Origin of the sequence: Halomonas sp. IOP_6 (assembly GCF_021151565.1) — a bacterium.
In the GTDB taxonomy this organism is placed as follows: Bacteria; Pseudomonadota; Gammaproteobacteria; order Pseudomonadales; family Halomonadaceae; genus Vreelandella; species Vreelandella alkaliphila.
The window spans coordinates 1-115,343 of sequence record NZ_JAIRBO010000002.1 but is presented as its reverse complement, the minus strand read 5'-3'; the positions used below and the strand labels follow the sequence as shown (position 1 = coordinate 115,343).

The 115,343-nt window shown below is 54.1% G+C and carries 106 protein-coding genes, 1 tRNA gene and 1 pseudogene (1 of these 108 running past the window's edge); 58 read left to right on the top strand and 50 right to left on the bottom strand.

Annotated features, from left to right (window positions below):
* On the bottom strand, positions 1-51 hold the 5' portion of the coding sequence (locus K7H08_RS04140; protein ID WP_231657280.1) for a DUF1850 domain-containing protein. 462 nt of this gene lie to the left of the window's left edge; 51 of the gene's 513 nt are visible here — the first part of the coding sequence; it begins with the start codon at positions 49-51; its stop codon lies beyond the left edge, outside the window.
* A 44-nt stretch (positions 52-95) separates the two neighbouring features.
* Complete coding sequence (locus K7H08_RS04135; protein WP_038481605.1) at positions 96-1,055, bottom strand: TAXI family TRAP transporter solute-binding subunit; 960 nt, start codon at positions 1,053-1,055, stop codon at positions 96-98.
* A 262-nt stretch (positions 1,056-1,317) separates the two neighbouring features.
* Here K7H08_RS04135 and csiR point away from each other — a divergent pair, with 262 nt between their 5' ends.
* The 5 genes from csiR (at position 1,318) to gabT (ending at position 7,053) form a co-directional block, all read left to right on the top strand.
* The gene (csiR, locus tag K7H08_RS04130; RefSeq protein ID WP_038481603.1) at positions 1,318-2,007 is read left to right on the top strand and encodes a DNA-binding transcriptional regulator CsiR; all 690 of its coding nucleotides are present in this window, start codon (positions 1,318-1,320) and stop codon (positions 2,005-2,007) included.
* An 83-nt stretch (positions 2,008-2,090) separates the two neighbouring features.
* Complete coding sequence (locus tag K7H08_RS04125; RefSeq protein WP_038481600.1) at positions 2,091-3,269, top strand: acyl-CoA dehydrogenase; 1,179 nt, start codon at positions 2,091-2,093, stop codon at positions 3,267-3,269.
* Positions 3,270-3,291: 22 nt separating this feature from the next.
* The gene (locus K7H08_RS04120; RefSeq protein WP_038481597.1) at positions 3,292-4,506 is read left to right on the top strand and encodes a CaiB/BaiF CoA transferase family protein; all 1,215 of its coding nucleotides are present in this window, start codon (positions 3,292-3,294) and stop codon (positions 4,504-4,506) included.
* A gap of 241 nt (positions 4,507-4,747) precedes the next feature.
* The gene (locus K7H08_RS04115; RefSeq protein WP_198348598.1) at positions 4,748-5,551 is read left to right on the top strand and encodes an EAL domain-containing protein; all 804 of its coding nucleotides are present in this window, start codon (positions 4,748-4,750) and stop codon (positions 5,549-5,551) included.
* Between the two features lie 227 nt (positions 5,552-5,778).
* Positions 5,779-7,053, top strand: coding sequence for a 4-aminobutyrate--2-oxoglutarate transaminase (gene gabT / locus K7H08_RS04110; protein ID WP_120385708.1), 1,275 nt, complete (start codon positions 5,779-5,781; stop codon positions 7,051-7,053).
* Positions 7,054-7,235: 182 nt separating this feature from the next.
* Here gabT and K7H08_RS04105 read toward each other — a convergent pair whose 3' ends face one another.
* The 5 genes from K7H08_RS04105 to K7H08_RS04085 form a co-directional block, all read right to left on the bottom strand.
* A complete protein-coding gene (locus K7H08_RS04105) occupies positions 7,236-7,484 on the bottom strand; it encodes a YkoF family thiamine/hydroxymethylpyrimidine-binding protein (RefSeq protein WP_038481590.1) in 249 nt (82 codons plus the stop codon).
* 18 nt (positions 7,485-7,502) lie between these two features.
* Positions 7,503-8,324: an alpha/beta fold hydrolase gene (locus tag K7H08_RS04100; RefSeq protein ID WP_038481588.1), complete on the bottom strand. Its 822-nt coding sequence runs from the start codon at positions 8,322-8,324 to the stop codon at positions 7,503-7,505.
* Between the two features lie 139 nt (positions 8,325-8,463).
* On the bottom strand, positions 8,464-9,510 hold the full coding sequence (gene dinB / locus K7H08_RS04095; protein WP_198348600.1) for a DNA polymerase IV: 1,047 nt from the start codon (positions 9,508-9,510) through the stop codon (positions 8,464-8,466).
* Positions 9,511-9,613: 103 nt separating this feature from the next.
* Positions 9,614-11,089 (bottom strand): protein adenylyltransferase SelO, encoded by a 1,476-nt coding sequence (locus K7H08_RS04090; RefSeq protein ID WP_231657279.1) that lies wholly within the window; start codon positions 11,087-11,089, stop codon positions 9,614-9,616.
* Positions 11,090-11,136: 47 nt separating this feature from the next.
* On the bottom strand, positions 11,137-11,985 hold the full coding sequence (locus K7H08_RS04085; RefSeq protein ID WP_231657278.1) for an NAD-dependent protein deacetylase: 849 nt from the start codon (positions 11,983-11,985) through the stop codon (positions 11,137-11,139).
* A gap of 115 nt (positions 11,986-12,100) precedes the next feature.
* Here K7H08_RS04085 and K7H08_RS04080 point away from each other — a divergent pair, with 115 nt between their 5' ends.
* The 4 genes from K7H08_RS04080 to K7H08_RS04065 all read left to right on the top strand — a co-directional run bounded on the left by K7H08_RS04080 (position 12,101) and on the right by K7H08_RS04065 (position 15,244).
* A complete protein-coding gene (locus K7H08_RS04080) occupies positions 12,101-13,273 on the top strand; it encodes a UbiH/UbiF/VisC/COQ6 family ubiquinone biosynthesis hydroxylase (protein WP_231657277.1) in 1,173 nt (390 codons plus the stop codon).
* Positions 13,274-13,350: 77 nt separating this feature from the next.
* Positions 13,351-14,547 carry an E22 family MetX-like putative esterase gene (locus K7H08_RS04075; RefSeq protein WP_231657276.1) on the top strand — a complete coding sequence of 399 codons (1,197 nt, stop codon included), beginning with the start codon at positions 13,351-13,353 and terminating at the stop codon, positions 14,545-14,547.
* 194 nt (positions 14,548-14,741) lie between these two features.
* The gene (locus tag K7H08_RS04070; RefSeq protein WP_198348603.1) at positions 14,742-14,993 is read left to right on the top strand and encodes a type II toxin-antitoxin system Phd/YefM family antitoxin; all 252 of its coding nucleotides are present in this window, start codon (positions 14,742-14,744) and stop codon (positions 14,991-14,993) included.
* Positions 14,990-15,244: a Txe/YoeB family addiction module toxin gene (locus K7H08_RS04065; RefSeq protein WP_231657275.1), complete on the top strand. Its 255-nt coding sequence runs from the start codon at positions 14,990-14,992 to the stop codon at positions 15,242-15,244. Before K7H08_RS04070 ends, K7H08_RS04065 begins: the two co-directional genes overlap by 4 nt.
* A gap of 16 nt (positions 15,245-15,260) precedes the next feature.
* Here K7H08_RS04065 and K7H08_RS04060 read toward each other — a convergent pair whose 3' ends face one another.
* The 10 genes and pseudogenes from K7H08_RS04060 to K7H08_RS04015 all read right to left on the bottom strand — a co-directional run bounded on the left by K7H08_RS04060 (position 15,261) and on the right by K7H08_RS04015 (position 25,210).
* Positions 15,261-16,223, bottom strand: coding sequence for a ribonuclease Z (locus K7H08_RS04060; protein WP_231657274.1), 963 nt, complete (start codon positions 16,221-16,223; stop codon positions 15,261-15,263).
* A gap of 46 nt (positions 16,224-16,269) precedes the next feature.
* Positions 16,270-16,453: pseudogene (locus K7H08_RS04055) on the bottom strand (type II toxin-antitoxin system YoeB family toxin).
* 152 nt (positions 16,454-16,605) lie between these two features.
* A complete protein-coding gene (locus tag K7H08_RS04050; RefSeq protein WP_095602676.1) occupies positions 16,606-16,887 on the bottom strand; it encodes a type II toxin-antitoxin system RelE/ParE family toxin in 282 nt (93 codons plus the stop codon).
* Positions 16,884-17,156, bottom strand: coding sequence for a CopG family ribbon-helix-helix protein (locus K7H08_RS04045; protein WP_009722154.1), 273 nt, complete (start codon positions 17,154-17,156; stop codon positions 16,884-16,886). Before K7H08_RS04045 ends, K7H08_RS04050 begins: the two co-directional genes overlap by 4 nt.
* A gap of 78 nt (positions 17,157-17,234) precedes the next feature.
* On the bottom strand, positions 17,235-17,696 hold the full coding sequence (locus tag K7H08_RS04040; RefSeq protein ID WP_198348607.1) for a hypothetical protein: 462 nt from the start codon (positions 17,694-17,696) through the stop codon (positions 17,235-17,237).
* Between the two features lie 289 nt (positions 17,697-17,985).
* On the bottom strand, positions 17,986-18,852 hold the full coding sequence (locus tag K7H08_RS04035; RefSeq protein ID WP_231657273.1) for a DUF7281 domain-containing protein: 867 nt from the start codon (positions 18,850-18,852) through the stop codon (positions 17,986-17,988).
* Positions 18,849-20,078 carry a hypothetical protein gene (locus tag K7H08_RS04030; RefSeq protein WP_231657272.1) on the bottom strand — a complete coding sequence of 410 codons (1,230 nt, stop codon included), beginning with the start codon at positions 20,076-20,078 and terminating at the stop codon, positions 18,849-18,851. Before K7H08_RS04030 ends, K7H08_RS04035 begins: the two co-directional genes overlap by 4 nt.
* Entirely contained in the window at positions 20,075-20,704 is a 630-nt protein-coding gene (locus K7H08_RS04025; RefSeq protein WP_231657271.1) for a condensin complex protein MksE, read from the bottom strand. Before K7H08_RS04025 ends, K7H08_RS04030 begins: the two co-directional genes overlap by 4 nt.
* The gene (locus K7H08_RS04020) at positions 20,701-24,366 is read right to left on the bottom strand and encodes an ATP-binding protein (protein WP_231657270.1); all 3,666 of its coding nucleotides are present in this window, start codon (positions 24,364-24,366) and stop codon (positions 20,701-20,703) included. The genes K7H08_RS04025 and K7H08_RS04020 overlap by 4 nt, the downstream gene beginning before the upstream one ends.
* 169 nt (positions 24,367-24,535) lie before the next feature.
* The gene (locus K7H08_RS04015) at positions 24,536-25,210 is read right to left on the bottom strand and encodes a GntR family transcriptional regulator (protein ID WP_231657269.1); all 675 of its coding nucleotides are present in this window, start codon (positions 25,208-25,210) and stop codon (positions 24,536-24,538) included.
* Positions 25,211-25,458: 248 nt separating this feature from the next.
* Between K7H08_RS04015 and K7H08_RS04010 the strand changes: the two genes are divergently transcribed.
* From K7H08_RS04010 to K7H08_RS03985, 6 genes are all read left to right on the top strand, one after another.
* The gene (locus tag K7H08_RS04010) at positions 25,459-27,015 is read left to right on the top strand and encodes an ABC transporter substrate-binding protein (protein WP_231657268.1); all 1,557 of its coding nucleotides are present in this window, start codon (positions 25,459-25,461) and stop codon (positions 27,013-27,015) included.
* Between the two features lie 76 nt (positions 27,016-27,091).
* Entirely contained in the window at positions 27,092-28,069 is a 978-nt protein-coding gene (locus K7H08_RS04005) for an ABC transporter permease (RefSeq protein ID WP_089039115.1), read from the top strand.
* Complete coding sequence (locus K7H08_RS04000) at positions 28,066-28,899, top strand: ABC transporter permease (RefSeq protein WP_193085579.1); 834 nt, start codon at positions 28,066-28,068, stop codon at positions 28,897-28,899. Before K7H08_RS04005 ends, K7H08_RS04000 begins: the two co-directional genes overlap by 4 nt.
* Positions 28,900-28,908: 9 nt before the next feature.
* A complete protein-coding gene (locus tag K7H08_RS03995; RefSeq protein ID WP_231657267.1) occupies positions 28,909-30,564 on the top strand; it encodes an ABC transporter ATP-binding protein in 1,656 nt (551 codons plus the stop codon).
* Between the two features lie 36 nt (positions 30,565-30,600).
* Positions 30,601-31,983, top strand: coding sequence for an FAD-binding oxidoreductase (locus K7H08_RS03990; protein ID WP_231657266.1), 1,383 nt, complete (start codon positions 30,601-30,603; stop codon positions 31,981-31,983).
* A 25-nt stretch (positions 31,984-32,008) separates the two neighbouring features.
* Entirely contained in the window at positions 32,009-33,118 is a 1,110-nt protein-coding gene (locus K7H08_RS03985) for a pyridoxal phosphate-dependent aminotransferase (RefSeq protein ID WP_120385738.1), read from the top strand.
* A gap of 47 nt (positions 33,119-33,165) precedes the next feature.
* On the opposite strand, the gene K7H08_RS03980 is transcribed toward K7H08_RS03985, so the two are convergent.
* The 11 genes from K7H08_RS03980 to K7H08_RS03930 form a co-directional block, all read right to left on the bottom strand.
* A complete protein-coding gene (locus tag K7H08_RS03980) occupies positions 33,166-34,122 on the bottom strand; it encodes a branched-chain amino acid transaminase (protein WP_120385739.1) in 957 nt (318 codons plus the stop codon).
* Entirely contained in the window at positions 34,119-35,225 is a 1,107-nt protein-coding gene (locus K7H08_RS03975; RefSeq protein WP_231657265.1) for a class II histone deacetylase, read from the bottom strand. The genes K7H08_RS03980 and K7H08_RS03975 overlap by 4 nt, the downstream gene beginning before the upstream one ends.
* 10 nt (positions 35,226-35,235) lie before the next feature.
* Positions 35,236-36,285: a histone deacetylase family protein gene (locus tag K7H08_RS03970; protein ID WP_095602692.1), complete on the bottom strand. Its 1,050-nt coding sequence runs from the start codon at positions 36,283-36,285 to the stop codon at positions 35,236-35,238.
* 18 nt (positions 36,286-36,303) lie between these two features.
* Positions 36,304-37,578: a TRAP transporter large permease gene (locus tag K7H08_RS03965; protein ID WP_038481516.1), complete on the bottom strand. Its 1,275-nt coding sequence runs from the start codon at positions 37,576-37,578 to the stop codon at positions 36,304-36,306.
* Complete coding sequence (locus tag K7H08_RS03960; protein WP_038481514.1) at positions 37,575-38,120, bottom strand: TRAP transporter small permease; 546 nt, start codon at positions 38,118-38,120, stop codon at positions 37,575-37,577. Before K7H08_RS03960 ends, K7H08_RS03965 begins: the two co-directional genes overlap by 4 nt.
* 57 nt (positions 38,121-38,177) lie before the next feature.
* Entirely contained in the window at positions 38,178-39,251 is a 1,074-nt protein-coding gene (gene dctP, locus K7H08_RS03955; RefSeq protein ID WP_231657264.1) for a TRAP transporter substrate-binding protein DctP, read from the bottom strand.
* Positions 39,252-39,425: 174 nt separating this feature from the next.
* Positions 39,426-40,361 carry an ornithine cyclodeaminase family protein gene (locus K7H08_RS03950; RefSeq protein WP_231657263.1) on the bottom strand — a complete coding sequence of 312 codons (936 nt, stop codon included), beginning with the start codon at positions 40,359-40,361 and terminating at the stop codon, positions 39,426-39,428.
* A gap of 1 nt (position 40,362) precedes the next feature.
* Positions 40,363-40,719 carry a RidA family protein gene (locus tag K7H08_RS03945; protein ID WP_095602695.1) on the bottom strand — a complete coding sequence of 119 codons (357 nt, stop codon included), beginning with the start codon at positions 40,717-40,719 and terminating at the stop codon, positions 40,363-40,365.
* A 130-nt stretch (positions 40,720-40,849) separates the two neighbouring features.
* Complete coding sequence (locus K7H08_RS03940; protein ID WP_231657262.1) at positions 40,850-41,617, bottom strand: helix-turn-helix transcriptional regulator; 768 nt, start codon at positions 41,615-41,617, stop codon at positions 40,850-40,852.
* A 196-nt stretch (positions 41,618-41,813) separates the two neighbouring features.
* On the bottom strand, positions 41,814-48,269 hold the full coding sequence (locus K7H08_RS03935; protein ID WP_231657261.1) for a calcium-binding protein: 6,456 nt from the start codon (positions 48,267-48,269) through the stop codon (positions 41,814-41,816).
* Between the two features lie 402 nt (positions 48,270-48,671).
* Entirely contained in the window at positions 48,672-49,595 is a 924-nt protein-coding gene (locus tag K7H08_RS03930) for a LysR family transcriptional regulator (protein WP_231657260.1), read from the bottom strand.
* 109 nt (positions 49,596-49,704) lie between these two features.
* Between K7H08_RS03930 and K7H08_RS03925 the strand changes: the two genes are divergently transcribed.
* A complete protein-coding gene (locus tag K7H08_RS03925) occupies positions 49,705-50,688 on the top strand; it encodes an MBL fold metallo-hydrolase (protein ID WP_120385745.1) in 984 nt (327 codons plus the stop codon).
* A gap of 148 nt (positions 50,689-50,836) precedes the next feature.
* Here the strand turns inward: K7H08_RS03925 and K7H08_RS03920 are convergent.
* Positions 50,837-50,923, bottom strand: a tRNA-Leu gene (locus tag K7H08_RS03920).
* Positions 50,924-51,036: 113 nt separating this feature from the next.
* Here K7H08_RS03920 and queA point away from each other — a divergent pair.
* The 5 genes from queA (at position 51,037) to secF (ending at position 56,643) form a co-directional block, all read left to right on the top strand.
* Positions 51,037-52,068: a tRNA preQ1(34) S-adenosylmethionine ribosyltransferase-isomerase QueA gene (gene queA / locus K7H08_RS03915; protein ID WP_120385746.1), complete on the top strand. Its 1,032-nt coding sequence runs from the start codon at positions 51,037-51,039 to the stop codon at positions 52,066-52,068.
* A 64-nt stretch (positions 52,069-52,132) separates the two neighbouring features.
* Positions 52,133-53,251: a tRNA guanosine(34) transglycosylase Tgt gene (gene tgt / locus K7H08_RS03910; RefSeq protein ID WP_089039134.1), complete on the top strand. Its 1,119-nt coding sequence runs from the start codon at positions 52,133-52,135 to the stop codon at positions 53,249-53,251.
* Positions 53,252-53,322: 71 nt separating this feature from the next.
* Complete coding sequence (gene yajC / locus K7H08_RS03905; protein WP_038481485.1) at positions 53,323-53,649, top strand: preprotein translocase subunit YajC; 327 nt, start codon at positions 53,323-53,325, stop codon at positions 53,647-53,649.
* Positions 53,650-53,784: 135 nt separating this feature from the next.
* Complete coding sequence (gene secD / locus K7H08_RS03900) at positions 53,785-55,638, top strand: protein translocase subunit SecD (protein ID WP_038481482.1); 1,854 nt, start codon at positions 53,785-53,787, stop codon at positions 55,636-55,638.
* 78 nt (positions 55,639-55,716) lie between these two features.
* Entirely contained in the window at positions 55,717-56,643 is a 927-nt protein-coding gene (gene secF, locus K7H08_RS03895; RefSeq protein ID WP_038481479.1) for a protein translocase subunit SecF, read from the top strand.
* A 115-nt stretch (positions 56,644-56,758) separates the two neighbouring features.
* On the opposite strand, the gene K7H08_RS03890 is transcribed toward secF, so the two are convergent.
* Entirely contained in the window at positions 56,759-57,553 is a 795-nt protein-coding gene (locus tag K7H08_RS03890) for an inositol monophosphatase family protein (RefSeq protein WP_038481476.1), read from the bottom strand.
* A gap of 142 nt (positions 57,554-57,695) precedes the next feature.
* Between K7H08_RS03890 and trmJ the strand changes: the two genes are divergently transcribed.
* The 15 genes from trmJ (at position 57,696) to K7H08_RS03815 (ending at position 72,083) form a co-directional block, all read left to right on the top strand.
* Positions 57,696-58,439 carry a tRNA (cytosine(32)/uridine(32)-2'-O)-methyltransferase TrmJ gene (gene trmJ, locus K7H08_RS03885; protein ID WP_120385748.1) on the top strand — a complete coding sequence of 248 codons (744 nt, stop codon included), beginning with the start codon at positions 57,696-57,698 and terminating at the stop codon, positions 58,437-58,439.
* A gap of 173 nt (positions 58,440-58,612) precedes the next feature.
* Positions 58,613-59,566, top strand: coding sequence for a serine O-acetyltransferase (cysE, locus tag K7H08_RS03880; RefSeq protein ID WP_198348623.1), 954 nt, complete (start codon positions 58,613-58,615; stop codon positions 59,564-59,566).
* A gap of 76 nt (positions 59,567-59,642) precedes the next feature.
* Positions 59,643-60,110: a Fe-S cluster assembly transcriptional regulator IscR gene (gene iscR, locus K7H08_RS03875; protein WP_038481467.1), complete on the top strand. Its 468-nt coding sequence runs from the start codon at positions 59,643-59,645 to the stop codon at positions 60,108-60,110.
* A 31-nt stretch (positions 60,111-60,141) separates the two neighbouring features.
* Positions 60,142-61,308, top strand: a complete 1,167-nt coding sequence (locus tag K7H08_RS03870) for an aminotransferase class V-fold PLP-dependent enzyme (protein WP_231657259.1) — start codon at positions 60,142-60,144, stop codon at positions 61,306-61,308.
* Positions 61,309-61,364: 56 nt separating this feature from the next.
* Positions 61,365-61,691, top strand: a complete 327-nt coding sequence (locus tag K7H08_RS03865; RefSeq protein WP_038481461.1) for a HesB/IscA family protein — start codon at positions 61,365-61,367, stop codon at positions 61,689-61,691.
* Positions 61,692-61,856: 165 nt separating this feature from the next.
* Positions 61,857-62,282, top strand: coding sequence for a nucleoside-diphosphate kinase (gene ndk / locus K7H08_RS03860; protein WP_038481458.1), 426 nt, complete (start codon positions 61,857-61,859; stop codon positions 62,280-62,282).
* An 85-nt stretch (positions 62,283-62,367) separates the two neighbouring features.
* The gene (rlmN, locus tag K7H08_RS03855) at positions 62,368-63,552 is read left to right on the top strand and encodes a 23S rRNA (adenine(2503)-C(2))-methyltransferase RlmN (protein ID WP_231657258.1); all 1,185 of its coding nucleotides are present in this window, start codon (positions 62,368-62,370) and stop codon (positions 63,550-63,552) included.
* A 130-nt stretch (positions 63,553-63,682) separates the two neighbouring features.
* Positions 63,683-64,417, top strand: a complete 735-nt coding sequence (pilW, locus tag K7H08_RS03850; RefSeq protein WP_038481452.1) for a type IV pilus biogenesis/stability protein PilW — start codon at positions 63,683-63,685, stop codon at positions 64,415-64,417.
* A 39-nt stretch (positions 64,418-64,456) separates the two neighbouring features.
* Positions 64,457-65,455 carry a RodZ domain-containing protein gene (locus K7H08_RS03845; RefSeq protein WP_231657257.1) on the top strand — a complete coding sequence of 333 codons (999 nt, stop codon included), beginning with the start codon at positions 64,457-64,459 and terminating at the stop codon, positions 65,453-65,455.
* Positions 65,456-65,463: 8 nt separating this feature from the next.
* Positions 65,464-66,579, top strand: coding sequence for a flavodoxin-dependent (E)-4-hydroxy-3-methylbut-2-enyl-diphosphate synthase (gene ispG, locus K7H08_RS03840; protein WP_231657256.1), 1,116 nt, complete (start codon positions 65,464-65,466; stop codon positions 66,577-66,579).
* An 87-nt stretch (positions 66,580-66,666) separates the two neighbouring features.
* On the top strand, positions 66,667-67,962 hold the full coding sequence (gene hisS, locus K7H08_RS03835) for a histidine--tRNA ligase (RefSeq protein ID WP_231657255.1): 1,296 nt from the start codon (positions 66,667-66,669) through the stop codon (positions 67,960-67,962).
* Positions 67,963-68,039: 77 nt separating this feature from the next.
* Entirely contained in the window at positions 68,040-68,699 is a 660-nt protein-coding gene (locus K7H08_RS03830) for a YfgM family protein (protein WP_231657254.1), read from the top strand.
* The gene (bamB, locus tag K7H08_RS03825; RefSeq protein WP_442908336.1) at positions 68,696-69,880 is read left to right on the top strand and encodes an outer membrane protein assembly factor BamB; all 1,185 of its coding nucleotides are present in this window, start codon (positions 68,696-68,698) and stop codon (positions 69,878-69,880) included. Before K7H08_RS03830 ends, bamB begins: the two co-directional genes overlap by 4 nt.
* Positions 69,877-71,280 (top strand): ribosome biogenesis GTPase Der, encoded by a 1,404-nt coding sequence (der, locus tag K7H08_RS03820; RefSeq protein WP_038481432.1) that lies wholly within the window; start codon positions 69,877-69,879, stop codon positions 71,278-71,280. Before bamB ends, der begins: the two co-directional genes overlap by 4 nt.
* A gap of 188 nt (positions 71,281-71,468) precedes the next feature.
* Entirely contained in the window at positions 71,469-72,083 is a 615-nt protein-coding gene (locus K7H08_RS03815; RefSeq protein ID WP_120385752.1) for a hypothetical protein, read from the top strand.
* On the opposite strand, the gene K7H08_RS03810 is transcribed toward K7H08_RS03815, so the two are convergent.
* Positions 72,080-72,958: an ATP-binding protein gene (locus K7H08_RS03810; RefSeq protein ID WP_038481426.1), complete on the bottom strand. Its 879-nt coding sequence runs from the start codon at positions 72,956-72,958 to the stop codon at positions 72,080-72,082. The genes K7H08_RS03815 and K7H08_RS03810 overlap by 4 nt on opposite strands.
* Positions 72,959-73,055: 97 nt before the next feature.
* On the opposite strand from K7H08_RS03810, the gene K7H08_RS03805 reads away from it, so the two are divergent.
* Positions 73,056-73,859 carry a M48 family metallopeptidase gene (locus K7H08_RS03805; RefSeq protein ID WP_038481423.1) on the top strand — a complete coding sequence of 268 codons (804 nt, stop codon included), beginning with the start codon at positions 73,056-73,058 and terminating at the stop codon, positions 73,857-73,859.
* Positions 73,860-73,881: 22 nt separating this feature from the next.
* Positions 73,882-74,139 (top strand): hypothetical protein, encoded by a 258-nt coding sequence (locus K7H08_RS03800; protein WP_038481419.1) that lies wholly within the window; start codon positions 73,882-73,884, stop codon positions 74,137-74,139.
* Between the two features lie 81 nt (positions 74,140-74,220).
* On the opposite strand, the gene aroE is transcribed toward K7H08_RS03800, so the two are convergent.
* From aroE to K7H08_RS03775, 5 genes are all read right to left on the bottom strand, one after another.
* Positions 74,221-75,048 carry a shikimate dehydrogenase gene (gene aroE / locus K7H08_RS03795; protein WP_231657253.1) on the bottom strand — a complete coding sequence of 276 codons (828 nt, stop codon included), beginning with the start codon at positions 75,046-75,048 and terminating at the stop codon, positions 74,221-74,223.
* 9 nt (positions 75,049-75,057) lie between these two features.
* Positions 75,058-75,990 carry an oxygen-dependent coproporphyrinogen oxidase gene (gene hemF / locus K7H08_RS03790; RefSeq protein ID WP_038481413.1) on the bottom strand — a complete coding sequence of 311 codons (933 nt, stop codon included), beginning with the start codon at positions 75,988-75,990 and terminating at the stop codon, positions 75,058-75,060.
* A gap of 73 nt (positions 75,991-76,063) precedes the next feature.
* The gene (locus K7H08_RS03785) at positions 76,064-76,621 is read right to left on the bottom strand and encodes an L-threonylcarbamoyladenylate synthase (protein WP_231657252.1); all 558 of its coding nucleotides are present in this window, start codon (positions 76,619-76,621) and stop codon (positions 76,064-76,066) included.
* Positions 76,622-76,702: 81 nt separating this feature from the next.
* Positions 76,703-77,824, bottom strand: a complete 1,122-nt coding sequence (gene dprA, locus K7H08_RS03780) for a DNA-processing protein DprA (protein ID WP_038481408.1) — start codon at positions 77,822-77,824, stop codon at positions 76,703-76,705.
* Positions 77,825-77,851: 27 nt separating this feature from the next.
* On the bottom strand, positions 77,852-78,715 hold the full coding sequence (locus tag K7H08_RS03775) for a peptidoglycan-binding protein (protein WP_442908335.1): 864 nt from the start codon (positions 78,713-78,715) through the stop codon (positions 77,852-77,854).
* Between the two features lie 177 nt (positions 78,716-78,892).
* Here K7H08_RS03775 and def point away from each other — a divergent pair, with 177 nt between their 5' ends.
* From def to K7H08_RS03735, 8 genes are all read left to right on the top strand, one after another.
* On the top strand, positions 78,893-79,405 hold the full coding sequence (def, locus tag K7H08_RS03770) for a peptide deformylase (RefSeq protein ID WP_038481402.1): 513 nt from the start codon (positions 78,893-78,895) through the stop codon (positions 79,403-79,405).
* Between the two features lie 154 nt (positions 79,406-79,559).
* Positions 79,560-80,546 carry a methionyl-tRNA formyltransferase gene (fmt, locus tag K7H08_RS03765; protein ID WP_038481399.1) on the top strand — a complete coding sequence of 329 codons (987 nt, stop codon included), beginning with the start codon at positions 79,560-79,562 and terminating at the stop codon, positions 80,544-80,546.
* On the top strand, positions 80,543-81,877 hold the full coding sequence (gene rsmB / locus K7H08_RS03760) for a 16S rRNA (cytosine(967)-C(5))-methyltransferase RsmB (protein WP_120385758.1): 1,335 nt from the start codon (positions 80,543-80,545) through the stop codon (positions 81,875-81,877). The genes fmt and rsmB overlap by 4 nt, the downstream gene beginning before the upstream one ends.
* 49 nt (positions 81,878-81,926) lie before the next feature.
* Positions 81,927-82,133 (top strand): dodecin, encoded by a 207-nt coding sequence (locus K7H08_RS03755; protein WP_038481393.1) that lies wholly within the window; start codon positions 81,927-81,929, stop codon positions 82,131-82,133.
* A 113-nt stretch (positions 82,134-82,246) separates the two neighbouring features.
* A complete protein-coding gene (gene trkA / locus K7H08_RS03750; RefSeq protein ID WP_120385759.1) occupies positions 82,247-83,620 on the top strand; it encodes a Trk system potassium transporter TrkA in 1,374 nt (457 codons plus the stop codon).
* 63 nt (positions 83,621-83,683) lie between these two features.
* Positions 83,684-85,132 (top strand): TrkH family potassium uptake protein, encoded by a 1,449-nt coding sequence (locus K7H08_RS03745; protein ID WP_120385760.1) that lies wholly within the window; start codon positions 83,684-83,686, stop codon positions 85,130-85,132.
* Positions 85,133-85,171: 39 nt separating this feature from the next.
* Positions 85,172-86,425, top strand: a complete 1,254-nt coding sequence (locus tag K7H08_RS03740) for a TraB/GumN family protein (protein ID WP_089039159.1) — start codon at positions 85,172-85,174, stop codon at positions 86,423-86,425.
* The gene (locus K7H08_RS03735; protein ID WP_120385761.1) at positions 86,422-87,327 is read left to right on the top strand and encodes a DMT family transporter; all 906 of its coding nucleotides are present in this window, start codon (positions 86,422-86,424) and stop codon (positions 87,325-87,327) included. Before K7H08_RS03740 ends, K7H08_RS03735 begins: the two co-directional genes overlap by 4 nt.
* Here K7H08_RS03735 and K7H08_RS03730 read toward each other — a convergent pair.
* Entirely contained in the window at positions 87,324-88,085 is a 762-nt protein-coding gene (locus K7H08_RS03730) for a tRNA-uridine aminocarboxypropyltransferase (RefSeq protein ID WP_231657250.1), read from the bottom strand. The two genes, K7H08_RS03735 and K7H08_RS03730, sit on opposite strands and share 4 nt — an antisense overlap.
* Before the next feature lie 196 nt (positions 88,086-88,281).
* On the opposite strand from K7H08_RS03730, the gene bioB reads away from it, so the two are divergent.
* From bioB to bioA, 6 genes are read left to right on the top strand one after another with little or no spacing between them, the layout of a single operon-like run.
* A complete protein-coding gene (gene bioB, locus K7H08_RS03725; protein ID WP_231657249.1) occupies positions 88,282-89,355 on the top strand; it encodes a biotin synthase BioB in 1,074 nt (357 codons plus the stop codon).
* Positions 89,342-90,496, top strand: coding sequence for an 8-amino-7-oxononanoate synthase (gene bioF / locus K7H08_RS03720; RefSeq protein WP_231657248.1), 1,155 nt, complete (start codon positions 89,342-89,344; stop codon positions 90,494-90,496). The genes bioB and bioF overlap by 14 nt, the downstream gene beginning before the upstream one ends.
* Positions 90,484-91,221, top strand: coding sequence for an alpha/beta fold hydrolase (locus K7H08_RS03715; RefSeq protein WP_231657247.1), 738 nt, complete (start codon positions 90,484-90,486; stop codon positions 91,219-91,221). The genes bioF and K7H08_RS03715 overlap by 13 nt, the downstream gene beginning before the upstream one ends.
* Positions 91,212-91,985, top strand: coding sequence for a malonyl-ACP O-methyltransferase BioC (bioC, locus tag K7H08_RS03710; RefSeq protein WP_231657246.1), 774 nt, complete (start codon positions 91,212-91,214; stop codon positions 91,983-91,985). Before K7H08_RS03715 ends, bioC begins: the two co-directional genes overlap by 10 nt.
* Positions 91,982-92,707 carry a dethiobiotin synthase gene (gene bioD, locus K7H08_RS03705; protein WP_231657245.1) on the top strand — a complete coding sequence of 242 codons (726 nt, stop codon included), beginning with the start codon at positions 91,982-91,984 and terminating at the stop codon, positions 92,705-92,707. Before bioC ends, bioD begins: the two co-directional genes overlap by 4 nt.
* Positions 92,704-93,975, top strand: a complete 1,272-nt coding sequence (gene bioA, locus K7H08_RS03700; RefSeq protein ID WP_231657244.1) for an adenosylmethionine--8-amino-7-oxononanoate transaminase — start codon at positions 92,704-92,706, stop codon at positions 93,973-93,975. The genes bioD and bioA overlap by 4 nt, the downstream gene beginning before the upstream one ends.
* Before the next feature lie 5 nt (positions 93,976-93,980).
* Here bioA and K7H08_RS03695 read toward each other — a convergent pair whose 3' ends face one another.
* From K7H08_RS03695 to K7H08_RS03675, 5 genes are all read right to left on the bottom strand, one after another.
* Positions 93,981-94,694, bottom strand: a complete 714-nt coding sequence (locus tag K7H08_RS03695) for an SIR2 family NAD-dependent protein deacylase (RefSeq protein ID WP_231657243.1) — start codon at positions 94,692-94,694, stop codon at positions 93,981-93,983.
* A gap of 33 nt (positions 94,695-94,727) precedes the next feature.
* The gene (gene aceK, locus K7H08_RS03690; RefSeq protein ID WP_038481356.1) at positions 94,728-96,494 is read right to left on the bottom strand and encodes a bifunctional isocitrate dehydrogenase kinase/phosphatase; all 1,767 of its coding nucleotides are present in this window, start codon (positions 96,492-96,494) and stop codon (positions 94,728-94,730) included.
* A gap of 186 nt (positions 96,495-96,680) precedes the next feature.
* Entirely contained in the window at positions 96,681-98,114 is a 1,434-nt protein-coding gene (gene eat, locus K7H08_RS03685) for an ethanolamine permease (RefSeq protein ID WP_089039170.1), read from the bottom strand.
* A 215-nt stretch (positions 98,115-98,329) separates the two neighbouring features.
* Entirely contained in the window at positions 98,330-99,172 is an 843-nt protein-coding gene (eutC, locus tag K7H08_RS03680) for an ethanolamine ammonia-lyase subunit EutC (RefSeq protein WP_038481350.1), read from the bottom strand.
* Positions 99,165-100,580, bottom strand: coding sequence for an ethanolamine ammonia-lyase subunit EutB (locus tag K7H08_RS03675; protein WP_089039172.1), 1,416 nt, complete (start codon positions 100,578-100,580; stop codon positions 99,165-99,167). Before K7H08_RS03675 ends, eutC begins: the two co-directional genes overlap by 8 nt.
* Before the next feature lie 254 nt (positions 100,581-100,834).
* On the opposite strand from K7H08_RS03675, the gene K7H08_RS03670 reads away from it, so the two are divergent.
* The 3 genes from K7H08_RS03670 to K7H08_RS03660 all read left to right on the top strand — a co-directional run bounded on the left by K7H08_RS03670 (position 100,835) and on the right by K7H08_RS03660 (position 102,863).
* Positions 100,835-101,779 carry a helix-turn-helix domain-containing protein gene (locus K7H08_RS03670; RefSeq protein WP_089039173.1) on the top strand — a complete coding sequence of 315 codons (945 nt, stop codon included), beginning with the start codon at positions 100,835-100,837 and terminating at the stop codon, positions 101,777-101,779.
* A gap of 72 nt (positions 101,780-101,851) precedes the next feature.
* Positions 101,852-102,466 (top strand): class I SAM-dependent methyltransferase, encoded by a 615-nt coding sequence (locus tag K7H08_RS03665; RefSeq protein WP_089039174.1) that lies wholly within the window; start codon positions 101,852-101,854, stop codon positions 102,464-102,466.
* Positions 102,467-102,587: 121 nt separating this feature from the next.
* Entirely contained in the window at positions 102,588-102,863 is a 276-nt protein-coding gene (locus K7H08_RS03660) for a TIGR03643 family protein (protein WP_231657242.1), read from the top strand.
* 50 nt (positions 102,864-102,913) lie between these two features.
* Here the strand turns inward: K7H08_RS03660 and darG are convergent, their stop codons facing one another.
* Together darG and darT are read right to left on the bottom strand one after the other, a co-directional pair.
* Positions 102,914-103,993 carry a type II toxin-antitoxin system antitoxin DNA ADP-ribosyl glycohydrolase DarG gene (darG, locus tag K7H08_RS03655; RefSeq protein WP_231657241.1) on the bottom strand — a complete coding sequence of 360 codons (1,080 nt, stop codon included), beginning with the start codon at positions 103,991-103,993 and terminating at the stop codon, positions 102,914-102,916.
* 10 nt (positions 103,994-104,003) lie between these two features.
* Entirely contained in the window at positions 104,004-104,648 is a 645-nt protein-coding gene (gene darT, locus K7H08_RS03650) for a type II toxin-antitoxin system toxin DNA ADP-ribosyl transferase DarT (protein ID WP_231657240.1), read from the bottom strand.
* Positions 104,649-104,883: 235 nt separating this feature from the next.
* Between darT and zigA the strand changes: the two genes are divergently transcribed.
* The gene (zigA, locus tag K7H08_RS03645; protein ID WP_231657239.1) at positions 104,884-106,110 is read left to right on the top strand and encodes a zinc metallochaperone GTPase ZigA; all 1,227 of its coding nucleotides are present in this window, start codon (positions 104,884-104,886) and stop codon (positions 106,108-106,110) included.
* Between the two features lie 4 nt (positions 106,111-106,114).
* On the opposite strand, the gene K7H08_RS03640 is transcribed toward zigA, so the two are convergent.
* From K7H08_RS03640 to K7H08_RS03615, 6 genes are all read right to left on the bottom strand, one after another.
* Positions 106,115-108,124: a RecQ family ATP-dependent DNA helicase gene (locus K7H08_RS03640; RefSeq protein ID WP_231657238.1), complete on the bottom strand. Its 2,010-nt coding sequence runs from the start codon at positions 108,122-108,124 to the stop codon at positions 106,115-106,117.
* Between the two features lie 66 nt (positions 108,125-108,190).
* Positions 108,191-109,945: a SulP family inorganic anion transporter gene (locus K7H08_RS03635; RefSeq protein WP_231657237.1), complete on the bottom strand. Its 1,755-nt coding sequence runs from the start codon at positions 109,943-109,945 to the stop codon at positions 108,191-108,193.
* A 53-nt stretch (positions 109,946-109,998) separates the two neighbouring features.
* Positions 109,999-110,427: a TIGR01244 family sulfur transferase gene (locus K7H08_RS03630; protein WP_038481326.1), complete on the bottom strand. Its 429-nt coding sequence runs from the start codon at positions 110,425-110,427 to the stop codon at positions 109,999-110,001.
* Between the two features lie 379 nt (positions 110,428-110,806).
* Complete coding sequence (locus K7H08_RS03625; RefSeq protein ID WP_120385776.1) at positions 110,807-111,028, bottom strand: DUF1653 domain-containing protein; 222 nt, start codon at positions 111,026-111,028, stop codon at positions 110,807-110,809.
* The gene (tcdA, locus tag K7H08_RS03620) at positions 111,025-111,849 is read right to left on the bottom strand and encodes a tRNA cyclic N6-threonylcarbamoyladenosine(37) synthase TcdA (protein ID WP_038481320.1); all 825 of its coding nucleotides are present in this window, start codon (positions 111,847-111,849) and stop codon (positions 111,025-111,027) included. The genes K7H08_RS03625 and tcdA overlap by 4 nt, the downstream gene beginning before the upstream one ends.
* Positions 111,850-111,905: 56 nt before the next feature.
* Positions 111,906-112,676 carry a pseudouridine synthase gene (locus tag K7H08_RS03615; protein WP_231657236.1) on the bottom strand — a complete coding sequence of 257 codons (771 nt, stop codon included), beginning with the start codon at positions 112,674-112,676 and terminating at the stop codon, positions 111,906-111,908.
* A 220-nt stretch (positions 112,677-112,896) separates the two neighbouring features.
* Between K7H08_RS03615 and sodC the strand changes: the two genes are divergently transcribed.
* Both sodC and K7H08_RS03605 read left to right on the top strand, forming a co-directional pair.
* Entirely contained in the window at positions 112,897-113,430 is a 534-nt protein-coding gene (gene sodC / locus K7H08_RS03610) for a superoxide dismutase family protein (RefSeq protein ID WP_231657235.1), read from the top strand.
* A 245-nt stretch (positions 113,431-113,675) separates the two neighbouring features.
* Entirely contained in the window at positions 113,676-115,157 is a 1,482-nt protein-coding gene (locus tag K7H08_RS03605) for a carbon starvation CstA family protein (protein WP_231657234.1), read from the top strand.
* Positions 115,158-115,343 lie beyond the last annotated feature (186 nt).

Sequence of the window (115,343 nt, the reverse complement as noted above, 5' to 3'; positions counted from 1 at the left end):
GAGCGGTAGACATGCAAAAAGTAGCGCCATCAGTCGTTGTTGCCACTGCATGGCAATATCCTTATGGCAATGTCTATGGCAAGACCCTTTAACCGTTAAGGGCGCAGACGATCAGGAATATCCGCTCCTACTTCTTCAAAGTAGCGAATCGCTCCCGGATGCAACGGCACAGGCGTAGAGTTCATGGTGAACTCAATGGTAGTGTCGTTGGCGGCCGGGTGAACAGCAATCAGCTCATCAGTGTTTTCAAACAGTAGTTGAGTCAGCTGGTAAGCGAGCTCTTCATCCATATCAGAATTCACCACTAAGACGTTAGGAACACCGATAGTCTGAACGGACTCGTCCATACCGTCATACATACCCGCTGCCAGCTCGTAAGGCGCGAACACTGCCTCCGCTTCCTGTGCGTTGGCAACTTCTTCATCGGAGAGGCCAATTAAGCGGATATCACGGGTAGCGGCAAGGTTAAGAATAGAACTGGTGGGAGGGCCAACGCTCCAGAAACCGGCGTCGATATCACCATCACGAATGGCATCTGCGGTTTCGTTAAAATTGAGTCGCTGAGGGGTAAAATCTTCATAACTAATACCGTTGGCTTCCAAAACGGCACGCGCATTTAGCTCGGTGCCACTGCCTGGTGCACCCACGGAAACACGCTTCCCAGCCAGGTCAGCGATGGTCTCGATATCCGACTCAGCCAGCGTTACCAACTGCACCGCATTCGGGTAAACAGAGGCCAGAGCACGGGTATTTTCAATCTGACGACCGTCAAAGTCGCCGCTGCCGTTATAAGCCTGATAAACCGTGTCGGCCAGCGCTAACGCCAAATCGGCGTCGCCACGCATAATCAGCCCCATATTTTCGACTGAGGCACCAGTAACCTCAGCAGTCGCCTGAGCGCCTTCAATATGGTTATTAATCATTTCAGCGAAGCCACCGCCGATCGGATAATAAACCCCGCCGGTACCGCCGGTCGCGATTGAAAGCTGTTGCGCACTGGCTGGAAGTGCAACAGCCAACATGGATGCTGCCACTGTATATTTTAGAGTTCGCATAAGCGGTTCCTCCGTCCTGTTTGGACTTATAAGTATGGTTGACGATAAGGAGGTGTGAAGTCCCAGCCTCTGGTTACCGTAAACGGCAAGCAAACGCGGTGCAATGACGTTAGCACGGCTTTAGCGTGAGATGCTAATGCAACGCTATTCGCCGATAACCCCCGTATAAATGTCGTTACCTGTGCTAAATGTCTAGAATTTATTGATAATAGCGATTAGTTAATGCAGATCGCCACGTCCAACGTTGGCCTAAGGAGATATCATGGAGCACGATGCGCCGCGCCCGAACCTAGCCATCAGTGCCTATCGCGCCCTGAAGCACGACATCATTCGCGGCCGTTATGCGCCTGAAGAGAAGCTTTTAATGAGCCGCCTCAAGGAGTATTACGGCGCCAGTACCGGCCCTCTACGCGAAGCGCTTTCCCAATTAGTTGCCGACCGCTTGGTGATTGCGATTAGCCAACGTGGCTATCGCGTTGCCCCCATGTCGCTGGCCGAGCTGAACGATATTTACGACGCACGCGCTCAGTTAGAAGGCTTGATTTTGCGCCTGGCCATTGAGCGCGGCGACGACGACTGGGAAGCCAACGTCCTCGCCACCGCTCATCGGCTAGCTAAAGTGACCGAGGTAAGCTCCCCCGATGAGCTGCTTGATGGCTGGGATTTGCGCCATAAGGCATTTCATACCGCCATTGCTAGCGGCTGCAACTCGCCACACCTGTTGCAGATGCGCGACACGCTGTTTGATCAGGTTGAACGCTACCGCCACCTGTGGCTGCAGGAAACGGTGATGTCCCCCCAGGCACTTGAAATCAAAAGACAAGAGCATGCCGCCTTGGTAGACGTCATCCTGGCTCGTGATACAGAGCAAGCGGCCAACCTCATGCGTGATCACTTAATGACCCCTGTCCCGATTATTACCCGTGTTCTCAAGGAACGTGGGATCAATTAAATTCTTTATTTTAAAATGTAGATATTTTAATAAAACGACGATACATTGAATCATATCAAAATGACTATGTAGGAGTTCACGCCATGACCCGTTTCAACTGGGACGACCCGCTGCTGCTCGAACACCAACTCACCGATGAAGAGCGCCAAATTCGTGATGCCGCTCACGACTACTGCCAGGAAAACCTGCAGCCACGTGTGCTGAGTGCTTTTCGTGAAGAGCGCTTCGATCGTGAGATCATGAACGAGATGGGTGAGCTTGGCCTGCTGGGTGCAACTGTCGCCCCTGAATATGGCGGCTCAGGCGTGAACCATGTGGCCTACGGACTCATTGCCCGCGAAGTAGAGCGCGTTGATTCAGGCTACCGCTCAGCCATGAGCGTGCAGTCATCACTGGTGATGTATCCGATTGAAGCCTATGGCTCTGAAGAGCAGAAGCATAAATATTTACCTAAGCTCGCCAGCGGAGAAATGGTCGGCTGTTTTGGTTTAACCGAACCTGACCATGGCTCAGACCCTGGTTCAATGATCACTCGGGCAGAAAAAGTTGACGGTGGCTACCGCTTAACCGGTGCCAAAATGTGGATTACCAACAGCCCGATTGCCGATATTGCGGTGGTTTGGGCAAAGTCCGCCGCCCACGACAATCAAATCAAAGGCTTTATTGTTGAGCGCGGTACCGAAGGCTTCAGCACACCCAAAATTGAAGGCAAGGTGTCGCTTCGCGCTTCCATCACCGGTGAAATCGTACTGGACAATGCCTTTGTCCCTGAAGAAAACCTATTGCCTAACGTTAGCGGTTTAAAAGGTCCCTTCGGTTGCTTGAATAAAGCTCGTTATGGCATTGCCTGGGGCGTTATGGGCACCGCTGAGTTCTGTTGGCATGCCGCACGCCAATACACCTTAGACCGCAAACAGTTTGGCCGCCCACTGGCTGCAAATCAGTTGATCCAGAAGAAACTCGCAGATATGCAAACCGAGATCACCCTGGGCTTACAGGCAGCGCTACAGGTAGGTCGCCTAATGGATAGCGGCAACTGGGCACCGGAAATGGTCTCACTAATCAAACGCAATAACTGCGGTAAAGCGCTGGATATCGCTCGCCAGTCTCGCGACATGCACGGCGGCAACGGTGTTTCCGATGAGTACGGTGTTATTCGCCATATGGTGAACTTGGAATCGGTAAACACCTACGAAGGCACTCACGATGTACACGCCTTAATCTTGGGTCGTGCCCAGACCGGTATTCAGGCATTTTTCTAAATAGCGACAAGTGAGGCACCTAATGAGCACAGCAGCCAAGCCACTAGCAGGCATCAAAGTACTCGATATTTCACGTGTACTGGCTGGCCCGTGGTGCGGGCAAATGCTCGCAGACATGGGGGCTGATGTGATCAAGGTAGAGCGCCCCGTCAGCGGCGATGATACTCGCCACTGGGGCCCTCCATGGCTCTCTGGCAGTTCAGAGTCGGCCTACTACCTATGCGCCAACCGAGGCAAGCGCTCGGTCACCGTCGATATGGCCAAGCCTGAAGGCCAGGCATTGATTAAGCAGCTCGTCGCCACCTCCGATGTATTACTTGAAAACTTCAAAGTGGGCGGTTTGAAAAAGTACGGTCTGGACTATGAGAGCCTGAAGACACTGAATCCTCGGCTTATCTACTGTTCAATCACCGGCTTTGGCCAAGAAAGCCCTTACGCACACCGCGCCGGTTACGACTTCATGATTCAGGCAATGGGCGGCATTATGAGCCTAACCGGCAAGCCTGATCATGAGCCCGGCGGTGGCCCCGTCAAAATCGGCGTTGCCTTTACCGATATTTTCACCGGCCTGTATGCCGCCAATGCCGTGCTGGCAGCGCTTTACCAGCGCCGCGATAGCAACGTTGGATGTCATATTGATATGGCATTGATGGACGTTCAGGTGGGCGTACTGGCGAACCAGGCGCTCAACTACTTAACCTCCGGTCAAGTACCTCAGCGGCTGGGGAATGCACATCCCAATATCGTTCCATACCAAGCGTTTGCCACTGCTGATGGCCATATGATTGTTGCCGTCGGTAATGACGAGCAGTTTAAGCGTTTCTGCCAAGTGATCGACCAGCCAACGTTGCCGCTGGACCCAAGGTTCGCCACCAACGGCGCACGGGTGCAGCACCGCACTGTATTGGCTCCTCTACTGGAAGCCGTATTACTAACGCAGAAAACTGATGGATGGCTGGCTGCCTTTGAAGCCGCCGGTGTGCCTAGTGGACCCATCAACACCTTGGATCGCGTCTTCGACGACCCCCATGTCAAAGCACGTGGCTTGAAGCAAACGCTTCCCCACAGCCAAGCCGGTCACGTCGACTTAGTCGCGAACCCTATCCGTATCAACGGCGAGTCAATCAGCGCCCAGACTCCCCCTCCCTCATTGGGTGAGCACACGCAACAGGTGCTTGATGAGCTTGGCATTACCAGCGAACAGCGCCACGCTCTGCAACAAGCAGGCATTATTTAACGCTCGTTATCCTCCCTCTTTTCATATCTCTACTAACGATTCATCTTAGCGCCCAGTTGGGCGCTTTTTTTGTCGGCTCAGCGCACCCAATAATTTCTATACAAAACCTATACGAAAAATTAACAAGCGACTAAACTGTTTTCGTCTATGATTAGATAGTTAAAAAAAATTTAAATTAACCGGCAATGGCTAACGTAAATCGGCCAGCGGGTAACTTGGCGCACTGCTATAGGGGGATTTCATGGGTCACTGCGCACGGGTAGACGGTAGCTGTAAACGATGCGAGGGGGACCTTCCTTTTGATTTCACGATGGCCTTTCAACCTATTGTGGACGTGTCACTTGCTCGCGTGGTGACACATGAGGCGCTTGTCCGAGGGATTAATGGCGAATCTGCCTGGAGTGTTATTTCTCAGGTGACTGACGACCTACTGTATCGGTTTGATCAAGCTTGTCGTGTTAAAGCGATTGAGATGGCAAGCGCTCTGAATATGCCAACGGCATTATCAATCAATTTTTTACCCAATGCTGTCTACGAACCGGAAGCGTGCATTCAAGCAACGCTTGATATTTCTCGACGCGTTGGATGGCCAATGGAGCGGCTAATTTTTGAAATCACTGAAACCGAACGCGTACGAGACCGCCAGCACCTGCGCAATATCATCGAAGCCTATCGCGAGATGGGCTTTAAAACGGCCATTGATGACTTTGGCAATGGCTATGCCAACCTGGATCTGTTGACTGGTCTAACACCGGATAAGCTCAAAATCGACCGCGAGCTGGTGATGAACTGTGACCATGATATGCGTCGCCAAGCGCTGCTCAGCTCCATCATTTTGCTAGCTAAAGAGTTGAACATGACGCTCATTGCTGAAGGGGTAGAAACACGCAAAGAAGCATTATGGCTAGCGCGGGCGGGCATTGCTCGCCAACAGGGCTTTTTCTACGCCAAGCCAGCTATTAATTCCTTAGGCCCAGATCTAACCTCTCGATTATTAGACTTAAGAGAAGAGGTATATGTAGGCTTAGAAGCATTAAGCTACTGATGCAAACCTATTACCTGCTGCCTATTGCCGATTGTCTTTTAACTACTCTCCATTAACTACTATCTTTTAACCACCGTCTTTTAACTACTGTCTGTCGCCTACTGTCCATTACCCCCGTTTTATCGTCTATATAACGAATTTGAAACAATGACGACCGAACCTGTCACATAAGCAGTGACACTGCACATTTCTCACAGGCAACATCCAACATCCAAAGGAGTTGAGCCATGAGCAACGCCGAGCTAAACGAACTGAAGCAGAAGTATGTCGCGGCGGGCGCCGCTAGCCCCGCCACTGCTTTTGCGGATCGCGCTGAGAATGCTGAGATCTGGGACGCCGACGGCAACCGCTTTATCGACTTCGCGGGCGGTATAGGCGTTTTGAACGTAGGCCACCGTCATCCTAAAGTGGTTGCTGCGGTGAAAGCCCAGTTGGATAAGGTCATGCACACCTGCCAAACAGTGATGCCTTATGAAGGCTATGTAAAAGTTGCTGAAAAACTTAGCCACCTCGTACCGGTTCGCGGCCACGCCAAAGTAATGCTGGCTAACTCCGGTGCAGAAGCGTTGGAAAATGCCGTTAAAATTGCCCGCGCTGCCACCGGCCGCTCTAACGTCATTTGTTTTGACGGCGGTTATCACGGCCGAACGTTCTACACCATGGCCATGAACGGCAAAGTAGCCCCGTATCAAACCGATTTTGGCCCGATGCCTGGCACGGTATTCCGCGCGCCTTATCCGGTGTCCTACCACGGTGTCAGCGAAGACGAAGCCCTTCGTGGTCTGAAAATGACCCTGAAAACCGACGCCAACCCAAAAGACACTGCCGCGATTGTCTTGGAGCCGGTGCTTGGCGAAGGCGGTTTCTATCCTGCATCGAAAAGCTTCCTGGAGAAGATCCGCGAAATTTGCGATGAGCATGGCATGCTGATGATCATCGACGAAGTGCAGTCTGGCTTTGGCCGAACCGGCAAAATGTTCGCCATTGAGCACAGCGGCGTTGAGCCGGACATCATGACCATGGCGAAAAGTATGGCTGACGGTATGCCAATCTCTGCGATTGTTGGCACCGACAAGGTTATGGATGCCTCTGGCCCCAACTCTTTGGGCGGCACCTATACCGGCAGCCCCACCGCCTGCGCCGCAGCACTGGCCGTGTTGGAAGTATTCGAAGAGGAAAACATTCTTGAGAAAAGCCGAACGCTGGGTGAAAAGCTAGCGGCTCGTTTTGGCGAGTGGCAAACCAAGTTCGACTGCATTGATAATGTGCGCAACATGGGCGCTATGGCGGCATTTGAACTGGTCTCGAATAAAACGGATCGCACGCCCAATCCAGAACTTGCCGCAGCGCTGTGTAAGAAAGCCCGTGAGGAAGGGTTGATCCTGCTCTCCTGCGGCATGTACGGCAATACGATTCGCTTCTTGATGCCCGTCACGATTGAAGACAGCGTCCTCAACGAAGGGCTGGATATTATTGAATCCTGCCTGGAATCGCTGGTTTAAGGGGCTCTGATTCAAAAGGCCTATAACAGCTCGTAGCGGGGGTCTTTTGCCATGGCCGGAAAACAGTTCCCGACTTTTCCGGCATTCCCACCATCCTTGGTGGTCAGATGGCAAAAGTAGCGCCCAGGGATGGGGTTACAGCGCCCCCGCCTAGGGCTGTTTCGGCCATGCCAGCTCTCTACTTACCGAGGGCGTCGATCGCCTTCGAGGAAATTAGCTGTAAAAACCGCTTTTCCATGAGTCTCAAACGACCACTTCATCACATCGCTTAAAGCGGCCATCACCGCATCGAATTCCCCGAACACCTGGGTACTCATTCGATTAGGGTGAACTTCTAACCCTGTGGCTTCCAAACGTTTTACCACCTCTTTCACCACTGGCTTAAAATCATCGGCCAGCGGGTAATAGCTTAGCTGTACGGAAAGATACATCCTGCCTCCTTATGCGCTTTATGCGCGCTTACTGGCTCCCTGTGAAAAGCGCTGCCATGCCGCCAATATGGCCGCCCGCGTTTCATCAGGATGCTCCATAGGGAACATGTGAGTACCGGGAACCTCGCTGATAGCTAACCCACGACGCTGAAGCCGCTTGACCCGTGTGGGAGTGAGTAAATGCGACTCCTTCCCTGCCACCAAGTGGATCGGCACACCGACTCGACGTGGCAATCCCGACAGATGATCCGGCAGGTGGCGAAATATCTCCACCTCAATACCTGGGTCAAAGGTTAGCTCAGCGCTACCGTCATCCAGCAAGCGCGTGCCTGCTTCAATGTAGTCGTTCAATGCCTCTGGGGTAAAGCGGCGAAATAACCCACGGCGGCGCAGCGAGTCAGCCATGGCTTCTCGACTAGGCCACACACTGCGCCGCCCCTGAGTTTTACCAGCAGGGGTGATGCGGTCCATAAAACCAAATCGCTTCGCCGCTTTCATCACCCAGGCATCCGGCCCCAGCATCAACGGAGGGTCAAGCATAATGACGCCGCAGAAGCGTTCTGGCTGTTTATCTGCCGCCATGGCCATCAGCGTACCGCCTAACGAGTGACCAACACCCAATAACGGTGTGTCTGTAACCGGCAAGTAGCTCAACAGTTCATCGACTAAATTGCCCCAGTTATGGTTCACCGGATAATCCGGGTGATGACCCAATCGGTCCAACGGATGGAGGTCAAACGACTCCGCCAGCGGCTCCAGCAGCGTGCGATAGCTTAAGCCAGGAAAGCCATTCGCATGGGCAAACACTAAACGAGGGCGTTGGGTGGCATGGGCAGACATGGTTAGCTCGCAGGGTAAGAAGACAGGAAAGCAGCGTGGCAGCAGCACCCACGCTAGCTAGCAAATAAACAAACTATCATACGTCTGTTTTAACGCGCCTTTGTATGAGCGTCAATCGACATAAGTATTAACAGGCTAATTAAAACAGCGAGAGTTGTTGAACCGTGGCTTCTTCTGCCAAACGATAGCCCACGCCTAATAGCCGAACTGGCCTCTCCCCTCGCGCCCAACCAATAGTTAACAGGGATTCGAATTGATCCAGGTTAGGTGCGGGGTCGGCGTGTTCAACCGTGGTTTGGGTAAAGTCGTTAAATTTTACCTTTACCATTAACCCGCGCACGCCGGGCGCTGGGTCTAGTCTGGCATAGCGCTGCTCTAAGTCGTTGAGTAGGTCGGGTAATTGTTGGCGACAGGCTTCCAGAGAGGGTAAGTCTTGGGAGTAGGTTTGCTCGGTGCTGATCGATTTCCGCTCACGATGGGTTTTCACTGGCCGCTCGTCGCGCCCAAAGCTAAGCTCAAACAGTCGATGACCGAAACGGCCAAACTGTTCGACCAGCTCAGTGAGCGGGCGAGCCCGCAAATCCGCACAGGTTTGGATACCCAACCCCGCCAATTTTTCAGCCGTGCGTGGCCCTACGCCGTGAATTTTCTTGACTGGCAGTTGCTGTACAAAGCCATCGATATCGTTCGGCGTGATCACAAACAGACCATCGGGCTTGCGCCAGTCGCTGGCAATTTTGGCAAGAAACTTATTGGGTGCGACACCTGCCGAGACGGTAATGCCTACTTCCTGCTTAACCCGTTGGCGAATCGCTTCGGCCATGCGGGTGGCGCTGCCGTTGCACAGGGAAATATCAGTAACGTCTAAAAAGGCTTCATCTAGCGAGAGCGGTTCAATCAGTTCAGTCACATCGCGATAAATCGCAAATACTTGACGCGCCACCGCTTTGTATTTGGCCATATCACCGCGGATAACGGTCAAATGTGGGCAGCGTTTGAGTGCTTGCGCCATGGGCATGGCCGAGTGGATGCCAAATTCGCGGGCGGGGTAATTACAAGTAGCGACAACCCCGCGCTGCTCAACGCTGCCGCCTATCGCAATCGGCACATCGTTAAGCGCTGGGTTGTCGCGCATTTCAACCGCTGCGTAGAAGCAGTCACAGTCGCAATGAATAATTTTGCGCACAGGTTGCCCTTGCCTCCGCCCTTACCTGTAAATAATCACAGTTTACCACAAGCGCGATGTGAGCTATTACCGCCGTGATGGCTTACTTTTCAGCTTGGGCAAATCAAGTACCGCAAAACGTTCTTAATACCTGCTCGTTTTCCGTTGCGGGAGCTGCAAGGCGGCGTGCTTCTGCGGATTCATCAAAGGGCTGGGTGACCACAGCAAGTAAGCTGTGAAACGGCGCAAAGTCGCCCTCGTAAGCCGCATTGATAACTTCCTGAATTCGGTGGTTACGGGGAATCACAACTGGATTAGCACGCCGCATGGCGGCTAAGCGCTCGCTGTCTTGGCTGGCAACCTGTACTGCTTGCCACTTATCTAACCATGCCGCCAACTCATTGGGTTGGGTCGTCAGCGCCAGCAGTGCTTCCTTATGCGTTTCACTTGAGGTGCTGGCGAAGTGTGTCAGCGCATCAAAGGTAGCGGTCATATCCATCCGCCCCTGGTGCATCTGACTTTCCAGCATCTCCATTAGCGTTACCGCTTGGTCGCTGTCTGCTGCAAGGCCAAGCTTATCCGCATGCAGGCGGCGCTGCTCGGCATCAAACAGTGGCCCAAAGCGGCGGATGATATCGGTGGCCTGCTCGACGACGGTATCGCCCTCTTCGCGCATCAGCGGCAGCAGCGTCTCGGCAAAGCGGGCTAGGTTCCATTGAGCAATGGCGGGCTGGTTATCAAAGGCATAGCGCTTGCCTTGATCAATCGAGCTGTAGACTTTTTGCGGGTCAAACTGCTCCATAAAGGCACAGGGGCCGTAATCAATGGTTTCTCCGGCAATGCTGCAGTTGTCGGTATTCATCACGCCATGAATAAACCCAAGGCTCATCCACCGCGCCACTAGCGCCGCTTGGCGAGCAACCACCGCCTCTAACAAGGCTAAATAAGGATCATCTGCACTAGCGGCTTCGGGATAGTGGCGCTCAATCACATGGTCGGCCAGCGCTTTCAGAGCAGCTTCATCTCTGCGTACCGCAGCAAATTGAAAGGTACCCACACGAATATGACTGCTTGCCACGCGAGTAAATACTGCGCCGGGCTCAGGCAGTTGGCGCACGACTCGCTCGCCGGTAGAAACAGCGGCTAACGCACGGGTGGTGGGTACGCCCATTGCAGCCATAAATTCACTGACCAGATACTCCCGCAGCACCGGCCCCAGCGGCGAACGCCCATCACCACCACGGGAAAATGGCGTGCGCCCGCTGCCCTTGAGCTGAACATCGCGCCGTATGCCGTTCTGGTCGACGACCTCCCCCAGTAACAATGCGCGGCCATCGCCCAACTGCGGTACAAAGTTACCAAACTGATGCCCAGCGTAGCCCAGCGCCCGTGGCTCTGCGCCCGGCGGCAGCTGATTGCCACTAAACCACTGGGCAAGGGTGGCATCATCAGGCTTACTCTTCAGCCCTGTCTTAACTCCCAGCGTTTCTGCCAGGCGCTCATTAAATACAATCAGCGCGGGCCGGCTCACTGGCGTGGGCTGACAGGCCATCCACAGTGGCTCGGGAAGCGTTGCAAACTGGTGTTCAAATGACAGCACGGGCGACTCCGCTGTTGGTGACAATCGTTGCCTAATACCCTAGCACTTTAGTCAAGTAAACGCTGCTGCAAACAGCCGACAGCATGCTCTAACACTGGCGTTAACGGCGCACGCCACTGATGGGTTAATAGCGCATCGGCGCGAGTGACGCCCAGCGACAGCGAGGCCACCGGCAAACCCATGGCGTGGGCATCACGGCAGAAGCGGTAGCCGGAATACACCATCAACGAGGTGCCCACAGCCAACACGGCATCGGCGTTTTGCAGCCCTGCTTGGGCAGCCAAGCGCCGCGCTGGCGGCACCACATCGCCGTAATAAACAACCTGGGGCTTTAAGATGCCTTGGCAGCGCGGGCAATCCAGCACCTTAAACGTCGAAAAATCGGTTTCTAAATCCGCATCGCCGTCGGGCGCATGGTGGGCACCTAGCGCTGCAAAGCGCGGGTTCATCCTGGCCATTTCGCTGTGCATGGCGTGACGCATGAGTTGATAACCGCATGTCATGCACGCCACCATGTCTGCTCGCCCGTGCAAATCAATCACCTTGCTGGAACCTGCCCGCTGATGCAGACGGTCTACGTTCTGTGTCACCAGCAGTTCCACGTAGCCCATGCTTTCAAGCGCCGCTAGTGCACGATGCGCACCGCTCACTTGGGCTTCACGCATAGCTTTGAAACCGATCAGCGCCCGCGCCCAATAACGCTGGCGTACGGCAAGTGAGGCCATAAAATCGCCATGCTGTACCGGTGGCGGTCGCTTCCACTGCCCGTCGGCATCGCGGTAATCAGGAATGCCGCTGTCGGTGCTTACTCCCGCACCAGTAATCACCCACAGTTTAGGGTGGCGCTCAATAAACTCCGCCAGCGCTTCCCCCGCCTGCGCGATGCTATCTATCATTTCCACGGCCTGTGTCAATGGATCACCCTATGCAACACTGCGACAAGTAACCGATACTGTATGACAATAAAGGGTCATGCAATATGCCCTCGTTATTCAACGTAAGGAGTGTCTCATGCAGTGGGATCACGAGATTATCATTGTCGGCGGTGGCATGGTGGGTGCCGCGCTAGCGGCCCGATTAGGACATACCGGCATGTCGGTTGGGCTGGTAGAACGCGGCAGCGCTCCCACCCCGCTCAGCGGCGATTATGACCTGCGCATCTCCTCACTTAATGCCCGTTCGCTGGCGTTTGTAAAAGCGAGCGGCACCGTGCTTCCCGAAGAGCGCTGCTGCCCGTTTCGCCATATTGATGTCGCCAATCAGGATGGCTCCGGCCATTCGCTGTTTTCTGCCCAGGACAGTGGCATGGATGACTTCGGTATTTTTATCGAAAACCGTACCCTGCAATATGCGTTGTGGCAACGCTTAGAGAATCTTCCCAGCGTGACCTGCTACACCCAGTGCGCACCGCTCAGCACCATGGCGGCCAGCACCGGCCGCATGCTGGAGCTAGATAACGGCAAAACCTTAAGTGCCCGTTTGATTGTTGGCGCAGATGGCGCGCATTCGACGCTACGAGAACTTGCTGGCATTACCGTTAGTAGCTACGACTACCATCAGCGGGCGATGATTATTAACGTGGAAACCGAGCTCCCCCAACAGGATATTAGCTGGCAGTGCTTCACCCCCACTGGCCCGATTGCCATGCTTCCCTTACCAGGCCATCGTGCATCGCTGGTGTGGTATGACAGCGACGAAGCCACCAAAGCCCGTGAACAGCTCTCCAACGACGCCCTAAAAACGGCCATTGAAACAGCCTTTCCCAAGCGGCTAGGCAAGCTAACCCGTGTGGTCGCAAAGGCGAGCTTTCCAATTAGACGCCAGCACGCCAAACGCTATATCGGTAAGCGCTTAGCCCTGATTGGCGATGCCGCCCACGTGGTGCATCCGTTGGCAGGCCAAGGGCTGAATATTGGCCTGCACGATGCCGATACCCTGGCAGAGCTGATCATCAAAGGCCGCGACCCAGGTGACTCTATCAGCCTGCACCGCTTCGAATGCCAGCGCCGCTTGGCCAACCAAGCCATGATTGCCGCCACCGACAGCTTCCATCACTTGTTTACCGGTGCAAAACCGCTACGCCAGTTGGGTGATCTCAGCCTGCATCTTGCCGAACGCGTACCGCTCGCCAAACGCATGATGATGCAACAAGCTAACGGGCTGAACCCCTTTAAAGTGCGCTAAAGCCGACTACGCTATGAGGGTGGCAACGCAGCCGTTGCCAACAATAATCATAACAATCCCTCATTTAAGGAAGGCGTATGGTTCTCAAGCAACGACACTCTTTATTGACCGTGGTGACAGTTACTAGCCTCGGATTACTTGCAGCATCACCGCTACTGGCCTGGGATGGCGTCGTCGAAAAACAAACCTTCGAGATGCAAGACTTCACTACCCAAGGCGGCGAAACAATTCCCGAACTTGCGGTGGGTTGGGAAGCCTACGGTGAATTAAACGACGCCCGTGACAATGCCATCTTAATCACCCATTTCTTCTCTGGTACCAGCAACGCAGCAGGCCGTTATGATCCAGATGGCGAGCCAACCGGCTACTGGGATGCCATCATTGGCCCCGGCAAACCACTGGATACCGACGAGTACTACATTATTGCGTCCGATACGCTGGTGAACCTCAACGCCCACGACCCCAATGTCACCACCACTGGCCCCGCCTCTATTAATCCAGCCACCGGCGAACCGTGGGGAATGGACTTTCCTGTAGTGACGATTCGTGACTTTGTCGAGGTACAGCGCGCATTACTAGAGAGCCAAGGCATTGAATCGCTACACGCGGTCATGGGTGCCTCGATGGGGGCGCTTCAAGCGTTTGAATGGGCCAGCGCGTACCCTGACAAAGTGGACAGGTTGATTCCCGTTATCGGTGGCGGCGTTACCGACCCCTGGTTGCTGGCAACGCTTAGCGCTTGGGCGGCGCCAATCCGCTTAGACGCCAACTGGAATGAGGGGGACTACTACGATGGCGAGCCACCCACCGATGGCCTAAAAGAAGCGCTCAAGATCGTCACCCTCAACGCCAATCACTGGCAGTGGGCCAATGAAACCTTCAACCGCGATTGGGCCGATGACGAGCGCGACCCCGCTCAAGATATCAACGCTCGCTACGCCATTGAGCAAACGCTGGATGACGTCGCCGCCGCCCGCGCCGAGCTTTCTGATGCCAACCACCTGCTATATTTGGTTCGCGCCAACCAGCTCTTTATGACTGGCCACGGTGACTCGTTAGAAGAAGGACTGGCCGCCATCGACGCCCCAACGCTGATGCTCTATAGCGAAAACGACCTCGTCTTCGCCCCCGAAGGCGTGCGCCGCACTGCCGAACTGATTGAAGCGGACGGTACCGAGGTGACGCTTGAAACCCTGGAAGGCAACCGCGGCCATTTAGATGGCGTCGTCGCTATCGACCAAGCCAGCGAAACGCTGCGAGCGTTTTTGAAATAACTTTTGAAATAGCTTTTTAGACCGTTTTTGGAAAAACTTGTGGAATAACGAAGTGAGCACTGGCTTCCCTGGAAGCCAGTGCTACTAAGCGGCTTCAATGTCAAACAAGTGGCATCATCAAAACGCAGCCGATTGTCAAAACCAAAAACGTACACTATTCTGTACATGAGCAACATCATGAACAGGAATTACCTATGGATGCCATTAGCTACACCGCGGCTAGAACCAATCTAGCGAAAACAATGCAACAGGTCTGCGAAGATCACGCGCCCATGATCATTACCCGTAACAAGGCGCAGTCTGTGGTCATGATCTCTTTAGAGGATTATGAGGCGTTGCAAGAGACCGCCTATCTGCTGCGCGTCCCCAAGAATGCTCAACGCTTGCTTGAGTCGATTGCCGAGCTAGAGCAAGGTGGCGGCCAAGAGCAGGAGCTTTTGGAATGAAACTCATCTTCGCTGAGCATGCCTGGGAAGATTACTTATACTGGCAGAAAACGGACAAAAAAGTGCTCAGCCGTATCAATAAGCTAATCAAAGAAACCCAACGAGAACCCTTTGGCGGCGTTGGTAAACCAGAGCCTCTTAAACACGGCTTGGCCGGTTACTGGTCTCGACGCATCAACGAAGAGCACCGAATGATTTACAAGGTGACTGACGATGCGTTGCTGATCGCCCAGCTTCGGTATTACTACTGATACACGCGCGGAAAAACTACTCGCCCACCACCTCAGAAAAGTAACCCGTTTTTTCCAAGGTGTATTCGCCAAAATCCCGCGCCAAGAAAAGCGAGCCTGAATAGGCACCCTCAGCCTCTTTGCGGATATCCTCAATGGACGGCGACGCATGGGAACTAAACTGATAACGAGGGCTGAAGTGCGTCAGCACCAAACTAGGTAGCTTTATCGATTCGGCAAAAGCAGCAACAAGTTTGGCGTAGCTATGCCCCACATCGCCGGCCTTCTCGGCCATCTCTTCGGTATAGGTGGCCTCATGTACCAGCACCTGCGCCTCTGCACACGCCTCGCTCAATAAGTCAGGCTGATCATTATCCCCAGCGATCACTACTTTCCTGGGCTTGTTCTTGAAGATTAGGTAGTCATGGCTTTTTAACTGCTCACCTGCAAACTCAATATCAACCCCTTGCTTCAACTGCCCCCACAGCGGCCCTCTTGGAATCCCCTTTTGCGCTAGCTTTTCCATGTCCAGGGCAGCATCAACCTTTCGCTCCGTAAACGCATAGGCATAAGACGCCACCCGATGTGAAAGGCTGAATGTCTCAACTGCGATGTTCTCAAACTCAACGCTTGGCAGGTCGTCTGAGGCGATAAACTCCAAGGCAAAAGGTAAGCATAGTTGCGTCACCTCACAGGTTGCCGCCAACCAAGTTTTGATACCTGCGGGCGCAACAATGGTCAGCGGCGCTTTCCTGCCACCCATAGCCGCACTCGCCAGAATGCCCGGCAGCCCATAGCAGTGGTCGCCGTGCACATGGGTAATCAAGATGGCTTTCAATGAATGGAACGATAGCTTGGTATGCAAGACCTGATGCTGGGTACCTTCACCACAATCAACCAGATACCAGCCCTTCCCTTTGCTTTCACGCAAAGCGATCCCGGTGACATTTCTTGTTTTGGTGGGTACACCGGCGGAGGTACCGAGGAAGAGTAGGTTCATCGCTTATTCTGAATGGTCTCTGAGATAGTCTGTGGAAGGCCCGAATCTAATAGTGATAACGACACAAAATAATCGTAATCGCATTATCATCAACTGCGTAGACGAATCGATTCGTATCATCTATACGTCGCGACCAAAAACCAGCTAAGTTTTCCTTTAACGGCGCTGGTTTGCCAGTGAAGGGAATCGCTCCAGGATTCGTCAGTCCATGACAGTAATCGGCGACTCATCCATCAAGTCTCTGCGGGTTACCTTACCTGCTTTGAATTGTTCAATTGAGCGATTCAAATGCTCAGAATTCGCCGATGAGCGCAGAGCGCCGATATTTTTTACGCAGCAAAGCAGATACAAAGGCATCCGAGTGCCACGCCTGGTTTAATGACTACCGTTCACCTTCAAGACCATGCCATACCCGGAGAACAATGATGGCAGTGGCATGGACTGAATATCGAACGACGTATTTTCCGAAAACCATATCTCGAACAGAGTCAGGCACCGGTGCCATTTCAACCGGTGCGCCCATATTGGGGAAGCCTGGAAGTAATTCGATTTTGCCAACAAGCTCGGCGGCAATCCTGGCCGCCGCAGACGGGTTGTGATCCGCAATGAACTCTCGGAGGCGTTTCAAATCGTCAATGGCTTCGGCCGTGTAAACCAGTTTCACTTACCTGACCCTGGCGCATCCTGCTCGTTTTCGGTTCCCCAGCTATTAAGCCAGCTGTGAACCTCGCTGGCATCAACAACCTTGCCTTGGGCAGCAGACTCCATTGCCTCTAACGTTTGTTTCCACCGCTCTTGCTCAAGCTGCTGCTTTGCTATGTATTCCGACAATGCCTGGTTGATCACCCAGCCTTTGCTCCGGTGTAACCTGCTAGCGATTGCTTCCAGGTGTTGTTCAACGTCTGCTTGAAGGCGGACTGTGGTGACGCTCATGACGATACCCTCAAATTTGGCGACTACAACGTATTACATCATAGTCTGCGAGGATGGAGCAAAAAACTTAACGCTGCGCTAATTCGCGCCGTTTTGCGGCGACGAATTGAGCGATTTGTTAGACGACTTGCCCGGTATGACTTCAACTTTTAATTCCTGAATCATAGGCCGGACCTTCGTCATTCGAGATTCTAGCTCTAGGGCATGAGACCGATACTCCTCAAGCTTTACCGGGTCATCGGGGCTATCATCGCTCAGCCACTTTAGCCTGCCAGGGATAACTGCCGCATACCGCGCCAACTCCTGCTCTATTTTGTCTAAACCATCAGGGAATCGGTACTCTTCACCTTCGTAATTGATGGCCATTGTTACAACTTGGTGAAGCTCACGCACCTCAAAAAGAACGCCGGAAAGAATAGTCCTGACATGCGTCCTTTTCTCTGCAGCAGCAGTTCTCCTGGCCAGTCGGGCTGAGTCAAAGCTGACCCAGAAGCTTCCCAACGATATTAGGAGTGCAAAAGCGGAAATGATGAGTGACATATACCTACTCGTCTAACAGTTTATTAATGCGCATGCGTATTTTCCTAACAACCAGCAGCCAAACCATCTACCTGCCATACATTGAAATTTATAAAAAAGCTCGCCTACGCGATACGCTTTGCTTAAAAATGGTTGTTGTCGCCCTCACCTGAATCTACCCCATTAATTCCCTTTAGGGAAAAGCCAATGTTGGCAAACTATCCAAACGTCGCGTATTTGCGAACTCGTTAACGGCCAAGTAAGGGAAAGCGTAAAATAGCGGGGTTGAGTGGCAGCCCTAAGGCAGTTTTTAACTGAGTGATATACACACCAGCTCCCCTCCGAACCATTGCTGTTTTAGCCCGCGCTGCTTTTCCAGCAGGGCTAAGTACGGGCGTAGGGGGTGGTGGCTGGGCAGCGTAACGTTCCGTTGGCGTAGGCGGCGTTGGAATGGCAGCTGTTCAGCGGGTTGGTGCAGGGGCGTGACGTGCTGGGTGAGCCATTCGATGTCAGGTAGTAGCAGGTGCGTGGCGCCGCTGTCTAGGGCTAGGGTCACGCCTTTGGCGTCGAAGTCACCGGCGTAGAGGTGTGGCCGATTGGTTTTGCGCCATGCTTTTGTCAGTTCGGCAAAGCCGCCGCCGTAGTGGCTGTCGCCACGATAGACCACCAGCGGGTTAGCGTAGCCGCTAAGCGCTGCTACCTCTGGCGAAAACGCGTAGAAGCTATCCAGGTTTTCCACCTGAACGAGCGCGCCAAACACCGCCAGCTTCAAGCCGCTTACATCAACATCGCGTATGCTGCGCGGCTCTGGAGCAAGCCATGCAGAGGGCTGCGGCGGCAAGTTGATCAGCACGCGTTTTGCACGAGGGCCTTCGCGGCGGCTTTTATCCTCCTCAACTCCTTCTGCTGCTTGAGCGGCACTACTTAAACCACTTAACGAGCGCCCTAGCGGTGCCAAACGATCACTCTCCAACATGCTGTTGATTTGCGCCATGAGCGTGGCGTCAAAGCGCAGCGCTTGGTTGGAAATCCGCATGGTTAGATCAATATCTTGCTGATGGCACCATGCCACTACATCTTCGACCCATTTACCTCGGGATTTTTCTACCACGGGCTGGCGGTTAAGCTCTCGAACAACACTGTTAAGCCCGGCACGGGCGCGGCCTGATAACGTCATACTGCCACCGCCAGTGCAACGTCATGAATCAGGCGCAGATCGTTAAATGGACTGGCCGGTGATTCGTCTTGGTGTAGGCGAAACGCCTGCTGCTCGCTACGCGGCAAGCCCTGGTATTCGGAGATAACCTGAAACAGCCAAATTTCATCGGGCCAATCGAGCTGGCTGTCATACAGATAAGCAAGCGCGCTAATCGGCTCGGCGGGGGGCTGATCTAACACCGCAAGATAAAAGCGTTCCACATCTTGTTTAAGCGCCTGCTGGCGCGCAGCGGCGAGGTTATCTTCCGGCGTGAACGCAGGCACGGCCGACTCAACGGTTTGCGCGGCATGGCGTGGGGTTGGCAATTCATGCAACAGTTCTGCCAGCACGCGGCTTTCCAGCGCGCGATCTAACGCTGGCGCAGCGGCGGCATTTAACGGCGCAGCATGGTTGAATAACGCTGGTACATCGCTGCGTTTGGCGTAATTACTCGGCACAAAGCCTGGGTGTTCGCGCATAAACGCGACCATGCCGCTGATCAGGCGGCTGCGTGCCTGCTGTTTGCGAAAGCGTGCCATTAGCTCAATTAACCGCCGCTGCACTTCCCGCAGGCTGGTGTAATGGTGGCTTAAGCGCTGCTGTAGCTGGCTGATGAGAAGCTTACGCAGGCTGCCATCGCTGCCTACTAACGCAATCAGCTCGTCGAAGTCGATCAGTGCAAGGCCATCCAACAACCTAACAATCTGCTTCTGGGCGCGGTCGTTCTCGCGGATCTTATCGCTCAACTGGCTAACAAAGCCGAAATCGCTATTGAGCCGCTGCCAAAGACTATCAATAGCATCGGCAAAGCGGCCGTTTAGATCGTCAATTTCCTGACGCAGGCGCAGCAGTTGCTGCTCCTGTCGCCAATGCTCACCTCGGCTGCGGGCTTCGCGGTAGCTGTGCACCAACGAACGCACCAGCTCAAGGGTTTCCGCAACATCGGCATTTACATGGCGGCGGGTTTCATCGGCCAGCATTTCAGCGATCAGGTCGCGCACTTTAGGAGAGAGCTTTACGCCGCTCTGTTCATCTGGCCGCCATAACACCCGAGCGGCCAACAGCTTGCGCAGCGCACTGTCGTTGAGTCCGTCTAGCGGCACGTCATCATGAGTGTAGCCCTGCATCAGCCGTTCGGCATGCTTGCCCAACAGCGCCAGCCGTTCAGCGCCGGTTTTGAGCAGGCGACTTTCCAGTTCGCTCACAGCAGCGCCTCCTGGGCACCCTCTTCCCGCTCCGCATCGATGGGCAAGTTTTCCTCATCGCGGATAAAGCGCACCACCTCGATCAGGTAATCAATTTTACCGGTGACCACAAACACCTGACGCTCAGTGTGGGGCTGCAGCAAGTAACCATGCTCTTTCAAGCGTTTAAATAACTGCTTTACTTGGGCATCCAACTGGTCGCTCTGGGAACCAAAGAAGCTGTCTGTGGCTAGCCGTTCCAAACGCTCACGCAGGCTTTGGTTGTCTTCGCACTTAGCGCTGAACTCAGCGGGCTTGAGCACATCGCCTGGGGCCGCCAAGGTGTCGCGGCCTAGCGCCTCTTGAACCAGCTGCAGCCATTCCAGCAGTGGTAACAGACTGTTGACCGTGTCACTCAGCTGGCGCGATAGCTGCTCCCGAGCAGCTTCATTAAGCTGTCGCCAAGCTAAAAAGTAGACACTGCCTTCATCATTGCTCGCCAGCCTGCGGTTGAGCGGGCGCAGGTAGTCATCAATCGCGTCGCGGGTCTCGTCATTTGTCAGGTGGCGGAAGGCATTTTCATCACTGACGGCGCAGACAAACTCGCCAGCAAGCAAGCGTTCCAGTAGCGGGCCGTGTTCGATCATGCGGTCACCTCTTGCTGACGCTCCTTAATCCGCTGTGCAAGCGGGCTAAGGCGCGGCTCAATACGTTTTAGCAGGCGCTGGTTGGGCTGGTTAGGGTCCCGCTCAATCAGGTAGCGATTAGCAAACAGCAGCAGCACATCCGATTCCGGGTTGGGGAAGGCACCGACAATGTGGATACGGTTGCTGTCACAAGCGTCGAACAACTTTTCGACATTGTGATAGGCCAGCGTGCCGATTTCATCAATCGGCCAATGAATAGCGATTTGCGCATCCCCCCGTAGCAGCCGCGTAAACGCCAGCAGAAACTTACACAAAATCAGGTAGGCCATGCCATGGCTGGAAGACTCCAACAACTGGCGGTCGTTTTTGATCACCAGGTCAGTGCCGCCTTCGTTTAGGTGCAGTTCAAGGCGCAGCAGGCTTTCAAAGCTGTACTGCTGGTCACTGCGCAGCAAATCGACCACATCGGCCAGCGCATTAAGGTAATCGTCGCTGGGCAGCATCTGGCCAGATTCCCGCCACGCTTTGTAGCGCTGGGCAAACAGCTTTAAAGGCTCCCAGAAACCCAGCTCATCGATCGTCGATTGAATGCGCACTTCCGCTTTGCTGATGCCTTCTAAGCGCAGGTCATCCGCCACTTCGTCGGAAAGCCGACGGCTTTGCGCACTGATACGGCGATTTAAGTCTCGGAAGACAATAAAGAATTTATCCAGGTCATCGCTTAAATTGCGCCCTTCCTGAATCAGCTGCTGCTGTTGATCTTCCAATAGTTTTAGCATGTCGCGCAGCAGCGGCAACACTAGTCGCGGGCTGTCGTTTGGTAGCTTCTCGCGTTCACTTTGCAGTGCATCGGCAAAGCCGCTACTGGCATCTTTAATCAGTTGGCTTTCTACCTCCAGGCAGCCCCGGCGCAGCTGCTCAAGCTGCTGATGGCGGCTGGTTAACGCTTGGCGCGCACGCTCTATGCGCTCCTCCATATCACCCACGGCCTCCGCTAAGGGCGACCCCTCTGCAACGATGTCCAAACTTTCTAACTGGGTCAGCAGCGGCTTAAGGGCTTCTACGCTGCCGTGGGCATTTGCGCGCTGAATTTTTAGTTCATTAACCGCTGCTTGATGCGCTTCACGTGCGGCATGGAAGTCATTTTTGAGGCGCGCTTTTTCGCGCTTCAACTGTTGATCAAGCTGAACCAGTTCCGCTTCCTGAGCCACTAGCTGGGGCTTGTGCTGGCTCCACTCCACGCGCATAAAGCGTTGATACTCGGTTAGTTCTTCCTGGCGAGCGGCGATTTTACGAATGCGTTCACTCTGCTGCTCTAAGCGTTTCTTCGTTTCCTGAAGCTGCGCGGGGTCCACGCCCTGCTCGGCAAGCTCCTGGCTGAAGGCGGCTTCCAGCTCACTACGCTGGCGCTGATGCTCAGCGTTGGCGTCGTTGAGCTGCTGCTTGTACTGGCGTAGCTGCGCATCCAGGCTATCCAGCTGGCTTTGCGCGTCGGCTTTTAACTCCAGCAACTGGCCCTGATGGGTTTCGGCAAGCTCGGCAAGCGCCTGGCGTTTCTCTTCGCGCAGTTCGGCCTGAGACTGCTCCTGACGAGCCAACGCCGCTTGGTGCTCCGCTCGGCGAGCCTGCTGGCGCTTGGTATGCCGCTCTTGCTGCTGGCGGCGAGCCTCAAGGGCATACTCCACTTCCTGTTCGGCCCGCTGATACCCCATGCGCGCCTGATCTTGGGCCTCGTCGGCCTGTTGCACCCGTTCGTTGTGCTGCTTTAGAGCTTTTTCGGCAGCGGCACACTCGGCTTGGGCGCGCTGTTTAGCGCCATCTGCCTCTTCAATCGCCGCCAGCAAACTGGCTTCATCCTGGGCGTAATCCGGCAGTGCAATGGCGCTTAGGTCCAGCGCTAACCCGAACAGGTCGTCGCTGGCTCCTTCAGCAAGCTGCGGGGCGAGGTCTCGGCGTTCAAGCAGTTCTGGCGCAATAACCTTACCGAGTTGCTGCTCCCAGCCGGGGCGGTGGTAACGCAAGAAGTGGCGCAGGCTGCCTTGTTCAGGGTCGCGCTGTTGATAGAGCGCATAGCAGTGCTGTTCGGCCCGCTCACGCTGCTGACGACACTGCACCAGTTGCTGCTCGGCGGCATCGCGTTCACGTTTGTGGCTTTCAAGCTCGCGGCGCAGTGCTTCCAAGGTTGCAGCGGCGGCGCTGCGTTCCTGCTGTGTTTGGTCTAAACGCGCTTGGGCAAGCTCGGCTTCCTGGGCTTCTTCAGCAGTTTGGGTGGGCATCGCCAGCTGCGCTTTTAGTTCGGCAAGCTGCTCAACACCCAGCTCTAACTGCGCTTGATACTCACCTTCTAGCCGCTGGCGCTCTTGCTGATAGCGCTCGTTATGCTGCTGTTCGGCTTGCCACTGCTGCTCTCGGCGTTGCGCTTTTTCCTCGACCAGGGCATCTATCAATTCCTGGTTTTCTTGGGTTTGCCGGGCAAGTGCTTCAGAAAGCTCGCGCAACCGACCATCTAAGCGCGCCTGACTCTCTTTTACCGCATCTTGCATAACTTGCAGGTGCTGCTGAAGCTGATCACGCTGTTCACGCCACTGGGGTAAGGCGTTGATGTCTCGCTCAAGACCGGTCATGTCGGCATCAGCGTAGTGCTCAAACTGGGTTTGCAGATCATTCAGGCGGCGTTGAGTGTGCTGCAAGTCGCTCGCGACTTCACTGTGGCGGTCGTTCAGCTCATCACGCTGCTGAGTGTAGGCATTTTCACGCTGTTGGAATTCGCGCTGGTGGCGGTTTAACTCACCATCTAGGTCCGCAATGCGCTGTTCTGCCTGTTGATGATCGGCGCTTAGCTGGGGTTTCAACTGCCAAAGCGTGGTCTCTAACTGGGCCAATTCGCGATCGATGCCACCAAGCTTAGTCAGCGAGGCTTGCAGCGGCTCCAGGCGCATGGACTGACGCATCTGGGCAATCCACTCCCGCGCTTTGGCACTGCGAATACGGGTGACCGGCAGCTCGACTCCATCCTCTTCGAAAATTGCCGCCAGCATGGTTTTGAGGGTATCCATCTTGCCCTCTTTCGCATGCACAGCAGAGACCAGTTTTTCGATATGACGGATACGCCGTTCAGGGTTAACCAGGCTAAACTGCGCCGCGATTTGGCGCAGCTTTAGGCCATCGCGACTATTACCGTGCAGCTGGGTAAAGTCGTTTTGGATCACCGAGCGGAACTCGGAGGTAGCTCCCAACTTAGAAGAGACAGCAATCCCGCTGCGGCGCAATCCGCTAGACCACTGTGGGTACTCCAGTGCCAAGGGGCCTTTTTCAGTTTCGATCAGATAGTCTTCTGGCCGATAAGGGGCACCGACAAAACGGTACTCCACGCCGCCTTCTTGCTTGCGCGTCAGCACTACTTGGCAAACATTGCCTGCTTCGCGGCGATATTCGTAAACGAGATAGCTTTGACGAGTGGGCAAATAGAAGGCATCAAACTTCATGCGGGTTTTCGGCACCACCTTATTGGGCAGCTCGCCGTAAAACACCGGCACTAACCGCTGAAGCGTGGTTTTGCCTGACGCGTTGGTGCCGCAAATATTGGTGTGGCCATCCACATTGAGTTCAACCACCCCTGACAAGTGGCCGTGAATCATAACGATGCGTAGCAAATGCGCCATGCCGTGTCCTTGATCGTCAAACGTCCGAAAACGCTATCTTGCCAGACCTAGAGCAAGGCGACATCTGTTCAGGTGTGAACTATTGATTTATCTAATGACAATGCACATTTAGATCGACTGCTAACACCATTTGTATTCCTACCTCTCACTCCTTCATGCGCTCTCTTAGTCACTCTCCCACGCTGCTCACCACAAAATCCCTAGCAACGCCTATATGGTAATCAATGGCCTCACGGCAAGCCTCGGAACTGCTGCTACCCAATGCATCTAGCAGCTTAAAGTGGCTGGTGGCAATGGTATCGGGGGCTTCGTGGGTTTTGGTAATCAGCGTAATGCACAGACGAAGTTCGTGAGTTAAGCCATCAAATGCCCGCAGCAACCGCTCATTGCCCGCGTAATGAATCATCAAGCGGTGAAACTGCAGGTCTTCTTCAATGCGGCGTGTTCCATCATTGCTGGCGGTCGCTTCGCATAAAACCTCTACCTGCTGTTTTAGCGCGCGCTCAGCGTCGCTGCTGTAGCGCTCCGATAAGCGCTGGATAGCATGGCGCTCAAGACATAGCCGCAAATCGAAGACATCCTCTAATTCAACGGCATTCAACGCCCTAACAAAAAAGCCGCGTCTTGGTTTTGAGATTAAAAGCCCACGACTTTCCAGTAAGCGAGCAGCTTCGCGAACCGGCGCGCGGCTGACGCCTAAATCTCGAGAAAGCTGCACTTCTGAAAGCCGCTCACCGGGCAAAAAGTGTTGCTGGATAATCGCTTGCGTCAAATAGTCGGCCACCTGTTCAACAAGGTTTTGCTGTTGAATAAAGCCGCCAGGAGCCACTGGGGAAGAGGCCATAGAGTTTACTCTTATTAGGTATTACGTACTTTTAGTATGACGCAAAAAAACATTCTGTCGACGGCCGATTGACGACTGTCGACAGTTTTACAAACCAATGCTATGTTCAAAAAGGCCTCATATAACGATCTATAACCACAATCCATAACAACAACTGGGCTGTTTTGTATCACGCCTCGCTCGCCTAACAATAACGTAAATCCATTACGTGACAGGCTTTGGCCTAGTAACCGAGGAGCAGAAACAAAATGAGAACACCTTTGGCTTTGGCAATTTCCGCTGCAGCACTCGCTTTTTCGTCGGCCGCCCTGGCAGACGACCCGAAACAAGGTGGTACGATTAACACTATTATTCAACCAGAACCGCCAGGCTTAGTGCTGGGAATGGTGCAAAACGCGCCTACACGCACCGTGGCAGGCAATATCTATGAAGGGTTGCTGCGCTACACCACGGATCTGGAACCCATGCCGCAGTTGGCTGAATCATGGGACGTCAGCGACGATGGCCGCACCTATACTTTTCACCTAAGGGAAGATGTTACCTGGCACGACGGCGAGCCCTTCACCGCTGACGACGTGGTATTTTCTGCCGATGTTTTCCACCGCGAACTGAACCCCAGTGCGCGGGCCGTTTTACAGCATGTGGAAAGCATCGAAGCAACGGATGACCACACGGTGGTATTTACCTTAACCGACCCCTTCGGCCCATTCCTGATCTCCTTTGAGGCAGGCACCTTCACCATGGTGCCTGAACACCTGTATGCGGACACCGACTTCCGCAACAACGAACACAACGATCACCCGATTGGCACAGGCCCTTTCAAGTTTGCTAACTGGGAACGCGGCACCGTTATCGAGCTGGTTAAAAACGATGACTACTACGAAGACGGGCTCCCCTATCTGGATGGCGTCAACTGGCACATCATCCCAGACGGTGGCTCCCGTGCAGTTGCCTTTGAGAATGGCACCATCGATGTACTGCCAAGCGGCACCGTTGAGAACTTCGATATCCCGCGTTTATCCGCTATGGATAACGTCTGTATGACAGAAGAAGGCCACGAATATTTCAGTCCCTTCGCCATGCTGTGGATGAACAACCGTGAAGGCCCCACCGCCGACAAACGATTCCGCCAAGCGGTGATGTATGCCATGGATCGTGAGTTTGCCAAAGATGTGCTGTGGAATGGCTTAGGCAATGTGCCGCTCTCCGCCTTTGGCTCCAACGCGCGCTTCCAACATGACGGTTTAGAACCCTACGATCACAACCCAGAGCGCGCTCGTGAGCTGTTGGCAGAAATGGATTACAACGGCGAAGAGATTACTATCCTGCCGCTTCCTTACGGCGAAACGTGGACCCGTTGGGCTGAAGCCGTACAGCAGAATCTGCGTGAAGTGGGTATTAACGTAAGCACCCAAGCCACCGACGTGGGCGGCTGGAACCAGCGTCTCGGCGACTGGGATTACGATCTCGCCTTTACCTACCTATACCAGTACGGCGACCCGGCGCTGGGTATTTCACGCACCTACCTTTCCGACAATATTGCCAAAGGCTCGCCCTGGAATAACGTCGAAGGCTACGAAAACGAGCGTGTCGACGAGCTATTCAACGAGGCCGCTACGGCTTTCCCCGACGAAGAGCGCGAAGCGCTTTACAGTGAAGTTCAGGAAATCCTGCACGAAGATGTGCCCGTTGGCTGGCTGATGGAACTGGGCTTCCCGACCCTGTACCGCTGTGATGTGCAGAACCTCGTCACTTCCGGCGTGGGTGTCAACGACGGCTTTAAAGATGCTTGGCTAGATCGCTAAACCCAAGCCACCCAGGTAGCGAGAGCTACCTGGGTTTTTTAGCTATGTCTTGAAGGTATTAGCCAGGAAACGACTTATGGTTTACGCGCGCCTCATTCTGATGCGGCTGTTTAAAGCCGTGATTGTGCTGTTTTTAATCGTTATTTTTAACTTCCTGCTGATTCAGTTAGCCCCCGGTGACCCGGCCGCGATTCTGGCTGGCGAAGCGGGTGCCGCGGATCAGGAGTTTCTCAACCAGCTGCGCGAGCGGTTTGGACTTGATCAGCCGATGTACGTGCAGCTGTGGCGCTACGTGTCGGGTATCGCCATGCTCGATTTTGGCTACTCCTATCGGCTTGGTGTGCCCGTCTTTGATCTGATTATGGATCGTTTGCCCGCCACGCTACTGCTAACCGGTACGGCGTTTGTGCTCTCGCTGGTACTCGGCATTGTGGCAGGTTCCATGGCGGCGGCGCGGGTTAAAAAGCCCTCTGGCTCACTGATTATGGCGCTAGCCCTGGTGTTTTATGCCACACCGCTGTTTTGGGTAGCGCTGATGTCGGTGGTGGTGTTTTCCGTCTACCTCGGCTGGCTGCCCGCTTACGGTCTTTACACGGTTGGCGCTGACCACACTGGCTTCGCGCTTGTGCTTGATGTCGCCACGCATTTAATACTGCCTGCCACCACGCTGGCGCTATTTTTTATGGCGATTTATACCCGCATGACGCGCACCTCGATGCTCGATGCAGCCCAGCAGGACTTCGTTAAAACCGCCCGTGCGAAGGGTTTAAAACCTAGCGTCATTCAGCGCCGCCACATTCTTCGCAATGCCTTACTGCCGATCATCACCCTGGCAGGCTTGCAGGCTGGGCAGATGGTTGGTGGCGCTATTTTGACGGAAACCGTGTTTGCCTGGCCGGGTATCGGGCGGCTGATGTTTGAAGCGCTACAACAGCGTGACTACAACCTGCTGCTGGGTATTTTCTTCTTCTCGGCGGCGTTAGTGATTGTCTTCAATATTATTACCGACTTGGTTTACCGCTTGGCTGATCCGCGCATCAAGGGGGCCTCATGAGCTTTTTCGCACGCTTTGCGCAAAACCGTGGTGCCCTGGTAGGGCTGATTATTCTGCTGCTCATTATCGTCATGGCGATTCTGGCGCCGCTGCTATTTCCTGAATCTCCCTGGCGCATGGTTCAGCGGCCCTTTTTACCGCCGCTATCCCAGGAAGGTTTCCTGCTGGGCACCGATACCATGGGGCGCAACGTGGCCGCTGGGTTAATGCATGGTGCCTGGGTATCGCTGCTGATTGGTTTGGTATCCACTAGCGTTGCCCTGCTGATTGGCGTGCCACTGGGGGCGATTGCGGGGTACTACGGGGGCCTGATTGACGACGTACTTATGCGCTTTACCGAGTTCTTTCAAACCATCCCCAACTTTGCCCTGGCAATAGTGCTGGTAGCGATTATGCAACCCAGCATCACCTCCATTGTGCTGGCGATTGCGCTGGTCAGTTGGCCCCCGGTTGCCCGTTTGGTAAGGGCAGAGTTTATGTCGTTGCGGCACCGTGAATACGTTGAAGCGGCTCGCTTAGTCGGCCAAACCAACAGCACCATTATCCTGCGCCAGATTCTGCCTAACACGCTGTCGCCGATTATTGTGCTGGCCTCATTAATGGTCGCCACCGCTATTTTGCTGGAATCGGCGCTGTCGTTTTTAGGCTTGGGTGATCCTAACGTGATGTCTTGGGGCTACATGATTGGCGCGGCACGTACGGTTATTCGCCAAGCCTGGTGGCTAAGCTTCTTCCCTGGTGTAGCGATTCTACTCACCGTTCTGGCGTTGAACTTAGTCGGTGAAGGGCTAGACGATGCGCTTAACCCCAAACTTTCCCGCGAGCGCTAGGAGCCCTTCATGACGGTCACTATTGATTCTAAAAAACAGAGCCCATCAGCTGAAACAGTGCTTAGCATTCGTGACTTAAGCGTGGCGCTCCCCAAAGGGGCCGACCGTGCCTTGGCGGTGGAAAACGTTAGCTACGACGTTAATCGCGGCGAAATCATGTGCGTGGTTGGGGAATCCGGCTCGGGGAAATCAATGGCCGCTAACACCGTGATGGGCCTGCTCCCTAAAGGTGTGCGCCCCGTTCAAGGTGAGGTTAACTTTCTCGGCCAAGACGTCATCACCCTAACCGAGAAACAGCATCGTGCCCTGCGCGGCCTTAAAATCGGCATGATTTTTCAGGAACCCATGACCGCACTTAATCCGTTAATGCGAGTGGGCGCCCAAATCGCCGAGGTGTTTGAAGCGCATGGTCAACTGACCCCGAAACAGCGCCAGGAACGTGCCCTGGAGCTGTTGATTGAAGTGGGTATCCCACAGCCAGAAAAAGCTATCAGCGCCTACCCTTTTGAGCTATCCGGTGGTCAGCGGCAACGCGTAATGATCGCCATGGCATTAGCCCTAGAGCCCGTACTATTGATCGCCGACGAACCCACTACGGCGCTGGATGTGACTACCCAGGCGCAGATTCTCGAGCTTATTCGTGACCTACAGCGCCGCCGTGGTATGGCGGTGATGTTTATCACTCATGATTTTGGGGTCGTGGCTGAAATTGCCAACCGCGTCTGTGTCATGCGCCATGGTAAAATTGTCGAAATCGGCGAAGCCAAAGAGGTGCTGAAAAATCCGCAAAACGCTTACACAAAAGCACTGATTGCCGCCATTCCCAGCAATGCAGTGCCGCCCCACCGTGAAACAAGCCAGGTGGCTCCGCTACTCGAGATCAAACAGCTTAATAAAGTCTTTCGTTCACGCGGGGGCTGGTTTAAGCCAGCCCGAGAAGTCCGCGCACTGGATGATATCTCGCTAACTCTGGCCCGTGGCGAGACCATGGGTATTGTTGGTGAATCGGGATCGGGGAAATCCACCCTTGGCCGCTGTGTGGTGCGCCTTGAACACCCAGACAGCGGTGAACTGTTGCTGGATGGCGTTAATCTTTCACAGCTAAAAGGCGACGCGTTGCGTCGTGAACGCCACCGCGTGCAGATGATTTTTCAGGACCCCTACGCCTCACTTAACCCACGCACTCGGGTCGGCATGGCGATTGCGCAAGGGCCGATGGCCAATGGCACACCCAAAGATATGGCGCTCAAACAGGCAGGAGAACTACTTGATCTAGTCGGCCTTGGCGCAAGCGCCGTGGAGCGCTACCCACATGAGTTTTCCGGCGGGCAGCGTCAGCGCATTGGCATTGCCCGTGCGTTAGCGCTAAACCCTGAGCTTATTGTGGCAGATGAAGCGGTCTCGGCACTGGATGTATCTATTCAAGCCCAGGTGCTTGAACTGCTTGAAGAACTGAAACAACGGCTGGCGCTTTCACTGCTATTTATTACCCACGATTTACGGGTAGCTGCGCAAATTTGCGACCGCATCGTGGTGATGCAGCATGGCCGTATTGTTGAGCAAGGCAGCGCAGAGCAAATATTCCTTCAACCGAAAGAGGCCTATACCCAGTCGCTGCTTGATGCGATTCCTGGTCGTCAAGCGCCAGTGGCTGCTACCGCCTAATCACTGAATCGTTAACCTCTTTACCAAGGAACACCCATGCAGATAACCCTGGAGGCGCTGCGTAAACTTGTTGGTTCTGCCCATGTGCTCACGGGCGATGATGTCACTAGTCGCCGTGTTGACTGGATGACCGGCGCGCCCTGCCAAGCAGGTGCCATCGTGCGTCCGGCAGACACCGAACAGTTAGCGGCTGTCATGCAGGCATGCCATGCGCTTAAACAGCCCGTCGTGACCCACGGCGGCTTAACCGGTTTAGTCCATGGCGCGGAGGCGGGCTCAGAAGAGTTAGTCATTTCTCTGGAGCGCATGACCGCTATCGAAGAGATTGATCAGGTCGGCGGCACGATAACGGTACAAGCAGGCGCCCCCCTTCAGCGAGTACAAGAAGCTGCCAACGAGGTTGGTCTTCAGTTCCCGTTGGATTTAGGCGCACGTGGAAGCTGTACGATTGGCGGCAATATCGCCACCAATGCTGGCGGTGTCAGGGTGATTCGCTACGGCATGATGCGCCAGCAAGTACTAGGGCTTGAAGCAGTGATGGCCGACGGGCGTGTTGTCAGTTCCATGAATCGCATGCTGAAAAACAATGCAGGGTTTGATTTAAAGCAGCTATTTATTGGCAGTGAAGGCACCCTGGGGATTATTACCCGCGCCGTGCTGCGGCTTCAGCCGCCTACCCCTAGCGAACAAACGGCACTGGTGGCGTGCCACTCGTTTGACGCGCTAACCGGGCTATTAAGCCATATGGGCAAAGCGCTTGGGGGTGGCCTGGGGGCGTTTGAGGTAATGTGGCAAAACCACTATCGCCTGCTCACCGAAACGCTGGCGAGGCACACGCCCCCGATTCCACCAGAGCACCCCTTTTATGTGATTATCGAATCGCTCGGCAACGATGAAACTCACCATGCAGAGCAGTTCCGCGAAGCGCTTGAACAGGCATTTGAACACGACTTAATCGTCGATGCGGTGATTGCCCAATCAAGCACTCAACGCGATGGTCTCTGGGCGATACGAGAAGATATTGAAGGGCTCATTAAGGGGTTGGCCCCCATCTTCACCTTTGATGTCAGCCTCCCCATTGCCGATATGCAGCGCTATACCGATGCATTAGAGAAGCAACTGGTACAACGCTGGCCAGATGGCCGCCTAGTGGTATTTGGCCACCTTGGCGATGGCAACCTGCATATTTCTGTTAGCGTTGGCAGCGATGCGCCAGAAGAGCGCCACGCGGTAGAAACACTGGTTTACGAGCCACTTAAAGCGCTGGGAGGCTCTGTTTCAGCAGAGCATGGCATTGGTTTGGAAAAACGCCCCTGGCTTAGCACCTGCCGCTCTCAGGCGGAAATTGAATTAATGCACACACTGAAGCAGGCGTTTGACCCACACCAGTTGCTTAATCGCGGTAAAATTTTGAGCTGAAAATTTTCACTATTAGGATATCGATATGCCCTCCTACCCCCATCATCTTACTGGTGAAGGTCCCCTTAATCCGTTTCCTGGGATTAAAGTTTTGGAGCGCCGCATTGGCCGCGAAATCCCTCATCGATTGGGCTCTAATGAAGGGCTGGACATGCCCCATCGTGCGCTACGTGAACATTTTGGCGATGCTGTCGCCGAGCATGTGTATTGTTACGGCGATGCGGAAGCTCTCGGCGTTCGCCAGCGGCTTAGCGCCCAGCAGGGCATACCGCTCGATCACCTGCTGGTAGATGCCGGCGCCGATAGCCTAATCGCGTTAGCGCTACGCACCACTTGCACACCGGGCGACACCGTGGTTAGTACGGCGGGCACTTACCCAACCTTTGGTTACTTTGCGAAAGGCCAGGGTTGCCACTTAGTAGAACCTAGCTATGTTGAAGCCCCTGGCCTACTGGCCCCTGATTTGGAAGCGTTAGCGGCGGCAGCACACCAGGAAAATGCCCAGCTGGTTTATTTAGCCAACCCCGATAACCCTAGCGGCCATCTGCATAGCGACAGTGCCATTCTCAAGCTGCGCGACGCACTGCCGGACACCTGCTGGCTGCTGCTGGATGAGGCGTATGGCGATTTTCGTGATGACGCCAACAGTGACTTCGCTGCCAAGGCACTTCCAGGTGTCATTCGCCTACGCACTCTGTCAAAAGCCCACGGTTTAGCAGGCTTACGCATTGGCTATGCGATTGCTGACCCTGATGTGCTCGCCTTGATGATGAAGGTGCGCATTCACTACGCGGTATCCACCTTTACCCAGGCAGCCGCAGAAATCGTGCTCGATCACCCAGCTGAAGTCCACCAACATATTGCGGAAGTAAAAGCACGCAGGGAACAGTTAGCGGCTCATTTCCAAGCACTGGGTGCCGACGTACTGCCTAGCGCCACCAACTTTATCGGCATTCGCTTACCAACTGCCGAACTGGCCGAGCGGGTAAACCGTGAGCTACTGGAAGCAGGCCGTTTAATCGCCCGCCCCACTCACCCAGCGCTTGGTCATGTCTTACGCATCACCGCCGTCGCGGATGCTCTGGAGCCAGGGCAGCTGGCGATTCTTGAGCAGGCCATTAAAGAGAATGCCTGACGGCTGTCAGGCATTCTTCAAACGTTAGCGAATAGCGGGCAATAAACCTAAGCGGGCGTTAACCAGTGCTTGAACGCGGCCAGCTCGCCACGCACCGCTTGGCGATACAGGCGCTTCAAGCGCGCGGTCACACTGTCGTCCGGTATCGGCGCGTCGACAGCCGGCGCACCCGCCCTTACCCCGATGCGGCGGCCATCCAGTTCACGCAGAGGAAGAATTTCCGCAGCGGTACCGGTTAAGAACGCTTCATCAGCGGTATACAGCTCATCGCGAGTGATGCGCCGTTCGCGCACTTCAATGCCCAGCGCCTCGCGGGCTAACTGGATCACGCTGTCGCGGGTGATGCCCTGCAAGCAGGACGTTACTTCAGGCGTGTGCAGTACACCATCGCGCAATAAGAAAACATTAGCGGCGGATGCTTCGGCCACATAGCCTTCCGGATCGAGCATGATGGTTTCATCAAACCCTGCTTTCACGGCGGTATTCAGCGCCAGCATCGAATTCACATAATGACCGCTGGTCTTGGCACGGCACAGGCTGATATTGACGTGGTGGCGCGCCCAGGAAGACGTCAGCGCACGTAACCCACAGCGAGTTGCCTGCGGCGACAGATACGGCCCAAGGTCCCAGGCAGCAATCATCACATGGGTGCTTAATCCTTTGGCCCGTAGGCCAAGGCCTTCCGCGCCAAGAAAAACCGTTGGCTTGAGATAAGCGTTCGTTAGCTGATTTTTACGCAGGCACTCCTGCTGAGCTTCGATCAGCGCCTCTTCGCTAAAAGCGATCGGAATATCTAAGGAGTGGGCGCTCTCTGCTAAGCGGCGGGTATGCTCAGCCACGCGAAACAGTGCCGCTCCTTGCTCCCCTTCATAGGCGCGCACACCCTCAAAGCAGCCCATTCCATAGTGCAGCGTATGGGTAAACACATGAACCTTGGCCTCTCGCCACGCCAGCCATTCACCATCCTGCCAAATCCAGCCATCACGATCATAAAGCGGTGTCATTGCGTAACTTGCTCCCACTGTTGGCGCCAGCCGTCGACTAGCGCTTGCTGGTGCGGTTGTAAGGCTTGATATCCCCAGGCAGCAATTTCATCGTTTTGCGGGTCGGGGACACTAATGGTGCTACCTGCCAAGGTTTGAATAACGCTATGTCCGCATAGCGGTACATAGCCTTCTGAGTAACCACCTTCATGGACGAAGACTAGCTTCCCCTGACAGCAACGGGCGGCAAGCGCCTTTAGTTGTGCGGTCATTTCGGCAAACGCCGCACTGTTGAGCAGCATCTTACCTAGCGGGTCTTTGGCACAGGCATCATAGCCACAGGCCACTACGATTAAGTCTGGGTTAAACGCTTCCAGTGCTGGCAACACCAGCGACTCCATCGCATAGCGATAAGCGCCCAAACCACAGCCCGGCGGCAGCGGTAGGTTAAGATTCGCCCCTAGCCCTTCGCCTTCTCCCTGCTCTTCAAAACTGCCTGTATCAAGGGGATAGTTCGCGGCTTGGTGAACGGAAACGGTGAACACCTCAGGCTCGGCGTAAAACGCCGACTGCTGGCTATTACCGTGGTGCACGTCCCAATCAAGAATCGCTACCCGCTTCACTTGCCCCAAGGCTCGGGCACGCATCACCGCTACCGGGATATTACCCAGCAAACAGAAACCACGCCCCTGATCTGCCTCGGCGTGATGCCCCGGAGGGCGGCAAAGTGCATAAGCGTTATTAACATGCCCAAGCGCCACGTCCTCTACCGCTGCGACGGCAAGCCCCGCGGAGTGCCTTGCGGCGGCCCAGCTACCAGGTTTAAAGGGCGCGCAGTCACCGCCATTGCCACCGCCACTCGCATCGGCTTCCGCAAGCATTTGCAGATAACGTGGGGTGTGAAAGCGCAGCAGGTCTTCCTGCGCGACAACGGGTGGTTTGACCACCCTCAGTTCATCTATCAGACCGCTGACTTCAAGAATATTCTTCAGTCGCCGCTTGCTTTCGGGGCTTTCCGAAGCAGGCTGCGGCTGCAGAAATTCACCGGAAGCAGAAAAAACACCAATTGCCCCCTGGTCGTGCCAAAAGCAGCGTTCGTGCCAGTAAAACCCTGTCTTACTCATTGAGCGTCTCTCAACTTCTCTGATAACCGCGCATAAAGGCGGCAAGGTTAGCGCTTAGCTGCTCAGTCGGATAGCCGCCCTCTTGAATCACCACGGTGGGCTGCGACAAACCGCTCAACAGCTCACCCAATGCCACAAAGGCTTCGGTTTCCACGCTTAACCCGGCAAGCGGATCATCCTTGTGGACATCCAGCCCCAAAGACACCACGACCGCCTCTGGCTGGTAACGGTTTAGTTGCTCAATCAGCGTGGCCACCGCGTTAAGATAGGTCTCGCCATCACTGCCCAATGGCAAAGGCAAGTTGACGTTGGCACCTTCACCCTCTTCGCACCCTATCTCGTCCACGCCCCCCCAGAAGAAGGGATAAAAAACGCTTGGGTCGACGTGTACAGAGCCAGTCCAGACATCCCCGCGGGAGTAGAAAATATCCTGAGTACCATTACCGTGATGCAAATCCACGTCAATGATCGCTACTTTGGCAAATTTCTCACGCAGCACGCTGGCAGCCAGAGCAGCGTTATTCAACAAACAGAAGCCCCCCGCGTTATCCGGCCCCGCGTGATGACCCGGTGGGCGGCATAAGGCATAAGCGCGAGGGGGATAGGTGAGCGATGCACCACTCATCACTTCCTCCGCTGCAGCCACGGCTGTCGCAGCCGAGGCTAATGCTCCTTGGAAGCTTGTTTCGCTTAAAGGGCAGGCCATATCGTGCAAATGCCAGCCCGCCTGGCCAACGGGGTGGCTCGGGTAGTGGCTCGCACCACCACAGGGGTGAACGTTCGGTGCCACCAGCGCCGCTGCATTAGGCAGTGCTTGCCAACGCTCATAAATCGTTTCCAAAAAGCGTAAATAGCGCGGCGTATGAATCTGCTCAAGACGTTTACGCAGCATCGGCGAGTCAGTTTCACTAGGTGCCGTCAGGCTCAAACCAGCCGCGGCCAACCCTTTGCTTAGCAGCTCAGCGCGCACCGGCCCTTCCGGTGATGGTGCTGGCTGTCCACGCAGCAGAAAGGTCGGCGGCGCATGGTAGTCCTGGTCAGGGTGGTAGAAGCACTTCATGTGTTGCACATCCGCCTTTTAAAGTAGTGAGGGAATCCAGGTTGAAAGCGCTGGAAATGCCGCTAACAGCACAATAACGCCAATAAAAGCCACATAAAATGGTAGTGATGCCACAATGGCCCGCTCATAAGGCACTTCGGCTATTCGGGCCGCCGTCATCAGCGTCATCCCTACTGGGGGAGTCACATTGGAAACGTTAAGCACCACAATCATCAATATGGCGAAATGCAGCGGGTCAAAACCCAGCTGAATCATGGCTGGCACAAGTACGGGCGCAACCACTACGAGCGCAGGTAACACGTCCATTACCGTACCAATCACCAACAGTAGTAAGCACACCAGCATTAACTGTAGGAAGGCGGCATCACTGAAGGTGGTAATAAGCCCGGCAGCGTCTCTGGCAATCCCTGAGCGTGTTACAAACCAGCCCAGTACCGCCGAGGTGGCAAGCAAGAAAAACACCACCCCAGAGAAGCGTACGGTCACGACCAGCGCATCCCAAATTTTTCGCCAAGTGAGATTCCGATAAAATACGACGCCAATCACGATGGCATACACCGCCGCAAACCCAGAGGCTTCAGTGATGGTGGTTAAGCCCGACAGAATGCCACCCAGAATAATCAGCGGCACCACCATGGCAGGCAGCGCAACCACAAACGACATCAGCGCTACTTTAAACGGCGTGGGCGCCTGTTTGGGATAACCCCGTTTCCAGGCTAGGAAAAAGCTCACGCCGAGCAGCGCTAAAGCCATCAACAGCCCAGGTACAATGCCACCCGCGAAAAGGTCGATCACCGAAATATCACGCAGCAACGTTGCATACACCACCATCACCACACTGGGTGGAATAATCGGCCCAATAATCGATGAACACGCCGTAACGGCGGCCGCGTACTCGGCGTCGTAGCCCTGCTTTTTCATTTCGGGAATCATGATTTTGCCGATTGCCACGGTGTCAGTAACAGCGGCACCGGTTAACCCGGCAAAAAACACCGATACCGAAATATTGACGTGGGAAAGTGCACCACGAACACGGCCAAATAACGAATTATTAAACGCAATCAGCTTATGGGTTAGTCCGCCCTGATTCATTAGTTCGGCGGTAAAAATAAAATAAGGCACCGCAATTAACAGAAACCCAGAGACCCCTGAAAACATTCGGTCAGCAATGATGCCGAGCATGCGTTCTCCACCCAGGGAGAAACCACCAGCCAGCCCGGACATGGCCATGACGACCGCCACGGGAGCCCCAATAAACAGCAACAGCACAAATACAATAATCGTAGGCGTCATGGTCGGGTCTCCCCTTCAGAACTCTCAAGAAGCTCATCGATCACCTCATGCTCGCTTGTAAAGTGCTCAAGCAGTGCAAAGCCATGAACGAGATGCAGCAACATAATCAGGCCGCTGATAGGAACAACAATGGCCGTCACTTTGCTAGGAATGCGGATTTGATCCGACACCATGTAGACCTGAGTCGCGTTGGTGAAGTAGCCCCAGCCATACCAAGTAAGCATGAGTGCAAATAAGCCGAGGACTGCCAGACACATCACCGCCGCTATTTTCACCATGATTTTGGGCAGGCTACGCACTAGCAGCGTCATCGCTACATGCTCGCCATAGCGAAGTGAAATGGTCATGGAGAGAAAGCCTATCCATGGCAAAAAAAGCCGAGCCAGTGAATAGGTCCAGCTCAGCGTGCTGCCGGTAAACAGCTTGTAGAGAAAGGCGGTAAAAGAAATACCCAACATCGATAAAATACAGCCAACGCACAATACAATCGCCGCCTGATTGATGTGATCGCTTAGGCGGCGTAACGGGGGTAAAACGCTCATGGTGATTCCTCACGCTGAGGCAGCCTTTCTACCCCAGCGTTTGTCCGTCGCTAAGTCTTACTGGCCGTATATGCGCAGATCATCATCTGCAAGCTGCTGACCAACCCGCTCGACTTCGTCAAGTAGCCCCTGCACTCGGGCTTCATCCATACCGAAGTCATCGACAATCCACTCTTTCCAAGCGGGTCGAGCAACCTCTGCCATGCGTTCCCGCTCGGCATCAGGCATCAGGTAGCAAGCTTCAAAACGTTCGCAGGACTCTACCCAACTGGCGGTGGCAAGCGCACCAGACATACCGTGGCTCAGTTGAATCGCTTCGCGGGCAGAGCTGATTAACGCCTGTTGATGCGTTTCCGGTAGCGACTGATACCAGGATTCACTGACGACCCAAGGAGCACTGTTGTACACATGCCCTGTCAGGGTGGTGTAGTCCGTTACCGCATCAAAGTTGAACGTGGTATTCAGCACAGGAGCGTTGAACTGGCCATCCGCTAGCCCCGTTTCAAGGGCAGTAATCAGCTCACCCCAAGGGAGGGGCGTGGCAGAAGCACCAAGTGAGCGCATGATAGCCACGTGAGCGGGGTTCTCTTCGGTACGGATATTGAGCCCTTCGAGATCCTCCATGGTCTCAATCAAGCGCACGTTGTTAGTGAAGGCCACAAAACCACCGCCATCATCGAACGTACCTAAGTAGCGCATATTGGCATCTTCAACGGTGCCGAACATGAAGTCAGCAAACCATTCGCTGTCAAAGAAGCTCCACGCTTGGCGCCAGCTGGTAAACAAGAAGGGTGCCGTTACCGCTTGGTAGTCGCCATAAAACGACGACATTGCACCCGCTGACATAATGGTCGATTGCAGGGTACGACCACCCTGCACTTCTGAGCCGTTTTCTACTTCAGAACCTAACTGACCACCACCAAAAATAGAGACCTCAAGGTCTCCATCGGTGCGCGCTTCCACAAGGTTTTTGAAATGCACCAGGGCAGGATAGATTTCGTTATTCTTCATATCCTCTGGAAGCTGTGTGGCGATGACCATTTCATAGGACTGCGCCTGGGCGGTGGCACTGGCAATAGCCAGTGGCAGAGCCGCCATGGCAGCGAATAAAAAAGACTGTGTAGGTTTCATAACTTACCTCGTTTTGGTTATTAGCTGGTTTGCGTTATGACTGGCGTTTCCACTCGTAAGCGATCGTTTTATTATCGTTATTGTTAAAGCCGTAGAAGGCGAACGTGACGGCTCCCTGTTAGCTACTCGGCTCCCTGTTAGCTACTCGGCTCTCTGTTAGTTACTGGCTGTTAGCTACTGGTTAATGGCCTCCCACACTTCAATGGCCGCGGCTAAGTCTTCAAGCGATGCGCCAACTGACTTAAACAGCGTGATGGCCTCTGCAGAGCGCCGACCTGGCTTAGTTCCCGCAAGCACCTCAGCAAGCTCTGCCTTGATATCCTCGAAACGGAACGCGCCTTCATCGATTGCCTGAAGAATATCGCCGGCTTCGCCCTTAGCCCCTGCATAGGTGTCCACAAATACGACAGATCGACGCAGGCACTCAGCATCGGTTTCGCGCATTTGGGGGCGGAAGGCGCCGATAAGGTCAACATGCGTGCCCGGTGTTAACCACTCACCTTTAATTAGCGGCTCTATGGAGAGCGTGACGCAGCTGACAATATCAGCCTGTACAACCGCGTCTTGCAGATCACTAACGACCTGGGTGTCAAATCGGTCGGCATAGGCCTCGGCGATAGCAGAAGCCTTTTCAGGGTTCCTGCCCCACACCAACACACGTTTGATTGGTCGAATGCTGGCATGGGCTTCAATGACCATAGGGGCCAACTTGCCAGTTCCCACCACCAATAGCGTTTCCGCCGCCTCGTTGGCTAGTGCTTGTGCCGCCAAGGCAGAGGCAGCAGCTGTGCGGCGGCGCGTTAGTTCGCTACCATCAATGCACGCTAGTGGTTGGCCGTGTTTACCTTCACTAAGCAAATACAGCCCTGAAATAGCAGGAATATTGTGCTGGGCGTTCTGAGGAAAGACGTTGACCATTTTGACGCCGATATAGCCTGCTGGCTCCCAGGCAGGCATCAGCAGCATGGTGGCTTCACCGTCGGGGCGATGCATCGCGTGATGATGGCGTGGCGGAGATTCAACGCCGTTCACAAAGGTGGTATGTAGCCGCTTAATCAAACCTTCCCAGGTTAGATAGCGTTCCACTTCCGCCGCAGACACAACCCGCATATCAAGCCTCCGGCAGCGCAGCAACAACCATGATTTCTACTTTCCACTCCGGCTTGGCAAGCTTGGCTTCAATCGCTGCACGTACAGGCGGGCGTCCAGGCACTACCCAGGCATCCCAAGCAGCATTCATTTGGTCAAACTCGGCCATGCTGGTGACCCAAATTTGCGCCGAGATAAGCTGCTCTTTCGAGGTGCCTGCCTGGGCTAACAGTTGGTCAATGCGCGCGAGCACTTGCTCGGTCTGGCCACGCATATCAGCCGTTGCATCGCTGGGCACTTGGCCAGCGAGATAAACGGTGCCGTTGTGAATCGCGACTTGGCTCATGCGGGCATTGCTGTCTTGATAGGTAACGCTCATGGTGTCTCTCCAAGGAAAATGAGGTTCCTCTTGAGACTACGATGATGATGAGCGGCGTGCTTGCCCGAAACTCTGGCAAATTTGCCCGTAAGTGTTGTAACTCATCGAGCAATGATTTCTGTTTGCCAAGCTAACGGTCTGAGGAGGGGGCAATCTCAAAGTAACGCCGATAGGCGCGAGAAAAGCTTCCTTGGTCGCGGAAGCCAACCAGCATGGCAATATGGCCAAGGCTTAGTGCGCTGTGCCGAACCAGCGTACGAGCGTGTTCAAGCCGTCTGCGCTGAACATATGCTAATGGCGTCACACCGGTTAGGTCACGAAAACAGGCATGAAAATGCCCAGGGCTTAGCGCACATAATGCGGCTAATTGCTCAACCCGAATATCGTCCGCCAAGTGCTGATCCAGCCACGCATCCAGCCTTTCCAGGTCAAGCCGTTCGCTGATACAGCGAACACCGATCTGGTCAGCAACTTGCTTCGGCTCATCTTGAAGGTACATATACAGCGCTCGAAGCAGCAGCACGGCAATTTCATTTTGCAGCGCGGGGCACTGCTCCAACTGGTTCGCTAAGGCATGGGTCAGCTGATTAAGCGCCGGAGGTACGGTAAAAAAACGTGGTTTGTCGAATAGCCGCTCGATTTCACTGCCTTTTTCCAACACCGCCAAGTGCTTAACAGGAATGTCCAACACCAGCGTGCGGTTACTGCCATCGCCTTGGTACTCATGGTGTCGAGAAGACGGGATCAAGCAGCCACGGCGTGCCGTGACACGCTCGCTCTGCCCTTCCATAGCAAGCTCAGTCACGCCACACGTTGCCAGAATTAACTGGTGAAAATCGTGTGAGTGGGATACCTGTTCGGGGGCTAAATTACGGTTATGCAGCTCAAACTGGACCATGGACGTACCGTTTGGTTCTACGTTGACGATTGCACTATAAAACGGCTGACCATAGAAAAGCGAGAGAACGCTAACGCTTGGCTAACGCTCTCTTTTTGCGTAAAGCAATTTAACTAATGGCTAGTTACAGATAACTACGCTGATCTGTAAAAAGCGGTAGCTGCTAAGCTAGTCCAGTACCGCTTTGGCAATGTCATTAGGTCATCGTGTTGTAATTGGTATTCCAGTTAACGTTGTCAAAGTCGCCAAGATTAATAGCCTCGAACGACGCTAGCGTGTCTGTATCAAACGCACTGTTTGAGAGTGCTTCCACACGCTGCAGCAGCGCATCATCGGCGATGTCTGGCGTATTGCCATCTCCGGCTAAGAGATACACCACGTCACCGGTTTCCAGGCCAAGTTGATCAAGCCAATCAACACCGCTTTCAAATTCAGCGGTCGTGAACACGGCGAAGGCGTCATTAACGTCTAGCGCTTGCACCTCTTCGCTGATCACAAGTCCAGTCCCCTCGCCGCGCAGTGCTGCGAACTCATCGGCGGTCAGGTCAACGCGTAACTCGTCAGCACCTGGCACATCACCGACGCGGAAGTCGGTGATGCTCATCACCTCGCCACCAGGCTGACCATCCACCGTAAAGGTTTGGGCAAGTTGATCAATGCTTCCTCCGACTTCAGCACCCGGCTGATGCTCGTAGCCATTGACCGTAAAGGCAATATTCAGATCCTGCTCATCGTCACTGTTAAGCGGGTCATCAATGACGACAATGCTTGCGGCATCATCGACTAGAAAATCAGCAGGAACCCCACCATTGCCTGCGACATTAAGGGTGTAGATATTGCTGTAGGTATCCTGCACTACCCATGAGGTTAGCGAGGAGAGAGGCACGTCGTTATTTACCGCGCCGTCCAGCAGTGTACTGGCGGTATCAAATAGCTCCTTCGCCGCGCGAACATCCAACAATCCAGCATCAAAAAATGCGCTTTGATCGGTCTCTAACGCGTAATTTTCAGGGATGCTTCCCCCGCTGATAGAGCGCTGTACCAGATCCGCTAGGGGGTAAGACACCGTTAGCCCTGTTTGGTCAAAGTTCTTTAGCTCGCTGAGCACTTCAAAATCTTGATAACCGATCTCATCAGTATTGACGCGTACACTGCTCGCCGCTAATAGTACGTCACTATCGATAGCGTCCATGAGCTGCTGGACACTATCTTCCACCACCCAGTTCAGCAACGTTTCGCGGTCCAGCTCAGCGGCATTGTTGGCACCTGCCATAATGGAGGCGACGGTGGCTAGCAGTTGCTCACCTTCCGCGACGGTTAACGAGGAGGCATCAAAAAGCTGGTCAGCCAGCACTTGGTAGCTACCCGGGCGCTCATCGGTGCTGGCAGGCAATACCTCTCCGGCATTTATTACGGCAACCGCTTCTTGTAAGGAGTAACCCACTTCCACGCTATCGAGCGTCACATTGCCTAGCGCGACAAACGCCTCGTACTGCTCGGCGCTCAGGAGCTCATCAGCTCCCAACTCCAAGCCGATAGTAGTAGCGCCCGTTACCCACGCTTCATCACTCGCCGCTAATAAATCATCCGCCTGAGCCCTGGTAATACTCCACGTTTGCAGCACTTCCACACTGACATCACGGCTGTTTAGCGCACCATCGACAATTGCCTGAACCGACTGATATCGGGCTTGTGCATCAGCAACCGTAGCAAGTGAGAAATTGGGTAGCTCACCACTGTTTGGGGAGATTTCATAGCTATTGGCAATGCTTTCAATCTGATTCAGCGTTAAGTTACTGGTTAAGATAAATCGCACGGGCGTATCGCCAAGCTCAAAATTATCTAACCGTTGTAAACGCTGTAAATCAGCAATCGCTAGAATGTCGTTATTAACTGATACCTGCTCTGCGCCAGTGATATGCAACGGGAATTCAGTGCCAGCCTGAGCCTCTAGCAAGGCAGCTGCCGTATCAACAACCGTCCATTTCAGTAGTGCATTTACTGCTGGCGTGGGCCCATTGGCATTTGCCAGTGCAGATAGTGCTTTATCCACCAACGGTTTAACGTCAGCAGCGGTGAAGGTACCCACGGACAGCTCTTCATCAGCAATGCGATAACCCACACTGTTATCGCTTGGATCTTTATTGAGACTTTCAACACCCTCTTCGTCAATGATCTCTAATGCTTCTTCTAGGGTATACAGCACCTCAATGGGGTCATCGGCATACTGATAGTTACCTAGGGTCGTCAACGACTGATATTGCGCGTAGGTGATTTGATCATCCGTAATCGTGACATTGCCAGCCAGCGTTACGTGGCTCTGATTGATCGCACGAATAACGTTGTCAGCTGTGTCGCTTACCGTCCAGTCAAACAGGGTTTGAACGGTTTCATTGTTATTTTCAAGACCGTTAGCCGCTTCCAATACCGTGCGGATATTTGCCAAGGTGTCGGCGGAGTCTACGACAGTTAAGGTTTCCACCCTGGCTGTCGTGTCATCTAGCAGACTAAAACGCCCTGCTGGTGCGAGCAGATCGGCCTCTTCGGCACGCAGCGCATCGCTAATATCGGCATAGGTTACTGCGGTCGTATCACCTAAGCTAAAGTTGTTCAGCGTCGTATCCAAACGCTCATATTGTGCTGCGGTTAAGGTGAGGTTAGTGACTTGAATGGTATCCGCAAGCTGCAACCCTTCAGGGAGATTAGCCCTTAACTGCGCCTGGATATTAGTGTAGCTATCAAGCACGCTCCAGGTATAAACGCTGCCGAGGTTCGGCGCGTTTTCGGCGCTATCTAGCAGTTGGCGCACAGCGGCCAGATCATTAATAGCAGACTGTGCAGTCAATGGCTGCGGGGCAAATAACGCGCCAGTACTGATGATGTAATTAGCCACGACATCGTCGATACCGACGCTAAACGCCTGTGCTAGCGTGTACTCCACCTGCTCGTCGCCACGCAGGTAGCCGACATTATCGCTTTCAATCGCTAACAGCGCATTGTATTCGCCGATGCTAATCGTTGGGTCGGTGACACGAAGTTCGTCAGCAAGGGCGATATGCAATGCACCCTGCTCAACGGCTAAAATCGCCTCAGCAGTATCATTAATCACCCAGTTGAATAGCTCGTCAGCGTCTAGCCCATCGGCGTTATTGGCGCCGCTTATTATGTCTTCAACACGAGCAAGCTCAGAACTAGCACCAGCAACGCTGAGCTCTCCTGGGCTGTAAACATCTGGTGCAATTTGATAGTTGTCCGCTAGTTCAATGTCGGTACTGATAGCACCTTCTAAGGTATAGCGAACAACCGTGGCGGCCAGTTCAAAGTTTTCTAACATGGCCAAGCGTTCGTACTGGGATTGATTAATTCCTACATTGGCGACACGCACCTGATCCGCCAACATCACGTGATCTTCAGCAATATCACCAATGATAGTATTGGCGTTATCGACCACTACCCAGCTAAATGGCAGGTTTTCGCTCAGTTCAGCACTATTTTCAGCGTTTTTCGCCAACTCGACGACCTGGGTATACGCGTCACGTGCGTCTTCCACGGTGACTTCGCCAGCCTCACGAATCGCCTCTAGATTGATCGCATAATTATTGAGCAGCGAATCACTATTGTCAGCAGCAATGGCGCTTGAAAGGGTGTACTCAACGGTTTCTCCGCTGCGTACGTAATTGCTCTGAAGTCCTGTTAGGGCTTCATACTGTGCCAAGGTAATCACACCATCGCTAACGTTGACGGCATTGGCACGCAGTAAATGGGCAACATCACCCGCATCCAAAATAGCGTCAACCGTATCAAGCACTGTCCAGTTGAAGAGTTGATCGACATTGGGCGTTTCTGGGTTCAGCGCATTCGCCAGAATGTTTTCTACGGTCGCGAGCGTATCTTCTGCTTCCAACACACTAACACTGCCCGCATTAAAGGGCGGCTGTTGGGCGATTTCGTAGTTATCGGCAAGCACGTCAGCAGCGATTGCTTGTGCCAGGGTGTAGCCTACAACGGTGTCGCCTAGCTGGAAGTTATCCAGCGTATTAAGCTGGTCAAACTCATCAACGGTTATAGCACGGTCACTAATCGTGACGGGGTTAGCGCCAGCGACGTGGCCATCGTTGATATCCGCAATAATGGCACTAGCACTATCACTGACGGCCCATTGAAATAGCGTCAGTGGCGGTTGATTGTTGGCACCTTCCAAAACACGCGAAACATCGGCAAAGGCTGAAGCGGCTTGTGCGACGGTCACGGTACCGACATTAAGAGGAGCATCGAGATCAATGATGTAGTTGCTGGCCAGCGGTGCTGCATCAAGAGCTTGTGCAAGCGTATAGCCTACTTCTGTGGCACCTAGCTCGAAATTGCTCAGCGCATCGAGCTGCTTAAATTGCTCTGGCGTAATGACGGCTTCTGTGACACTGACACGGCGGGCCTCATTAAGCTGCGGGTCAGCACTGGAAGCGTTTATCACGTTGTCAAAACTATCGAGGATGGTCCAGTTCAACAACATCTCACGTGTTAAACCATCATCCCCAGTGTTCAGCGCGCGATCCGTTAACAGCCGTGTTTCATCAATAAGCTCTGCCGCTTCACGCAGGCTTAATTCATTATTAACAAACGGCGTTTCTGGATCTAACGTGTAGTTTGCGGGCATTTCTGCCGTTTTCAGCGCCTCTTCAAGCGTGTAAGGCACCACGGTGCTGCCAAGCACAAAGTTATCCAGCGTATTCAAGTCTGCGAACTGGTCCGGCCGGATCGTTTCATCCGTTAGCGTAACGCGCTCAGCACCTAAAACGGCGGGGCGCTCCAAACCGCCAGTCACCAACACATCTTCGACGCTAGCGCGAATTGACCAAGTGTAAATGTCGGAAAGCTCGATAGGCGCCGTTCCAACATCGTAATCACCTGCTAAGATCTTCTCCACCAGCGCCAAGCGGTCGGCGGCAACGGTCAATCCCAACGTACCCGCAGAGAACGCCTGATCAGGGTTGATCAAGTACTGAGAGGGCAAGTCTCCTTTTTGCGCAAGATTAACCGCGGTTTGAAGCGTGAGATAAGGAAGATCAGCGCGAACATCAATCGTATTAGAAAGATCGCTGTTGGGGTTTTGAACCGCTTGTTGAGCATCGCGAAGTGGGTTGCTGTCGCCGTCCCGATAAGCATCAAGATTAACGTCTGCCCCGGCGTTATCAATAGCGTCTAGCGCTTGTTTTACCTGGCCGGCAATAGAAGGCAGCCCTAATGCATCAGCCATTTGCTGATTGGTCAGCTCACGCCCCGCTTCATTGGCTTGATTGAGTGCGTTGGCAAGTAGTGAAAGCGCGTCGCTACTGCTAATGCCCGCACTGTCGGCCATCGCTAGCAAGCCAGCAACTTTAACACCCGCGACAAGCAACTCAACGCTAGCGGATTGATCGCCCAGTGGATCGGTAGTCAGCAAATCAACGCGTTCATCTAATCCCAATGCAGTTTTAATGACACTTTGTGATGTGGCGTCGTTAATATCGAACTGCGCTGATAACTGAACCATCATGGTGGTCAACGGCGTGATCACCGTGGCATCTTCTGGCGCTCGCAACACCCCGTTGAACGGCAGCCCAGTGGCAATATCAACGCCACCTGTGGCCGTCAAGATACCGCTGCCCTGCAGGCCACTGAAGAAACCGCTATTGTCGGTTTCCACTTGATTAGCATTGACGGCACGAGTAACGGTGGCACCAGCAATATAGCCATCAATCACATAGCCGCTGGTCGTAGTTGGTTCTGGTGCAGGCGGTGTTGAGGAATCACCACCTCCCCCGCCGCCGCCGCCACCTGCTGCGGCCGCACCTAACGCCAACGCCCCACCACCGAGGTAAAGCCAGGGAGGAATATCGCCAAAAGAGCTAACTGGGGTGCTGCTACCGCTTGTGGCATTTGCATTACTTGGCGTGGTTTCGCTGCCGCTAACGCTAGGTGAAAAAGACGCACTAGGCACAAAGAGCAGCGTGCCAAAGTCAGTGCTTTCTGCCACACCTTGCTGCAACGCACTGCTCGGGCTGATTAACAAAAGATCACCCTGTTGAACCACGGCGCCACGCTCCACGAGCAACAGCGAGCCATCTGCGCGGGTAATCATTACATTACCATCAGGCAACAGCTCCCAGGTCTGCACATTGGGCAACTGGCTTAACGGCACAAGAAGGCCGCTGTCGGCATCCAACTTTTCCATGAGCGCTGTGATATCGACCACCACACGGCCGCCCTCAAGTTCAACATCGGCAGCCGCTAGATAAATACGTTGGCCGTTATCCATTACCAATGTCAGGCTGCCATTAGGCTGGCGAATAACCTCATCAACCCCTTGCAGGTCATTAACAGCGACCATGTCATCAGCCATCGCCTGCTGAGCCATCAGCGGCAGTACTAGCGTTGCCGCCATTCCACCACGCTTCAACACTTTTTGGTTTTTCGCCATCCAACGGCGAACGAAAGCAAGGCGTGCCTGCGGATCAGTCGGTATTTCTATGCGCGCCACACCCTCTTGGGTGTCAGCGAACGCTTGCCAGTCGCCCTGTGAGTCCACTGAACTCACCCTGACGCCATTGAGCAGGTGGCCGTTCATCACGCCAGGCTGGGTCGACTTAAGAATATCGGCTGATGATATCGCCATTGAGCACTTCTCCACTGAAAGTTCGCAGGCGCTTGGCGCCTAATCGTTTTTATATCTGGTTGGCGTATATCGCCCACACGCCTGCACGTACACTGTGCTTATCAGACGCATTAGAAAAATAGGCCTAAGTATTCCACAAAGAAGTATTAGCCAAACCCTGAAAAAGGCTGGTTATATAGCGGTAACAGAGCATTAGACGCATCGCCACCACTGAAACGCGGTAGCACGCAATGGAATCAGCCGAAAAGAACGGCCAGATGAAAAGAGATCGTAAAAAGCAGACTTCCCCCCCCTCATTAGCTCTCAGCCCGCTGCGATATGCTTTTGGGGAAGCGAATGTCGGCTTTTCAATGGGAGCTGTATTCAGCAAGCTTTCATGAATTACTATGCAGTAATGGCCAATTAACTCCGAGAGATATCGTCAATCACTAACCTGATTTGATCTCGCAACCAACTCAGTCCGACATCCTTGTCCGTCCATATCGCCCAATTCATAGTTACCGGTGGGAAATTAAGTGAAATCGGCATTTCACAAAATGCAAGCCCGAATAACGGTGCATACTGCACGGCAATCCTTCTAGGCACTGTTGCCACGACAGGTGCATTGCGTGCTGCAGCAAGCAGCGGCATAAAATCAGGCGCCGCTAAGATGACATTGAGCTCTATTCCCAATGCTTCCAAAGCATCACCAACACAGCCCGCGACATTTGCCGTCTGGGACAGAACAGCATGCCGTGCGCCAAGATAATCGTCACGCGATAATGGCGGTACCAATCGACAGAGATCGGCATTAAAGCAGCATGCTATGTTAGATTCGAACAGGATCTCTCCTAGATGACGAGACTGTTTACAGCCAATAGCCAAATCAATTTCGCCCGAATCCATCATCATATCCACTGTTTCGACCGTAATCGCACGGCTTAGCAGCCGAACCCCCGGTGCCGTTGATTGCAACCGATCCATCAAGGCAGGTAGCAGAACCATCTCCATTTCACTGGCAATACCCACCCGAAAAATCCGGTCTGCTGTTTGCGGCTCAAAACTATCCGATGACTGAAGCGCATTTTGCGCCTGTGTCAACGCTACTCGCACCGGCCCAGCCAGCGCTCGGGCTTTGGCCGTTGGCTGCATTTTCTGCCCGACACGAACGAAAAGATCGTCCTGCAATAACATCCGCAGTGTCGATAAATTATGACTCATTGCCGACTGACCAATACGGAGTTTCTCGGCAGATTTGGTGACACTCAGCTCTTGCATCATTGCGTCAAACGCGACCATAAGATTGAGGTCGAAGGAGCGTAAATTGAAATGATCAATATTATCCATGATTGGCATCGATTTGATTGCTGACCAATGGGAATATACCTTTTCCTCATGGCGTTACAAACCGCCGGTTGAATTCTGGCCTGTTGATTGATTGAGAGAGGGTGTTTTTATGCTGTCACGCAGAGATATGCTTAAAGGTTCGCTTGCTGCTATGGCCGTTGGTGCAGCCGCCAGCACCGTTTTCATCCCATTACACGCTGCAGCCAGTGCACCGCTAGTTGGCACGCAGGCGCCAGGCTATTACCGCTTAATGGTGGGTGATGTCGAAGTCACCGCACTCTCGGATGGTACGGGCCTGTTTCCGATCGCCGACCTTTACCTGAATATCACCCCCGAACAGGCTCGCACAGCACTTGCCAATGCGTTTCAAGGCACGCCAACCCATCTGTCAGTTAATGCCTATCTGCTGAATTTCGGTGATCGGCTGATTCTTCTGGATGCAGGAACCGGTGATCTGATGGGCCCAGCCTTGGGCAAACTGACAAGCAATATCATCGCATCGGGCTATCATCCCGATCAGATCGATGATGTGGTAATTACCCACATTCACCCCGACCATGTCGGTGGACTTGTCCTGAATGGCAACAAAGTGTTTGCCAACGCGATGGTCCATGTACCAAAACTGGATGCGGAGTATTGGCTTAGTGCCGAAAATCGTGACAAGGCCCCAGACGACGCCAAGCAGTTCTTTGATCAGGCGGTCTCGTCAACCAAGCCCTATATCGACAGCGACACGCTTAGAACCTACGACACGGATATGCCAGCCATTCCAGGCGTGATTAATTCAACCCATCGCCCAGGCCATACCCCTGGTCACAGTGCCTTATGGTTTGAAAGCAAAGGCGAAAAATTCGTCTACTGGGGCGATATCACGCATGGCGATGTCATTCAATTCGACGAACCAGGCGTGGCGATTGCCTTTGATGTTGACCCGGACCAGGCTGTCATCACTCGCGAAGCGGCCTTTGCCGAAGCGGTAGCGGAGAAGTACATGGTAGCTGGTTGCCATATCGCATTCCCAGGCATCGGATACGTGGTCGAAGACAGCACGATGTTTGACTGGGTGCCCGTCAATTATCGCGCAGACGTCTGATCTATAGCCATTATTTGCCCATGCACGACAAACGATTGGACGGCGCTGGGCAATGCGGTCACTGCTAAATAATTGCGATCATGCCCTAACCACAACGGTAAACAGACACAAAAAAGGGCTTAGCGATAAATCGCTAAGCCCTTGAATTTGGTGCCGGTGGCCAGACTCGAACTGGCACACCCGTAAAGGCGGCGGATTTTGAATCCGCTGCGTCTACCAATTCCGCCACACCGGCAATGGCTGCGCATTATACGTAGATAACCTCACAGGTCAATCACATTGACTGACTTTATCTATCTAAAGCGCTATCCTATGCCGCCTGTTTGACCACTGATAAGAGCCATTTCCATGCAGCGCGCGGATTTTCATTTCGAGCTACCCGACGAGCTAATTGCTCGCTACCCTTCTGAGCAGCGCAGCGACTGCCGTTTGCTATGCGTGGATGGCCAGAGCGGCGCGCTTGAGCATCGCCGGTTTCCTGATTTATTTGAACTACTCGAACCCGGCGACTTGCTGGTATTCAATGATACGCGCGTCATTCCAGCACGCCTGCACGGCCACAAAGCTAGCGGCGGTAAAGTAGAAATGCTGCTGGAGCGCCCGTTGGATAGCCACCGTGGTTTGGCGCATATTCGTTCGAGCAAATCGCCCAAGCCAGGCACCGAGTTGATCTTTGAAGGCGACATTCATGCGGTGGTTGAAGGCCGCCGCGATGCACTGTTTGAGCTGCGCTTTTTAGGCGACACACCAATGATTGCGCTGCTTGAAAAGCACGGCCATATGCCACTGCCGCCCTATATCACCCGTGACGATGAGCTGAGTGATCGGGAACGCTATCAAACCGTGTATGCCCGCCGCGACGGTGCAGTAGCAGCGCCTACCGCGGGGCTTCACTTTGACCAACCGTTGCTGGATGCCCTGGCCGAGAAAGGCGTTAACAGTGCCTTTGTGACCTTGCACGTCGGCGCTGGCACCTTTCAGCCAGTACGCGTCGACAACATCCTTGAACACCATATGCATAGCGAGTGGATTGAGGTGTCTGAGACCGCCTGTCAACAAGTGCGTGACACTCAGGCTGCGGGGAAACGGGTCATTGCCGTCGGCACTACCAGCGTGCGCTGCTTAGAAAGCGCTTGCCTGAAAAGTAGCGACGGCCAGATCGCCCCCTACAGCGGCGACACCGATATCTTTATCTACCCTGGCTACGAATGGCGCTGTGTGGATGCTCTGATAACTAATTTCCACCTGCCCGAGTCGACCCTGTTGATGCTGGTCTCTGCATTTGCCGGCTATGACCACATGATGCGGGCATACCGCACGGCAGTTGACGAGCGCTACGCGTTCTTTAGTTATGGCGATGCCATGCTGCTGACCCGCTAAACACGATACGTCCAGCGCCTTAACCGATTATTGACGAGTTATTTAGATGCGAAACGAATGTTTTATGCGCTTTGAGCGCCTAGCCGACGATGGCCGTGCGCGCCGGGGGCGCCTGCACTTCCCCCGCGGCACTGTCGAAACCCCGGCCTTTATGCCGGTAGGTACCTACGGCACGGTGAAGGGCATGACACCAGACTCCGTGAAAGAGATTGGCGCAGAAATCATTCTCGGCAACACCTTTCACCTATGGCTGCGCCCAGGCACCGACGTAATTGAAGCCCATGGCGACTTGCATGATTTTGCCCAATGGGACAAACCTATCCTGACCGATTCCGGCGGTTTTCAGGTTTTTTCCTTAGGCGAAATGCGCAAAATTACCGAGCAAGGCGTTCACTTCCGTTCACCGGTCGATGGCAGCAAGGTGTTCATGGGGCCGGAAGAATCCATGGCCGTGCAGCGCTCGTTGGGCTCTGACGTGGTGATGATCTTCGACGAGTGCACACCGTACCCAGCCACCTTTGAAGAAGCCGAAAAATCCATGGAGCTTTCGCTACGTTGGGCGAAACGCTCACGCGATGCTCATGGGGATTCACCTTCAGCGCTGTTCGGCATTATTCAAGGCGGCATGCACCCTGAACTTCGCGAACGCTCACTAAAAGGGCTGCTCGAGATTGGCTTTGATGGCTTGGCCATTGGCGGTCTGTCGGTAGGCGAACCCAAAGAAGAGATGATCAAGGTGCTTGATTATCTACCGACGTGGATGCCGGACGACACCCCTCGCTACCTGATGGGCGTTGGCAAACCAGAAGACTTGGTAGAAGGCGTACGTCGCGGTGTCGACATGTTCGATTGCGTGATGCCTACCCGTAATGCGCGCAACGGCCACCTGTTTACCTCAGAGGGTACGGTCAAGATCCGTAACGCCAAGCACCGCTTCGATACCCAACCGCTTGATGCCGAGTGTGACTGCTATACCTGTAAGAATTTCTCACGGGGCTACTTGCACCACCTGGATCGTTGTAACGAAATGCTGGGTTCCATGCTCAATACCATCCATAACTTACGCTACTACCAGCGGGTAATGGCTGATTTGCGCGCGGCAATCGAAGCGGGTACATTGACGACCTTTGTGGAAGGCTTTTATGCCCAGCGCGGCCTGCCAGTGCCTCCCCTAGCGAATTAATCGCCATCCGCCATTGGCGGGTGGTTTAATCGGTTCACCCATTGAGTTTTCTAACCCAGGAGTTCTCTGCAATGCTGGATTTCTTCATCTCACCAGCCCATGCCCAAGAAGCCGCTGCCGGCGGTGGCATCGCGCAAATTGTCATGCTGGTTGGTTTTGTGCTGATTTTTTACTTCCTGCTGTGGCGCCCCCAGGCAAAGCGCGCTAAGCAGCACAAACAGCTGGTTACTGGCTTGGCCAAAGGCGATGAAGTCGTCATCGGTGGCGGTCTTGTTGGTCGTGTTACCAAAGTTAGTGATGAGTTCCTAACGCTGGAAGTTTCTGAAGGCACCGAAGTTAACGTGCAGAAAAATGCCGTTGCTGCCGTACTTCCTAAAGGCACTATTAAGTCCATCTAACGCCTGCATCTCCCCCCTGCCGATCCAGTGCCAGCCACCCCGGCAGGGGTGACATGGTAGCCACGATGGTGAACTTTGCTGTGCGCGGTCTGTCCGTGCACAGCAATTCCGTTTGTAATTGAAGGCAGGGCTTGCATGCTCAACCGTTACCCCCTGTGGAAGTATCTGCTGATACTGGTCGTCCTGGTGGTTGGCCTTATCTATTCGCTTCCCAATTTATTCCCCGCAGATCCCGCCATCCAGGTTAGCGATGCCCAGGGCGACTCGCTGGATGAACGGCAAATATCCCGCGTTGAAGAAGCGCTCATTGATAGCGATATCGGCATTAAAGCCATTGAAGAAACGAATGGCCAATGGCTGATTCGCCTTCAGAGTGATGATGATCAGCTAGACGCCCGCGATATTGCCGCAGATGTATTGGGTAGTGACGCGACTGTCGCACTCAACCTCGCTGACGCCACCCCTGGTTGGCTGCAAGCCTTTTCCGCATCTCCCATGACACTGGGCCTCGATTTACGTGGAGGCGTGCACTTCTTACTCGAAGTAGATATGGATGCCGCCCTTACCCAGCGCTTGGAAGTGAATGCCAGCGCCATGCGTGAACTGCTACGTGGGGAGCGCATTCGCTATCGCAATACCACCATCGACGAGCGTTCACTTTCAATCGGCTTTGGCAGTGCAGAAGACCGCGATACTGCCCGGCGCTTGATTAGCCGCGACTTCCCTAATTTTGAATACAGCAATGAAGGCGATGGTCGTGCTTCCAACCTAGTCATGACGCTCAGCGACCAAACGGTCAACGAGATTCAGGACTATGCGATCAATCAAAACTTAACCACGCTACGCAACCGCGTAAACGAGCTGGGCGTCGCTGAGCCGATGGTTCAACGCCAAGGGCCTAGTCAAATCGTTGTTGAACTGCCCGGCGTTCAAGATACCGTGGCTGCAAAGCGCATTGTGGGTGCAACGGCAAACCTAGAGTTTCGCCTGGAAGCTCGCAACGACACGCCTGACACGGAAACCGAACGTCTAGAATTCCGTAACGACCCAGCACGCTCGGCAGAGCTGATGCGCGATGTCATTATTACCGGTGATAGCGTATCCAGTGCCAGCAATAGCTTTGATGAAAATGGTCGCCCACAGGTCAACATTAACTTGGACGGCACCGGCGGCACGTTAATGAACCGCGCCACGCGAACCAACATCGGTCGCAATATGGCGGTATTGTTCATTGAACATAAAAGCGAAGATCGCGTAGAAATCGACCCCGAAACGGGCGAAGAAACGATTATTCGCGAGCCCTACGTCGAACGCGGCTTGATCAGCCTTGCCACCATCCAAAGCGCACTGGGCAATAGCTTCCGCATTACCGGCTTAGACTCACCGACTGAAGCTGCTGAGCTTGCCCTTCTGCTCCGCTCTGGTTCACTGGCCGCCCCTATCTACTTTGTCCAGGAACGTACTATTGGACCAAGCCTGGGTGCCGAAAACATTGAGCGTGGCCTGCTATCGGTACAAATCGGCTTGTTACTGGTCGTGCTGTTTATGCTGGTGCGCTACAAAGTGTTTGGGGTATTTGCCAACATCGCCCTAGCGCTAAACCTAACGCTGCTCGTCGCGGTTATGTCGATGCTGGGCGCTACGTTAACACTACCAGGCATTGCCGGGATTGTGCTGACGCTAGGCATGGCAGTTGATGCCAACGTGCTGATATTCGAGCGTATACGTGAAGAATTGCGCAACGGCATGTCGATTCAGCAAGCAATCCATGCGGGCTACGAGCGCGCTTTCACTTCTATCGTGGATGCCAACATCACCACGCTGCTGGTAGCGGTGATTCTGTTCTCGATCGGTACCGGCCCAGTGAAAGGGTTTGCCGTTACGCTCTCCATTGGCATTTTGACATCCATGTTCACGGCACTACTGGTAACGCGCGCCATGGTCAACCTGACCTATGGCAGCAAGCCCGTCAAAAAGCTGTGGATTTAAACACATGGATCTAAATGGCATAGATTTGAAAAGCATGGATCTGAACCACGTGCTTAGCCCAGAATTTAAGAGGTGGTAATGAAACCCCTATCACAACTGCGAATCGACTTTATGGGGCGGCGCAACCTTGCGTTTATCGTCTCTGCCTTGATGCTAATCATCTCGATTGGCGCGATTATTTTTCAGCAGCTAAATCTCGGACTGGACTTCACCGGCGGCACCCTGGTGGAAGTGCGCTACGGCGCAGTCCCTTCCTTAGACGCGATTCGCCAATTGCTCGAAGACAGTGGTTTCCAAGACGTGTCGGTGCAAACGTTTGGCGCATCAACAGAAATACTTATCCGCATTCAACAGGCGTTCGATGCGGATGTCGGTAACGACGTTGTCAGTCTGCTACGTGCCAATGGCGATAGCGTTAATCTTGTGCGGGCCGAGTTTGTCGGTGCACAGGTAGGCGACCAACTTCGCGACCAAAGCGGCTTAGGCCTTCTAGTGGCATTGGGCGTGGTGATGCTTTACGTTGCCTTCCGCTTTCAATACAAGTTTGCTCTTGGTGCCCTGCTAGCCTTGCTGCACGATGTCATCATTGTTGTTGGCGTCTTCGCGCTGTTCAAGTTGGAGTTCGATCTAACGGTTCTGGCAGCGATTTTGGCCGTTATCGGCTACTCGCTAAACGATACGATTGTTGTCTATGACCGTATCCGCGAGACTATTCGAACATCGCGTATTGATGATATGCCGCAAATCTTCAACGAAGCGATCAATGCCACCCTGTCCCGCACGCTCGCCACCTCTGGTACTACGGTGCTGGTATTGCTGGCGCTGCTGCTATTAGGCGGCGACATGATCGAGAACTTCGCTATTGCGCTGTTAATTGGCATCGTGGTGGGTACGTTCTCATCAATTTATATCTCAGGTGCGTTACTGATTCCGCTCAAGCTTTCACGGGAAGACCTTATCCCCACCAAGAAAGAGACGGATGAAGAGGAAGAAGAGCTGCCGTAAACAGCCGCTCTATCGCGCCGACACGTTGATTGGCGCGTAAAAAAAGCCCCGCTGGCGAAAAAACCAGCGGGGCTTTTTAATTACATCATTTAATAACTACATCGCTTTTTAACGCTTAAAAATGCGGTGCCAATTGTTTAATCAAGGCTTTGTACAGACGCGGACCAGCGGCCATCAGTTGACCTTCAGCGTTCACTGTCGGCTTGCCGTCAGGCGTGCCCATCAACGCACCGGCCTCTTTCAGCAATAGCGTTCCCACCTGCATATCCTGCTCTTCAAGACCCAGAACAAAGACACTGTCCACACGCCCACAGGCAAGCTCGCAAATATCCAGCAGGCCGCTGCCAGATGCCAACATGGCTTCCACTTGGGGGGCTAATTGCTGAGTAATGGTCAGGTAAGCTGGCAAATGACTGGGGCGCAACCAGGTTTCTGGCAGGCTCATCGCTATCCGCGTACCGCTAATGGCGGTAGGTTTGCTTACACGCATGCGCTTATCGTTGTGCTGAGCACCGCGGCCGCGGCTGGCGATATACTCATCGTCAGAAAACGGACAGATAATTACCGCGTGTTCGGGGCGATCTTTGACGAGACACACCACTGAGAGAGCAAAGCCCTTACCTGCCACCGCTAAATTGGAATAGCCGTGCATTGGTTCAATTTTCCAGACGATATCAGCGCCTTCGCCTTCACCCGCTTTATGAGGCGTATAGCGGCCACTGAAGCCGTGCAGGGGATACCCACGCTGCAGTTGCTGAACAATGGTGGCCTCTGCTTTGCGAGCGGTGTCTTCTAGCAAGCGGTCGAGGTTAAATTCATCGTGAGCATTTTCAATGCGTTCACGAACACGTAAAAAGTGTTCAACAGCGCCACGCGCAGCGCGCAGCGTAAATTGGACCATAGGATTCATGATCGGGCCTTGTCACAGTGATGTTAAAGAACGGAGGCAGTGGCAGGACTGCTTTGGCGGGCAATTCTAACAGAGCCCCCTCGGGCATGCTATCGACTCATGCTAAACTGCGCGTTTTCCGTACTTGACTACCGAGCCCATTATGCTTGAGCGCATCCGTATTGTTCTTATTGGCACTAGCCATCCTGGTAATATTGGCGGCGTCGCCCGCGCCATGCACAACATGGGCTTAGCAGATTTAGCCCTGGTGGCGCCGCGCTGTGAAGTGATTACCCAAGACAGCATTTCCCGCGCCTCGGGAGCCGACCACCTGCTTCATCAGGCAAAAGTCCACGCCTCTCTTGAAGACGCCGTTGCTGACTGCACGCTTGCCGTGGGCGCTAGCGCTCGTTCGCGCACGCTGCCCTGGCCAATGATTTCCCCACGCGAGCTAGCAGAGCGCTTGCCCAGCGAATGCCAGCCCGACAATGCACGTGTCGCGCTGGTGTTTGGCCGCGAGGACAGCGGCTTAACCAATGCCGAGCTGCAGCGTTGCCATGCCCACGTGCATATTCCCACCAATGCAGATTTCAGCTCGCTAAACCTGGCCGCTGCCGTTCAGGTGATTGCCTATGAGTGCCGTATGGCATGGCTAACCCAACAGGATAGCGCCACCGCTGAAGAGACGGATGATGCGCTGGCTACCCATGCCGAACTAGAGCGCTACTTTGAGCATTTGGAGCGCACGCTGATAGCCATTGAGTTTCATGACCCCGCACAGCCGCGCCAACTGATGGCGAGATTGCGTCGCCTGTACCTACGTGCTCGTCCTGAAAAAATGGAGATGAATATTCTGCGTGGCATTCTTTCGGCAACCGAAAAAGCGACAGACAAACATCGTCCATAGCGCTGACCACCGCTGCGGCCTGGGCAACCGAAGCTTGAAGTCGCATCGGTGCGCCCCAACATCGTTTTTTTAAGCGCTGCATTGCACTAACTATCTATATTCCAAGCACCATATTCCAAGCACCATATCTCAAGAACTTATGATTGCCGCCCTTTAACGCCCAAGGATCACCCATGTTTCAACGCCTGCGTGAAGACATTAATAGCGTATTCGACCGCGACCCAGCGGCACGTAACTCTCTTGAGGTGCTGACCAACTATCCCGGCCTGCACGCCCTGCTGCTTCACCGCTGCAGCCACTGGCTATGGAAGAAAAATTTTAAATGGTTGGCGCGAACGCTATCGACGTTTTCCCGCTGGCTGACCGGCATTGAGATTCACCCAGGCGCCACTATTGGCCGCCGTTTCTTTATTGATCACGGCATGGGCGTAGTGATTGGTGAAACAGCGTTAGTCGGCGATAACGTAACCCTTTATCAAGGCGTTACCTTAGGCGGCACCAGTTGGAATAAGGGCAAGCGTCACCCTACGTTAGAAGATGGCGTTATTGTTGGCGCTGGCGCTAAGATTCTTGGCCCGTTCACTGTAGGCGCGGGGGCTAAAATTGGCTCTAATGCCGTGGTCACCAAAGAAGTGCCATCCGGCGCTACGGTGGTGGGCATTCCTGGCAAAATCGTTAAACGCGCCGACCCCGATGTCGAGGAAGCATTAGATGTCGACCCGGCTCGCCGCGAAGCAATTTGCCAAAAATTTGGCTTCGATGCTTATGGTGTAAGCCAGGATATGCCCGACCCTGTGGCACGCTCGATGCAGGCGATGCTTGATCACATGCACGCCGTAGATGAACGCATTGAGCGTATGTGCTCGACACTGCGTCAATTGGATGCCAGCTATCGCGACGGCCAACTCCCGGCTCTGCGCGATGAAGATTTCGCCGACATTCTTGATGAAAATGACACAGGCTGCCCAGGGGTTGGCAAACACAGTTCCGAGCCAAAAGCCAACGCCGAGGCGACCGAGACAGCAGCCGCCAGTACGCAGCAAACCGCTCCTGATTCAACGGCTAACTCGCCATCTGATGCAGCGGCTGATTCAACCTCTGACTCAACGACATCGCGCAATAGTTGACCAAAGCACTCAGGATTTCCATAATGGCGTTACATTTGCCGTAAGTGCGCTGAGGTTCAGCGTCGAGGTGCCTGTCATGCGCTTGACCACTAAAGGCCGTTACGCCGTTACCGCCATGCTCGATTTGGCGATAAATACTCCCCAAGGCCCGACCAGCTTGGGGGATATTTCTCAGCGTCAGGAAATTTCGCTCTCTTATCTTGAGCAACTATTTGCACGCCTGCGCCGAGCGGGTCTAGTTAGCAGCGTGCGTGGTCCTGGTGGCGGCTATTTGCTGGCTAAACCAGCCGAAGACATCAGCGTTTCCCAAGTGATTGATGCCGTTAATGAGACCGTGGATGCAACACGCTGCCAAGGGCTTTCAGACTGCCAACAAGGCGACACCTGCCTAACCCACCACCTGTGGTGTGATCTATCAGGGCAGATTCGTAACTTCCTTGATGACACCAGCCTTGCACAACTGATGCAGCGCCCCGATGTTATACGCATTGCCTCTCGGCAAAAGCAGCGCGTAGAAGCTGGCATTCTCGCCTCATCCCCTTAACGGCTTTCACTGCACGTTGGACTCTATGACGATGACCTCCTCCCCTTCGCTGCCGATTTATTTGGACTATGCCGCGACCACGCCGGTCGATACCCGTGTGGCCGACGTCATGCAGCGCTATTTAACCGTTGATCAGCTGTTCGCCAATCCTGCCTCGCGCAGCCACATGCTGGGCTGGCAGGCGGAACAGGTGGTAGAGCAGGCTCGCCGTCAAGTCGCCGATACGATTAACGCAGACCCACGTGAGGTGGTTTGGACCAGCGGTGCCACTGAGGCCAACAATCTAGCGTTGATCGGCTATATGCGCGCCAATCGTGAGCGCGGTATGCATCTGGTAACGTCCACCATTGAGCACAAAGCGATAGTGGATACTGCCAGCGCCCTGGAAAGCGAAGGTTTTGAAGTGACGTGGCTCACGCCTGGGCGAGACGGGCGCACCACGCCAGAACAACTGCGCGCTGCCATGCGAGACGACACGACACTCGTGTCATTAATGGCGGTCAATAACGAATTGGGTAGCATTAATGATATTGCCGCGCTGGCAGAGGTTGCCCATGAGTTCGGGGCTGTTTTTCACACCGATGCGGCCCAAGCTGTAGGACGCATTCCGTTAGATGTGGTGGCGCAACAAATTGATCTAATGTCGCTGTCTGGGCATAAAGTTTATGGCCCCAAAGGCGTTGGTGCGCTTTACGTCAAACGCCATCCAGATATACGCATAGAAGCACTTATCCATGGTGGCGGCCACGAGCGGGGCATGCGCTCTGGCACACTTCCGACCCATCAAATTGCCGGCATGGGTGAAGCGTTTGCGCTAATGCAACACCATCACCAGGAAGATCAAGCCCATATCGCCCAGCTACACGCGCGCTTCCTAAAAGGGCTAGAAGATGTTGATGACGTCTTCGCCAACTCTCCGCTGGAAAATGCCGTTCCCAATATTTTAAACCTAGCATTTAAAGGGGTAGACGGTGAATCTCTATTGATGGCGCTGCGCGATGTTGCTGTGTCAACTGGGTCTGCTTGTAACTCTGCTAGCGTTGATCCTTCCTACGTTTTATTGGGAATCGGCACACCGCGCGCCCTTGCACTCTCATCGCTACGTTTTAGTTTTGGGCGTTTCACCACTGACGCCGACATTGATCATGCGCTGACACTACTGCGCCACGCGTTGAGCGGACTACGCTCAACGCGTTAAACGGCTGATGCCACTGTTGGCAATCAGCCTACCGACTTCTTGAAGGAGGACGCCCGATGGCAACTCTCAACATTACCCCCGCTGCTGCTCAGCAAATCCGTCACGTTCTCGATGAGCGTGGCCAGGGGCTTGGGCTGCGCGTTTCTGTAAAACCTAGCGGCTGCTCAGGCTATAGTTACGTACTCGACTTTGCCGATGACGTAAGTGATGACGAAATTCGCTTTGAAGAGCACGGCGCCAGCGTGTATATCGCGCCAGACGCGCTAGAAATACTCAACGGCAGTGAAGTGGACTATGTAAGCGAAGGGCTGAATCGCTTTTTCCGCTTCAACAATCCCAACGTTAAAGATGAGTGTGGCTGTGGCGAAAGCTTCACGGTCTAAACGTTTAGCGCTGCATCACCGGTATTCATCACCCCCTTGAGGCGCTATAATCGCGGCCACTCGGCAATCGGTAATGCACAGCAGCCCTGCCGACTCTTTTTTCCTGCGCCGCCTCGGCTTTCCGGGGCGGCACTTCTGCTTTATGCCTCTTAAGGAGATTCCACCATGGCAATTGAACGTACTCTTTCTATTATCAAGCCTGATGCCGTTGCTAAAAACGCGATTGGCGACATCATTTCTCGCTTTGAAAAAGCAGGCTTGAAAGTTGTTGCTGCGAAGATGGTTCATCTTTCTGAAGAAAAAGCAGGCGGTTTCTACGCCGAACATAAAGAGCGTCCTTTCTTTAAAGACCTGGTTGGCTTCATGACCTCTGGTCCGGTTGTTGTGCAGGTACTGGAAGGCGAAGGCGCTATCGCTAAAAACCGTGACCTGATGGGTGCTACTAACCCGAAAGAAGCGGCACCCGGCACTATCCGCGCTGACTTTGCGGAAACAATCGACGCAAACGCTGTCCATGGTTCTGATTCTCCGGAAAGCGCTGAGCGCGAAATTAGCTACTTCTTCGGTAACGACGAAATTTGCCCGCGCTAAACCAAGCGTGCCGCCGATTCAACATCCGTTGCCGGCCATTTTCGCGGGGGCTATGCCCCCGCCTTTTCTCTGAACGCTGACCGCCATGACCACTACCGTAGCTCAACATACGCCTACCTCTATCTCCTCGACCAAAAGCGAACCTGCCGCCACTAACGCGCCAGAGCGCCAGAACCTGCTGGGCATGTCTCGCGAGCAGATGGAGGACTTCTTTTTGTCGATTGGCGAAAAGAAGTTTCGCGCTGCCCAGCTAATGAAGTGGATTCACCAGGAAGGTAGCGATGACTTTGCTGCCATGACGAATCTATCCAAACCGCTGCGAGAAAAACTGGCTCGGCTGGCTGAGATTCGTGGCCCTGGCGTCGTCTATGAAGGCACTTCCAGCGACGGCACACGCAAGTGGGTCCTGGAAGTAGAAGATGGCAGCTATGTGGAAACGGTGCTGATTCCTGCGGAAAACGGCAAACGCCGAACGCTATGCGTCTCTTCACAGGTAGGCTGCTCGTTAGACTGCAGTTTTTGCTCAACGGGCAAACAAGGCTTCCAGCGCAACCTGACCGCTGCCGAAATCATCGGCCAGGTTTGGGTCGCCCAGCGTAGCGTAGGCCCGCGCCGCGATACCGCTAATCGTCCGGTGACTAACGTAGTCATGATGGGCATGGGTGAGCCGCTGCTCAACTTTGATAACGTCGTGCCAGCAATGAAGCTGATGCTCGACGACAATGGCTATGGACTTTCCAAACGCCGCGTCACGCTTTCCACATCCGGCGTTGTGCCGATGATAGATAAGCTTGGCGATGAGATCGACGTGAGTTTAGCCATTTCGTTGCACGCTTCTACTGATGAGCTACGCAACGAGCTGGTACCGATTAACCGTAAATATAATATCCGCGCGCTTCTGGATGCCTGCCACCGTTATCTATCCAAATGCCCGGATAACCGTCAGGTGACTATCGAATATACGCTCATTAGAGATGTGAATGATCAGCAGGAGCATGCTGAGCAACTGGCGGCGCTGTTAAAAGAGCTACCCTGTAAAATCAACCTGATACCGTTCAACCCGTTCCCTAATTCAGGCTACGAAAAGCCCTCTCGTAACCAAGTGATGCGCTTTCAGCAATGGCTATACGATCTGGGTTATAACGCTACCGTACGCATTACGCGGGGCGATGATATCGACGCTGCTTGTGGCCAACTGGTAGGAAAGGTGAAAGACCGCACTAAGCGAAGTGCACGCTATATTCAGTCCGTACAGCTTGACGCAGACTAAACCGTTGTTATCTTGACTTCCATCGAGCGCGGCGCTTTGATGGACACATTTTCAAACCGCCACATACGCAAATGTTGTCACATAACAACGCGTCAAATCACTGCAAAATGGTTGTTATAAGAGGGTGTACATGATCAGTCACCGCTGGCGCTTTTACCCACCCCGGGTTCACATGCTGTGCGTGCTAGTAAGCAGCATGTTGTTAGCTGGCTGTGCCACGTCAGGCAGCACGTCTTCTCAGGCTGACGATGACGCTGCAGACGCTTACACCCAACTAGGAGTTGCTTACCTAGAACGCGACAACCTAACCCGTGCGCTCAGCGCGCTTGATCGTGCGCTTGAAATTAATCCACGCAATGCCGAGGCACTTCAGGCGCTTGCGCTGGTCTATCAACAGCAGAGTGAAAATGAGCTTGCAAATCACTATTTTCAGCAAGCGATTAACACAGCACCTTCTTTGACACGTGCGCGTAATAATTACGCGGCGTTTTTATATCAGCAGGGGCAGTTCAACGCCGCTTGCGAACAGTTAGAAATAGCATCTCACGATGCCCAATATGCCAATCGTGCCCAGCTATTTACTAACCTAGGGCAGTGCTATTTGGCAGCCGATGACATTGATGAAGCGCGCAAACGCTTATTGCGCGCAGTGAGCATTGATCCACGTAGCCTGCGTGGATATTTATTATTAGCCGAACTTGAAGTTTCACAGGGCAATTATGGTCAAGCCTGGGAGCCGCTGCAGCGCTACTTGCAGCTGGCCGGGCAAGATCCAGTCGCGTTGGAAATGGCGATCGATATCGCCCACGCCCGTGGTGATCACGCTGCGGCTGCGAACTACCAGCGCTTATTGAATATTGACTAACGGTGCCCTGACCACCTAATTATTGAAGGATGCTCAGCTATGAGCGATACACAATCACACGATAATGTTACGACCTCTAGCCCAACTGCAACACCTGGCGAGCTTCTCTCACGCCAACGCGAAGCACTCGGCGTACCGCTTACCGATGCCGCACGGGCGCTTAATTTACGCCCAGCGGTTGTCGACGGTTTAGAACAAGATAACTACGAAGAAATCCCTGTTGCCGCTTATCGCCGGGGCTATTTACGTGCTTATGCAAAATACCTGGGCATGGATGATCGTCTAGTACTTGAGGCCTACCAAGCTAACCATGGGAGTACAGAGACAGATCGTCGGGTGGCTCCAGTGTCAGTCACCCGGCCACCATCCCGTATTGGCGCTTGGTTATTTAAGCTAGTCACCCTGCTAGTGATTGTTGCCTTGATTGCCGTCACGGTCATGTGGTGGCAAAGCCGTGGCGGCAGCGAACCCCCCAGCATGGGAAGTAACCCTTCTGTAGAAGATGAGGGTGGTTCCACGGGTACGCCAGCCGACAATGCAACACCGACTGAACAAACGCTGGTTGCCACACCTCAGCTTCCGAGCACCGCAACAGCACAACAAACCGGCACAGCCGAGGGAGTCGATGAGGGAGCGGCTAACGCCGCAACGGCTGCCATTGAGTCGGCATCTGAGTCGTCTACGTCTTCCGAAGGGGCAGAAGCTGCTGAGCTCACCTCTGCAGATACAGCTGAACAAGCGGACTCCGCCACTGACAGTGAAGACAACACAGCTGAAACAGCGCCCGCAACAAACCCAAACCTGCTTGAACTTACGTTTAATGAGCAGTCGTGGACTGAGATTTTTGATGCCAATAACCAGCGAGTGTTCGTTGGTCTGCAAACGCCTGGCACCACAGCAAGTGTTGAGGGCGAACCGCCTTTTCGTTTAACTATCGGCAATGCCACCGGCGTAGAGCTGCGCTATGAAGGCGAGGCCGTTAACCTTGTCCAGCGCGCCGGTGCCAATAATGTTGCCCGCTTTACCCTGGGAGAGTGACCCGTCTTATGCACGCCCCTTCTCCGATTAAACGCCGCTTCTCGCGTCAAATTCACGTTGGCAATGTGGCTGTAGGTGGTGATGCACCTATTGCCGTTCAGAGCATGACCAACACAAATACGCTGGACGTCGATGCCACCGTGGCACAAATTCAGCAGTTAGAAAAAGCGGGAGCCGATATTGTCCGCGTTTCGGTACCCGATATGGACGCCGCTGAAAGTTTTGGCAAAATTAAGCAGCGTGTCGATGTCCCACTGGTGGCAGACATTCATTTTGACTACAGAATTGCCCTGCGTGTCGCCGAACTAGGTGTCGACTGCTTGCGTATTAACCCAGGTAACATTGGCCGCGAAGATCGCGTACGTGCGGTTGTTAATGCTGCCCGCGATAACGGCATACCGATTCGTATTGGCGTCAATGCCGGGTCGCTGGAAAAAGACCTACAGAAAAAGTATGGCGAGCCCACTCCCGCAGCGTTAGTGGAGTCGGCCATGCGCCATATTGATTACCTGGATCGTCTTGATTTCCAGGAATTTAAAGTCAGCGTCAAAGCCTCAGATGTGTTTATGGCGGTAGCAGCGTACCGCGACCTGGCTACCCGTATCGAGCAGCCACTCCATCTAGGCATTACCGAAGCCGGCGGCCTGCGCTCTGGTACGGTGAAGTCATCGATTGGCCTTGGCATGCTGCTAATGGATGGCATTGGCGACACGATTCGCGTATCGCTCGCCGCCGATCCGGTAGAAGAAATTAAAGTCGGCTTTGACATGCTTAAAAGCCTGCGACTGCGAGCCAAAGGCATTAATTTTATTGCCTGCCCCAGCTGCTCACGGCAGAATTTTGATGTTATCAGCACCATGAACCAGCTAGAAGAGCGGCTTGAAGACGTCATGACCCCGCTGGACGTATCGGTGATTGGTTGCGTCGTTAATGGCCCAGGTGAAGCGAAAGAAACCGATATTGGCCTAACCGGCGGCTCCCCTGCCAACTTGGTGTACATCGATGGCAAACCTGCTAGCAAGCTGCGTAATGACCACTTGGTGGATGACCTTGAAAAGCTGATCCGTGAGAAAGTACGCCAAAAACAGCAGCAAGAAGACGACATGATTGCGCGCAGCGTTTAAAAAAGCCGAGCAAGTGATACCCAACCTGGAGGCGGGCATAACCTTTTTCCCCGTCCCCAGCGTTGTCTCCCATACAAGGAGTTTTCATTGAGCAAGTCCGCCGCAAAAAAAATTCAAGCTATCCGTGGTATGAATGATTTATTGCCCAGCGAAAGCCCCCGCTGGCAATTTTTTGAAGCCAAGGTGCGTCAGCTGATGCATCGCTATGGCTTTGATGAAATCCGTACGCCCATTGTTGAACAAACGGCGCTATTTGCTCGCTCTATTGGTGAAGTCACCGATATTGTCGAAAAAGAGATGTACACGTTCGACGACCGCAACGGCGACAGCCTGACGCTGCGGCCCGAAGGTACAGCTAGCTGTGTACGGGCAGCGATGGAACATGGTTTGCTGCATAACCAAACGCAACGGTTGTGGTATCAGGGCCCGATGTTCCGCCACGAGCGTCCGCAAAAAGGCCGCTATCGTCAATTTCATCAGGTAGGCGTAGAAACGTACGGCTTTGATGGACCGGATATCGATGCGGAAGTCATTCTGCTTTCAGCGCGTCTATGGCAAGAGCTGGGCTTACTGGAGCATGTGACGCTAGAGCTTAACTCTCTAGGCTCCACAGAGGCGCGCGCGGCCTATCGCGATAAACTCGTCGCTTATTTTGATCAGCATCACGACATCCTTGATGATGACTCTAAGCGTCGCCTCACCAGCAACCCTCTGCGCATTTTGGATTCCAAGAATCCAGCGATGGCGGAAATGCTCAACGGTGCGCCGCAGTTGATGGATCATTTGGACGATGAGTCGCGGACACATTTTGAACAACTCAAAGCAATGCTGGATGCAGCAGGCATCGACTACGTTGTTAACCCGCGCTTGGTACGCGGTCTTGATTACTACTGCCGTACGGTATTTGAGTGGACGACCACGGCCCTAGGCAGCCAAGGCACGGTATGTGCAGGCGGCCGCTACGATGGCCTGGTCGAACAACTAGGCGGAAAGCCCACGCCAGCCGTTGGTTTTGCCATGGGTATCGAGCGCTTAATATTGCTGCTGGAAACATTAGACCTGATTCCAGAAGAAGCGCTAGGTGGCTGCGATGTGTATCTGCTCCCCATGGATGACAACGCTACTATTGTCGCCCTCACCCTGGCTGAAAAACTACGTAGTGAGCTGCCAACCCTTAGGCTGCAGTTGCACTGTGGTGGCGGTAGTTTTAAAAGCCGTATGAAAAAAGCGGACAAAAGCAACGCACCTGTTGCAGTCTTATTGGGCGAAGATGAGCTAGCAGAGCAAGCCGTAACGCTTAAGTTCCTGCGTGATGATCGCGAACAGTTGCGCGTGTCTCAGGCTGAGCTCACCGCGACACTGCAAAACCTAGTGCCCCACTAACCTTACTGCCTACTCTATTGGCAGACGAACACTCGCCAGCCGCCCTTGCGGCTGAGCTAAAGAACAGGAGGCCGCCCGTGGCGGAGCTGAGAAGCGAAGAAGAACAGCTAGAGGTAATTAAACGCTGGTGGAAAGAGAACGGAACCTCTCTCATAGCAGGGGCTGTTCTTGCTGCGGCGGGTGTGTTTGGCTGGAATGCATGGCAAAACTATCAAGAAGGCCAAGCAGAAGCCGCCTCCGTGCGCTATCAGCAACTCGTCAACATGACCGCTGGTAACACCTTGGCAGATGATCAGTTAGCCAATGCCCGTGAGCTCATTGATGAAATCACCAGTGACCATGGCAAGACTCTCTACGCAGAGTTAGCACAGTTGCTGGAAGCACGTTTAGCCGTTCAACAGGGTGACCTTGATGCAGCAAAAAGTGCGCTTGAGAACGTGGCTAGCAACTCCTCTCGCCGCTATGTGCAAAGTCTTGCATGGCTGAGATTAGCGCGCATTGAGATTGCAAACGACAATCCACAAGCAGCCCTGAGTTTGTTAGATGAGTCGATTACCGATGCTCTGGCAGCTCAACAGGCCAACGTGCGCGGCGACGCTTACGCTGCGCTAGACCAAACAGAACAAGCGAGAGACGCTTGGCAAACTGCGCTAGAACTGGCTCAAACCCAGAATCAGCCGCTTTACGGCGTACAGTTCAAGCTTGACGATCTCGGCGTCGAAGAGGTGACACAATGATCATGACCAGTCTTCCCAAATCGCTATTTTCAAAGCCGTCTGTGCGCATTACCGTCGGAGCCGTGGCACTCGCCTTGCTAGCAGGCTGTGCCAGTAAAGGCGAACCGGCTTACACGCCTAAAGAGCTGCGTAGTTTTACAGAAACCTCCTCGCTTGATGGCGTATGGAGCAAAAACGTAGGCGACGGTCTTGGTCGTGCCCGTTACCCCATTGCTCCGGCTCGTGAAGGCGATACCGTATTTGCTGCGGATGCCAATGGATTGGTCGCCGCCTTTAACGCCAATAACGGCAATCGCGAGTGGGAAATAGAGCTGGATACGCCTATTTCAAGCGCGCTTAACGCTATTGCAGGTCAGGTTTATTTAGGCACTCGTAACGGAGAAGTTATTTCCCTGGATCAGCGCGACGGTAGTGTCAATTGGCGCTCACGGGTTTCCAGTGAAGTGCTGGCAGCACCTCAAGCGAATCAACAGCTACTACTTGTGCAGAGCGTTGACGGCCAAATCACCGCACTCGACCGCGTCACTGGCGAGGAGCGTTGGGTATATGCCAGCTCACAACCTTCGCTCACCCTTCGTGGTACCGGCACGCCAATGGTCATTGATCCTGTAAGCTTTGTTGGCTTTGCTAACGGACGACTAGCAACATTAGACAACCGCAATGGTCAACCACTGTGGGAGTTACAAATTGCTACTCCCCGCGGACGTAGCGACGTCGACAGGTTGGTTGATCTTGCCGGTCAGCCGGTAGTAACGCCTGATGGCCGACTTTTCGTTACTAGCTATAACGGTAGCGTCGTAGCGTTGGAAGCAACCCGCGGTGGCGTTCTATGGGAAAGCAACTTATCTAGCCGCCATACCCCTATTTTGGTAGGTAACATTCTGCTAGTGGTCACTGATGATAGCCACGTCGTTGGCCTGAATGCCGACAACGGACAGGAATTGTGGCGTAACGATGACTTGGAAGACCGCCGGTTAACAGCACCTGCGTTTGCAGATGGCCGCGTGGTCGTCGGTGACTTCGAAGGCTACGTTCATCTACTTGATGCCCGCGAAGGCACGTTAGTAGGCCGTACGCGCGTGCACAAATCTGGCATCAGCGTGCGTCCTGCCACTGAAGGCAGCACCATTCATGTCCAGGCCAATAATGGTCGCCTGGAAACCCTGGAAGTAACTCCATGACACCCGTCATTGCTTTAGTCGGTCGGCCCAATGTGGGCAAATCGACGTTGTTTAACCGCCTAACCCGCTCACGCGATGCGCTCGTAGCGGACTTTCCTGGCCTTACCCGAGACCGTAAATACGGGAACGGAATGCTAGGCGGCAAAGCGTATACGGTGATTGATACCGGCGGCATCAGCGGTGACGAAGAAGGGATTGATGCGGCAATGGCCGAGCAGTCCCTGGCAGCCATTGATGAAGCCGATATTGTACTGTTTCTAGTAGACGCGCGCGCAGGGCTTAACGTGGCTGATGAAGCCATTGCGAACCATCTGCGCGTTAATCAGAAAAAAACCTGGCTAGTGGTCAACAAAACCGATGGTTTGGAAGAGCATTCGGCCATGGCCGACTTCTGGACCTTAGGTCTTGGCGACCCATGGCCGATTGCTGCCGCCCATGGCCGCAATGTCTCACTGCTCATTGACACAGTGCTGGAGCCGTTTCCCGAGCGCGATCCCAGCATTCCTGGGGATACCGGCACCAAAGGCATTCGTATCGGTGTTATTGGCCGTCCCAACGTGGGCAAATCCACATTGGTTAATCGGCTGTTGGGCGAAGAGCGCGTTGTTGTATTCGATGAGGCGGGCACTACCCGCGATGCGATTGAAATTCCGTTCGAGCGTCGTGGTAAGCCCTACGTATTGGTTGATACTGCGGGTATTCGGCGGCGTAAGAACGTTCGCGAGATTGCTGAAAAGTTTTCTATTATCAAAACCCTGGATGCTATCAAAGAGTGTCACGTCGCCGTGATGGTACTCGATGCACGCAGCGGTTTAGTTGAGCAAGATCTCCACCTGCTAGATTACGTGCTAACCACTGGCCGCGCGTTAGTACTGGCCATCAATAAGTGGGACGGACTGGAAAGCGAAGCGAAAGAGAAAATGCGCGCAGAAATTAAGCGCCGCCTGGGCTTTGCTGAGTATGCCGAGATGCATTTTATCTCCGCCCTACACGGCACCGCTGTGGGTGATCTTTATCCTTCGATCGAACGAGCTTTCAATGCCGCGAACGCTCACTGGTCGACCAACCGATTGACCACGCTGCTTCAAGATGCGGTCAGCCAGCACCCGCCGCCCATGGTTAACGGCCGGCGTATCAAACTGCGCATGGCACACCAAGGTGGTAGCAACCCACCTATCATCGTAGTGCATGGCAATCAGACTGAATCACTGCCGGAAGCCTATCGCCGCTATCTAACCAACACCTTCCGCAAAGTGTTGAAGGTTCGCGGTACGCCAATGCGCTTTGAGTTCCGTTCGGGTAGCAATCCGTTTGACCACATGGCAGGGGCAAGCGATAAAGAGAAAGCCAAAAAACGCGAGCTCAACCGTACTAAAGAAGCACGTAAAAGCCGCCGCTAATGCTAGCTCATTAATCTACCAAACGCCTGCTGACCCTCATCAGCAGGCGTTTTGGTTGATGGCCCCCATTATCGAGTAAATCTGCTTGACAGCTACCCGCACGAGCCCTCAAATAGCCGCGTTTTTCGGCAATCGCCACTCTGACATTTTGCACCTCTGAACCTTTGCCCTTCTTAGGAGGGATATTAATGCACTACGCAATTAAACGCGGGCGCGGTTTGCTCTTGCTGCTGATGACAAGCTTGCTAGCAGGTTGCCTTGCCCTGCCCCAAACAGGCTTATTTGCCTTTCGCTTGGCGGTAACATCGCTGGGCATTGAAGAGGTGCGTATTGGCCCTTATAACGTGCAAGCAGGGCTTGATACTAGCGACCTGACAAGTTTGCTTGCGTCTAGTCTTGGCGCTGGCAGCTTGCCCGTTCAGGCCACCTTAGCGATGGGCCTTGGTTTACCTACCGGTATGCCCGCTGTTGAGATGTCAGGTTTCCGTTGGATGCTCGATATGCCGGGGGTCGATCCAGTGCAAGGCCAATATCAAGAGGATGTAACGCTAACATCAGGGGAAGACTCAACGTTACGTCTACCGGTAGCGTTTGACATCCTGACGACCGACACTCAGCGTATGATGCCAATGCTAGAACTCGCCAGTCAGTTAGCCACCCAGGGCTCACTACCGCCTGGCAGTGAGCTTGCTATCACGCCAGGAGACCTGCGTGGACTGGGTATGACATTACCTGCAGGGCTTTTAACGCCGACCATTCGCCTGAACGTAGGCGCCGACGGCCAGTTAACGCCTGTGCGTTAAGCCTGACGACTTCCTTCATGAAGCCGTTTGCGGCCCACCCACTGGGCTGCAAACTGCCAAGCCGTTCGGCCACTGCGCCCTCCTCTTAGCGTTGCAAAGCGAACCGCTTCTGCCCGTGCGGCATCACTCCAATCCTGCTTATCACCTATACGAGCTACCCAATGCTCACAGACCTCTAAGTAAGTCGCTTGGCTGAAAGGATGAAAACCTAACCATAAGCCGAAGCGATCCGACAATGAGATCTTTTCCTCAACAGCGTCACCGTGATGCAGCTCTTCACCCACAAGACGCGTACCGCTATTGTCGTCCATGGATTCCGGCAGTAAATGGCGGCGGTTAGAAGTGGCATACAACAAGACGTTTTCCGGCGGCCCCGTTAAGGCGCCGTCTAAGACGCTTTTTAGCGCCTTGTAAGCATCATCATTACCTTCAAACGAAAGATCGTCGCAATACACCACGAAACGATGCGGCGTATCGCGCAGCTGTTCTACCAATATCGGCAGACTACCTAAATCGTGGCGATCCACTTGAATCAAGCGCAGCCCATCATTCGCCAACGAGTTAAGCAGCGCACGAATCACCGATGACTTTCCGCTGCCACGTGATCCCCATAGCAAACCATGGTTGGCGGGTAGCCCCTGCAAAAATGCACGGGTGTTATCGACTAACGCTAATTTTTGACGCTCGATACCTAACAGGTCATCCAGTGTCATCGTGTCGCGCGGTGGCACGGGAACCAATCGCCCACCTAACGGATGACGCTGCCAAATAGCCGCCACATGCTTGTCCCAATCTACCTGGATCGGTGCAGGCGGCAACCAATGTTCTACGTGGTCCAGCAACCGCGTTAAGCGTTGGCTCAATTCAGCATCCATGATTGTCCTCAGAGTGCGTTATGATATGAGTTGATTTACCACTGACAGTGGTTATCTTGTGTGCAAAGATCCCTACTCGTCTATAAGGAAACCGCTTATGCGCTGGCTTCGCCCCCTGGCTGTTGCTGCACTGTGTGCTTCTGTCGCAGCATGCTCCACGTCACCTACCGGTCGCTCTCAGTTGCTGCTGCTTTCAGATGATCAGCTTAATCAAATGGGCCAGCAAGCCTTTGCGCAGTATCAACAAGATATTCCCACCGCAGGTCAGGCAAGCCACCGCTATGTACAGTGCATCGCGGATGCCATTGTAGAAGTATTGCCAGCCGAACAGCGTAATCTTGATTGGCAAATCCGTGTCTTTGAATCTGAACAGCCCAACGCCTTTGCTCTGCCCGGTGGCTACATGGGTGTAAATACGGGCATGCTTGATATCGCCACCAATCAAAACCAGCTTGCCTCGGTTGTCGGCCACGAAATTGGTCACGTCATTGCGAATCATGCCAACGAACGCGCCTCAACAAAAAGCGCAACGTCACTTGGTTTATCGGTGCTTGCCAGCACCTCAGGCATGCAAACCCCGGGAGGCCAACAATTGATGGGGGTGCTGGGGATGGGAGCGGAATACGGAATTGCGCTGCCATTCTCACGTCGCCATGAAAGTGAAGCCGACGTTATCGGTCTCCAGTTGATGGCTCAGGCAGGTTTTGACCCACGGGAAAGCGTTACCGTTTGGGAAAATATGCAGGCGGCCTCCGGCGGTGGCGCCCCACCCGCCTGGATGTCGACGCACCCAAGTGAAGGCCAGCGTATCGAAGGGCTTCAAGCCAGCATGAATAACGCCATGGCAAGCTACGAACAGGCGCGTAATAGCGGCCGCACTCCCAACTGCCCACGCCCCTAGGCACCTTAATATTGAGGTTTGAATGATTCGACTTGGTTTATTGCTGCTTGTCTTACCGATTTTAGTGTTACTCGGCGTCTATTTCTGGGAACTTGGTGACGTACGCGCTTGCCAGCTCGACGGGGGGCATTGGGACTACCTGACAAATGCGTGTCGTGACACGCCGCAGCCCTTTGTATCGTGGCTCGAGCGCTCACCGCTGCTGGTCAACGGCGGCATGCTGGTCTCTGTGGTTGGTCTTGTTATGTGCATGATTGGCTTTTACACCAAATCTCGCTAAACACGAGAGAACACAACCAGCATTAACCGAAAAAGGCAGCCGCAAGGGCTGCCTTTTCTTTGTTGAGCACTCGAAAGCTAGCTAGTCACTGGCAACGTTCAACGATTGCCTTAACAGTGTACGCACCGGGGCTGTTTCGGGCCGCACGTTACGCCATAAAAAGAAAGATTCGGCGGCTTGCTCGACCAGCATACCCAGGCCATCGAGCAACTTGGCGCCGCGTGGCCCTGCCCACTGCAAAAACACCGTGGGTTCTGAGCCATACATCATGTCGTAGGCCCAAGCACCCTGGTTAAATAGGTTATCCGGCAACGGCGGCAAATCACCCGTAAGACTGGCACTAGTGCCATTGATCACCAAATCAAACTGGCCTTCTAACGTCTCAAACCCACCGCCATGAAGGGTGCCTAAGTCGGCAAATGCGTCTGCTAATTGGACGGCTTTTTCCGCCGTTCGATTGACGATAACAACGTCACGAGGTTGCTCGGCAAGTAGCGGTTCAAGCACGCCACGCACCGCACCACCTGCACCGATCACCAGCACGCGTTTATCCTTAATGGGTACGTGATGGTATCCAAGGTCACGCACCAGCCCAATACCGTCAGTGGTATCACCGTAGGTACGGCCATTGCCGCCGACAATTAGTGTATTCACTGCCTGAGCACGCTTGGCACGGTGGCTCAGGGTATCGCACAGCGCAAAGGCATCGCCTTTGAACGGTACGGTCACGTTCGCTCCACGGCCTCCTGTTGTCACAAACTCTCGCCAGGCACTGACAAAACCTTCCACCGGTGCAAGTTCGGCGGTATAGGTCATAGGTTGCTGAGTTTGGTTAGCAAACTCTTCGTGAATTAATGGCGACTTAGAGTGCTTAATCGGGTTTCCAAAGACACAGTAACGGTCGGTCATACAGGCTCCTTACACTTTACCCAACTGGGTGGCTTCGGCTAGCCAATCGCGTGGCACCAAGTACTCGTGCAATTTAGCCTCTCGGCTGCCCTCGGGTGGTGTAAATGCGTACTCCCAACGGGCTAGCGGCGGCATCGACATCAAGATGGATTCGGTGCGCCCGCCGCTTTGCAAGCCAAACAGAGTGCCCCTATCCCACACTAAGTTAAATTCCACATAGCGGCCGCGGCGATAAAGCTGAAAGTCACGCTCTTTTTCACCCCAGGCATCACCCTTACGGCGCTCTACAATCGGTACATAGGCGTCCAGAAAGCTATCGCCCACCGCGCGCTGAAAAGCAAAACAGTCGTCGAAACTGCCTTCATTTAAATCATCGAAAAACAGTCCACCAACACCACGCGTCTCGTCGCGATGCTTAAGATAGAAGTACTCATCGCACCACGCTTTGTAGCGCGGATAGACCTCTTCGCCAAATGGCACGCAGGCAGCCTGGGCAACCCGATGCCAGTGCACAACATCTTCAAACACTGGGTAGTAAGGCGTTAGATCAAAGCCGCCACCAAACCACCATACCGGCGCTTCACCCTGTTTTTCAGCGATAAAAAAGCGCACGTTTCCGTGACTTGTCGGCACGTTAGGATTTTCAGGATGGAGCACCCAGGAAACACCCACCGCATGAAAGCTGCGTCCGGCTAGCTCTGGTCGTGCCGCCGTCGCCGAGGGGGGCAACTGAGCCCCGTAAACATGCGAGAAATTCACACCGCCTTTCTCAAAAACAGCGCCTTCTTCGATGACCCTTGAACGTCCGCCGCCGCCTTCTTCACGCTGCCAGCTATCTTCTTTAAATGTCGCTTTTCCATCAGCAGCGGCAAGCCCGGCGCACAACCGCTCCTGCAGATCCAGAAGGTAATGTTTAACGTCGTCTAGGTGCTCGTGAGCCACAGTAACTCCAAAGAGGTCGAGGATAAGTGTGATTGGTAAGTAGTCAACGGCAGAGACAGCTCAAGGCGCTTCGCTATGAACGCATGACTTTGCCCGTCACCAAGTCTTTGATGGTGCTGGGTTTTGCGTTACCCCCAAGCTCACCCGCGACAATCGCGGCGACTTCCTCACCGAAAATGGCCGCGACTTCGTCAGCGCTCATGGCGGGTGGGTCGCCCGCGCGATTAGCGGAGGTAGAGACTAGCGGGCCACCAAAGGCCTCACAGAGCGCCTTCATCAGCGGATGGTCGGTCACCCGTAGAGCCACACTCTGATGGGCACCGCGCACTAACCCATGACTACGGCCATTGTCAGGCACTAGCCAAGTATTAGGGCCAGGCCAGCTGGCCGCTAAGGGCGCATGCAGTGCAACTGGCAGTTGGTTTAGCCAAGGCTGAAATTGCTGAATATTCGCAGCAACAAGAATCACCCCTTTGGCGGGATCACGCTCTTTCATACGCATCAAATGCGCCAGCGCTTCATCGTTATCTGGGTCACAGCTCAGCCCCCAGACTGCTTCGGTGGGGCAGGCGATAACGCCCCCCTCTTTTAATGCTCGTACCGCTTCTTTAACCTCAACAGCCGATTTCATAGATGCTCCTCGTTACAAACGCGGCCCCTCATCACCTGAGATTGATACATCTTCAGTAGATGAAAAACGGTTACTTACATCCTACCATGGCCGCGTCAAACGCACCCAGCCGCCCGCTTGCTGCGCTACTTTGCCATCAAGTTCCAGCATCAATAACCGTTGTTGGCATTCACTGACCGTAAGGCCCGCGCTCTGAACCAATATATCAATTGGCGTTGGCGTTGCGCCCAGCGCGCTTAGTACATTGTCCTTGGGCTCATCGTCCTCGATTGGCAAATCAAGGCTTGCGTTGTCAGTGATAGCACGTGGACCGGTTGGCATATAGCGTTCAGCCCAGTGCTGCAACTCTTCTAAAATATCGTCCACATGACGCACCAGCGTCGCACCGCTACGTAATAACTGCAGGCAACCACGAGCCTGCACGTTATGTAGCGACCCGGGCAGTGCAAACAGCTCACGGTCTTGCTCAAGGGCTAATCGTGCGCTTACCAATGAGCCGCTCTTCTCAGTCGCTTCGACCACTAACGTGCCTAATGAAAGACCGGTCACAATTCGGTTCCGTCGAGGAAAGAAGGCTGGCCGAGCAACGGTTCCCGGCGGATGCTCGGATAATAACAAGCCTCCTGGCACGCTACTTAGCTGTTCATGTAAATCACGGTGACGGGGCGGATAAATAACATCAACGCCACAGCCAAGCACCGCAATCGACTGCCCTCCTGCCGCTAACGCTGCGCGCTGTGCAATCCCATCAACCCCGAGAGCCATGCCGCTGACAATGCACCAGCCGTGATTAGCAAGCTCTCTGGCAAACGCCTGAGCATTACCGCTTCCCTCAGAAGTGGGACGCCGAGTGCCCACCATGGCCAGTTTTGGGCCATCTAGTGCGCTAAGATCACCTTGTGCCCACAGCACCACAGGTGGGTCCGGCAATTGATCGAGCAACTCAGGCCATGCGGGATGATTGCGATGGAGCAAATGGCGATTAGGCGCGGCCTCTAGCCATGCGAAGGTATGGTCGACTGCCTGCTGCAACGGGCTTCGCTCTGGCTGCGCTAGCCAAAGTCGCAGCGCACTCGCGGCATTACTGGGTAGCCCAGCAAGCCAGCCATGGGGCCATTGCGGCTGTTTGGCGGCCAGCGCTGCGGTGCGAAGCGCCCCCATGCTCGGTAGCTCATTCACCACTAGCCACTCCTTGGCATCCATACCTATCCCCTGTTAGTTGTGTGGTGTTTAGCGTATCGGCGTGTGTACCCGGTCTCCAACCGCTAAAACGTTCGATGCCTGCATCACCAACGCATAGCTCATCAGGCTATACGGCTTTACCACCATGACTCTTCCCGCCTCAGTGGCGGGTAGTTGCAGCAGCTCCTGGCTACGCGGGTCATTAACAAGTTCGCCCTGCTGGCCAACATGTAATACATGACCGGGCTGCAAGCCATCCTGAGTACCAATATCCAGTGCCACTATTTGTAAGCGTCCAATAAAGCGCACTCCGCCAGGTACCGCAATAATCTGGCCAGCGACATCGTTCAACGGTAAACGAGGCTGAAAGCTATTTTCTGACGACTGAGATTCAAACAACGGGGCGTCAAGCGGCAGCAAAATATCGTTATTACGCACTTCCTGGTAAGCACTGAGGACTTCTAAGCGGGCAATCTCTCCCTCTCTGCTGAGCTGGCGCGCTTCGCCAATATTGATTAACTCCGTACCCAACGGGATACCCTCAGCGGAAACATAACGCTCGCCCGGACGATAAATACCTAAACGCACTCTGGACGGCAGTACGCCGCGCGCATACAGCGTATCGCCTGCGCCACTCATCAAGCGTTGATTCTCACCGCCGACAACGTAGGCCAGTTCCCGGGTAGGCGCGTCCGGCTCTGCAACTCGGTGCGCTCGCAAAAACGCCCGGATCGTTTCCATCGGAAGCGGCGCCATTGCCTGTTGCTGAGGAACGGCGCGCATTTGGGGAGAAAGCTTTACCACCCGCTGCGGAGATTCCCACGCCAATGCGGCGGTCGTCATAAGCGTCAAACATACCAACGACACGCTATAATAAAGAAACCTTTTCGCCACTGCCCTTTTCACCACCATCCTGTTCTCTCTTGTCAGTTATGGGTGAAGCCGTTGAGGGGAGCTGCATGGCGTTGTACGTGCCCAGGAACGCTTACAGCATGATATAGTGGCCGATAGTAAAGCACTTAGGCCTGCCAACACAGGTGGCAAGGCCTGCTCATATTAAAGACTCAGCATAACGGTGATTGTAACGCCATGGCCAAACTTCCTATTCTCGAATTCCCCGACGAGCGCCTGCGCACCAAGGCTGCACCGGTGGAAACCGTTGACGATGAGGTCCGCCAGCTCGTCGACGATATGCTGGAGACCATGTACGACGCGCGCGGCATCGGCCTTGCAGCGACGCAAATCGATGTTCATCGGCGTGTCGTAGTAATGGATGTCAGCGACGATAACTCACAGCCGCTAGTACTTATTAATCCGCGCTACGAGCCGATTGGTGACGAAAAAGAGCCGCTTTCTGAAGGCTGTCTATCGATTCCGGAATACTACGCTGAAGTCCCGCGCTATTTAAAAGTAAAGCTGAACGCGCTAGATCGTAGTGGTGAGCCCTACGAGTTAGAAGCCGATGGCTTATTAGCCCACTGCATTCAGCATGAGTATGACCATTTGGAAGGCGTGCTTTTTGTTGACTACTTATCACCCCTAAAGCGTGACCGAGTGATGAAAAAGATGCAGAAACGCCACAAGCTATTACACGACGCATAAACCGACCTACGCCGTGTTATTGCTGGCCGAGCTGACACGCTGCAAACGCACAGAATGTTATTCCTGGTGCGTTGTAGCGTTGCTTCTCGGCCTTTATTTGTTTCCCCCACGGCACACGATTACTTTCCCCCTTCAATGCTAGGTAGTCATCACCATGTCACAGTTGCGCGTTGTTTTTGCTGGCACGCCGGATTTCGCCGCTTCAAGCCTTGCTGCCGTGCTCGAAAGTCAGCATCAGGTGGTAGCGGTATATACTCAACCTGACCGCCCAGCTGGCCGCGGGCGCAAGCTCACCCCAAGCCCCGTCAAGCAGCTTGCTGTTGAGCATGGGCTACCTGTCTACCAGCCCGTCAGCTTAAAAAGCACTGATGCCCAAGCGGAACTGGCTGCATTGAACGCCGACGTAATGGTTGTCGTTGCTTATGGGCTACTACTGCCACAGGCCGTGCTCGATATTCCCCGCTTAGGCTGCATCAACGTGCACGCATCGCTGCTACCACGCTGGCGAGGTGCCGCCCCCATCCAACGCGCTATTGAAGCCGGTGATAGCGCATCAGGCGTCACCATTATGCAAATGGATGCGGGTCTGGATACCGGTGAGATGCTGTATGAAGTGCGTACGCCGATCACCTCGCGCACCACGGGCGGGGACTTGCATGATCGGCTGGCCATTCAAGGGGCGAATGCACTGATTAACGTGCTGGATGCGCTGGACAGCAACAATTTAAAAGCAACACCGCAGCCTGACGAGGGCGTCACCTACGCCGCCAAGCTCAGCAAAGCGGAAGCCGAGCTGGACTTCCATCAACCTGCCGAGCCGCTAGCGCGCAAAATACGTGCGTTTAACCCGTGGCCAGTGGCTTGGTGCACGTTAGGCAATGATCGCTTACGTTTGTTGATGGCCAGTGTTGAACCAGGTGAACAGCCTTCCACTACGCCCGGCACACTACTCGAACATGGCGAGGATCACCTACGCATTGCCTGTGGCGAGCAAGGCCAAGAAGTACTGTGCATTAGCCATGCCCAGTTACCTGGTGGGAAAGCGATGGCCGTGCGCGACCTGCTTAACGCCCGACAAACCCCGCTTATCGTCGGCGCACGCCTTGGGCACGCCGCCGCTCATCAAGGAGTTAGTGAATGAGCCAGAATCGCCCACCCAAAGGCGGCAGCGGCCAGGAAGTTCGCGCCGCGGCCGCCCGCGCGCTAGTACCTGTTTTGACTGACCAAGGCTCACTAGCCGGGCTAGATGAGCATAGTGTGATTGCCCGCGACCGCAGCCTGTTAAAAGAGCTGTGTTACGGTACTTGCCGACGCCTGCCGCGCCTGGAAGCGTTGGCTGGCGCACTGCTCAAGCAGCCTTTTAAAAAGCGCGATAGCGATGTTCACGCCTTGTTACTGGTGGGAATCTACCAGCTGCTTTATATGCGTATTCCGGCCCACGCGGCGGTCGGCGAAACCGCTGGCGCCGCTCGCCTGCTAGGCAAAGAGTGGGCCACCCGAGTGCTTAACGGCTGCCTGCGCCGTCTCCAGCGTGAATCCGAAGAGCTACAAGCCGCCGTTGACCTAGATGAGAGTGTTGCCCTGGAGCACCCGCCCTGGCTGCTTAATGCGTTGCGCACCGCTTGGCCTGAACAGTGGCGTGCCATTGCCGCAGCGAACAATGAACCAGGCCCCATGACGCTGAGAGTCAATCAGCGCCACAACGACCGTGAAGCCTATTTACAACAGTTGACTGAGCAGGGGTTAAGTGGGCACCTATGCCTACATGCGCCGGATGGCATTACCTTGGATGCACCCTGTGATGTCACCATACTCCCCGGCTTCGAAGAAGGTCATGTCAGCGTCCAAGACGAAGCGGCTCAGCTTTCTGCCGCACTGTTAGGGCCTGCATTAGCCCCCCGCCCAGGCGCCCACGTTCTCGATGCTTGCTGTGCACCTGGCGGTAAAACTGCCCACCTATTAGAGCAGTTTGATATTGCTCTGACGGCCATTGATAGCGACAACCAGCGCCTAGGCCGTGTAGACGACACACTGAACCGCCTAGGCTTAACGGCAGAACTGCAGCACGCTGATGCTACCCAGCAAGACTGGTGGGACGGCGCGCCTTTCGACGCGATTTTGCTTGATGCGCCCTGTTCTGGCACAGGCGTTATTCGTCGTCACCCCGACATTAAAAAACTGCGCCGTAAAGAGGATATTCGCCAGCTCGCTAAGCTACAGCGCCAACTGCTGGATAACCTTTGGCCACTACTCCGCCCAGGCGGCACCTTGCTATACGCCACCTGTTCAGTGCTGCCCGAGGAAAACGCTGAGCAAATCAAGGCATTTCTTGACCGCACGCCCGATGCAGAAGTCACCACGCCAAATGACGTGGCCTGGGGCGAACCAAGTGGCCAAGGACGCCAACTGTTTCCCGCGCAAAGCAGTCATGATGGCTTTTTTTATGCCAGACTAGAGAAGCGTACTGCTTAACATACCGCCCCTACCGGGGCGGTGAACCGATGACAAGGATGGAGACACTATGAGTACTCACACTTATAAGCATATCGAGCTAACCGGTTCTTCTGAAAAGGGAATTGAAGAAGCTGTGCAAAGTGCCCTCGCCAAAGCATCAGAGACCATTCATAACTTGCGCTGGTTCGAAGTCACCGACACTCGTGGCCATATCGAGGACGGCCGTGTCGCTCACTGGCAGGTCACGATAAAAGTTGGCTTCACACTCGAGTAATCCCGACCTGCTTTTCAACGGCGGCTGGTTTACACTGGCCGCCGTCTTTATTGCAGCGCACATATCTCTTGCCGAGAACGCGCTGGCGCTTACAACGGAACCGATGCTTAGCAATGAAAATCATCATTCTCGGCGCCGGCCAGGTCGGCGGCACCCTAGCGGAGCACCTCGCCCGCGAAGAAAACGATATTACCGTCGTCGATACCGACGGCGCGAAACTGCGCGAACTGCACACCAAACTGGATATTCGCACCGTGACGGGCGCGGCTTCGTATCCCATTGTGCTGCGTCAGGCGGGCTGTGAAGACGCCGATATGTTGATTGCGGTGACCAACACCGATGAAATCAACATGATCGCCTGCCAAGTCGCCCATACGCTGTTTCGCACGCCTACCAAAATTGCCCGCGTACGCTCAACCGCCTACCTCACCCGTAAGGGATTGTTTGCCCACGAAGCGATTCCTATTGATGTACTGATCAGCCCTGAACAAGTAGTCACGGATCATGTTCGCCGCTTGATTGAGCACCCCGGTGCGTTACAGGTGTTGGAGTTTGCCGGTGGTTTAGTACAGCTGGTGGCGGTCAAGGCGTTCTACGGTGGCCCACTGGTGGGGCAGGATTTAGCCTTTTTAGCCAAGCACATGCCCAATGTGGAAACACGCGTCGCGGCCATTTACCGCCGCAATCGGCCGATTATTCCCCGTGGTGATACGGTGATTGAAGCCGACGACGAGGTGTTTTTCCTGGCTGCACGGCGTGATATTCGCGCGGTAATGAGCGAACTACGCCGCGTTGAACGGGATTTCCGGCGGGTGGTGATTGCCGGTGGGGGCAATATAGGTGAACGCTTAGCCGAACACCTGGAGCACAGCCACCAAGTTAAGATTATCGAGCACAGTTTAGAGCGCTGTACTGCGCTTTCCGAGCGGCTTGACCGAACGGTGGTACTACACGGCAGCGCCACCAGCAAGCGGCTGTTGGAAGAAGAGAACATCGAAGACTGCGATATCTTTTGTGCCCTGACCAACGACGACGAGGTCAATATTATGTCGTCGCTGCTGGCCAAACGCTTGGGCGCTAAGAAAGTACTGACGCTGATTAACAACGCTGCCTACGTGGACTTGGTTCAGGGGGGCGAAATCGATATCGCCATTTCCCCCCAGCAAGCGACCATCGGCAGCCTGCTTACCCACGTCCGCCGCGGCGATATTGTCAACGTGCACTCACTGCGCCGTGGCGCTGCGGAAGCCATCGAGGCGATCGCCCACGGTGACAAGCAGTCGTCCAAAGTGGTGGGCCGGACCATAGCTGAGATCAATCTGCCTGAAGGCACCACCATTGGTGCCATTGTGCGAGGCAAAGAGGTCATCATTGGCCATGGGGATGTGATGGTAGAGAGCGGCGACCACGTCATTCTATTCGTGATTGATAAGCGACGCATTCGTGACGTGGAGCGGCTATTCCAAGTGGGATTAACGTTCTTCTAGGCAATGGCCTTCTAGGCAACGCTCTTCAAGAAAACAGGCCACCGCTATGAGGCAACCACTGCTATGAGTTTGCGGGTCATACTACGCATTTTAGGGCTACTGTTGATGCTATTTAGCCTCACCATGTTGCCACCCATGCTGATATCGCTTTGGTTTCGCGATGGTGTTTGGCACGCTTTTATGAGCGGTATCGCCATTTCAGTGATAACGGGCTTACTGCTTTTCCTACCCAATCGTCGCGCCCACAAAGAGCTACGGATTCGCGACGGTTTCATTATTGCGGCCATGTTTTGGACCGTATTGGCACTTTTCGGTTCGCTACCACTGATGCTGTTTGGTGAAGGCTCGCTCGGTATCACCGATGCGGTATTTGAATCGTTTTCCGGGCTAACCACGACCGGTGCAACCGTCATTACTGGCATCGATTTTCTGCCAGAATCCATCCTTTACTATCGCCAGCAGTTGCAGTGGTTAGGCGGCATGGGGATTGTAGTGTTAGCGGTGGCCATTTTGCCTACCCTGGGTGTTGGGGGAATGGCCCTGTACCGCACAGAAATTCCTGGCCCACTCAAGGATTCAAAGCTAACACCGCGAATTACCGAAACCGCCAAAGCGCTTTGGTACATCTACGCGACGCTAACGCTGGCCTGTATGGTCGCTTACATGTTGGCAGGGATGAGCTGGTTCGATGCCTTGGGACACAGCTTTTCGACCGTCGCTATTGGCGGATTTTCGACCTATGACGCCAGCATCGGCTACTTTGACAGTGCCGCCATTGAGCTGATTTGCGTTGGCTTTATGCTGATCTCAGCATTTAGCTTTAGCCTGCATTTTATTGCTTGGCGTGAAAAGCGCTTGCTGCACTACTTTCAGGACCCCGAAGCGCGCTTTTTAATGATATTTCTTGCTGGGTTAACCACGATCACCGTGATTACTTTGTGGCTCACGGACACCTACGACGATGTTGAAGGTCTGAGACACGCGCTATTTGAAGTCGTCTCTGTCGCCACCACTGCGGGCTTTGCAGTTGCCGACTTTTCAGGCTGGCCGGGTGCGTTACCGTTTCTGTTATTTGTCGCCGCCTTTGTAGGTGGTTGTTCCGGATCGACGGCGGGCGGTATGAAAGTGATCCGCATTATTCTGATCTTGAAGCAGGGTATGCGTGAAGTCATGCGCCTTATTCATCCCAATGCAGTCATTGCCGTTAAAGTGGGCAAAGTCAGTGTCCCCGACAGCATCGCCCAGGCGGTATGGGGCTTTTTCTCAGCCTACGTCATGCTATTTTTCTTGATGCTGGTGGGCGTTATGGCCACCGGTGTCGACCAAGTTACCGCCTGGTCCACGGTTGGTTCTGCACTGAACAATTTAGGCCCAGCGTTGGGCGAAGCTAGCAGCCATTACGGCGACTTGCCCAGCCTAGCCAAGTGGATTTTGGTGCTAGCGATGCTGCTGGGCCGCTTGGAAATTTTCACGGTACTTGTGCTATTTACACCCGCCTTCTGGCGTCGTTAAACACGTATCAATGCTTTCTATTCAAATTGAGACACATTAATGATCCATGACGATACAACACCGCTGGCGCAAGAACCCAACGCGCAGCCTAAGACCAGCGGCCCGTTAAAAACCGTCACCGTTGGCGGCACCCGTTACACCCTGCTCGGCACCGCTCACGTCTCTGCCGAAAGTGCCGATGACGTTCGCCAATTAATCAACAGTGGCACTTTCGATGCCGTTGCCATTGAGCTATGCGACGCACGTCATCACAGCATGGACAACCCCGATGCCATGGGGGAACAGGATCTTTTTCAGGTATTTAAACAGGGCAAAGCGGGCATGGTAGCGGCAAGCCTGGCGCTTGGTGCGTTTCAGCAACGGATTGCTGAGCAGTCAGGCATTCAGCCTGGCGCTGAAATGCGTGCAGCAGTAGAAGAGTGCCGTACCCACAAGCTGCCTTTAATGTTGGTTGATCGTGACGTTGGCATTACATTAAAACGCATTTACCGCAATGTCCCTTGGTGGCAACGCTTCTCGCTATTTTCGGGGCTAATTGGCAGCGTAATGTCGCGCCAGGATGTTTCCAAAGAGGACATCGAAAAGCTTAAAGAAGGCGATATGCTGGAAGCCACTTTCAGCGAATTTGCTGCCGAATCAGAAGCGCTCTATACCCCGCTTATTCGCGAACGCGACCGCTATATGGCGCTGCGTTTAGCTGAAGAAGCGCCACCTGGGCGCTACCAAAACGTGTTAGTGGTGCTGGGTGCCGGGCACTTAAAAGGCACCGGTGAACACCTGGAAGCACCGCTTCCTGAAAACCCTACCACGGAGCGTGAATCGCTGGAGGCAACGCCGCCACCGTCTAAACTCTGGAAAGCTGCCCCTTGGCTGATTACCGCGCTGGTTATCACCGGTTTTGTGATCGGCTTTTCGCGCAATACTGAGCTTGGCTGGCAGTTGGTCATTGAGTGGTTTTTAATCAATGGAATTTTATCCGGCGGCGCGACAATAGCGGCCCTTGCGCACCCAGTGACGGTGATTGCCACTTTCTTTGCCGCCCCACTGACCTCGCTTAACCCCACCATTGGTGCAGGCTTTGTCGCTGCGGGGGTCGAACTCTATATGCGCAAACCGAAGGTGCGCGACTTTTCGACACTGCGCCATGATGTCACCGAGCTCAAAGGTTGGTGGAAAAATCGCGTCTCCCGTACGTTGCTGGTGTTTATTTTAGCAACATTAGGGTCTGCGGTAGGTACCTGGGTAGCAGGCTTTAGGATTGCCGGTGCACTGTTTGGTAGCGGCACCGCGTGAGCACGATCAAACAAGCGCCATGGCAAGCCGATGCATTGCTATTGCTGGTAACGGTGGTAGCCGCTGGCGGCTGGATTTTTTCTAAAGAAGCGTTAGCGGGCATGCCACCGTTACTGTTTATTGGTACGCGCTTTTTACTGGCAGGGCTGATACTCCTACCCTTCGCCTGGCCTGCCCTAAGATGTTTACCCGCACGTAGGATAAGACGCGGCGTGCTGGTAGGCTTTTTGTTCAGCGCCGCGATAGCCTTCTGGATTCTGGGGTTAAATTACTCTGATCACCTGGGTGAAAGCGCGTTTATCAACAGCTTGGGGATTTTGCTGGTACCCGTTGTAGCACGGTTGCTGTTTGGCGACCGTCCGCCACGCTCTACCTGGATCGCCCTGCCGGTAGCGCTACTGGGCTTCGCCCTCCTGTCGCTAAACGCAGGGTTCAAAGTAGAAGCTAGTCAACTGCTAATGGTCTGCGCGGCGCTCTGCTTCGCGCTGTTGATCAACGTCAATACTCGCGTGGTGCGCAACGTGCCCGCGCTACCGCTAACCACGCTACAGCTGATGTCAGTGGGCAGCGTACTGACCTGCCTGTCGTTGGTCGTCGAGCATCAGCCGCTAACGCTCAGCCCCTCAATTCTGGGCTGGTTTATGGCCAGCGTGCTGCTGGCAAGCTCGCTGCGCTTCTTTCTGCAAATCAAAGCCCAGGGCATGACCACGCCTAGCCACGCGGCGGTTATCTTAATGCTTGAAGCCGTGTGGACCGCCCTATTCGCCGCATGGTGGTTTGACGAAACCATGACCCTGCTACAGCTGCTTGGCTGTAGCCTGATTTTTACCGCCCTCTTGATTAACCGCTGGTACTGGGTACGCAAAGTGATGCTCCGCTGGCTACCTGGTGCTCAGCGCTAACCCTTTCGATCTAATAGCCGCTGCATGGCAGCGGTTGGTTCAGCAATTTTGCGATAGTAACGGCTCTCGGCATAGCTATCGTTAAATACATCAAAGTAATCGTCTAGCACATCAGCGGCATTTTCATCACCACTTTGGCGCAGCAGTTCAATGGCAACCTCTGCCGTACACAGGTGCGCTTTTGAGGCGGGTTTGCGTAGCCGGTAGCGTGTTTCCCGCTCAGTGCGCAGCGGCAGTACCGGCAGCGTATCCAGATAAGGGCTCTTGCGGAACATTCGTCGCGCTTGGCGCCAAGTGCCATCTAAAATCACAAATACCGGAATACGCGCCTGCTGCTTCACAGCGTGCACGGCATTAATATCCACCACACGGTCTGCGTAGTCGGGCTGGTCATCTGGGAAGATCACAAAAGGCGCATAGCGCGGATCTTCAAGCAGCGCGGCTAACTCTTCGTCCGGCGCGGTGCGATACCAGGTAAACACTTTGGTTTGCGTCAGCACATCACCAATTAACCGCCCGGTATTGGTCGGCTTGTAGTGTTCTATAGAGTGGGTCAACAGCCATACCTGGGCGGTGCTATCTGCTTTCACCTGGTAAGGGCACAGACAGTTGAGCTCAGGAAGATTGCACCCTTCGCAGCGAGTGACAAAACTGCCCCGTGCTTTAAATTCACGCCGAGGTGGACGCGGATGCCCCGTAGCAGGGTCGTAGTCAGTCAATGAAGCAGACTCAGGGGGCTGTGACGTAGCGTCAGACATCCGCGCTCCAATTTATAAAGGGCGATTAATAAAGGGCGGTTAACAAAGGGCGCCGAGTATAAAGCAGCCCGGCCACCATGACGAACCCCAGCTCTCTAAAACCATTCGTAGTAAACCAGAACACTCTGAACAGTTGACACCAAAAGCGTAACGCCGCTAGAGTCTCGTCAACTTTCAAAAGAAAAAAGGTTTACCCGTGACCGCCACCGCTTTCAATGCCGCCCCACGCCACGACTGGACGCTGAAAGAGATTAATGCGCTGTTCGCGCTGCCCTTCAACGACCTGCTATTTAAAGCTCAGCAAGTGCATCGTGCCCACTTTGATGCTAACGCGGTGCAGGTCTCGACCCTGCTGTCGATTAAAACGGGAGCTTGCCCAGAAGACTGCAAATATTGCCCGCAGTCCGGTCACTACAATACCCAGCTCGAAAAAGAGAAGCTGCTGGAAATCGAAAAAGTCGTTACCCAGGCCAAGGCTGCCAAAGAAGCTGGCGCTAGCCGTTTCTGTATGGGTGCGGCATGGCGCAGCCCGCGGGACAAAGACTTACTGCTGGTCGAAGAGATGGTTCGCCAAGTGAAAGCTCTGGGGCTGGAAACCTGCATGACACTAGGTATGGTCGACGGTGATCAAGCCAGCCGTTTGGCGGCTGCCGGGTTGGATTACTACAACCATAACCTGGATACCTCCCCCGACTTTTACGCTGAAATCATCACCACCCGCACTTTCAGCGACCGCCTGGACACCCTGGCCACCGTTCGTGAAGCGGGCATGAAAGTATGCTCCGGCGGCATTTTAGGCATGGGCGAAGGCGCGCAAGACCGCAGCGCGCTGTTACAGCAGTTGGCCAAGTTGTCACCGCACCCAGAATCCGTGCCTATCAATATGCTGGTTAAGGTACCGGGCACTCCGCTCGAAAACGTCGAAGATCTAGACCCGCTTGAGTTTATCCGCGCCGTCGCGGTGGCGCGTATTATGATGCCGCAAAGCCATGTGCGGCTTTCCGCTGGCCGCGAGCAGATGAGTGAGTCGACTCAAGCACTGGCATTTTTGGCGGGAGCCAACTCGATCTTCTACGGCGACAAACTACTCACCACCGGCAATCCTCAGGCAGACCGCGACCGCGCGCTATTTGCAAAATTAGGCCTGCACCCAGAACGCCGTGATACCTGCGAAGATGAAGCCACTCACACCGAGCGACTCACCCAACAAGCTCAGCAGCGCGCCCAGGCAGAGCGGGCAGCAGCACTGGCGGTAGATGCCAGTGTCTGAAGCGTGGCAACAGCGCCTAGCCCGCGCCCGCCAGCAGCGTGTTGATCAGCAGCGCTGGCGGCATCGGCGGGTGAGCACCCTTGGCACGCTGGACTTTGCCGGCAATGACTATCTCGGGCTGGCTCATGATCCACGTGTGCAAGCTGCCCAGGCAGAGGGTGCGCGCCGCTTTGGCGCAGGCGCGGGCGCGTCGCACTTGGTCAGCGGCCACTTGGCAGTCCACGATGCACTGGAAGACGCCCTGGCTCAGTGGACAGGACGGCAGCGTGCACTGCTGTTTTCCACCGGCTATATGGCTAACCTTGGCGTGTTGCAAGCACTCGCCGATTCAAATACCGCCATTTTTCAAGACCGTTTAAATCATGCCTCGCTACTGGATGGGGCAACGCTAAGCGGTGCCCGCTCGCGACGCTTTCATCACCGCGATAGCGCAGATCTTGAACGCTTGTTAGCGCGCAGTTCTGCCCCCTATAAGCTGGTGGTCAGCGACGGCGTGTTCAGCATGGATGGCGACGTTGCCGATATTGCTACCCTTGCCCACGTCAGCCAGCAACACACCGCTTGGCTAATGATTGATGACGCTCACGGACTGGGCGTGTTAGGCGCTGATGGCAGCGGCTGTGTGGCAGGCTTCGACAGCCAAGCGGTGCCTATTTTGGTCGGCACCCTGGGCAAGGCACTGGGCACCGCTGGCGCGTTTGTGGCCGGTGACGCTGCGCTGATCGACCACCTCACCCAGTTTGCTCGCAGCTATATCTATACCACGGCCCAACCCCCCAGCATTGCCGCAGCGACTCTGGAAGCGCTGGCTATCGTGCAGCGCGAGCCTGAACACCGCCAACAGCTTACGCGCCATATCAACTATTTTCGCCAGCAGGCCCAAGCGCTCGGGCTGCCCCTTGCCGACTCCCATACACCTATTCAACCGCTGTTACTCGGCAACGAGCCACGCACCATGGCTTGGGCGGCTAAGCTCGCCCAACGGGGCATTCACGTCGGGGCGATTCGCCCGCCCACGGTACCTAATGGTGCCGCACGGCTGCGCATTACGCTGAGTGCCCGCCACACTTTAGGCGATATTGATCGGCTTATTGAAGGGCTGAGCGCCTGTCAGCGAGAGGAAGCAGCATGTCCCGCCTAGACGCCCCTCAACGTCTGGTGCTGCTGTCAGGCTGGGGGATCGATCAGCGCATCTGGCAGCCGCTGGACACCTACTGGCCTGCCCATACTGAGGTACACACGGTGGACTGGCCGGGCTATGGCGATACCCCCGCCCTGGCTGAACCGGCCACCCTTGATACCCTTGCCAGCGCCATGGCCGACAAACTACCCAGTAACGCTGTGTGGATTGGCTGGTCGTTGGGCGGGCTGTTAGCCAGCGCGCTGCTCGATAAGCTGCCTGCGCCACGCGGCCTGGTACTGATTGGCTCAGGCGGGCAATTTTGTAGCGATGACGGCGTGAGCAAAGCCGAGCTTGCCAGCTTTCAGCGCGCCTTTAGCCGCGACCCCGACGCCACCTGGCGGCATTTCTTACTCTGGCAAACCCAAGGCGAACCTAACGCTCGCCACGCACACCAACAGCTACGTGCCATGTTGGGTGACACCCCCAGCGCTACTAACAGCACCCTATCCCAAGGGCTTCACTGGCTTGCCACCCTGGATAACACCCAGCGTTTGCAAGAGGCGCCCTGTCCGGTCATTCAACTAGTGGGCGAGCACGATCCGTTAGTGGCTTCCAGCACCCGCGCTCAGGCAGTCAACCTTGCCCACGCGGGGCACTGTCCGATGCTTTCCCAACCTGCTCAACTAGTCGCGACCATCGCTTCCCAGGCCGCACTGGTCGCCAAGGAGCACGTATGTACCTAACGGCAACGCCAAACTGGCAGGCAAAAGTCGCCCACGCTTTTTCTCGCGCGGCACCCCGCTACGATGCGCTGGCCAGCGCTCAGCGCCAGATAGGGGAAACGCTCTGGTCATCGCTTCCGCCGAGTGCCGACAACATACTCGACCTTGGCTGTGGTACTGGCGTCTGGACACAGCGACTAGCCACTCAATTTCCCCGTGCCCACGTCACTGGGCTGGATATTGCCCCGGGCATGCTCGCTCACGCCCAAGCGCGCTATGGCCATCATATTCGTTGGCAGCAAGGCGATGCCGCTGCACTGCCTTTTGAGCGCGGAACTTTTGATCTGATATTTTCCAACCTTGCCATCCAGTGGTGCCGCGATATCGATGCGGTTATGCGCGAGCTTCAACGAGTGCTGTCCCCTGGCGGCCAAGTGCGCCTCACGACACTTTTACCCGGCACGCTGGCAGAAGTCGCCTCTGCTTGGCAGCGCCCGGAGGCATTACTGCAGACGCCGAATGCTCTGACACTTGAACGCGCCGTTGGCTTAAGCGGCTTAACGCTGGTTGACCGCATTACTGAGTGGCGGCGCTTTTACTACCCCGATCTCACTGCCGTCATGGCTTCAATTAAGGGGGTAGGCGCCCAGGTGGCGCGGCCCAAGGCACGTCTTACCCGCCGAGACCTGGTCGCCGCCCGCCAGCGTTTTGAAACGCTACGTGAACCCCAAGGGCTCCCCGTTAGTTACCACTGCATCACCCTGCGCCTGGAAAAAACACCATGACCGTCTATTTCGTGACCGGCACCGATACCGATGCAGGTAAGACCCTGGCCACCAGCGCACTGCTGTGCGCTGCCAAACAGCAGCAGCTCAGCACGCTGGGGCTTAAGCCGATTGCCTCTGGCAGCCACATCACGGTGGATGGGCTGCGCAATAGCGACGCGTTGGCGCTACAACAACAGAGCGCTCCCCCCGTCGATTACACCACCGTTAACCCGTGGGCGTTTGCGCCCGCTATTGCGCCACATCTGGCCGCCAGCGAGGCGGGGCGCGCTCTTAACGTCAATAGCGTAGTGGCCTCGCTTACCGCCACCCTAAACGACATGCCGCGCGATTTAACGATCATTGAAGGCGCTGGCGGCTGGCGTGTGCCACTCAATGAGCACGACGACTTTTCCGATATACCGCGGATGATGCAGCTGCCAGTCATTCTGGTCGTGGGACTAAAACTTGGCTGTCTTAATCATGCGCGGCTTACCGCGGAGGTCATCGCTGCCGATGGTCTAATGCTTGCAGGCTGGGTCGGCAGCGTAGTGGACCCTGTATTCTCCTCTGATACAGCACGCATTGATGCCAACATTGCCCTGCTTAAAAACACCCTTAACGCGCCATGTCTGGGCATTATTCCTCATTTAGCCACCGCTGATGCCACCCATGCGCGCCACGCGCTTTCACTATCTGCACTGCTCAACACTTCAGCTTTAAATCAGGAAGCCGCTCTATGAGTTCTCCCGTTTGGCACCCTTATGCCCACCTCAAAACCCAAGCGCCAGCACCCAAAGTGGTCGGCGGCAGCGGCAGTCACTTTACGCTGGCAAACGGCGAGCAACTGCTCGACGCTACCTGCTCCTGGTGGTGCATGATTCATGGCTATGGCCACCCGCGTTTAGTCGCGGCCATTCGTGAACAGGCAGGCGAGCTATGCCATGTCATGCTCGGTGGCCTCACCCATGATCCCGCCGACCAACTCGCACGGGAGCTAGTGCGCATTACCCCTGACGGCCTTAATCACGTGTTTTACTCCGACAGCGGTTCAGTCGGGATGGAAGTGGCGATGAAAATGGCCCTGCAGTACCAGGTGCTCATCGGCCACCCCGAAAAGTGCAAGATGCTTTCGTTAATGAAGGCCTACCATGGCGACACCACCGGCTGTATGGCGGTATGCGACCCTGAAGAAGGCATGCATAGCCTGTTCGCCAGCCTGCTGCCCCAACACCACTTCGCCCCCGCGCCCACCGCACCGTTTAACGCCACACCGGAGCAGGTAGCCGACGATTTAGCGGCGCTGCGCGACGTATTGGCGAGCCATCACCATGAGATTGCTGCCCTGCTGATGGAGCCGTTGTTACAGGCAGCAGGCGGGCTGAATATGACCTCGCCTGACTACCTGCGCGGCGCACGGGCGCTATGCGATGAGTTTGGCGTGCTGCTGATTTTTGATGAAGTGGCTACCGGTTTTGGCCGCACTGGCAAGCTGTTTGCCGCCAATCACGCTGACGTGGCACCGGATATTATGGTGCTCTCTAAAGGACTAACCGGCGGCTATCTAGGCCATGCAGCAACCCTAGCCAACGACCGCGTTCACGATGCGTTTGTTGGCGACAGCGCCCACCATGCCTTTATGCACGGCCCGACATTTATGGGCAACCCGCTGGCCTGCCGCGTCGCGCTGGAAAGCCTGCGCGTGTTTGAAGAGGAGCACTACCTAGACAAGGTTGCGGCACTCAGCCAACAGCTTAGCCGAGAGTTAATTGACGACTCCGCGCTGAACGCCCACCCAGACGTGGCCGATGTGCGAGTACTGGGTGCCACCGCAGTGATTGAGGCGCACTCCGCCGAGACGCTGAAAGGTGTCGGGCAGTTCGCCCGCGAGCGTGGGGTGTGGCTGCGCCCAATCGGCCGCTGGCTTTACACCATGCCCGCTTATATCGCTACTGACGCCGACATCACTCAGATTACCAACGTAATGAAGGCATGGTTTTTGAAGCGATAGATAATTCAAGGCAGCATTAAATTACCCTGTTTGCGCCACTGATTGACCAAGGCAGGAACGCCTTCACCTGCAGTGGTGTTAATCGCCAGCACGCCCGGCGGTGTTAAGGCATCCGCGTCGGGGTCGACCAGTGCACACGGGGTATCCAAGTCAATATACGACAGCAGCGACGCCGCGGGCATTACCGCTAGAGACGTGCCTACCACCAGCAAGAAATCCGCTTGGCTAACAAGTTCGCAGGCGTCTTCAAACAGCGGCACCGACTCGCCGAACCACACCACGTCCGGGCGCAGCTGGCTGCCCTTGTCACAAATATCGCCCAGCGCAATACCGCCTTTCGGCAGTGGATAGCGTAACCGCACATCCACTGAAGAGCGCGCCTTCAAAATCTCTCCATGCAGATGCAATACATCACGCGACCCCGCACGCTCATGCAGATCATCAATATTCTGCGTAACCACGCTGACTCTAAAGCCATCTTTTTCAAGCGCCGCCAGGGCTTTATGGGCAGCGTTGGGCTTGGCCTTACGAATTTGCTCCCGGCGCAGGTTATAAAACTCCAGCACCCGCTGAGGATCTCGCTGCCAGCCCGCAGGCGTGGCTACCTCTTCAACAGGGTGATCTTCCCACAGGCCATCGCTGGCACGAAACGTTTTAATACCACTCTCAGCGCTAATGCCTGAACCGGTAAAAACCACTAGGTGCGGTGTTGCTGTCATGTTTTCCTCGACTAAATCACTGCTTACTGTTTCCTAATATACCAGTTGCCCTATGGTCCCCGCGAAGCGCTGCTTATTACGATATGGGTAAACATCAATCACCCGACCATCGACAATGGCCTGCTGTAGCTCCAACCAGTAATCGGGATCAAATAACTCCGGATGCTGTTGCATAAAAATCGCGCGCAGCTCCGGGTTGGCAAACATAAAGGGGCCAAACTCCTCGGGGAAGATATCATTGGGGCCAACGTAAAAACTCTCCCCACCACCTCCTTGAAAGTCATTGCCATACGATTTAGGCATGTGCCGAAAGCGACACTCCGTGAGATAGCACACCTCGTCGTAATCGTAAAAAATCACTCGGCCATGGCGGGTAACACCAAAGTTTTTTAACAGCATATCGCCCGGGAAGATGTTCGCCGCTGCCATCTGTTTAATGGCGTTACCATAGTCTTTGAGCACCATTACGCGCTCGTCCGCGCTGCACTGCTCCAGATAAATATTCAGCGGTGTCATCATGCGCTCGGTATAGCAGTGCTTGATTATTACCTTGTCATCTTTCAATGACACAGTAGACGGTGCTACTTCTAGCAAGTGCTCTAGACACTCCGGCGCAAAGTGATCCTGGCGCACGATAAAATTCGAGAACTCCTGGGTATCAGCCATACGCCCAACACGGTCATGGCGTTTCACCAGGCGGTATTTCTCGCGCACTATTGCGTGGGTGACCTCTTTGGCCGGGTCGAATTTATCTTTAATGATCTTAAACACGGTGCGAAAACTAGGCAGCACGAACACCGCCATCACCATGCCGCGCACACCAGGTGCAATGACAAACTGATCCTCACGCTTGGCCACTTGCAGGTTTAGGGCACGGAAAAATTCGGTTTTGCCATGCTTAAAAAAGCCAATCGCGGCATACAGTTCGCCTTCAGGCTTATGGGGCATGAGCTGTTTTAAGTAGTGGACAAACTCCCCAGGCACCGGCACATCGACTTGGAAGTAGGCACGGGTAAACGAGAAAATAATCGAGACTTCGTCGGTCTCGGTTAGCACGGTATCCAGGTGCAGGCAGGGGTCGCCGCCCTGCTGCTCGCCAAACCCTTCACCATGTAGAATAGGTAACACTAGTGGCACCTGCTCACCGCCACCCAAAATGCGGCCGACTAAGTAGGCCCCTTTATTACGGTAAAAGACACTTTTCAACAGCTCTAATTGCGCGTCTTCTGACTGCAAAATAGCGGCGGGAAGCAGGGTTTCTAATAGGCCTGCAGCTAGTTCAATATCGCGCTCCAGATCAGCAAAGGCGTTATCAAACGGTGCCTCTTCAAGCGCCCAGGCAAGCGCTTGAGACCAATCACCATTGACGGAATACTGTCGACAAAGCTCAATTCCAGAATGGTGCGCAGCATCTTCTCGGGAGCTGTACACAAACATCCAGTCATTGCGAATATGGCGGTGGTGGAAAATCGAGCAGAATAGTGAGTTAAAAAACGTCTCGGCCAACTCGTAATCCAACCGCTGACTAATCAGCTGCGCATAGTGCTCACGCGCCTCCCGCCAGGTCTCACAGTACGTAAGCGCCTCATGATCAAAGGTACGCTGCAAACGTGTCAGCGTATCGCCCACTCTCTCTTCATAAAGGTTAATCCGCGCCGCTGAGGCTTGCTGGGCATCACGCCACGCCGCATCACGAAAACGCCGACTGGCGTCAAAGGTAATTTGCTTGAAGCGTGCTCGGTAGCCATCAAATCCATGCAGAATAGTGGCCGCTAAACGATACGCGGGAGAGTGCTTCATGGCGGTGCTCCTGACTATTTCCCCCAGCTTCGCGTAACGGAGCACTACATGCGAGAAGACCTTGGTGGGTAATTCGCATGTTTAAGAAAGCAGCTGGCTGTTTTAGCACTCATCATAAAAAGCCTCTGGGCCGTTGGGCACAGAGGCTTAAACTGCCTAGTCAGTCTAGGCGGTTAGGATCAAACATTACAGCTTGGCAGCAGCTGGCGCTGGCTCGTCAATGTCTAGCTCTTCCGGGGCAGCAGTCACCAGCGCAAACTCCTCTTCAGCGGTTTTCGCCACCAGCTTATTCTTGCTGTAAAGGAAGTAGTACGCTGCACCAGCAATGAATAGAACAATGGTGTAATTAAACGCGCGGGGGTCGAAAGCATAGACACCGGTGAGTGCGACGAGGGAAAGAACTAACGCAACGCCAGAGGTCACCACACCACCGGGTGTTTTATAAGGGCGCGGCAAGTCAGGCTGTTTAACTCGTAATAGAATGTGGCTGAGCGCCATCAATGCATAAGAGAGCGTCGCGCCGACAACGGCCATCCCTAGAATTAGATCACCCTCGCCGCTAAGCGAGACCAAAAAGCCAAATACACCAGGCACAATCAGCGCCAGATAAGGCACTTTACGCTCGCTGGTCAGTGACAGCGGCTTTGGTAAATAGCCCGCCCGAGAAAGCGCAAACACCAAACGGCTGTAGCCATAGATAATCGAGAAAAATGACGCCACTAGACCCGCAAGACCTAAGACATTCACCAGCGTGGCAAGTGTTGGGTTGCCCGCAACGTTAAGCGCATCGACCAGCGGCACCCCACTTTGACCAATCATTTCGGCTCCCGCCGCGCCGGCCAGTAACACCACGACCAATAAGGCGGTAAATAGCAGGAACAACATCGCGGCAATAATCCCTTTAGGCATATCCCGCGCGGGGTCTTTGGCTTCCTCCGCCGCTAGCGGCACACCTTCAACCGCCAAAAACAGCCACATCCCAAACGGCAGCGCGGCCCAAATACCGTACCAACCATAAGGCATAAAGGTACTCGCACCGGCTGCATCGGTGGGCGCAATATCAAACAGATTCGCTGAATCGAAATTGCCAATCAGCGCCACTGCCGTTGCCAAAATCGCAAACACCGCCAGCCCGCTAATCACCATCATCACTTTTAGCGCTTCACCTACGCCGGCTAAGTGAATGCCGATAAACACTGCGTAGAACAGCAGGTAAACCAACGGCCCATTAATGCCCAGTAGCGATTCGACTGCCGAGCCAATGAAAATCACGATCGCAGCAGGTGCAAGCGCGTACTCAATCAACACCGCAAGCCCGGTTAAATAGCCACCGGCTGGCCCCATCGCTTGACGGGCAAAGCTATAACCTCCACCTGCGGCTGGAATCGCTGCGGACATTTCCGCCAATGCTAATACGAGTGCAAGGTACATCATCGCCATTAAGCAGGCGGCAATGGCAAAACCACCCCAACCCGCTTCAGCAATACCGAAGTTCCAGCCGGCAAAATCACCGGAAATAACATAAGAAACCCCAAGCCCTGCTAATAATAGCCAGCCCGCGGTACCTTTGCGCAGCTGGCGCTTGGCCAAATACGCTTGATCGACAGAAGGTTGTGTCATTGTCATGCCCTTTTCAGTGTGGAACGCAATCGTTGTCAGCGGCGTGCTGAGTCGGGGTGTTGGTTCCATATTGTTGTTAGGAGTGTTGTTAGGAGCGTTTCTATAAGTGTTTGTTATTTATGTATTGTTATTACTCTTTTTAATTACTATTTTAATTACTCTGTTATCTATATGGCGCTGCTTATGCATAACGCTTCGCTTCCTGTGCCTCTTACTTAATCGGCCACCAGGAAGTTTTGAGTTGTCCCCCCTGTTGCACCGTCTAATACGCTGTCCTCGCTGCGATCTTTCAGTTGCACGCCAGACAGTTTCCGCTGACGGGCTTCGGTTAATAGCAACAGCAGCCGCCGTGCGGCCTCTTCCGGCTTGAGCCCTGCTGGGCGCACGTTCGAAATGCAGTTGCGGCGATCATCCTTTAAGCCCACTTCTGGTTCCCAGGTCATATACAGCCCGAGGCTATCGGGGGAGCTTAAGCCTGGGCGCTCACCAATCATCACCAGCACGGCATCGGCATTAAGCAGCGCGCCAACCTCATCACCAATCGCCACGCGGCCCTGCTCTACGATGGTTAGTGGCGCGAGCTGCCACTCCCGCTGATCACTCTCCAAGGCGCGATACAGCGCAGTAAGAAACGGCGCACTGTTCTGCTGTACTGCCAGTGCGGAAAGCCCATCGACAATCACCACCGCTAAATCGAAGCGCTGGCCACTTTGCGCCGCTTGTTGCAGTTGCTCTCGCGAAGCGTCGTCAAGACGACGGCCATAATCCGGACGCTGCAGGTACATGGCGCGGTCTACTGCGTGGCTATGCACATGAATAGGTGTCTGGTGCAAGCTCAGCGCTGTCGTTAACTCATCGGCCAGCGCGTCGCACTCAAGAGGGCAGTGAACGGCATCCTGGGCTTGGGCATGAGCCAGTTGAAACGCCAATAGCTGATGCGTGGGCAGACTAATGCCCGCTCGTCCCAGCCCAATGCGAGCATCGGTAAATGCCCTCAGCCGCTCCCATGGGTTAGCGATCACAATCGGTGGGGCTTTTTTCGATTCATTATCAGACATCGCGAGCAGCCTCCGTTGGCAGGTGGCGCAGGCTATTAGCGAAAGCGGCCGGTAGTTGATCATTTAACCGATAGGAGGAAACATCTTGGAAGATTTGCATCTTCGCCAGCCACTGCTCGAACTCCGGGGCGGCCTTCAACCCAAGCACGCGCCGTGCGTAAAGGGCATCGTGAAAGGACGTGGTTTGATAGTTGAGCATGATGTCGTCAGAGCCTGGGATGCCCATCACAAAGCTACAGCCCGCCACGCCTAATAGCGTCAGCAGGTTGTCCATATCATTTTGATCGGCTTCAGCGTGATTGGTGTAGCAAACATCACAGCCCATGGGCACGCCTAGCAACTTGCCGCAAAAGTGGTCTTCCAGCCCCGCTCGGGTGATCTCTTTGCCATCGTACAAATACTCAGGGCCGATAAATCCCACCACCGTATTCACCAGCAGCGGATTAAACTTGCGCGCCACCGCATAGGCGCGGGCTTCACAGGTTTGCTGGTCCAAACCATGATGAGCATCAGCGGAAAGCGAGCTGCCTTGCCCAGTTTCGAAATACATCACGTTGCGCCCAACCGTACCGCGATTCAGCGTTTGAGCAGCCGCCTCAGCCTCTGCCAACGTACTTAAATCAAAGCCAAAGCTGCGGTTGGTGGCTTCGGTACCGCCAATGGATTGAAAAACCAGATCTACAGGCGCGCCCTGCTCGATCGCTTCGAGCGTGTTGGTCACATGAGTGAGCACGCAGGATTGGGTGGGTATTTCGTATTTCTGAATGACATCGTCCATCAGGCGCATTAGCTTGATGCTTTGGGCGACATTATCAGTAGCAGGATTGATTCCAATGACCGCGTCGCCACTGCCATACAGCAAGCCATCCAGAATACTGGCGGCAATCCCGGTCACGTCATCGGTAGGATGGTTGGGCTGCAAACGCGTAGATAACCGCCCCGGCAAACCAATAGTATTGCGAAATGCGGTCGTCACATGGCACTTCTTGGCGACTAGCATCAAATCTTGATTGCGCATCAACTTGCTAACAGCGGCGGCCATTTCAGGAGTAATGCCAGGGCGAGCCGCGGCTAATACATCGCTGGTGGCATAGTCGGATAGTAGCCAGTTACGAAAGTCACCCACGGTTAAATGCTTCAGCGGCGCAAACGCAGCAGCATCGTGCTCATCGATGATTAAACGAGTAATTTCGTCTTGCTCATAGGGGACCAGCACATCATTCAAAAACGTGGTAAGCGGGAGCTCTGCCAGCACCATTTGCGCCACTACCCGCTCTTCTGCTGATTCTGCAATGACACCTGCCAAGCGGTCGCCAGAGCGTGGCGGCGTGGCCTTGGCCATTAATTCCGCCAAGCCATTAAAGCGATAGCGGCGGCTTCCAACAGTTGTGTGATAGGTCTGCGCCATGGGACCTTCCTTTTTTATATTTAAAAGCGACGATTTCTATAACTAAGGTTTCTAAAACTACGGTTTCTAAAACAATGGCGCCGAATGCGCGTTGAGGAACAGAATTTACTTGTTTCCACAATAGCGCTATCACTTAATAGGGAGTATCGAGTTTTGGCAAACCTGTCATACTTATAAAAAAATTATTAAATACAATAAATTAGAGGCAAGCATGCAACGTGATGGCGCTTTAATCACGTTTACAGGAGTTTTTCATGACGCTGACAAGCCAAGACATTGCACCAAAAAAATGCATTCAAGAGGCGTTTGATGCCGACGAACATGCCCAAAATCTGACCCGCTGGCAGCAGCAATACGACCAACTAAGTCCTGGCCGCTTTTATGGGCGACTAGATGAAATTGAGTTACCCGCCATGCAGGTGTTTAAAGAACATACCGGGCAAGCACTGCGACAAGACTGCCGAGTGTGGGCTGACTCTCTCTGGCTGGGCATCCCCACTCAAGCACCAGGGTCACGAATTAATGGGCAGGCGTTGGAAGAATATGAGGTGATGTGTCATCCCGGTGGTCGTGATTTTGAGCTGGTAACCCCCGAGGCGTTTGATATCTATGGACTAGTGATACGTATGCCGTTATTACAGGCTGCCGCCCAGCGACAGGGGGTGATACTTGATCATGAGTGGCAAGATTCACCCCGCCGCCGGGTAGCGCCTGAAACTCTGCATGCCGTGTCTTTTTTACTTGAACGCTTACTCTCAAATCAACAAGGCCCCATCGCTGAAAACGTTCATCAAGATATTTTGCTAACAGGCCTAATGGAAGTATTAAAAGCCAACCAAACAAGCCATGAATTGCCTCCCAGCTATCCTCATCGAAAAGCAGTGGTTGACCGAGTGAAGCGCTATGTTGATGAGCACCTGGAAGGTCCAGTCACCATGGAAACGTTATGCGAGCTAACTCATGTCAGTAGGCGTACGCTGCAATACAGTTTTACGTCTATCCTAGGGATTAGTCCGCTGCAATTTTTACGTTTAACGCGACTGAATAGAGTGCGTCGTGCTCTGCGCAGCGCAGAGCCCCACCAAACAGTGACTGAAATTGCCACCTACTGGGGCTTTTGGCATTTGGGGCAATTTGCTCATGACTATAAGCAACAGTTTGGCGAAAGCCCTTCGCAGACGTTAAACGCGATTCACTGAGCGTGCGCGGCATCCCTTTCGAGGTAAAGATCTTATGTCGAGGCAACGATCCTATATCGAGGTAGAGACCCTATGGTAAATACCACCGCCTGGAATCGCTTGCGCTATAGCATTTACGCGCCAGTCTATGATCTGGTGGCGACTAAAGCGTTTCGTAAACCCCGCAGAAGTGCGCTTAACCAAGTTGACTGGGAACCTGGCATGCGAGTGCTGCTGGTGGGTGCAGGCACCGGCTTAGACCTGCCTTATTTACCGCGCGAATTAGAAATCCATTTAACCGACCTAACCCCCGCAATGGTGACGCGAGCCCGTGAGCGAGCGGAACATGCGCAACGTGACGTGGTATGTCGTGTGATGGATGCTGCTGCACTGGACTACCCAGATGCGCATTTTGACGTCGTTGTGATGCATCTTATTTTGGCGGTGATGCCCAACCCTGAACAGGGACTAGCCGAAGCGCACCGGGTACTGAAAAACGACGGGCAGCTCTGTGTTATGGATAAATTTCAACCCGACACCCACATTGCTGGTCCAAGTCGGCGAGCACTGAACGTCATTACTTCATTGATCGCGACCGACATCACCCGCCAGGCGACACCACTACTTCAACAAGCAGGCTTCAACATCCGCCGCGACGAACCCGTATTGATGAATGGCCTTTTTCGCGCACTTTTAGCAATAAAGTAAACTGCCCTCACAACTGCACATCGCCTCAAAATACCAGTACAGCCGAAACAACAACGTCCAATGCTGGTACAATTAATAGCAACCCGTTACTTGCACGCTTCATCAACATGTAAGGTGACCAATGCCTAAAGCAGCTGTGAAACGCTTCCGTCGTTTACCCGAAGAAGAGCAGTCCCGCGTGATTGAAATGGCTTGGGAAGATCGCACTCCGTTTGAAGCGATCGACACTCTGTTTGGCCTAGGCGAGCCGGACGTCATAGAGGTAATGCGCCACCAGCTTAAGCCGGCCTCGTTTCGACTGTGGCGCAAGCGTGTTACTGGTCGTACGACGAAGCATACGGCTTTGCGATCGCCGGATATTTTACGTGGCTACTGCCCAACGCAATATAAGCGCTGAACAACTATTCGGTCTTAGTTTTCAGCTATACGCGAGCCCTTTTAATTCACTTAACTGGCAGCTTGGACCGAAAAGCTCTTGAGCCGATCAAGTGCTAATTCTAGCCTGGAGTAATCAAACAGTTTAAGTTTACGCTGTGCCGAACTTTTACTGCCTGACCAATTCCTCACGCCTTCCATTACAGAAGCTGGATCTGGATTAACCTGCGACTGGAACAGCAACCAATCTACTGTGGCTAATAATTCCATCCCAAAAGGCGACTCAAAGCCATCAATTAGTGCGGCTGTTTTTTCAAGCGCTGGCAGATAATCTTTTGCCTCAGTTTTTAGATATAGCGCCACTTTTTCCCGCTTGGCATCGTTGAACCAAATAGTATCCAGCGGGCCGCAGTCATTGATACGTTTCTCGCTTTTGAGATAGCTGCCATCTAAACCATTGAGCAAATGGCGCAGTCGGTCAGCATAGGGGCCGTAGCTGTTAGCTTCAAACCGAAGATCCAGCGGATTATCAACGCCTTCTGCTTCAATCGCTCGTTCCAGAAACCAGGCCAGTTTTTGTATTTCCAACAAACTGCATTCCATCCCTAGTACCCAGTAACGGCGTACCAGTTCAGCGATCAAGGCACGCGCAGGTGTTAACTGTTCAACACCCTGGCACTTTGCAACGTTTTGATATTTGGCCGTCGGCTCAAAGACGATAATCTCAACACCCTGCAAATCGCCTAGCGTTTGCTCGATATGAGGCTTAATCTCAGCCCAATCCAGCCCACCATTACCAGCCCCCAAAGGCGGAATAGCAATTGAGCGCACTTGATTGCGCTCAATAAAATTGCGCAGATCAACCAAGCCGTCAATAATCCACTGTATATGGGATTTCGCTCGCCAGTGCTGTTTGGTAGGAAAATTGACTATCCAGCGAGGCCCCATCAACTCATCGGTTTCAGTCACAAACATATGGCCCGTTTGAACTTCTCCAGCTTTGCAGGCTCGCGCATAGGCCGCCATATTGGCAGGGAAGCGTTCTTTGAACATCAGCGCGATTCCCTTGCCCATCACCCCCACCGTATTAACGGTGTTGACCAGGGCCTCAACCTCAGCATCCAGCAAGTTGCCTGTTGTATAAGTGATCATGTCTGACTCCTTAAAAATACCAGCTGGGCCGACAGTGAATATCCAGTGCAACATCCAACTCAGCAGACTGCTGCTGTAATTCTAGCTGTACCTGCGGGGTATAACATATTGCCCCCAGCAATGCCTGAATGGGCACATATTGGTGAATTAGTGCTTCTGCTTGATAACGCTCAATTTTCTCAGGGTCATCCGGGTCACGCTGGAAGTTGCGCTGCTGAAGAAGCAGCCAGTCAATGGCGCTCAGGCTATCTAGGTCATTGAAATAATGGGCAGTGACCGGATAAGCATGACGGTCGGTATAGACAAACGGCAAATCCAACTCGGCAATTTTATGCAGACTGGAGACCAAAATCACGATGTCTCTGTTCGCCACCGTCTTCACACCGCCACGGCCAGTGTGGATGTTGTACATCATTGGCGAAAAGGGCGTGAAGTAAAAAGGCACATAATCGTTTAGTACACCACCAGGTGCCAGAGGTACATTACGATGCGCACGGCGGCTAATTAACTCTTCATTACCTATCACCACCCACTCCGCCGCACGCTTGCCGCTATGTCCTGCATGGAGCCCGTTCGCCATAATCCACGGCAGATTCTGGCGATGGGTAATTCGCCAAATCAGCGCCTTGCTGGGGTTCAGGTTCGTGTATGCCATTAGTAGAACACACCTTCTAATGGCTGCGGCGTTCACTGCCTAGCCACATTAATTTGAAGAAAGCCTTAAAAGTATTACCCACTAGCTTTGCTAATATCGACGATTGTAGCCTAGTTCGATGTGACTCAAGAAATATCACTTCAAAGATTAAGCCTTTCTTTACACGTCACCTTATTGTTATATTATCACATAACACAACGCCGTTTATAAAAACCCGCTTAGAGGTGCATTCACAATGACCGTGTTTTCTCCCCTGCCCGTCACCGTACTTTCAGGATTTCTAGGTGCAGGTAAAACCACCGTACTCAATCATATTTTGGCTAACCGCGAAGGTCGCCGCGTCGCGGTGATTGTCAACGATATGAGCGAGGTCAATATCGACGGTGCATTAGTGCGTGGCGGCCCTGGCGAGTCCACGTTAGATGGCGAGGTAGCGCTGAACCGTTCTGAAGAGCGTTTGGTAGAAATGAGCAACGGCTGCATTTGCTGCACGCTGCGTGAAGATTTGCTAGAAGAAGTTAGCCAACTGGCCAGAGAAGGTAAATTTGATTACTTGGTGATTGAGTCCACTGGGATTTCCGAACCGCTACCAGTGGCGGAAACCTTCACCTTTGAAGATGAAAGCGGCCAAAGCCTTTCCCACGTTGCACGCCTTGATACGCTGGTCACTGTCGTCGATGGTGCCAACTTTCTTGAGCAGTACCGCGAAGCGCAGAGCCTCGCTGAAGCGGGCGAAAGCTTGGGTGACGATGACGAGCGCAACGTCGCGGACCTGCTGGTCGACCAGATCGAGTTTTGTGATGTATTACTGATCAGTAAAACGGATCTGATCAATAAAAAAGAGCTTGATGCGCTAACGGCGATTCTGCGCTCACTAAACCCTGATGCAGAGCTAGTGCCCATCACTCAAGGTGGCGTGCCGCTAGAGAAGGTGCTTGATACTGGCAAGTTCAATTTTGAGCGCGCCCAGCAAGCGCCTGGTTGGCTAAAAGAGATGCGTGGCGAGCATGTGCCAGAAACCGAAGAGTACGGTATCGGCAGCTTTGCCTATCACGCTCGCCGCCCTTTCCACCCGCAGAAATTCAACGCTTTACTCAATGAAGAGTGGTTTGGTAAAGGACTGCTACGCTCGAAAGGCTTTTTCTGGCTTGCTACTCGGCCACGCTTCGCAGGCCAATGGAGCCAAGCAGGTGGTATTGCTCATCACGGCCCAGCGGGCGTGTTCTGGAAAGCTATCCCCAAAGCTAACTGGCCGGAAGATCCTGAAACTCGCCAGTTCATTATGGAAAAGTGGCAGGAGCCGTTTGGTGATATGCGCCAAGAGTTGGTGTTTATCGGCCAGAACTTGGACCAAGCCAAGATGCGTGACGCACTAGACGCCTGCCTGCTAAGCGAAGCTGAGCTATTACAAGGTATGGAAGCGTGGAAGCAGCTACCCGATCCGTTCCCCGCTTGGGAGTAATGCTTTAACTGCCGGAGCTAGCTAAACAGCGCTCTGCCCACTGCCGCACTTCAGGGTAGGCACGCTGCTCAAAGACCGCGAAGCCGTTAAGGCCGCGGGCTTTGAGTGGGGTAAAAATCGGCATAGTTAAACCGCATAAGAAGTGTGCCAGCCGCTGGACATTGGGCGGCTGGCCGAACTGCTCGGTGTGGCGTTCAATCAGCGGTGAGGCATAGCGGATAAAATCATTCTCAGACAGCGCGGGTAATGGCGTCGCATCCGGCAGCCGAACCGGGTTGCCGTAGCATACCGAACAGTGGCCACAGCGGCCCTGCTCGGTACCAAGTGGCCCATCGAAGGTGGTGTCCCCAAAATGCTCAGCTAACCGCCGAGTCAGGCAGCTTTCCGACTCAAACAGTGCCAGCATGGAGTGCAACCGTTCAATTTCGATTTGCTCTCGATGTAGGCACTCACTAAACAACTGGCTTGCCACCGCCTCGACCGAAAATTCCGGCTGACAAATTTCATACACATCGGTCATGCGTTTACCTTCCAGGGTCAGCCAGCCTTTATCCTGGAAGTATTCAAGCGCGGTAATGACGCGGGCACGGGAAGCATCAATTTGCTGTGCCTGCCCAGCCTGATGCAGTCGCTCAAAATCCACCGTCCCCCAAGTACGAGCAATAGCAATATTGTCGATTAACAAACGTACAAAGGCCGCCCGCTCTCCTTCAAAACGCCCTACTAAGGCAGTAGGCTCAATGTGGTAGCGCAACCGATACTCGGCTAAGAACGCAAAGCGCGGCGCAATAATGCCGTGCATTTCCAGCCGCACCAGCAACGTTTTAAGTGGCAGCAGGCGAATATTGGTATCTCGGGAAAGTGTGTTGAGCAGCACTTCCCACTGACGATCTTGCGCTTGGCCGGCTGATGAAATTTCTTGCAGTAAGCGCAAAATACCCGCGTACTCAGGCGTGTCACCGTAAACGAAGTTCTCCAGCACCCGCAGACCATCGCGTCCGGCAATGGTTAAACAGGTGGAAGGTAGTCCATCGCGCCCTGCCCGACCAATTTCCTGACTGTAATTCTCAATCGATTTAGGCAGATCAAAGTGCACAACGTTGCGGATATTGCCTTTATCAATCCCCATGCCAAAGGCAATGGTAGCGACAATACAGGGCGATTCGCCGCTCATAAACTGACGTTGAATGTCGTCGCGGCGGGCTGAATCCAACCCCGCATGGTACGCCTGGGCGGCGATTCCATGGGCGGCCAGCGCACTTGCCACCTGCTCGGCAGTTTGCTGCAAGGTGACGTAAATAATCGTGGGCGCTTCGTTGCCAGGCGGCATTTGCGGTTTAAGCCAATCAATCAGCTGTTGCTGACGATTTTCCATCGTGGGAACCACCAGAAGCTCTAAGTTAGCGCGATAAAAGCCAGTGGTAATGACATTTTCCGGAACGATGGAAAACTTCTCACGCATATCAGCGATAACCGCTGGCGTGGCCGTGGCAGTCAGTAGCAGTACCTGGGGAATAGCAAAATCACGCTGATAATCGGGCAGTTTAAGGTAATCGGGACGGAAGTTATGTCCCCACTCAGAGAGACAGTGTGCTTCATCAACCACTAGCAGCGATATTTGAACCTGGCGTAGGAAGTGCCGAAAGCGCTCGTTCTTAAGCCGCTCCACCGACACCATGAGGATTTTCAGCTCACCGTTTTTGGCGCGCTCCATCACATCACGGGTCGTAGCGCGATCTTGGGTAGAATCAATACTGGCGGCTGCAACACCATGGCGCGCTAAGAAAGCGAGCTGATCCTGCATCAGTGCCAGCAGCGGCGATACCACAAGGGTCAGATGCGGAAGATGAAGCGCAGGCAACTGATAACAGAGTGACTTCCCCGCCCCGGTGGCAAAAATCGCTGCGGTAGAGTGTCCATCCAAAACTCTGGACACCACCGCCTGCTGGCCACCACGAAAATCATCAAATCCGAATACTGCCTTCAGCGTCTGCTGCGGTGATAGCGAGGTCATGGCCGTTCCCTGGAGTGTCGTCAATACGTTAGGGCTAAGCTAACGCGTTCACGTCGTTTTCTCCAATCAACGGTGACCATTAATAAGTAAGGGTTGCGGCTCTTCATTCTGTGTGGGAAGAGCCAGTGTCTGCCAAGCCTCATAGGTGGTAAAAAACACTTGTCCTGTTAGCTCGCGGTAAAGCGCTGTGTTTGTTAAGCGATCCATCACTGGGCCTTTCACTTCCGCCAAGTGCAGCGTTGCGCCAGCATCTTTTAACCGTCCGTTAATCGCTTCTAAGCTTTCAAGCGCGGACGCATCAATCACATTCACCGCCTGGCAGGTCAATACAATATGTTTTAACGAAGGGGAACGAGCAGCCAGCGCCATCACGGTATCTTCTAAGTAGCGAGCGTTAGCAAAGTAAAGGCTTTCATCAATGCGCAGCATGGCCACATGTTGATCGGTTTCGACCTCATGGCGCTTCACATTGCGAAAATGCTCGGTGCCCGGCACCCGCCCTACCACGGCACTATGGGGCTGGCTGGTGCGGTACAGGTGCAGCCCTAGTGACAGCACCACACCGCTGATAATGCCGACCTCGACACTGTGCAACAGGGTCAGAAGCAAGGTCGCCACCATTGCCACGCCGTCGCTGCGGGAGTATTGCCAAGTGCGCTTTACTGCTGGCAGATCAATCAATGTGCCCACGGCGACGATAATGGTAGCGGCCAATGTCGCCGTCGGCAGAAATGCCAGCAGACCAGTGAGCAACAGCGTAGAAAGCACAATACCTAAGGCGGTAAATGCCCCGGCCAACGGTGTTGCCGCGCCCGCTTCAAAGTTCACTACCGAGCGTGAAAACCCACCTGAAACCGGCGAACCACCGCTGACGCCAGCGCCCAAATTGGCCATCCCAAGAGCGATGAGTTCTTGGTTAGGGTCGATACGCTGGCGACGCTTAGCCGCCAGGGTTTGCGCCACTGATACCGATTCTACAAAGCCCACTAAACTGATCAATAAAGCGGCAGGCAACAGGCCAAGCCATAGCGACTGATCTAGGCTAGGCAGCGTAATGGCAGGCAAGCCGCTAGGCACAAAGCCCACTAGATTCACACCGTACTGCCCCAAGTTAAAGTGCCAGGCCAGCAGTGTAGTCACCATCACCGCTGAAATCGGTGCGGCTTTGACCATCAAACCAGAAGCGCTAGCCGAGATACCTATAGCCATCAGCCAGGTATTCAAGCGCTTGCGGCAAACCAGCAGATAGCCCCACACCCCTAAACCAATCAGTAGCGTGATGAGATTGATCTGTTGCCACTGGCTGAACAGTGCGCCCAGCAGCTCAATGACGTTATGCCCCGCAGCCTCAACACCTAGAATATGCTTGAGCTGACTAATGGCGATCAAAATACCCGACGCAGTGATAAACCCAGAAATAACCGGATGGCTTAAAAAGTTGACCAAAAAGCCCAGCCGCAATACGCCCATGGCAATCAATATCAATCCTGAAAGCGCCGCCAACACCAGTGCAGCGCCAATATATTCAGGACTGCCTGGAGTAGCAAAGCTGCTTAAAGCCGACGCCGTCATTAACGCTGCCACGGCTACCGGCCCTACCGCCAAGCTGGCACTGGTACCAAAGATGGCGTAAAGCACCAGCGGTAGCATACTGGCATACAGGCCCATCTCTGGCGGCAACCCAGCCAGTAAGGCATAGGCCAACGCCTGGGGCACCAGCATTAGCGTGACGATAACGGCTGCCAGCGAATCTTTAAATAACAAAGCCCGGTTATAGCGCCGCAGCCAGCCAACCACAGGCACCCAACGCTCTATGTTCATGGGGAGTACTCGCTCAGGTAATAGCACTGACTAAGGCAAATCACACCGCACGCCTACGCTGTCTGATTTTCAAGCCCTTGGCGGTGCTCTTCCAAATCAAAACCGGCTGCTTTGGCAGCGGAAAATAGTTCCGCCAGATCGCATTTTTCGGTATGGCGCTTTGCGTAAGCCCAAAGATGGGTAGCACGCTTACCTGACCGACAAAACGCCAAAATAGGCCGAGGTAGCTGCTGCAGCGCCTTAGCAAAAGCGGCGACATCCGCTTGGCTATACTCGCCGGGGGTCACAGGAATGTGCACCCAATGAAGCCCAAGTTCTTCTGCTTTAAAGCGGTAAGCATCCTCTCCAGAAAATTCAGCGCTTTCACCCGGCTTGCAGTTACAGATCACCGTTTTAAAGCCCTGAGCTTTTACGTGCTCAAGCTCCTCGACCGTGAGCTGTGAAGTAATAGCAACGCCCTTCTCTAACGGTTGTGTTTGCATGCATCTCTCCTAGCGTTTCTCACTGCCGTTTTAAGCAGCAGCGCATGGCATAACATACCATTACAACAATGTTATAAACATAGCTTATTTTGGAATATAAGCAATAGCGCACTACAAAAACACCCGGGACTTTTTTTGAGAAAAGATCCGGGTGGCGCATAAATATCGAAGGGGGAAACGTTACGCTATTGAGTGTTGTCGCTGTTAGGGAACCTCTGATTAACGTTATGAGCGCAGGTCAGACAAGGCAAAAATCAACGAAAAAGCGGAGTTTACGGGTTGTAAATGAGCATTTTGATCGGACTCGCGCACGAGGCGACTTTTAACGCAGTATGACCAAGCGCAATAGTTAATCAGAGGTTACTTAGGGAACGCCGGATTAATTAAACACTTTCTCTAACGCAAAGCGCGGCTGTGGCTGGCCGTCTTTGTTAACGCTCTCAGTGAACATTGTAAGTGGGCGCACCCACAGGCCGTAGTCGCCGTAAAGCGCACGGTAGACTACTAGCACCTCTTCATTTTCACTGTGCTGAGCGGTGCCCAGCACTTCGTAAAGGCTGCCTTTATAGTGGCGATATATACCGGGAACAGGCGTAGTCATTCACTTTCCTCTTGTTGGGTCGTTGATGGCATGGGCTTAGCGGCTTTTTTAGCCAGCCGTTCGAGCACTTTTGAGGCAGCGACAAAACCAAACGTACCAGTGACAAAGGTGGCGGCGCCAAAGCCTGAGGCGCAGTCTAGGCGGGTAGCATCACCGTTGCCGGGCTTTTGCAGACAGACTTCGCCGTCAGCGCCAGGGTACACCAGCTGCTCATCAGAATAGACACACTCGACGGAAAAGCGCCGCTTGGGATTACGCGAAAAACCGTAATCACGGCGCAGCCGCGAGCGCACCTTGGAAAGTAGCGGGTCGTGCTCAGTACGTGTTAAATCTGCCACCTGAATGCGGGTAGGATCCGTCTGACCGCCTGCAGCTCCCGTCACGGTAATCGGCAGTTTACGTCGTTTGCACCAAGCGATTAGCGCTGCCTTGGCGATCACACTATCAATGGCGTCCACCACATGATCGGCATCCTCGGGGATACGCTCGGCAAGGTTAGTGGGTGTCACAAAAGCACTGTCAGCTACGACGTTTATCTCAGGGGCAATCAAGCGACAACGCTCGGCCAACACTTCCACCTTTGGCTGGCCAATAGTGCCGTCTAACGCATGGAGCTGACGATTGACGTTGGACACGCATACGTCATCCAAATCAATCAGCGTCAGCTTGCCAATGCCAGAACGCGCCAACGCTTCTACCGTCCAGCTCCCCACGCCACCTACACCCACTACCACAACATGAGCATGGCGAAACGCTGTGGCAGCACGTTGGCCATACAAGCGGCGAATGCCGCCAAAGCGAAAGTCATAATCCGAAGACATGGTTGGCTCTCTATTTTACAACATGCTATTTGACAGCACGGGTCGATTCGTCACGACTACCGCTGAAGTGCTGCAGGCGTTGAAATGGCTGGGGTGCGCACGCTATCTAGCGGCAGATGCCCAGCCCAGCCGAATTGCTCAAATAGGCTTGTCATGGTCGCATCGAGTGCGCAGCTTAGTTGGATGCGCTTATCGGTTAAGGGGTGATCAAACGCTAAATAGGTAGCAGCCAACAGCAAACGAGGAGCATTCAGCTGATCCGCAAAAAAGCGGTTGTGGACACTTTTGCCGTGCTTGGCATCTCCAATAATTGGATAACCACGTCGAGAAAGATGGCGACGGATCTGATGTCGACGCCCGGTCATAGGCCGCGCTTCCACTAGCGAATAGCGCGCCACTGGATAGCGGTCTACCTGCACAGGCAGTTCAACGCTATCCAGGCGACGAATATCGGTCATCGCGGGCATAGCAGGCATCTCGGCTTTGGGGCGCGTGCCATCTTCTTCCCGTAGAGGGTAATCAAGACGCTCTTGCTCCGGCGCTTTTCCCCTCACTACCGCCAGATAGCGCTTTTCTACCTGCCGCTCGCTAAAGCCTTCACTCAACACGGCTGCCGCTTCAGATGACAAACCAAACACCATCACGCCAGAGGTGGGTCTATCTAACCGATGCACCGGATACACTCGTTTGCCAATTTGGTCACGCAGGCGTTGAAGTAAAAACTCTGTTTCTCCACGCGCCAGCGCCGAGCGGTGCACTAGTAACCCAGACGGCTTATGCACTGCAACAAGATGCTCATCCTGATAAAGGATGTTCAATGGCAACATGGTACTCCCTGGTAACGGCAATTGAGATAACAAATCGCGGTGATTTGAAGCAGCGCGCTATTGTCGCGGCTTGACGGCTCAATGTCATCTGCTACTAGCAGCATCAGGAAAGCAAATATCCCCAACGCCCAATCCATTGGCAGAGTTGCTTCGAGGAAGCTACCTTGAAATGGCAACTCGTCTTACGAGCTTCCATGGATAAGGAAAGGAGAATTGCACTATGCGTTATTCACTACCACTAACAGGTATTGCCGCGGGGCTATTGCTGACAACCACCGCTCAGGCCAATGAGACGCTCGACGTTGAAATGCACAAGGTCAGCGCTGAAGGAATTGAACAGTCTATTGGGACTGTCGCTATTGAGCATACTGAGCACGGCGTGTTGCTTACGCCGTCGTTAACTGACCTAGAGCCCGGCGTATACGGTTTTCATGTCCACCAAAATGCCAGCTGCGAGCCTGCTGAAAACGATAGCGGCGAAATGACAGCAGCGCTGTCTGCAGGTGGTCATTACGATCCCGAAGAGGCTGGCACCCACCAAGGTCCCTACGGCGATGGCCATCTGGGTGACCTACCGGTTCTCACGGTGAATGAAGATGGCGAAGCTAACCTTCCCGTGCTGGCACCGCGCTTGAGTATGGAAGATATGCCGGGGCGCAGCCTGATGATCCATGCCGGCGGCGATACGTATTCAGATGATCCCCACTTAGGCGGCGGCGGTGCGCGCATGGCCTGCGGCGTCGTTGAATCGTAACGTTTAAAACTCATCATTGTGACGACTTATCGGGCAGCGTAGCGCTGCCCTTTTTTGTGATGATGATTTCTTGTGTTAATGAAGCCTTATGTTGTTGGTTGCTCTCGCTAGCACCATAGGCCACTAAAGTCTTAAAGCGATTATCCTGATGAGTCGGTACATTCAGCCCAGCCAAATAAGCGTGCTAACAAGTAATTCACTAGCATGCACGACCATCTTAATTCCCCTGAGACTGAGTGCCCTAAATGATCACCTTCATTGTATCGATACTGCTTCTAATCGTGGGCTACTTCACCTACGGCAAGTTCGTTGAGCGCGTGTTTGTTACTGACCGCAAGCGTCAAACACCGGCGTTTAGTATGCGTGACAATATTGACTATGTGCCGATGAACACCACGCGCAACTCGCTTATTCAATTGCTTAACATTGCCGGTGTCGGCCCCATTTTCGGCCCCATTTTAGGGGCGCTTTACGGTCCTGTGGCTTTTATATGGATTGTGGTTGGCTGCATCTTTGCAGGTGCCGTACACGACTACCTCACCGGTATGATCTCGATTCGCAATCACGGGGCTCATTTGCCTCAGTTGGCGGGTAAATTTCTCGGTAAAACCATGAAGCATGTGGTTAACGGCTTTGCTATTTTGCTGTTATTACTGGTGGGCACGGTCTTTGTAACCTCGCCCGCAGCGCTGCTTTCTAATATGACATCACTCTCTTTAACGCTCATTATTCTGGCGATTTTTGCCTACTATCTGGTTGCTACTCTGCTACCGATTGATAAAGTCATTGGGCGTATCTACCCCTACTTCGGCGCTTTGCTGCTATTCAGTGCCGCAGGCATCGGTATTGGTTTGGTTGTTACCGGCGCACCGATTCCAGAACTCTCTTTCCAGAATATGCATCCGGAAGGAGCGCCCATTTTCCCACTGCTGTTCTTAACGATCTCCTGCGGTGCTCTTTCAGGCTTCCATGCCACACAAACCCCCATCATTTCGCGTACGACGCAAAACGAAACCAATGGCCGTAAAATCTTTTACGGCATGATGATTGCCGAAGGCGTGATTGCGATGATCTGGGCCGCCGCCGCCATGAGTTTATTCCAGGGTGAACAGTCGCTGTCCGCTGTGTTGGCCGCAGGTGGCCCCGCAGCAGTGGTCAGCGAAGTATCTATTAGTATGCTTGGCGCTGTTGGCGGCACGCTGGCAGTGCTGGGGGTTATTGTGCTGCCGATTACCTCGGGCGATACCGCCTTCCGCAGTGCACGAATGATTATTGCTGACTATCTCAAGGTTGAGCAGAAGCCGATTATTAAGCGTATTTTGATCGCCCTGCCACTGTTTGTTGCTTCTTACGCGCTTACCCACATGGACTTTACCCTGCTATGGCGCTACTTCTCCTGGGCCAACCAAACCACGGCAGTCATTGCACTGTGGGTCGGCACCATGTACCTAGTGCTATCACGTAAACCTTATCTGATCACCTCAATCCCAGCTGTCTTTATGACCATGGCTACCTTTACCTATTTAGCCTACGCACCGATTGGCTTTGGTTTGCCACTCCAAACAAGCTGTATCGTCGCGGCGCTGGGAACGCTGGTATGTATCGCACTGTTTATGAAGCGTGTACGCCGCTTAAGCCGCGCGACCTTTGCTGTTGATGAGCATGCTGATGCCTTTGATGCAGGCCAAGAGGGACAGACCCAAACACTATCTACTGCTACCAAGTAAGTTACTGTTTTACTGCCCATTAAGAGAAAAAGCGCTGATTAGCTCAGCGCTTTTTTATGGGCGTCTGACCCGTCCTGAATAGAGTTGACACGTTCCCGTCCTTATTTTGGGAGAGCGTGATGAGTCAACGAGTTAAGCGCACACAGAAAGACTACACTCTGGCCTTTAAACAGGCCGTGGTAGAGC

Excerpts from the sequence above, each read along its gene's own strand:
- K7H08_RS04135 (WP_038481605.1), bottom strand. The coding sequence starts at position 1,055 with ATGCGAACTCTAAAATATACAGTGGCAGCATCCATGTTGGCTGTTGCA.
- csiR (WP_038481603.1), top strand. The coding sequence starts at position 1,318 with ATGGAGCACGATGCGCCGCGCCCGAACCTAGCCATCAGTGCCTATCGC.
- K7H08_RS04125 (WP_038481600.1), top strand. The coding sequence starts at position 2,091 with ATGACCCGTTTCAACTGGGACGACCCGCTGCTGCTCGAACACCAACTC.
- K7H08_RS04120 (WP_038481597.1), top strand. The coding sequence starts at position 3,292 with ATGAGCACAGCAGCCAAGCCACTAGCAGGCATCAAAGTACTCGATATT.
- K7H08_RS04115 (WP_198348598.1), top strand. The coding sequence starts at position 4,748 with ATGGGTCACTGCGCACGGGTAGACGGTAGCTGTAAACGATGCGAGGGG.
- gabT (WP_120385708.1), top strand. The coding sequence starts at position 5,779 with ATGAGCAACGCCGAGCTAAACGAACTGAAGCAGAAGTATGTCGCGGCG.
- K7H08_RS04105 (WP_038481590.1), bottom strand. The coding sequence starts at position 7,484 with ATGTATCTTTCCGTACAGCTAAGCTATTACCCGCTGGCCGATGATTTT.
- K7H08_RS04100 (WP_038481588.1), bottom strand. The coding sequence starts at position 8,324 with ATGTCTGCCCATGCCACCCAACGCCCTCGTTTAGTGTTTGCCCATGCG.
- K7H08_RS04085 (WP_231657278.1), bottom strand. The coding sequence starts at position 11,985 with ATGATAGATAGCATCGCGCAGGCGGGGGAAGCGCTGGCGGAGTTTATT.
- K7H08_RS04080 (WP_231657277.1), top strand. The coding sequence starts at position 12,101 with ATGCAGTGGGATCACGAGATTATCATTGTCGGCGGTGGCATGGTGGGT.
- K7H08_RS04075 (WP_231657276.1), top strand. The coding sequence starts at position 13,351 with ATGGTTCTCAAGCAACGACACTCTTTATTGACCGTGGTGACAGTTACT.
- K7H08_RS04070 (WP_198348603.1), top strand. The coding sequence starts at position 14,742 with ATGGATGCCATTAGCTACACCGCGGCTAGAACCAATCTAGCGAAAACA.
- K7H08_RS04065 (WP_231657275.1), top strand. The coding sequence starts at position 14,990 with ATGAAACTCATCTTCGCTGAGCATGCCTGGGAAGATTACTTATACTGG.
- K7H08_RS04060 (WP_231657274.1), bottom strand. The coding sequence starts at position 16,223 with ATGAACCTACTCTTCCTCGGTACCTCCGCCGGTGTACCCACCAAAACA.
- K7H08_RS04045 (WP_009722154.1), bottom strand. The coding sequence starts at position 17,156 with ATGAGCGTCACCACAGTCCGCCTTCAAGCAGACGTTGAACAACACCTG.
- K7H08_RS04040 (WP_198348607.1), bottom strand. The coding sequence starts at position 17,696 with ATGTCACTCATCATTTCCGCTTTTGCACTCCTAATATCGTTGGGAAGC.
- K7H08_RS04035 (WP_231657273.1), bottom strand. The coding sequence starts at position 18,852 with ATGACGTTATCAGGCCGCGCCCGTGCCGGGCTTAACAGTGTTGTTCGA.
- K7H08_RS04025 (WP_231657271.1), bottom strand. The coding sequence starts at position 20,704 with ATGATCGAACACGGCCCGCTACTGGAACGCTTGCTTGCTGGCGAGTTT.
- K7H08_RS04020 (WP_231657270.1), bottom strand. The coding sequence starts at position 24,366 with ATGGCGCATTTGCTACGCATCGTTATGATTCACGGCCACTTGTCAGGG.
- K7H08_RS04015 (WP_231657269.1), bottom strand. The coding sequence starts at position 25,210 with ATGGCCTCTTCCCCAGTGGCTCCTGGCGGCTTTATTCAACAGCAAAAC.
- K7H08_RS04010 (WP_231657268.1), top strand. The coding sequence starts at position 25,459 with ATGAGAACACCTTTGGCTTTGGCAATTTCCGCTGCAGCACTCGCTTTT.
- K7H08_RS04005 (WP_089039115.1), top strand. The coding sequence starts at position 27,092 with ATGGTTTACGCGCGCCTCATTCTGATGCGGCTGTTTAAAGCCGTGATT.
- K7H08_RS04000 (WP_193085579.1), top strand. The coding sequence starts at position 28,066 with ATGAGCTTTTTCGCACGCTTTGCGCAAAACCGTGGTGCCCTGGTAGGG.
- K7H08_RS03995 (WP_231657267.1), top strand. The coding sequence starts at position 28,909 with ATGACGGTCACTATTGATTCTAAAAAACAGAGCCCATCAGCTGAAACA.
- K7H08_RS03990 (WP_231657266.1), top strand. The coding sequence starts at position 30,601 with ATGCAGATAACCCTGGAGGCGCTGCGTAAACTTGTTGGTTCTGCCCAT.
- K7H08_RS03985 (WP_120385738.1), top strand. The coding sequence starts at position 32,009 with ATGCCCTCCTACCCCCATCATCTTACTGGTGAAGGTCCCCTTAATCCG.
- K7H08_RS03980 (WP_120385739.1), bottom strand. The coding sequence starts at position 34,122 with ATGACACCGCTTTATGATCGTGATGGCTGGATTTGGCAGGATGGTGAA.
- K7H08_RS03975 (WP_231657265.1), bottom strand. The coding sequence starts at position 35,225 with ATGAGTAAGACAGGGTTTTACTGGCACGAACGCTGCTTTTGGCACGAC.
- K7H08_RS03970 (WP_095602692.1), bottom strand. The coding sequence starts at position 36,285 with ATGAAGTGCTTCTACCACCCTGACCAGGACTACCATGCGCCGCCGACC.
- K7H08_RS03965 (WP_038481516.1), bottom strand. The coding sequence starts at position 37,578 with ATGACGCCTACGATTATTGTATTTGTGCTGTTGCTGTTTATTGGGGCT.
- K7H08_RS03960 (WP_038481514.1), bottom strand. The coding sequence starts at position 38,120 with ATGAGCGTTTTACCCCCGTTACGCCGCCTAAGCGATCACATCAATCAG.
- dctP (WP_231657264.1), bottom strand. The coding sequence starts at position 39,251 with ATGAAACCTACACAGTCTTTTTTATTCGCTGCCATGGCGGCTCTGCCA.
- K7H08_RS03950 (WP_231657263.1), bottom strand. The coding sequence starts at position 40,361 with ATGCGGGTTGTGTCTGCGGCGGAAGTGGAACGCTATCTAACCTGGGAA.
- K7H08_RS03945 (WP_095602695.1), bottom strand. The coding sequence starts at position 40,719 with ATGAGCGTTACCTATCAAGACAGCAATGCCCGCATGAGCCAAGTCGCG.
- K7H08_RS03940 (WP_231657262.1), bottom strand. The coding sequence starts at position 41,617 with ATGGTCCAGTTTGAGCTGCATAACCGTAATTTAGCCCCCGAACAGGTA.
- K7H08_RS03935 (WP_231657261.1), bottom strand. The coding sequence starts at position 48,269 with ATGGCGATATCATCAGCCGATATTCTTAAGTCGACCCAGCCTGGCGTG.
- K7H08_RS03930 (WP_231657260.1), bottom strand. The coding sequence starts at position 49,595 with ATGGATAATATTGATCATTTCAATTTACGCTCCTTCGACCTCAATCTT.
- K7H08_RS03925 (WP_120385745.1), top strand. The coding sequence starts at position 49,705 with ATGCTGTCACGCAGAGATATGCTTAAAGGTTCGCTTGCTGCTATGGCC.
- queA (WP_120385746.1), top strand. The coding sequence starts at position 51,037 with ATGCAGCGCGCGGATTTTCATTTCGAGCTACCCGACGAGCTAATTGCT.
- tgt (WP_089039134.1), top strand. The coding sequence starts at position 52,133 with ATGCGCTTTGAGCGCCTAGCCGACGATGGCCGTGCGCGCCGGGGGCGC.
- yajC (WP_038481485.1), top strand. The coding sequence starts at position 53,323 with ATGCTGGATTTCTTCATCTCACCAGCCCATGCCCAAGAAGCCGCTGCC.
- secD (WP_038481482.1), top strand. The coding sequence starts at position 53,785 with ATGCTCAACCGTTACCCCCTGTGGAAGTATCTGCTGATACTGGTCGTC.
- secF (WP_038481479.1), top strand. The coding sequence starts at position 55,717 with ATGAAACCCCTATCACAACTGCGAATCGACTTTATGGGGCGGCGCAAC.
- K7H08_RS03890 (WP_038481476.1), bottom strand. The coding sequence starts at position 57,553 with ATGAATCCTATGGTCCAATTTACGCTGCGCGCTGCGCGTGGCGCTGTT.
- trmJ (WP_120385748.1), top strand. The coding sequence starts at position 57,696 with ATGCTTGAGCGCATCCGTATTGTTCTTATTGGCACTAGCCATCCTGGT.
- cysE (WP_198348623.1), top strand. The coding sequence starts at position 58,613 with ATGTTTCAACGCCTGCGTGAAGACATTAATAGCGTATTCGACCGCGAC.
- iscR (WP_038481467.1), top strand. The coding sequence starts at position 59,643 with ATGCGCTTGACCACTAAAGGCCGTTACGCCGTTACCGCCATGCTCGAT.
- K7H08_RS03870 (WP_231657259.1), top strand. The coding sequence starts at position 60,142 with ATGACCTCCTCCCCTTCGCTGCCGATTTATTTGGACTATGCCGCGACC.
- K7H08_RS03865 (WP_038481461.1), top strand. The coding sequence starts at position 61,365 with ATGGCAACTCTCAACATTACCCCCGCTGCTGCTCAGCAAATCCGTCAC.
- ndk (WP_038481458.1), top strand. The coding sequence starts at position 61,857 with ATGGCAATTGAACGTACTCTTTCTATTATCAAGCCTGATGCCGTTGCT.
- rlmN (WP_231657258.1), top strand. The coding sequence starts at position 62,368 with ATGACCACTACCGTAGCTCAACATACGCCTACCTCTATCTCCTCGACC.
- pilW (WP_038481452.1), top strand. The coding sequence starts at position 63,683 with ATGATCAGTCACCGCTGGCGCTTTTACCCACCCCGGGTTCACATGCTG.
- K7H08_RS03845 (WP_231657257.1), top strand. The coding sequence starts at position 64,457 with ATGAGCGATACACAATCACACGATAATGTTACGACCTCTAGCCCAACT.
- ispG (WP_231657256.1), top strand. The coding sequence starts at position 65,464 with ATGCACGCCCCTTCTCCGATTAAACGCCGCTTCTCGCGTCAAATTCAC.
- bamB (WP_442908336.1), top strand. The coding sequence starts at position 68,696 with ATGATCATGACCAGTCTTCCCAAATCGCTATTTTCAAAGCCGTCTGTG.
- der (WP_038481432.1), top strand. The coding sequence starts at position 69,877 with ATGACACCCGTCATTGCTTTAGTCGGTCGGCCCAATGTGGGCAAATCG.
- K7H08_RS03815 (WP_120385752.1), top strand. The coding sequence starts at position 71,469 with ATGCACTACGCAATTAAACGCGGGCGCGGTTTGCTCTTGCTGCTGATG.
- K7H08_RS03810 (WP_038481426.1), bottom strand. The coding sequence starts at position 72,958 with ATGGATGCTGAATTGAGCCAACGCTTAACGCGGTTGCTGGACCACGTA.
- K7H08_RS03805 (WP_038481423.1), top strand. The coding sequence starts at position 73,056 with ATGCGCTGGCTTCGCCCCCTGGCTGTTGCTGCACTGTGTGCTTCTGTC.
- K7H08_RS03800 (WP_038481419.1), top strand. The coding sequence starts at position 73,882 with ATGATTCGACTTGGTTTATTGCTGCTTGTCTTACCGATTTTAGTGTTA.
- aroE (WP_231657253.1), bottom strand. The coding sequence starts at position 75,048 with ATGACCGACCGTTACTGTGTCTTTGGAAACCCGATTAAGCACTCTAAG.
- K7H08_RS03785 (WP_231657252.1), bottom strand. The coding sequence starts at position 76,621 with ATGAAATCGGCTGTTGAGGTTAAAGAAGCGGTACGAGCATTAAAAGAG.
- dprA (WP_038481408.1), bottom strand. The coding sequence starts at position 77,824 with ATGGATGCCAAGGAGTGGCTAGTGGTGAATGAGCTACCGAGCATGGGG.
- K7H08_RS03775 (WP_442908335.1), bottom strand. The coding sequence starts at position 78,715 with ATGGTGGTGAAAAGGGCAGTGGCGAAAAGGTTTCTTTATTATAGCGTG.
- def (WP_038481402.1), top strand. The coding sequence starts at position 78,893 with ATGGCCAAACTTCCTATTCTCGAATTCCCCGACGAGCGCCTGCGCACC.
- fmt (WP_038481399.1), top strand. The coding sequence starts at position 79,560 with ATGTCACAGTTGCGCGTTGTTTTTGCTGGCACGCCGGATTTCGCCGCT.
- rsmB (WP_120385758.1), top strand. The coding sequence starts at position 80,543 with ATGAGCCAGAATCGCCCACCCAAAGGCGGCAGCGGCCAGGAAGTTCGC.
- K7H08_RS03755 (WP_038481393.1), top strand. The coding sequence starts at position 81,927 with ATGAGTACTCACACTTATAAGCATATCGAGCTAACCGGTTCTTCTGAA.
- trkA (WP_120385759.1), top strand. The coding sequence starts at position 82,247 with ATGAAAATCATCATTCTCGGCGCCGGCCAGGTCGGCGGCACCCTAGCG.
- K7H08_RS03745 (WP_120385760.1), top strand. The coding sequence starts at position 83,684 with ATGAGTTTGCGGGTCATACTACGCATTTTAGGGCTACTGTTGATGCTA.
- K7H08_RS03740 (WP_089039159.1), top strand. The coding sequence starts at position 85,172 with ATGATCCATGACGATACAACACCGCTGGCGCAAGAACCCAACGCGCAG.
- K7H08_RS03730 (WP_231657250.1), bottom strand. The coding sequence starts at position 88,085 with ATGTCTGACGCTACGTCACAGCCCCCTGAGTCTGCTTCATTGACTGAC.
- bioF (WP_231657248.1), top strand. The coding sequence starts at position 89,342 with ATGCCAGTGTCTGAAGCGTGGCAACAGCGCCTAGCCCGCGCCCGCCAG.
- K7H08_RS03715 (WP_231657247.1), top strand. The coding sequence starts at position 90,484 with ATGTCCCGCCTAGACGCCCCTCAACGTCTGGTGCTGCTGTCAGGCTGG.
- bioC (WP_231657246.1), top strand. The coding sequence starts at position 91,212 with ATGTACCTAACGGCAACGCCAAACTGGCAGGCAAAAGTCGCCCACGCT.
- bioD (WP_231657245.1), top strand. The coding sequence starts at position 91,982 with ATGACCGTCTATTTCGTGACCGGCACCGATACCGATGCAGGTAAGACC.
- bioA (WP_231657244.1), top strand. The coding sequence starts at position 92,704 with ATGAGTTCTCCCGTTTGGCACCCTTATGCCCACCTCAAAACCCAAGCG.
- K7H08_RS03695 (WP_231657243.1), bottom strand. The coding sequence starts at position 94,694 with ATGACAGCAACACCGCACCTAGTGGTTTTTACCGGTTCAGGCATTAGC.
- aceK (WP_038481356.1), bottom strand. The coding sequence starts at position 96,494 with ATGAAGCACTCTCCCGCGTATCGTTTAGCGGCCACTATTCTGCATGGA.
- eat (WP_089039170.1), bottom strand. The coding sequence starts at position 98,114 with ATGACACAACCTTCTGTCGATCAAGCGTATTTGGCCAAGCGCCAGCTG.
- eutC (WP_038481350.1), bottom strand. The coding sequence starts at position 99,172 with ATGTCTGATAATGAATCGAAAAAAGCCCCACCGATTGTGATCGCTAAC.
- K7H08_RS03675 (WP_089039172.1), bottom strand. The coding sequence starts at position 100,580 with ATGGCGCAGACCTATCACACAACTGTTGGAAGCCGCCGCTATCGCTTT.
- K7H08_RS03670 (WP_089039173.1), top strand. The coding sequence starts at position 100,835 with ATGACGCTGACAAGCCAAGACATTGCACCAAAAAAATGCATTCAAGAG.
- K7H08_RS03665 (WP_089039174.1), top strand. The coding sequence starts at position 101,852 with ATGGTAAATACCACCGCCTGGAATCGCTTGCGCTATAGCATTTACGCG.
- K7H08_RS03660 (WP_231657242.1), top strand. The coding sequence starts at position 102,588 with ATGCCTAAAGCAGCTGTGAAACGCTTCCGTCGTTTACCCGAAGAAGAG.
- darG (WP_231657241.1), bottom strand. The coding sequence starts at position 103,993 with ATGATCACTTATACAACAGGCAACTTGCTGGATGCTGAGGTTGAGGCC.
- darT (WP_231657240.1), bottom strand. The coding sequence starts at position 104,648 with ATGGCATACACGAACCTGAACCCCAGCAAGGCGCTGATTTGGCGAATT.
- zigA (WP_231657239.1), top strand. The coding sequence starts at position 104,884 with ATGACCGTGTTTTCTCCCCTGCCCGTCACCGTACTTTCAGGATTTCTA.
- K7H08_RS03640 (WP_231657238.1), bottom strand. The coding sequence starts at position 108,124 with ATGACCTCGCTATCACCGCAGCAGACGCTGAAGGCAGTATTCGGATTT.
- K7H08_RS03635 (WP_231657237.1), bottom strand. The coding sequence starts at position 109,945 with ATGAACATAGAGCGTTGGGTGCCTGTGGTTGGCTGGCTGCGGCGCTAT.
- K7H08_RS03630 (WP_038481326.1), bottom strand. The coding sequence starts at position 110,427 with ATGCAAACACAACCGTTAGAGAAGGGCGTTGCTATTACTTCACAGCTC.
- K7H08_RS03625 (WP_120385776.1), bottom strand. The coding sequence starts at position 111,028 with ATGACTACGCCTGTTCCCGGTATATATCGCCACTATAAAGGCAGCCTT.
- tcdA (WP_038481320.1), bottom strand. The coding sequence starts at position 111,849 with ATGTCTTCGGATTATGACTTTCGCTTTGGCGGCATTCGCCGCTTGTAT.
- K7H08_RS03615 (WP_231657236.1), bottom strand. The coding sequence starts at position 112,676 with ATGTTGCCATTGAACATCCTTTATCAGGATGAGCATCTTGTTGCAGTG.
- sodC (WP_231657235.1), top strand. The coding sequence starts at position 112,897 with ATGCGTTATTCACTACCACTAACAGGTATTGCCGCGGGGCTATTGCTG.
- K7H08_RS03605 (WP_231657234.1), top strand. The coding sequence starts at position 113,676 with ATGATCACCTTCATTGTATCGATACTGCTTCTAATCGTGGGCTACTTC.